We start from the raw sequence: 114,230 nt of genomic DNA, 5'->3' as shown, positions 1-114,230 counted from the left end.
CCACCTTTAATCCCCATAACTGGACCTAAAGAAGGTTCGCGAATGGCAATCATGGTTTTTTTACCGATTTTATTCAAAGCATCTGCTAGACCAATGGTAATGGTTGATTTCCCTTCTCCAGCTGGAGTTGGGTTGATCGCAGTGACTAAGATAAGTTTTCCTACTGGATTTTTCTCAACTTCACGAATCTTATCAAAGCTCAATTTCGCCTTGTATTTTCCATACAATTCAAGATCATCGTCTACCAAACCGATCTTCTTAACAACGTCCACAATCGGTTGGAGTTCAATGCTTTGAGCAATTTCGATATCTGTTTTCATAAGGGACTCCTTTATATTTGATAGGTCTATTATACCTAAAATTCGCGAAAATGACATGGTTTTTCCACCTTTTGAATCGAACGTTCGTTTTTTATGTAAATTTTATGGCTACACATAGCTAATCCTAATAGCTTCAGAACTTTACTTATGTATCTTTTTTGTGTAAAATAAGCATATGCATATTTTAATTACATCAGGCGGGACGAGCGAAGCCATTGATAGTGTTCGTTCGATCACCAATCATTCCACCGGGAGCCTAGGGAAAATCCTTGCAGAAACGGCTCTTGCTAAGGGACATCAGGTGACCTTGATCACAACGCCTACCGCTCTTAAACCCGACCCTCACCCACAGCTTCGACTTCTATTGATCGACAATGTTGAGGAACTTCTCTCTCAAATGAAAAAGGAAGTTCCTCGTCACCAGGTATTAATCCATGCTATGGCAGTCTCAGACTATACGCCTGTTTACATGACAGGCCTTGATGAAGTTAAGAATGCTCAGGATCTTCATACCTTTATCCATCGCGAAAATCACGAAACCAAAATCTCTTCGAAAGAAGAATATCAGGTGCTCTTCTTAAAGAAAAATCCGAAGATTATCTCGCTCGTTAAAGAATGGAACCCTGCCATTCAACTGATCGGCTTTAAGCTTTTAGTCGACGTTTCTTCTGAAGAGTTGATCCAGGTAGCGCGTGAAAGCCTGGTTAAAAATCATGCCAGCATGATCGTTGCCAATGATCTGACCAAGATTCAGAACGGTCAGCATCAAGCCTATCTAGTAACAGATGATCACGTTCTAGAAGCTTCTACGAAAACAGAAATCGCAGAGGCTATCCTACGTTATATCAAATAAAAAGGTACATATGACACACATTACTTTAGCGGTTACCGGTAGTATTTCCGCCTATAAGGCTGCTGATATTACCAGCCAACTAACCAAATTGGGATTTGAAGTGAAGGTCCTCATGACTCCTTCAGCCCAAAAATTTATCACCCCTTTAACCTTGCAAGTTCTTTCAAAAAATCCAGTAGGCCTAGAGGTTATGGTGGAAGACGATCCACAGCGGATCGAGCACATCGACATTGGGAAAGAAACTGACCTCTTTCTTGTAGCGCCGGCCAGTGCCAACACCATTGCTAAATTGGCCATGGGACTTGCAGATAATATGGTCACAAGCACAGCTCTAGCCTTGCCTCAAAGGACTAAAAAATTACTGGCCCCTGCTATGAATACAAAAATGCTAGATCATCCTGCTACCCAACGAAATCTAAAACTCTTACAAGACTATGGTTACCAGATCATCCAACCTCGAGAGGCTACTCTCGCTTGTGGAGATCAAGGTTCTGGAGCTCTAGCCACTGTCGACACTATCATCCAAGCTGTTAAGGAGAATTGTTTATGAGAAAGTCATCTTCTATTTCACGAATTGCCATCTTTTTTGCAGTGATGATTACCATTCACTTTGTGACATCTTTCATTCTGCAATTTGTTCCATCAGGAATTCAACCAACCTTGGTTCATATTCCTGTCGTGATCGCCTCTATCATATACGGTCCACGGATTGGAGCTATCTTAGGACTCCTCATGGGACTCTTTAGCCTCACCATGAATACCCTGATTATAACACCAGCCAGCTATCTCTTTAGTCCCTTTGTTCCTCACGGGAATCTCTACTCCCTTATCATTGCCATAGTCCCTCGGATTCTCATCGGGGTAACCCCTTACTTCGTCTATCGTTGGATTCGCAATCGTACAGGACTTGTGATCGCTGGAATTGTCGGCTCTATGACCAATACTATTTTCGTTCTAAGTGGGATTTATTTCTTCTTTGGAAATAGCTTCGGTGGTGGGATTCAACATTTCCTAGCCTTGATTGTATCTACCAACTCTCTCATCGAAGTCATTGCGACAGTACTCATTACCAGTGCAGTCGTTCCATCTCTTGAAAAATTAAAATAACCTTTCAAGCCAAGACCAATTTATCTTGGCTTTTTTTGATGGTGAATTAGCTCTATTTTTTTGAAAAGATTTACAATTATCGCTAGAGTTTTCTGAAAAAATTTGCTATAATGTAAGCGATTAAATTATAAGCAAAAAGGAGACGCTTGCATGACCTATCAAGAAAACTACCAAAAATGGCTCGACTTTGCTGAATTACCAGCTTACCTTCGTGATGAGTTGGTCGCAATGGATGAAAAAACAAAAGAAGATGCCTTCTATACCAACCTTGAATTCGGTACAGCTGGTATGCGTGGATTAATCGGTGCTGGTACTAACCGTATTAATATCTATGTTGTTCGCCAAGCAACTGAAGGGTTGGCCCAATTAATCGACTCAAAAGGTGAGGAAGCGAAGAAACGCGGTGTTGCGATCGCCTACGACAGCCGTCACTTCTCTCCTGAGTTTGCTTTTGAATCTGCTCAAGTTTTGGCTGCACATGGGATCAAATCGTATGTATTTGAAAGCCTACGTCCAACACCGGAATTGTCATTTGCCGTTCGTCATCTTCACACTTTTGCTGGAATCATGGTAACCGCTAGCCACAACCCTGCTCCATTTAACGGATACAAAGTATATGGTGAAGACGGTGGACAAATGCCTCCAGCAGATGCTGATGCATTGACAGATTACATCCGTGCTATCGAAAATCCTTTCACTGTACAATTAGCTGACCTTGAAGAAAGCAAAGCTAATGGCTTGATTGAAGTTATCGGTGAAAACGTCGACGCTGAATACTTGAAAGAAGTGAAAGGCGTTAACATCAACCAAGACTTGATCAATGAATACGGTCGCGACATGAAGATTGTCTACACTCCACTTCATGGTACTGGTGAAATGTTGGCTCGTCGTGCTCTTGCCCAAGCTGGATTTGAAGCTGTTCAAGTTGTTGAAGCTCAAGCTGTTCCAGACGCTGACTTCTCAACTGTTAAATCTCCAAACCCTGAAAACCAAGCTGCCTTTGCTCTTGCTGAAGAACTTGGCCGCAAAGTAGACGCTGATGTATTGGTTGCAACTGACCCAGATGCTGACCGCCTTGGTGTTGAAATCCGCCAACCAGATGGTTCTTACCTCAACCTTTCTGGTAACCAAATCGGAGCGATCATTGCTAAATACATTCTTGAAGCTCACAAAACAGCTGGTACCCTTCCTGCCAATGCTGCCCTCTGTAAATCAATCGTATCAACTGAGTTGGTGACTAAGATTGCAGAAAGCTACGGCGCAACAATGTTTAACGTCTTGACTGGTTTCAAATTTATCGGTGAAAAAATCCATGAATTTGAAACACAACACAACCATACTTACATGCTTGGTTTCGAAGAAAGCTTCGGTTACCTGATCAAACCATTCGTACGTGACAAAGACGCTATCCAAGCCGTTCTTATCGTTGCTGAAATCGCAGCTTACTACCGCTCACGTGGTATGACTTTGGCAGATGGTATCGAAGAAATCTACAAACAATACGGTTACTTCGCAGAAAAAACCATCTCTGTTACCCTTTCAGGTGTGGACGGGGCTGCTGAAATCAAGAAAATCATGGATAAATTCCGTGGTAATGCTCCTAAACAATTTAACAATACAGACATTGCTAAGACAGAAGACTTCTTGGAACAAACAGCTACTACTGCTGACGGCGTTGAAAAATTGACAACTCCTCCAAGTAACGTTCTTAAATACATCTTGGCTGATGATTCATGGTTTGCCGTTCGTCCTTCAGGTACAGAACCAAAAATCAAATTCTACATCGCTACAGTTGGTGAATCTGAAGCAGATGCTAAAGAAAAAATTGCGAATATCGAAGCAGAAATTAATGCATTTGTAGGCTAAAACACGAGGCTGGGACAAAAGTCCTAGCCTCTCAATTATTTTTGGATTGTCGAGCAAGACGCAGTGGTTGAGCGGACTCTACTACGCTGATTTTATCAGCTTTTACAGCCCTACTCAACTGTGCGGAGGTGGGACGACGAAATCGAATTCTAACGAATTACCGATTTCTCTCCCACTCTCTCTTTCTTTCGTAGCAAATACCAGCGATTTTATAGAAAATATGGCATACTAGACATAGAAGAAAGCGAGGTAATCTCATGAAACAATTTTTAGAAGATATTAAAGATCTTGAAGTCACAACTGTCGCACGTGCGCAAGAAGCGATCGATCAAAAAGAAACAGCGACCTTCTTTATCGGACGCAAGACTTGTCCTTACTGCCGGAAGTTCGCTGCTAAGTTAGCAACTGTCGTAGCTGAAACAAAAGCTCATATCTATTTTATTAATAGTGAAGAACCAAGTCAGCTAGACGCATTACAAGGCTTCCGCTCAACTTACGGCATCCCAACTGTCCCAGGATTTTTACATGTCGAATCCGGTGAAGTCACTGTTCGTTGCGACTCATCCATGTCTGAAGAAGAAATCAAAGCATTCGCTCATCTATAAAAAAATTAGCTAGAGAATAATCTCTAGCTATTTTTCATTTTCCGAAAAAGTCGTCCAAATCTTCTGCTGGGGTTTAGCAAAAGGATAATCGGAAAATTCTTCTGGTGTTAACCAAACAGTCGATTCGCTTGCTGGTTGCTCTCCTTCTTTTACTAGGCCGTATCGAATCTGAACCTGCCACTTGCGATGCGAAAAGATATGCTGAACGATAGGATAAGACCTATCCTGCCAATCAATGACCAAATCATAGTCCTGCTCAAAGGAGAGAATATCTGGGTTGTCTACTAAATGACCCTGCACATCCAGTAGGGACAATTGGCCTAGGTTCTCAGATAGGCCATCCACTTCGATCAAGGGGAAATGCCAGAAACCTGATAAAAGCCCATCTCGCTCATTTTTCTCCAGCAAGTAGCGTCCTTGACTATCCTTGATAATAAAGGCTGTTAGATAGACAGGTACCGGTTTCTTTTTAGGAGCCTTAATGGGATAACGATCCATGGTCCCATGTTGGTAGGCCGCGCTAAATTCCTTAACAGGACTCTCTTCCGGACGTGGATTGACTGGGGACTCAATATCGGAGCCCAAATCCATCAAGGCCTGATTGAAATCACCCGGCCGGGCCGGATCGATCAAGATTTCCATCATGGCTTGAAAAATCTTGCGATTGGTTGGAACTCCGATATCGTAGTCCACCTCAAACAAGCGAGCTAGAACACGCATGACATTGCCATCCACTGCTGGCTCTGGTAATCCAAAGGCAATACTAGCAATGGCACCAGCTGTATAAGGCCCAATTCCCTTGAGTTTAGATATTTCCTCATAACTTGATGGAAACACTCCTCCGTGATTTTCCATTATCTGCTGGGCAGCTTTCTGCATATTGCGGACACGTGAGTAATACCCCAAGCCTTCCCAAGCTTTTAAGAGTTTTTCTTCAGGGGCTTGAGCCAAATCAGCGACCGTCGGAAACCAGTCTAAAAAACGTTCATAATAAGGAATCACCGTATCGACACGTGTCTGCTGGAGCATAATTTCTGAGATCCAAATTTTATAAGGATCCTGGGTCCTTCTCCAGGGAAGATCCCGTTTATGGGCATCATACCAGGCTAATAACTTTTCTCGGAAGGAAGCAATTTTTTCCTCCTCCCACATGGTAATCCCGTAATCTTTTACATCTAACATATTCCTAGTATACCACAGAATGAGTTAGAGTATAGAAATTCTGATTTTATAAAGAAAAAGAGGCTGGGACAAAAGTCCTAGCCTCTCAATTATTTTTGGATTGTCGAGCAAGACGCAGTGGTTGAGTGGGCTCTACTACGCTGATTTCATCAGCTTTTACGGCCCTACTCAACTGTGCGGAGGTGGGACGACGAAATCGAATTCTAACGAATTACCGATTTCTGTCCCACTCTCTAAATGCATTTCTTATTGTTCCACAGCTTGAGCTGCTGTAATCAAGGTTAATTTGTAAACGTCATCTGCATTACATCCACGAGAGAGGTCGTTGACTGGTTTATTCAATCCTTGCAAGACAGGACCTACTGCTGCAAAGCCACCAAGACGTTCAGCCATCTTGTATCCAATGTTACCTGCTTCAATACCAGGGAAGATAAAGACATTGGCTTGACCTGCCACCTTGCTTCCTGGAGCCTTCAAGGCTGCAGTTGCAGGGACAAAAGCTGCGTCAAATTGCAATTCCCCGTCAATTTCAAGGTCTGGACGAAGTTCATGAGCAAGCTTAGTCGCTTCAACAACCTTATCAACACTTTCACCGAAACCAGATCCTTTTGTTGAATAGCTCAACATGGCAATTTTTGGATCAATGCCAAACATCTTAGCTGTGATAGCAGAGTTGATAGCGATTTCAGCTAAGCCTTCAGCATCTGGATTAATGTTGATGGCACAATCCCCGAACAAGTAGCGTTCGGATCCACGTACCATAAGGAAGGCACCAGAAGTCCGTTTGACATTTGGACGAGTTTTGATAATTTGAAGAGCTGGACGAACGGTTGCAGCTGTTGAGTGAATCGCACCTGATACCATCCCATCAACAATTCCCATGTGAACCAACATCACACCGAAATAGTTAACGTCGTCTTTCAAGACTTGACGCACTTCTTCTTCTGTCATTTTGCCCTTACGACGTTCTACCAAGGAAGCTACCATCTCTTCAAAACCTGGGTAAGAATGAGGATCAATAACTTCATATCCATCCAAAACCCCTTCAATTTCAAGGTAAATCCGAATTTTATCAGGATTACCAAGCAAGACAGGGGTTAATTCTGTCTCGTTCACAATGCGTTTTGTCGCTTGGAGGATACGAGGTTCTTCACCTTCTGGTAATACAATACGTGCATTCTTACCAACGAGGTTGGCTTTGAGATTTTCGAAAACTTCCATGAGTTTTACTCCTTTTAATAATTAATAACTAGTTTGAAGCTGTGTTAATACAGCTTGGAAATCTGGAGGCAGTGGACTTTCTATGACCAACTCTACCTCTAGAAATGGATGATAATAGGATAGGCGATGACAATGAAGGGCCTGGCGCTCAATGCCGTCTTCTAAACTGCCGCCATAGAGATCATCTCCCAAGAGCGGAAAACCAATATGGGAAAAATGAACGCGGATCTGATGGGTTCGACCTGTGTGTAACTGAATATCCACTAGGTGAATATCACCAAAAGATTGAACAACCTGGTAGCTTGTATGAGCATACTTGCCGCCTTTAGCTACCTTTCGGGTGATAATTGAATCTTCATCACGCGCAATCGGAGCAATAATCTCTCCGACAGGATCAAGCTTCCCAGATCCCTTGACCAAGGCATAATAGCGTTTCTGAATCGTTTTAGACTGCAATTGCTTATCCAAGCGAGCATGGGCATAGCCATGTTTGGCAAAGAGCATAACGCCACTTGTATCCTTGTCCAAGCGAGTGACAATGTGAACCTGCTGGTTCTCGTAGCCCTGCTTCACATAGTAGCCTTTTACAAAATTGGCTAAGGTATTGGAATGAATCGCACTTGGAATAGAAGCAATGCCAAAGGGTTTGTTTAAGACCAAAAAATGATCATCTTCAAACAAAATATCCAAAGGCCGATCCATAGGTTTTAAGGTTTCAAAACCTTCTTCTGCCGGAATATCAATGACCAAGCGATCCCCAATATCCAACAAATAAACTGCATTCTCCGGACATCCATTGACAAGGATCTGACCACCACGAAACTTAATCTTGGCTAAGAGCCCCTTAGAAACCTCGTGCTTTTTCAAGAAAGTCTTGACCTTGACATGCTCATCGACAATGAATTCAAATCTCATTCTCTATCATCTCCGATAAAGGCATCCTTGACCCGATTCCAGAAGCTGGTGTGACTGGAGCTTGCCACAAAATTGATCTTATGGTTGTCAATCTGGTATTCTACCTTTGCAATATTGCGGTAAGAATAGGTTGAATTGTCAACAGAGATAATGTGAAAGCCAGGTCTCGTCGGTGTAATCTCGATCTTATCCTTTTTAGGGACAATGACAGAAGAACCCAAGGTACGATAAACACGGTTGTTGAGACTGGCGATTTCAGCAATCTGCAGCGCCTCAATAGTTGGGTGAAGGACTGCTCCTCCCAAGGATTTGTTGTATGCCGTACTTCCTGTCGGAGTCGAAACAGTAATGCCGTCTCCTCTGAAGCGCTCAAAATCCACTCCATTAATCGTAAGATCGGCAACCATGGTCCGGTCGCTTCTCTTAATCGTCGCTTCGTTCAAAGCTCTCATGGTACGGGTTTCCCCATTTTCGAAAGTAATCTTGACATTCAAAATAGGGTAAGAAACCTTAGCTCCTGTATCATATTTTAAATTTTCAACCAGCTTATCGATTTCACTGTCTAAGTAATCTGTATAGAATCCTAAGTGTCCGGTATGGACGCCAACAAATCGCACCCGATCCAACTGGTGTTCATACTTGTGAAAGGCCGATAGCAACATTCCATCGCCACCAATTGAAATCACAATATCCGGGTGCTTCTCCGTCAAAATAAAATTATTTTTCCGAAGCTTGTAGCGCAACTGCTGAAAAACCTCTTCACTTTGACGCTTGCGATTGCGAATAATGGATACTTTTTTACCTGTAGTCTTCATCTGTGTCATCACTATTTCCAACGCCATCATTTAACTTACGATGAAGTGGATCAAACAGGGCTTGAGCCTCCTGAATCGCATCCCGAATTGCCCCCATCTCTTCATCCAAAAGATAGGCCAGGTTTGCTGTCGTCTCTAAGCGTTTTTTGATCTCGTCTGGAAAGTCTCCTTTATATTTATAATTGAGCGAGTGTTCAATGGTTGCCCAAAAATTCATGGACAAGGTCCGAATTTGAATCTCTGCTAAGATCGTTTCATTTCCATCAATGGTATCAACCGGGTACTCGACCACGACGTGGTAACTCCGGTAGCCACTTGATTTCTTGTGGCGGATGTAGTCTCGCTCTTGGACCACGCGCATATCCTGCCGTTGTCTCAGAACCTCTAGGATCTCATCCACATCATCCACAAACTGGACCATGATGCGAAGACCAGCAATATCTTGCATATCCTGAGCCAGATTTTCTTCAGAAATATTTCTTCGGATCATCTTTTCGCGAATGCTCTCAATCGGCTTGACCCGTCCTGTGACAAACTCAATTGGAGAATGCTTTTGTTGCTTACGATATTGCTTACGAATCCCACGCAGTTTGATTTTTAATTCCCCAACTGCTTGGATATAGGGATCTAAGAAGTTTTCCCAATCAATTGCCATCCTACCACCTTGTAATCTGAACCATTTTTGTATACAATAAACACATCTCTTATTATATCATGAATCGCTTTTGAAAAAAAGCAAAGGACTACAAAATGAACCATTTAGAAATTGAATACAAAACCTTGCTAGATAAGGAGGAATACCAATCCCTCCTTCCACTTTTTGCTGATACAGAATTGGTTGTCCAAACCAATCACTATATCGATACACACGACCAGCTCATCCGTAAGGAAAAAATGGCCTTGCGGGTGCGTACTTTCACAGATCAAGCTGAGTTGACTCTCAAAGTCCCTGAGGCAGTTGGCCATTTCGAGTACAATCAAAACCTCAGCCCCGAAGAAACCGAGGCGATCCTTCAACACCAACAGTTTCCTGACGGAGAAATCAAAAACCTCTTAATCTCTAAAGAAATCTCTGTTGAGCAACTCGCTGTCTGGGGAAGCCTTACAACAGAACGATTCGAAAAAGAAACAGCTGCAGGATTGGTGGCACTAGACCACAGTCTCTATCTAGACACTGAAGATTATGAATTAGAAATCGAGGTCGAAACCGCTGAGCAGGAAGAAAATTTCCATCAGTTCATCAAAGAGCATGGAATCGTCTACAAAGCTGCAAAAAATAAAATCGCAAGATTGGCGGAAAGATTGTAAAATAGCTGAAATTATCGCAAATTTTTGCTAAAATAGTGCTAAGATCAAAAATCTAAATGAGGTTGGAATCACATGTCAGATAAAAAAAATATGAAGCTCTTCTCTCTCAATTCAAATCCAGAGATTGCGCAAAAAATCGCGGATCATGCTGGGGTTCCACTTGGGAAAATTTCATCCCGTCAATTCTCAGATGGTGAAATCCAAGTCAATATTGAGGAAAGTGTTCGTGGATATGATATTTATATCATTCAATCAACCAGTTTCCCTGTCAACAATCACTTGATGGAACTCTTAATTATGGTGGATGCTTGCCAACGGGCCAGCGCAAATACTGTCAATGTGGTCATGCCTTACTTCGGTTATGCTCGCCAAGACCGGACTGCTGCTCCTCGCGAACCAATTACTGCTAAGCTTGTCGCAAATATGTTGGTCAAAGCTGGGGTGGATCGTGTCGTCACTCTGGATCTCCATGCAGTGCAAGTCCAAGGTTTCTTCGATATTGCCGTGGATAACCTCTTTACCGTTCCACTTTTTGCAGAACACTACATCAACAAAGGTCTAACTGGTCCTGATGTCGTAGTCGTCAGCCCTAAAAACTCTGGTGTCAAACGAGCTCGCAGTTTAGCAGAATATCTTGATGCACCGATTGCGATCATTGATTACGAGCAAGATGATGCGAACCGTGATTATGGCTATATTATCGGGGATGTCAAAGACAAGAAAGCGATCTTGATTGACGATATCCTCAATACTGGTAAGACATTCTCAGAAGCTGCGAAAATCGTCGAACGCGAAGGTGCTACTGAAATTTATGCTGTATCAAGCCATGGTTTATTTGTAAAAGGTGCTGTCGAGTTATTAGACCAAGCTCCGATCAAAGAAATCTTAGTAACCGATTCTGTTGCTCCAAACGGACCAACTCCTAAAAATATTAACTATCTGACAGCTAGCGAACTGATCGCTGAAGCTATTGTTCGCATTCAAGAAAGAAAACCTGTTAGTCCTCTATTTGCCTACCACAAGAAATAAGGTCTTAATGTGATATATTTTGATAATGCCGCAACAACTCCCCTTCTACCTGAAGTCATTGATAAAATGTCTGAAACTATGAAGACCACTTTTGGAAATCCATCGAGCCTTCATGCTCATGGACGGATGGCTAGTAAACTTCTCCGGGAATCTCGCGAGCAGATTGCTCAGTCTCTCCATACTCTTCCAAATCGTATTTTCTTCACTTCAGGTGGATCAGAAAGTAATAATACCGTTATAAAAGGCTACTGCTTGAAACACCAAGCAGATGGCAAACACATCATTACGACCGCTTTGGAACACCATGCGGTTCTAGAACCCATCGAATACCTTGTAGAACGTTTCGGATTTGAAGTGACGATCGTCCAACCAAGAGATGGACGCATTCAGGCTAGTGATATCAAGGCTGCACTTAGACCGGATACCATTCTTGTCTCTACCATGTTTGCCAATAACGAGACAGGCGATCTTCTACCGATTAAAGAAATCGGAGAACTCTTAAAAGATCATCCAGCTGCCTTTCACGTTGATGCGGTTCAAGCAATTGGAAAGGTCCCTGTCTATCCCGAAGAGTTGGGAATTGATTTTCTCAGTGCTTCTGCCCACAAATTCCATGGACCAAAGGGCGTCGGCTTCCTTTATGCAGCCGCCCCAGATTTTGATAATCTCTTACATGGTGGGGATCAGGAAAATAAGATGAGAGCCAGCACGGAAAATCTTATTTCTATTGTCGGGATGGCAACCGCCCTTCAGCAAGCTACACTTCATCAAGAAGAAAATTTCAACCAGGTTCAAAAACTCGGCCAAGAGCTAGTCAATGGTTTAGCAGCCTACGACTACTACGTAAATGCGAATGACGATCATCTTCCATTTGTTTGGAACCTTGGCTTTCCGGGTGTCCAAAATGACGTTTTACTGATGCGACTCGATCTTGCTGGAATTTCTGTCTCTACAGGTTCTGCTTGTACCGCTGGTACAGTTCAACCCAGCCATGTCCTTGAGGCACTCTATGGAAAAGATAGCTCACGCCTAAAAGAATCCCTTCGAATTAGTTTTTCAGAACTCAATACCGTAGAGGAGGTTCAAGACTTCCTCTCAAAACTTAAAGAAATTTTATCATAGGAGAACAATATGGCTTTTGAAACAAGTGTTTCATTGAAAGACTGCAAATATACCTATAGTCTACACCCAAATGTTAAAAAATATACCTTACGTGACAATACATTCGCTGTTACAAAAGTTGGAAATTACGAGTTAAATCGTTTGCTCGAAGCCGTTCCAAATAGTGGCGAAGGCTTCCTACTTAAAATCATTTTCAATAAAGATTTGACAGGTTTTAAGATCAATATTACAGACAAGTCTGGGCTTCGCCTGGTTAATATCTTTAAAAATCCAGAAAATAACATTATCCAACAAAAATTCTATTTCCTAATGGATAGTCTTGTCGAAAGAGAAATTTTCAACAAAACAGAGGCCTAATATGGTAACCCTAACTTATATCGATGCTTATCAAGTAGAACGAACGACTACTTATCCTGACCTTGCAGCCTGTATCCTAGCTTTTTCAGGCTGTGTAACCTTGCCTGACTCTTACTCAATCGTATCCATTGAATACAAGGGGGAAAAACTCCCCTATACAGGACGAGTCGATGGACTCTATGCTTTTTTGAAAAAGGTAGAACAAGCTGAAAACTAAGCTGATGCTGATGGAACTCTCCCATCGTCATCAGCTTTTTCTTTAGATAAAAATATTTTTGAAAAAACACTCTAGATAGTTGATTTTTTCACAATCTTCCTATACAATAAGTGGGAAAGGTTGTGATATTGTGAAACATGATAAAAATACTCCAATTCCACGCGCAACAGCAAAACGCTTATCGCTCTACTACCGAATTTTTAAACGCTTTAACTCTGAAAAAATAGAGCGCGCAAATTCCAAGCAAATTGCTGATGCAATTGGGATTGACTCTGCTACCGTTCGCCGAGATTTTTCTTATTTTGGTGAATTAGGAAGACGGGGATTTGGTTATGACGTAAAAAAACTGATGAACTTCTTTGCCGATCTCTTAAATGACAATGCCATTACCAATGTCGCTATTGTGGGGATCGGAAATATGGGAAGTGCGCTCCTCAACTATCGCTTCCATGAACGCAATAAGATGAAAATTGTCATGGCTTTTGATGTAGATGATCATGAACTGATTAATACCAAAAGTAAGGATGGGATCCCCATTTATGGGATTTCTACGATCAAAGAGAATCTCAAAAAAGAAGGCATTCAAACAGCAATTTTAACTGTCCCAAGTATTAAAGCGCAGGAAGTTGCTAGTCTTTTAGTAGATGCCGGTGTCAAAGGAATTCTAAGCTTTTCTCCGGTCCATCTGACAGTTCCTAAAGACGTTGTTGTCCAATATGTCGATCTCACTAGTGAATTGCAAACACTCCTTTATTTCATGCGAAAAAACGAAGAATAAAGATTTATACATTAACAAGAAAAGAGGCTGGGACAAAAATCCTAGCCTCTCAATTATTTTTGGATTGTCGAGCAAGACGCAGTGGTTGAGTGGGCTCTACTACGCTGATTTCATCAGCTTTTACAGCCCTACTCAACTGTGCGGAGGTGGGACGACGAAATCGAATTCTAACGAATTACTGATTTCTGTCCCACTCTCTTTTTTATACCAAATAATCTGTCTCTTCACGGTAACTATAATAGTTTTCTTCAGATACAATCAAGTGATCCAATAGGGTTAAACCCATCACTTCACAGGCCTCTAAAACTCGTTGCGTTACTTCATCATCATTTTTACTGGGAAATACGGCACCAGATGGATGATTGTGAGCCAAGATGATAGAGGTTGCCATGTGCTTCAGTGCATAATGCAGGATTTCACGTGGCTCCGCAATACTTCGATTCACGGTTCCAATAAAAATGGTCTGCTGATGAATAATTTCATTCTGCGTATTTAAATAGAGGGCAACCAGGTGCTCCTGTTTCTTATGGCCGATTTCCTGTTGAATTTTATGGGCCAATTTCTGGCTGCTCATGATCTGTTCAGAACTCATCAATTCGTCTTTATGAATCCTTCGTCCAAACTCAATCACAGCCTGAAGTTCGATGGCCTTCACCCGGCCAATACCTGAGATTTCCTGTAGCTCCTCTAGAGTTAATTGACTTAACTCCTTTAAACTATTAACCGAACTCAAAAGACCTTGTGCAATCTCATAAACGCTTTTTTTCTTATTGCCTGTCCGTAAGAGAATGGATAGCAATTCTTGATGACTCAGCTTATCTACCCCTTCAGAAACCAAACGTTCTCTAGGAAGCAAAGATGGTTCAATAAATGATATGTCGTACATAATTTCCTCCTCACTTATTAATTCGTAATAAATAGAGAAAACGACGACCTTGCATTATTTACAGGCAATTTCTTGCTTCAAATCATCTAACACTAAGACTTCATCTTTATTAAAGCGGATCTGGTAACCTGTTTGAACTTGTTCAAGCTCTTTTAAAAACTGTTGAATTTCACAGCGAATCAAGTACTCCTGGCTCTGAGGAATGGCCTCTAAAGCTTGGTAGACCTGCTCTACTTCATAGATTCCTTTCGTAATTAAACCATTTCGTGGAAAATCGTTTACTAAGAGATTATAGAAATGATGCAAGAGATGGTAAATTCGCTCTTTTGTCACTATTCTACCTCCTTATCATACTCTTTCTCCTCTTATTATATACTGATTTTCCCTTAATGTTATGACAAATTCCTTACATAATATTACCAATCTCTTACAATTTTACAAGAATTTCTCCTAGTTTTGCTTCCTACATAGAAAAAGCCCTGGCATCTCTGCCATGGGCTTTATTTTCTTAAAGTTGCATTTGATTATAAGTCTTGCTGAATGAATCCAGGATGTCTTTTGGAGCCTTGTCATAGTCAACAGAAGTTTCCAAATTCCCTTTTACAATCGTACGGTAAGTCGCTGCAGCATCCTCACAGGTCACCAAGGTGATCTCATTGACGCCTTCACGATCTTGAATCACATCTACACGGTCTGGAGTCACTGTCTCAACAGACGAGATGACATAAGTATAGATTTTTTCTTTGTCCGTGATGTAAATCTTCATTCCCGCCTTGGCTTTCTCTAATGGTGAGAATAACATGGCATTTGCTCCAGTAAGGCCAAATACGTGGTGACTAGCAAGAGAATAATTGCCTTGTCCCATGACTTGGTTTTCCTTCATAGTCCCTGCTCCATAGTAAAGGGCTACGTTTTCGAGTCCTTTAAAAATTGGAAGGTTCATGTTCAATTCAGGAATCGAAATTCCCCCAATTACAGGAAGTTTTTGAGCCTGCCATTGGGCATTGATCACGGCCTCTGTCGAGAGTGACTGGACATGTTGGAAATCAAAGCTCGTCTTCACTTCTTTGTTTTTATCAATAGTCTTTTTATCGACCTTGCTAACCTGGTATTGGTTGGTATGCCAAACCATGATCATATTGCGGATCGGAGCATTGAAAATTAAGAGAAGCGAGAGAATAATCAAAAGTGTTGCAACGATGTTGATAAGAGTATTACGTAAACTCTTTTTCTTTTTTCTTTTGCGTGACATGTTGTCCCCTTATCTATTCGTTTTCTTCCACTACTTCTTCATCTTTTTCATCAGCTTGTACAGTTGTAAAGGTCATAATTTTCGCATCCTGATCCAGTCTCATGACTTTCACACCCTGAGTCGAACGACCCGTTTGAGAAATGTTAGCCACACCTGTCCGGATCATAACTCCGGTATCGGTAATGATCATCAGATCTTCATCCCCTTTAACGGTTAAAAGACCAGCTAACGGACCATTTTTCTCTGTAATATTGGCTGTTTTGATTCCTTTACCACCACGGCCCTTGGTTGGGTATTCGCCAGCCATTGTCCGCTTACCATACCCTTTTTCAGTAATGACCAATACTTCGTCCTGGTCGGTGATAACACTTGCCCCAACAACCTTGTCTCCATCACGGAGATTCACACCACGTACACCTGTAGCAGAACGTCCCATATTCCGAACTACTGCCTCATTAAAGCGGACTGAATATCCATATTTGGTACCAATAATGACATCAGTATTGCCATCTGTAAGGAAGACATTGATCAATTCATCCTCATCACGTAGGTTCAGAGCTTTCAGACCGTTCTGACGGATATTTGAAAATTCTGCTACGTTAGTGCGCTTAACTACACCTTGTCGCGTCGTAAAGAAGAGATAAGCCTCATCACTGCGATCTTGCTCCACATTGATAATGGTTTGAATCGATTCACCTTCGTCCAATTTTAGGAGGTTAACAATCGGCAATCCTTTAGCTGTCCGGCCATATTCGGGAATCTCATAGCCTTTTAGACGGTAAACACGCCCCTTATTGGTAAAGAAGAGCAGATGATCATGAGTGCTCGTAGAGACCAGTTCTCGGACAAAATCATCATCTTTCACACCAGTTCCTTGAACCCCACGTCCACCACGTTTTTGTGCAGTAAATTCAGCTTGGTCCAAGCGTTTGATGTATCCTTTATTAGAAAGGGTGATTAAGACATCTGTTTCTTCAATCAAGTCCTCATCTTCAAGAGAAAGAACTTCCCCTACCATCAACTCAGTTCGACGAGCATCGCCAAACTTGCGTTTGACTTCTTCCAATTCTTCCTTGATGATGGTCGCCACACGTTCTGGTTTCGCCAAAATATCAGTCAAATCAGCAATCAAGGCAACCAAAACATCATATTCACTTTGGATCTTGTCTCGTTCCAAACCGGTCAAACGACGAAGACGCATGTCCAAAATGGCTTGGCTTTGACGTTCAGAGAGCTTGAATTTAGCCATCAATTCAGCTTGTGCTTCAGCATCTGTCTGGCTATTGCGGATGATCCGGATCACTTCATCGATGTGATCCAAAGCAATGAGCAAACCTTCTAAAATATGGGCACGTGCTTCCGCTTTTTCTTTATCAAAGATAGTCCGGCGAGTCACCACTTCTTTCTGGTGCTCAATATAAGCCCCTAAAATTTGTCGAAGAGAAAGAATCTTTGGAACACCATTTTGGATCGCCAACATATTGAATCCAAAATTGGTTTGCATTTGTGTCATCTTAAAGAGGTTGTTCAAAATAACGTTGGCCGAAGCATCTCGGCGGACCTCAATCACAAAACGAACCCCTTCACGGTTTGATTCATCACGTACAGCTGTAATCCCTTCGATCCGTTTTTCTTGCACCAAGCGAACGATGTGCTCGTGAACCTTGGTTTTATTGACCATATAAGGGAACTCAGTGACAACAATCCGTTCACGGCCACTCTTGGTCACTTCAATCTCTGTACGAGAACGAAGAACGATCGAGCCTTTCCCTGTTTCATAGGCTTTGTGGATACCTGATTTCCCCATGACCAAAGCACCTGTCGGGAAATCTGGACCAGGAAGAACTTCCATAAGTTCACGGGTCGTCACCTCAGGATTATCCATCATCAGCTTCACTGCGTCAATGGTTTCTCCCAGATTGTGAGGAGGAATATTTGTAGCCATCCCAACAGCAATCCCAGTAGCACCATTGACGAGAAGATTAGGAAAACGTGCAGGTAAGACCAATGGTTCGCGCTCGCTGGCATCATAGTTATCAGTGAAATCAACTGTATTTTTGTTGATATCCCGCAACATTTCAAGAGCGATCTTACTCATACGGGCTTCGGTATACCGTTGTGCAGCGGCACCATCACCGTCCATGGAACCAAAGTTTCCATGACCGTCCACTAACATGTAGCGATAACTCCACCATTGCGCCATACGAACCATGGCTTCATAAATCGAGGAATCACCGTGTGGGTGGTATTTACCCATAACATCCCCTGTGATACGGGCTGACTTCTTATGTGGTTTATCTGGCGTAACACCCAATTCATTCATACCATACAAAATACGACGGTGAACGGGTTTTAAACCATCCCGAACATCAGGTAGGGCACGAGCAACGATAACACTCATGGCATAATCGATAAAACTCGTCTTCATTTCTGATGTTAAATTCACATCAATTAGATTCTTATCCTGCATTCAAAAAATGCCTCTCTTTACTTAATTCACCATACTATTATAACACATTTTAGCCTATTTTTCTTCTTAGGAACACAAACGTAAAAACGTTTACATCAAGGATTCATACTGTATCAGATGACAAAGACTTTCAAAAGTGGTAGAATGAAGACGTATGAGAATCTATCTCAAAAAAAAAAAAATGAAGGAGACGTTTAGACTCATGACTTTGACTAAACAACACAAAAAAGTTATCCTTGTCGGTGACGGTGCTGTAGGTTCATCTTACGCTTTTGCACTTGTTAACCAAGGAATTGCACAAGAGCTTGGAATTATCGAAATCCCTCAATTGCACGAAAAAGCTGTCGGAGATGCGCTTGACCTTAGCCACGCCCTTGCCTTCACTTCACCTAAGAAGATCTATGCGGCTGAGTACGCTGACTGTGCAGACGCTGATCTTGTTGTAATTACTGCAGGTGCTCCTCAAAAACCAGGTGAAACTCGTCTTGATCTTGTTGGTAAAAACCTTGCCATTAACAAATCAATCGTAACACAAGTTATTGAATCAGGATTTAACGGTATCTTCCTTGTAGCTGCTAACCCAGTTGACGTTTTGACATACTCTACATGGAAATTCTCAGGATTCCCTAAAGAACGCGTTATCGGTTCTGGTACTTCTCTTGACTCAGCTCGTTTCCGTCAAGCACTTGCTGAAAAATTGGACGTTGATGCTCGTTCAGTGCACGCCTACATCATGGGTGAACATGGAGACTCAGAATTCGCTGTATGGTCACACGCTAACATCGCTGGTGTAAACCTTGAAGAATTCCTTAAAGACACTCAAAACGTTCAAGAAACTGAATTGATCGAATTGTTCGAAGGTGTTCGTGATGCTGCTTACACCATCATCAACAAAAAAGGTGCTACATACTACGGTATCGCTGTTGCCCTTGCTCGTATCACTAAAGCAATCCTTGATGATGAAAATGCAGTACTTCCACTTTCTGTATTCCAAGAAGGTCAATATGGTGTTAGCAACGTCTTTATCGGTCAACCTGCCATCGTAGGTGCACACGGTATTGTACGTCCAGTGAACATCCCATTGAACGATGCAGAACAACAAAAAATGAAAGCTTCTGCTGATGAATTGCAAGCAATCATTGATGAGGCATGGAAAAACCCTGAATTCCAAGAAGCTTCTAAAAACTAAGAAAAAAACATCTCCTTATTAAAAGGGGATGTTTTTTAGCTGCTTTATTTGGATTTGTCAGCAAGGATTTCAAGCAAATAAGGCACAACGAGATTGCTCTCTATGTCTTTCAAAGAAGAAATCCATTTAAAGTCTGTATGCTCTTCTGGATCTAATATAAAATCACGCTCTTCCAAAATCTCGCCAGCATAAACTAGGCGTGTAAAGACAGTATCTTTGCTGGCATCAAATTGACTATCTTCGTGGATAATCTTATTAATCCGAAGCTTTTGATTAACCTCCTCAATAGCCTCACGTAGAGCAGCCTCTCTGGGCAATTCATTCTCTTCTACACTTCCACCTGGAATATCCCAATAAGATGGATAGACATTAGGGAGACCTCGCTTTATTTTCGAGCGTTTGATAAGCAGATACTTCCCGTCTTTCTCAATCAAGGTATGGGCGATTAATTTTACTGTCATTGCATGTTCCTCCAAGAAAGAGCAAAAAAGACTCCGAGGAGCCTCGTTATGAATCATCCACCCTGAGGGAATCGAACCCCCATCTCAAGAACCGGAATCTTACGTGATATCCATTACACTAAGGGTGGCAACTGTTATAGTATATCAAATTCTCGAGAATTTTACAAGTAAAAAAAGCTTACCGAGAGGTAAGCTTTTTGAATATTACAATTCGATATCGCCAAACAAGTCAGCCATTGAGAATCCAGTTTGAGTTTCTGGAAGATCAAAGTCGCGTTTTTCTTGTTTTGGACGACGTGGGCGAGATTGACGTTTTTCTTGTTTTTCGCCTTCTTCTTGAGCTGGACGTTCTTCAAGAGCTTTGATAGAAAGTGATACACGTTCATCTGCAGCATTTACTTCAAGAACCTTAACAGTTACTTCTTGTCCAACTTTAAGAACATCTTTTGGATTTTCAACACGTTTGTGTGAAATTTGTGAGATGTGTACAAGTCCATCGATACCTGGCAATACTTCAACGAATGCACCGAAGTCAGTCAAACGTTTAACAGTTCCTTCAATGACATCACCAGCAGCCAATTTTTGTTCAACGCCATCCCAAGGTCCAGGTGTTGTAGCTTTCAATGAAAGTGATACACGACCTTCTTCTTCGTTCAAGTCAAGAACTTTCACTTGGATTTCTTCACCAACAGTTACAACTGATTTAGGTGATACGTTGCGTTCGTGTGACAATTCTGTCAAGTGAACCAATCCATCAACACCACCAAGGTCGATGAAAGCACCGAAGCTTGTGATGCGTGCTACTTTACCAGTTACAACATCACCAACATTCAATTTACCAAATACTTCTGCGCGTGCTGCAGCTGATTCAGCTTCAACAACTTCACGACGTGAAAGGATAAAGCGGTTTTCTTTTGGATCTACTTCTTTGATTTTAGCATCAAATTCTTGACCTACGAAACGTTCAGTGTTACGTACAAAACGAGTATCAAGCATTGAAGCTGGAATAAATCCACGAAGTCCTTCAAATTCTACTGAAAGTCCGCCCTTAACAGCGCGAGTTCCTTTAACAGTAACAACTTCTTCTTCACGTCCGACCAATTTGTCCCATGCTTTGCGAGCTTCCAAACGTTTTTTAGATACAAGGTAAGTTACTGTATCAGTATCTTTACCAACTACTTGACGAAGAACAAGCAATTCAAGTGTTTCACCTGGTTTTACCAAGTCGTTGATGTCAGCATCACGATCGTTTGTCAATTCGCGAAGAGTCAAGACACCTTCGACACCAGTTCCAGAGATTGCAACGTTAGCTTGGTTTGCGTCAACTGTCAATACTTCGGCAGTAACAACATCACCTGGTTCAACTTGGCTAACACTGTTTAGCAAATCTTCAAATTCATTCATCTAAAAAATCCTCCAACAATCAAGTTTTCTAAAACTTGACATACTTATAATTATTTTTCCTAAGCAAGCACTCGCAATGAGATCAACTATAATCTTTAACGACTCATCCTATAAAGAAATAAAATACCTAGATAGATATTTTATCACTTATCTGATATTACCTAAGAACTGGGGTAGCTGGATTCGAACCAACGCATGAGGGAGTCAAAGTCCCTTGCCTTACCGCTTGGCTATACCCCATGAATGAAATGGAGAGAGAGGGATTCGAACCCCCGAACCCGAAGGAGCGGATTTACAGTCCGCCGCGTTTAGCCTCTTCGCTATCTCTCCATATAAATCAACAGGATCTATTATACCATTGATTTACTATGATTGCAAGCCCTTATTTGTTCAAATTATAATTTTCTATTAAAATTTCAACGGCTTTTTCAAGTTTTTTGTAAAGAGAATCCACATTTCCATTTTTGATAATGGCAAATTGACCAGCCATGTCTGCAATTTCACCAATGGTTTTCTTACCAATGGACAAAGTGAACCCATCAAAGATGTCTTTTCCGACGGTTACTTTACTATCAACGATTTGAATCTCAATTTTCTTATCTTTCTTACTCATTTCAACCCTCTTTTCACTTTTACTATTTTACAAAAATTCTCTTGATGACGCAAGAGAAAAGGGAGTGGGCAGAAAGAATTTAGTTAGAAATTCCTTCTTTCTCCCACCCCCGAAAAGGTCATTCGGCACTCTTTTGAGCCTAAAAGCGAATGAAGAGAAACTTTAGCTACTACGTCCTTCGTTAAGACTCGTTCTCATTGAAGCCTGGACACTTTTATCTCAGATGCTTTCGGTTTAATCGACTTTGACAATCCATCCTTCTGGCGCTTCGACATCGCCAAATTGAATACCGGTCAACTCGTCATAAAGCTTCCGTGTGACAGGACCTACTTCTGTTTCAGAATAGAAGACATGGAAGTCATCCCCGTGTTGAACGCCTCCGATTGGAGAGATGACAGCTGCGGTACCACAAGCTCCTGCTTCTACAAAACGATCCAAGTCATTGATAAAGACATCCCCTTCAATTGGTGTCATACCAAGACGGTGTTCTGCCAAGTAAAGCAAAGAATACTTGGTGATAGATGGCAAGATAGAAGGACTCAATGGCGTCACAAATTCGTTATTAGCAGTAATACCAAAGAAGTTTGCAGAACCAACTTCTTCAATCTTGGTGTGAGTCGCTGGATCGAGGTAAATCACGTCAGAGAAGTTACGATCATGCGCAATCTTACCTGGCAACATACTAGCTGCGTAGTTCCCTCCAACTTTTGCAGCCCCTGTACCATGTGGTGCAGCACGGTCATACTCATATTGAATCAAGAAGTTCGTTGGGACCAAACCACCTTTAAAATAGTTACCGACAGGCATGGCAAAGATGGTAAAGATATACTCATCTGCTGGATGCACACCAATAATATCACCAACCCCAATCAAAAGTGGACGAAGGTAAAGGGTAGCTCCTGTACCATATGGTGGAACATACTCTTCATTGGCTTTTACCACTGCCTTACAAGCATCTACAAACATGTCAACAGGTACTTGAGGCATCAGCAACCGATCTGCTGTGCGTTGCAAACGTTTGGCATTTTGATCTGGACGGAACAATTGGATACTTCCATCTTTTGTACGGTAGGCTTTCAACCCTTCAAAGGCTTGCTGACCGTAATGCAAACTGGGAGAAGATTCGGACAAATGCAAGGTCGCATCTTCTGTCAATTCTCCTTTTTCCCAAGCTCCATTGCGATAATGTGCCAAATAGCGATAGGGTAATTTCATATATGAAAAGCCAAGGTTTTCCCAATCAAGTGATACTGTCATGATAGTGCTCCTTTTAATTCTTTCTATTCCTAGTCGATCTGATGCAGGTCGATTCAGTTTCTCAATCTATGTACACTATTGTACACCATTTCATGAGAATTTCAAGCGAAATTTTCAATTTTCAGAAAATTTATTTTTAAAGAAAGTCAGTCCTAAAACGGACCGACGCTTTCTTTTATTTGATGGCAGCTGAAAAAACTTCTTGATCCGAAATGGTATCGTTAACAAAGGATCCATTGCTTGTTCTTTCAGAAATGCTTAATTGTGTCAAATCAACTTCTGTCACCTGCCCAGTTGTGGAAGTGATCTGAAGGATTTGATCTTGCTCTGCCACTTCTTCTTGGCTCGTAAAGAGATCAAAATCTCCCTGGTCAGTGAAGACTGGACCTGCCTTGAAGACGCGATGTGGTTTATTTTTCAACTCACGCAAGACCTGTAGTCCCCGTTTAGCCCGACTGGTCACAGGAATATCGTCTTGTAACATCCGTTTGAGACTGCCTCGTTGAGTCAGAATGTACATGCTTGGAGTTGTCGACTTAAAGGCGGCAGCAACTTGATCTCCGTCTTTCAGGTTAATGGCTTTGACCCCTGCTGCTTTGGCTCCTACGACAGGGACCTCCTCAATATTGAAGCGCAACCCGTACCCATTTTTAGTAATGATCATGATGTCTTCAAGGACAACTGGCGCAACTGCTACGATACGGTCGTCTTGATCTTTTAGCTTAGCATACTTAGTCGATTTAGAACGATAAGTCCGCCATGGGCTCAATTCCTTGCGTTCAAAGCGCTTGATTTGTCCTTGTTGAGTTGCTGCAAAGTAGGTTACTCCCTCAAACTGATCCACAATCTCCGCAAAGAGAATTTCTTCCTCTTGCTCGAAATTGGTCAAGGTCTGACTGAGGTGCTCTCCGATATCCTTCCACTTGGTATCTGTCAATTCGTGAATTGGTCGATAAATGGCATTCCCCAAGTTGGTAAAGAGTAAGAGGTGCTGAGTGGTCTTAGCAGGCTCTACAAAAATCAACTCATCATCGTCTCGCTTACCGACTTCTTCCAGTGTTGAGGCATTGAACGAACGAGGCGAGGTTCGTTTGATATATCCAGCACGGGTTACGCTGACGAAGGTTTCCTCTTCAACAATGAGACTGGCTGTATCAATCTCAATCGTCTTAGCAGTGTCTTGCAATTCACTGCGACGCTGATTCCCAAAGAGCTTCTTGACTTCACGCAACTCCTTCTTCATAAGGTTAAACATAGTCCGTTCATCCCCAATGATGGCTGCCAAGGTCGCGATTTGCTCCTTGAGACTAGCATGCTCTTCTTCCAAGGTGACAATATCCGTATTGGTCAAGCGGTACAATTGCAAGGTAACGATAGCTTCAGCTTGTTCTTCCGTGAAATCGTAGCTGACCTTGAGGTTTTCCTTAGCATCTGCCTTATTATCAGAAGCTCGGATCAAGGCAATGACTTCATCAAGGATAGAAATGACGCGGATCAAGCCCTCTACGATATGGAGGCGTCGTTCTGCCTTTTCCTTATCAAAGCGCGAGCGAGCGACAATGATATCCCGACGGTGTGCAATGTAGCTAGAGAGAATCGGTACAATCCCCACCTGACGTGGTGTGTAGTTGTCAATTGCCACCATATTGAAGTTGTAGTTGACCTGCAAATCCGTATACTTGAACAAGTAGTTCAAGATCAAATCTGCATTGGCATCTTTCTTCAACTCAATCGCAATGCGAAGACCATCTCGGTCAGACTCATCCCGAACTTCTGCGATACCAGCCACCTTGTTGTTAACACGGACATCGTCGATCTTCTTGACCAAAACAGCCTTGTTAATCTCATAAGGGATTTCGGTGACAACGATTTGCTGCTTACCGCCTTTGAGCTGCTCGATCTCTGTTTTAGAGCGGACAACCACCCGGCCCTTACCAGTTTCATAGGCTTTCTTGATCTCATCCCGTCCCTGGATAATGGCACCAGTTGGGAAATCAGGTCCAGGTAAAAACTCCATGAGTTTGTCTACCTTGGCAGATGGATGGTCGATCATGTAGACCACGGCATCAATGACTTCAGCAAGGTTATGTGGTGGAATATCAGTCGCGTAACCAGCCGAAATCCCTGTTGCCCCATTGACCAAGAGATTTGGAAAAGCGGCAGGCAAAACCGTTGGCTCTTTTTCTGTATCGTCAAAGTTCCAGGCAAATGGCACTGTATTCTTTTCGATATCTTGCAAAAGATAACCAGCAATTTCAGATAAACGCGCCTCGGTATAACGCATGGCTGCCGGTGGATCACCGTCCATGGAACCATTGTTTCCGTGCATTTCGACTAGAATCTCACGGTTCTTCCAGTCTTGAGACATACGAACCATGGCATCATAGATAGAACTGTCCCCGTGAGGGTGGAAATTCCCCATGATATTACCGACAGACTTGGCAGACTTGCGGTAGCCCTTGTCATGGGTATTACCATCCTTATTCATCGAATAAAGAATCCGCCGTTGAACTGGTTTCAAGCCATCCCGAATATCAGGAAGAGCCCGTTCTTGAATAATGTATTTGGAGTAGCGACCAAAGCGCTCCCCCATGATGTCCTCCAAGGACATATTTTGAATATTACTCATATAGGGTACAACGCCCGTAAAATACAAAGTGAAAATTAGAAATTTATCTTTTTCACACAGCTCTGAGGGCGTGTTCAACTCCTTTCAAAGAATGTTGAGTAGTCTTTTACGAAAAAGGAATTAGGTTACACCAAGTAACCAAACGTTCCTTTCTGTTGTTTAAAATAGGTTCATTAATGATTAGAAAGTTTCTCTTTAGCATAAGCTATCATCTTCTCAGCCACTTCCTTATCGTAAGTAAACCCCATCTTTTGGGTCAGAATTTGAGCTTCTCTATGAAAGAAATTCATGGTAGCAAATAAGGATTGACTGTTCTTCTCTATACTAGATAGATCTAGCAAAGCTGAGAACTCCTTCTCTTGCTCATCTGATAGATACTGGAAGAGGTACTTGTAGTTCTTTCCGATATCAACTGCTCCCCTATCGCTTGTCACCTGCCAAGCTAAGACCTTAAGAAGTTCTTGCTGACAAATGCCATAGAGGTGGTCGGTCGCATAGATGAGCTGATTTCTTCGAATGGCCTTTACGACATAAGCCGATACCCACCAAAATTCATTGCAGGATGCTCCAAATTCCTCTTCAGTAGGCGGAGCGGTCCAATAGCGGTTCGGACTAGAAATGTAAGAGTCAAACAAACCTTTGTCATCTTTTATAACTTCAAAATTTGCTTCGCTGTCCACCCACTCTTGGATATACTCCTTGGGACAGAGGGTCAAATCGATACGGTTGCCGTCTTCAAAGAGCATGAGATACAGACGACGATGTCCCAGTCGGTTGTGCTGTTCGATGAGTCGATTTCCGTACTGATCCAACCAGGATAAATCTGAAATCAGGTCTTCTAGATCATCAACGATATAGACCACATCATAATCTTGAAACTCGTCTTTGGGTGCCCGAGGATTGGCTCGCGAACCGGATAAGGCCACTGCTTCCACTTGTAAGGACTCAGCTATCTGCAAAATCAGATTCATCATTTCTGTATCAGTTCTCATGTCGATTCCTTACCATTTCTACATCCCAGCTTATTTACTTTATACTAGAAAGTGATTAAAATACCGTATTTTCTTCCAAGGTAAACTTAACATTATCTTCAATCCATTGACGACGTGGTGCAGCCTTATCTCCCATGAGGACGGAAACGCGGCGTTCTGCACGGGCTAGATCATCAATGGTGACACGGATCAAGGTACGAGTTTCTGGATTCATGGTCGTTTCCCAAAGCTGATCCGCATTCATTTCCCCCAACCCTTTGTATCGTTGGAGGGTTGCCCCACGGCCAAAGGTCCGACGCAACTCTTCTAATTCGCTATCTGTCCAAGCATAGGCTACTTCTTCTTTCTTGCCTTTGCCTTTCGACATCTTATAAAGAGGAGGAAGTGCAATGTAGACATGCCCTGCTTCTACCAAAGGGCGCATATAACGATAGAAGAAGGTTAAGAGGAGGGTTTGAATGTGGGCACCATCCGTATCCGCATCGGTCATGATAATGATCTTATCATAGTTGGCGTCTTCCACAGAGAAATCTGCCCCAACTCCAGCACCGATGGTGTAGATCATGGTGTTGATTTCCTCGTTCTTGAGGATATCACTCATATTGGCCTTCTCAGTATTAAGAACCTTCCCACGAAGTGGAAGAATCGCTTGGAACTTCCGATCCCGTCCTTGTTTGGCAGAACCGCCGGCTGAGTCTCCTTCGACTAGATAAAGTTCGTTTTTCTTAGGATTTTTAGACTGGGCTGGTGTCAATTTACCAGACAAAAGTCCCTTGTCCTTTTTGCTCTTCTTGCCATTTCGACTCTCATCCCGCGCCTTCCGAGCGGCTTCACGCGCATCCCGGGCTTTAATAGCCTTACGAATGAGATTAGAAGCCAATTCTCCATTTTCCATGAGGAAGAAGGTCAATTTATCAGAAACAATGCTATCGACGACTGGACGAGCCAAGGGACTTCCTAATTTGTCTTTGGTTTGTCCTTCAAACTGCAAATGGGCCTCTGGAACCAGGATCGAGAGAACAGCAGATAAACCTTCACGGTAGTCTGATCCTTCCAGATTCTTGTCTTTTTCTTTGAGGAGTCCTATCTTTCTTGCATAGTCGTTCATAGCCTTGGTAATGGCTGTCTTCAGACCTGTCTCGTGGGTTCCCCCATCTTTGGTGCGGACATTATTAACGAAGGACAAGATATTATCTGAGTAACCATCATTGTATTGCATGGCCACTTCTACCTGAAAACCATCTGATTCGCCACTAAAGTAGAGAACAGGTGTCAAAGTTTCCTTGTCTTCGTTCAAGTACTCTACGAAATCTTGGACACCATTTTCATAGTGAAAGGCCACATGGTTGTCTTCTTCCTTGCGGAGGTCGGTCAACGTCATCGTCACATCCTTCAGCAAGAAGGCTGATTCTTTGATTCGCTCAGCAATGGTATTGAATTTGAAATCTGTCGTTGAAAAGATGGTTGGATCTGGCATGAAGGTGACCTTGGTCCCTGTCTTAGACTTGGGAGCAGAGCCAATCTTCTCGAGTGTAGTAACTGGTTTTCCACCATCTTCAAAACGTTGCTTGTAGACAGCTCCATCACGGGTAATTTCTACCTCTAGCCAGCTAGAAAGGGCATTGACGACAGAAGATCCCACTCCGTGAAGACCTCCAGATGTCTTATAGCCTCCTTGACCAAACTTCCCTCCGGCGTGGAGAACCGTAAAGATCACCTCAACGGTTGGTTTACCCATAGCATGCATCCCGGTCGGCATTCCACGTCCCTGGTCTTCTACCGATAGCGAACCATCTTTATTAATCGTTACATCGATTTGTGAGCCAAAGCCAGACAAGGCTTCATCGACCGCATTATCCACGATCTCCCAGACCATGTGATGCAAGCCATTTCCGTCGGTCGATCCGATATACATCCCTGGACGTTTACGGACTGCATCCAACCCTTCTAGTACCTGAATGGCATCGTCATTATAATTATTAATATTGATTTCCTTTTTTGCCACAAGGAACCTCCTGTTTGTTCATCTTTTCTATATTACAGTTTTTTAGGAAATTTTGCAAAATTTTTTCTCTTTATATGGAGATTTCTATATCTCAGTAAAAAAAGCTGGCTGGACACTTTCTTCAGATGTCACACTTGAACTCCAAAAATTGCTTTTTCTATTGATGCCTTTTTGATATAATGAAAGTATGATAAAAGAAATAAGTGTTTTAATTTTAGCCTATCTGTTAGGCTCCATTCCTTCGGGATTATGGATTGGGAAAATCTTTTTCCATATTAATTTACGGGAACATGGCTCGGGCAATACTGGAACGACCAATACCTTTCGGATTTTAGGGAAGAAAGCTGGAATCATTGTCTTTGCGATTGATTTCTTGAAAGGAACTTTGGCCGTTCTCCTTCCGACTTTCTTTGGAATTCAGGGGATCTCGCCGATGGTCTTTGGTCTCTTAGCCGTTTTGGGACACACTTTCCCAATTTTTGCTGGATTCAAGGGTGGAAAGGCAGTGGCGACGAGTGCTGGTGTCTTACTTGGTTTCTCGCCTATCTTGCTACTCATTTTAGCTGTTTATTTTGTAGCCAGCCTGTATTTAACCAGTATGATTTCGTTTTCGAGTGTTACCGTTGCACTACTCGCCATTCTTTCGGTCCTCCTTCTTCCTTTGACTGGATGGATCTTGCACAGCTATGATCCACTTTTTACAATCATTGTCTTGGCACTAGCGACCTTGATCATTCTTCGTCACAAGGACAATATCCAACGGATCAAAGAGAAAAAAGAAAATCTCATCCCTTGGGGAAAGAATATCACCCATCAACAACCAAAAAACTAGAGCGCATACTCTAGTTTTTTTTGATTTGGCTACAGTTTTATTTTTGAACAGATTCTCATTATAAGGCGTCAACCAGGTCCATCAGTATTTCCATAGGTGTTTTTTTCCTACGACCATTAACCGTTTCGATCATGTGATAAACTTTTAAACGATTGTCATTGCTAAATACAAACTCAAAGCGGAATTCGCGTCCGTTGGGTGCCACTGTATCAAATTTCGTTTTATATTTATCATGAACGGGGCTAACTGGAAACTTATTGAAGAGCAAGCGTCGTTTCTCCCCTGCTTCTTTCAAACAGTTTTCTAGCTCCTGACAATAGTTATAAAACAGCTGATAGAGGTCTTCTTCTGAAATTCTTCTTCTCCTAACTAATGATGTAAAATCCGAAAAATTTCTGCGCGGGATTTCAATGCTAAATGAGAATCCCTCTTGGTTGATTCTTTCTAAAAATGCATCTCTTGAAATCATAGAACTACTCTTTCTTTTATCAATTTGTAGTGAACCCTTATTGTTTCTATACATCGTCAATCCATAATGTAATCAAGCAGATCCATCAAGGTAAGTTTCTTACGACCATTGACTGTCTCAAATAGATTATAAACTCTTAGTTGTTGATTCTTTTTGAATACAAACTCAAAGCGAAACTCGCGACCATTGCATGCAGCGACATAAAATCCTGTCTGAAACTTCCTCTTATCCGCTATGGCTTGCATTCTCCGGTCTTCTACCTCTCTACAAAGTGAAAGAAAGATCTGATAGAGTTGCTCCTCAGAGAGCCTTTTTCTCCAAACTAATGACTTGAAGTTATTGTACCGCCACCATGGGATTTGGATGTTGAAGGAAAAACCTTCCTGATTGGCTTTATCGATAAATGCTTTTCTGGAGACCATACTAACTCCTCTTCTAATGGAACATCGTTTGACTCTATTATACCATCTTTTATCCTTTCACAAAAAAGCATTCCAAACGGAATGCTGTTTTCTATTTCTTAATAGTATTCCCCTTGGCGGTAGTTCCAAGAGTTGAAATGATCAGATAAGTGCATCATGATCTTATCGATATCCAATCCTTTACGGATCACAACTGGACAAGTATTGACAGAACGGCTACCTGTCCCTTGTTCTGGGATGAGTTTTCCTTCGGCATCAACCATAGAGACCATCACACCTTGTTCATAGCGAGTTTCAATGGTCTTGTCTGGTTGGATAGAAGCTACATAATCATCGGCTTCAATGACCAAGTCCACGGCACCTTCGATGCGCTCACCGATTCCTTCGACCTTCCCGCGGTTTCCTTTACCGGAAGGGTTGGCTGAAGAAGCGTAAACCATCTTGCCTTCTTTTTCCCACATTTCTTTGGCGATTTGCTCACCAGCTTTACCAAATTTGATGACAAAGCATGAAGTTCCACGAACGTCTGTCATGAGTTCTTCACGTCCATCTCCGAAAGCTTGCAATTTTGCATAGGCATCTTCACGCCAAGGAAGGATACAACCAAGCAAGATATCTTCATCCCAATGTTTTTGGTAGAAGGCTTCGATTTCAGGATTCAATTGCGCAAGGGCACGAAGTTCATCCATGCTTCCGCAAAGAACCACACCTGGTTTGTTGCGGTTGCGTTCTTTGGCTTCGAATTTCCGTTCCAAGCCAGCCTTGTCACTGGTCATGATGATGTAGCCAACTTTGGTAGGGCAGACGATACAACCCCCCTCTCCTTTAAGAATATCAAATCCTTCTTGTGAAAGTTGTCCGTCCCATTGAATGTGTTTTGTCATAAGTCTCTTTCCTTTTCTATTCTTTTTAGTATTGTATCAAAATATAGTCTCAAATTCAATATATTTTCAGAAAATTCGTAATTCGATATACAATTTTATCATTGCCAGTAAGCTGGCCGGTTCTTCTCATAAGCTGCAATCAAGTCTTCGTACTGAAGCGTAATCCCGATATCATCCAAGCCATTGAGCAATTTGTGCTTCCAATCTTGATCGATCTCAAAGCGAAACTCTCCTACAGGCGAGATGATCTTCTGCTCTTCCAAATCCACCGTCACTGGATCTGTCGGCTTCAAACTTGCCAATTGTTGACGAACCTCAAGTGGTTGGACAATCGGCAGCATGCCATTATTAAGCTCATTATTGTAATGGATATCTCCAAAAGATCCAGCGATAACGACTTTAAAGCCATAATCAGCTAAAGCCCAGGCTGCGTGCTCCCGAGAGGAACCGGCCCCAAAATTGTCACCAGTGATCAAAATGGTCGCCTTGCGGTATTCTGGCTTGTTAAAGATAAAATCTGGATCCTCAGTATATTGGTCATCCAAATAGCGCCAAGCATACATGAGGTATTTCCCAAAACCTTTTTTATCAATCAGCTTTAAGAATTGCTTGGGGAGGATTTGGTCAGTATCAATATTATCGTTCATCAAGGGAACCGTAGTTCCCGTATAAATGGTAAATTTCTCCATGCTTCCTCCTTTTACTCGACTTCCGGCATTTGGCGCACGTCGACAAAGCGACCAGCTATTGCTGCTGCAGCGGCCATTGCTGGGCTACAGAGATGGGTCTTGGCTCCAAATCCTTGACGATCTTCAAAGTTCCGGTTGCTAGTAGAAGCACAGTGGACCCCATCTGGAACCTTGTCTGGGTTCATTCCTAGACACATGGAGCATCCTGGATCACGCCATTCAAAGCCCGCATCCATGAAGATCTTGTCTAAGCCTAATTTTTCGGCAGCTTGCTTAACCGGACGAGAGCCAGGTACCACAATAGCAGTTAAGTTTGGCGCAATTTTTTTGCCTTTCACAAACTTGGCTGCCAACTCCAAATCGCTGAGACGCGCATTGGTACAAGAACCGATAAAGATATAGCCTAATTCAATGTCTGCTGGTTTTTGACCAGGTTCTAGATCCATATAATGATAAGCCCGTTCATCATTCATGTCGCGAATCTCTGGAAAAGGAGTCTCGAAGTCCACTCCCATAGAAGGGTTGGTTCCCCAAGTCACCATCGGAGCAAGATCAGATACATCCATACGGATGACCTTATCATAAACGGCGTCGTCATCACTTACCAGAGTCTTCCAATCAGCTACTGCAGCCTCAAAATCATCTGGCACACATTCGCGTCCCCGGAGGTAGTCAAAAGTCGTCTCATCTGGATTCATGATCCCCATTTTGGATCCGAACTCGATTGACATGTTACAGATGGTCATGCGTTCTTCCATGGTCAAGCGATCAATTGCTTCTCCCCGATACTCTACGACATAGCCAACTCCACAAGCAACACCGTAGCGCGCTATCAAAGCTAGGATGTAATCCTTTGAATAGATCCCTTTTTGTGGGGTTCCGGTGAATTCAACCAACATTTTCTTTGGTTTGACTTGCCAGATGGTTTGGGTAGCAAAGACATGCTCCACTTCACTGGTTCCAATCCCAAAGGCAATGGCACCAAAAGCTCCGTGGGTTGCGGTATGGCTGTCTCCACAGACAATAAATTTTCCAGGCTGGGTCCGACCGGTTTCAGGGCCCACCATATGAACGATTCCTTGCTTAGCAGAACCATGGGCTGCATGATCAATCCCAAAGTCCACCACATTCTCAGCTAATTTATCAATCTGGGCTTTTGAAATCACATCTCGAATATCAAAAATATTGACCGTTGGAACATTGTGATCAAAGGTTCCAAAGGTTAAATCAGGTCGTCGGACCTTGCGTCCTGCGTCCCGTAATCCTTGAAAGGCTTGCGGACTCGTCACTTCGTGAATGTAGTGTTGGTCCACATACATGAGTTGGGGTTGTCCTTCCACTCCTGTAATCACGTGGCGGGCCCAAAGTTTATCAAAGATAGATTTTCCACTCATCGTCTTTCTCCATTTATCTTCTTGTTAGGAAATCCATTGAAGGATTAGAAAGAGGGCACCTGCTAAAAGAAGGCTACTGCCCCACCAGGTAGCTTGAAAATACCATTTCCGCACCTTGTGGTGAAAGAGATATCCACTTAGTAGAGCTCCGAATCCACCAAGCAGCCAGCTCTCAAGTAACAGGACCTTTTCAGGAATCCGCCACCTCTTTTGGATAGCTTTTCGTTTATCTAAACCATAGGTCAGAAATACGATACTATTCCAAATAGCAATAAGAACTAAACAGCGATCTCTCCATGTCATTTTAGAGATTCCCAATAATGGCTGCAGTCATCTCTGCAGTAGAAGCCTTACCACCTAGATCCCGTGTCAAGATTCCTTGATTCAAGGTTTGATTGACAGCTTCTTCGATCATTTCTGCACCTGCTGTTTCTCCAAAACTGTCTCGGAGCATCATGGCAACGGACAGGATCATGGAAATTGGATTGGCAATGCCTTGACCAGCAATATCAGGTGCTGAACCATGAATCGGTTCGTACATACTTGGTCCTTGGTCAGAATGACTAGCAGATGGCATCACGCCTAGTGTTCCTGGAAGTACGCTCGATTCATCAGATAAGATATCTCCGAATAGATTCTCTGTCACTACGACATCAAAACGGGCTGGATTGGTAATCATGATCATGGCCGCACTATCGACAAGCTGGTGCTCTAAGGTCACATCTGGAAATTCTTTCGCAACTTCTTCTGCCACTAGGCGCCACAATTTAGAAGTTGCAAGGACATTTTGCTTATCGATACTGGTCACTTTCTTGCCACGTCCTTGCGCGATCTTGAAGGCTTGGCGCATAATCCGACGGATTTCTTCTGCACTGTAATCGTTGATATCGCGCGCTGTATCTTCTTTCAAGATATGCTCTCCAAAATAAATCCCACCTGTCAATTCACGCACGACCACGAAGTCGACACCCTCGATACGCTCTGGTTTCAAAGGAGACAAGTGTTTCAAGGCGTCAAAAATCCGTACAGGACGAATATTGGCAAAGAGATTTAATTCCTTGCGAATAGCGAGCAGGCCTTGTTCTGGACGAACAGGAGCATTGTCGTATTCCGGACTCCCGATGGCTGCGAGAAGAATAGCATCCGCTCCTTTAGCTGCTTTTAGAGTATCTTGGGGAAGAGGGTGGCCAGCGGCATCAATCCCAGCACCCCCAAAAGCTTTGTCTTCTAGACTATAATCAAAGCCGATTTTTGGAGCGACGGCTGCGAGGACCTCTAGTCCAGCTGCCATGATCTCAGGGCCAATCCCATCTCCTGCAAGTGTTACAATTTTCTTTGTCATGTTCATTTCCTCTTAGGCTTGTGGAAGATCACGGTAGGAGACAGCTCGTCCCATCTCACCCGCATTCTCTTTTTGAACCAGCGTGTTGGCATTGATATAAGCGATGGCAGAGGCTTTCAATACGTCGAAGTCCAAACCAGAGGCATTGAAAATCGTATCGGTATCGACATTTTCCACGGATACTAAGACGCGGGCTTGGGCATCGATCCCATCTGTCACTGCATCGATATTGTAAGATGTCAAGCGAACAGTTTGGTTGAAGAATTTATCAATCGCATTAAAGATCGCTTCAACCGACCCTTGACCATTGGCAAGAAATTCAAGCACTTCCCCTTCTTCATTGCGGAGGCTAACCGCTGCTGTAATCGTTTCGTCTGCATTGGTGGTTAAGCGTAGATCATTAAATTGGAATCCTTCTGGATTTTCCACTGCTGTACCGGCAACAAGGGCGCGGATATCGGCATCTGTGATCTCGTGTTTTTTATCTGCCAGAGATTTGAACTTAGCAAACAATGGCTGGATGTCTTCTTCTGTAAATTCCAGTCCCAATTCATGCAGTTTTTCGACAAAGGCATGGCGACCAGACAATTTTCCAAGTGGAAGGCTATTGCTCTTAACACCCACCAACTCAGGCGTGATGATTTCATAGGTAAGAGGATTTTTAAGAACTCCATCTTGGTGAATCCCAGACTCGTGTGAGAAGGCATTGCCACCAACAACCGCCTTGTTTTTAGGAATTGGAATCCCAGAGTAACGAGAGACCAACTCAGAAGTGTTGATGGTTTCATTAAGGACAATCGGACTCTCCACTTGGAAATAGTCTTCGCGAATATTGAGAGCAACTGCTACTTCTTCAAGTGCCGCATTGCCGGCCCGTTCACCGATTCCATTAATGGTTCCTTCGACACGACGGGCACCATTTTTAACAGCAGCGAGGCTATTCGCCACCGCCATACCTAGGTCATCATGGCAATGAGGCGAATAGATAATCTCGCGATCTGTCTTGACATGGTCGATCAAGTATTTGAAAATAGCTCCGTACTCTGCTGGTGTCGTGAAACCGACTGTATCAGGAATGTTGATATAGCTGGCCCCTGCATCGACTGCAGTCTGAACGACTTGCAAGAGGAAATCCAATTCGGTCCGTGTCGCATCTTCTGGCGAGAATTCCACAATTTCAAATTTTGAGCGAGCGTAAGAAACGTGCTCTTTGATCGCTTCAAGAATTTCTTCCTTGGTCTTGTTGAGTTTAAACTCCCGGTGAATCGGACTGGTTGCGATAAAGACGTGAATTTGTGGATACTTAGCATCCTTCAAGGCTTCATAACAAGCATCAATATCTGATTTGACAGAACGAGCCAAACCTGTCACGGCTGTCTTGGTCAAGACCTTGGCAATCTCCTGCACAGCTGTGAAGGAATCAGGACTAGCTGCAGGAAAACCTGCTTCAATAGCAGAAATGCCCCATTTTTCCAATTGTTTAGCAATGGCAATCTTTTCTTTGATAGAGAAATTAACTCCTGGAGTCTGTTCGCCATCCCGAAGGCTGGTATCTAAAAATTCAACTTTACGCATAGGGTCTCCTCATTTCTATGTAGTGGATATAAAGAAAAACATCTCACTCGGTTAACCAAGCGAGATGTTTTTGCCCGCTTGGTAAGCCAAACAGGACTAATGCTTCTGCACTAGCCCTTATACCTCAACAACAAAGCAAATTGAATAAACTTAGCTGTTTTCATGTTTGACTTTCTCCTTTGTTCAATGTCTTGTTTAGTATTTTAGCATAGGGAAAAAGCAATGTCAAGAATTTTCTACAATATTCTGAATTTTTTGAATAGAAACAAAATAGAGCTTTCAGTTCTAGTTAGATTGAAGATAATGTCATCTTAGAAACTTTCCTTAGGTGAAGACGGACGTCAGCGAACTTCAAAGAAGTTCCATGACTTAGTTTTGGACCTAAGGTTCCAAAACTCCCGAGTGCTAGAAACAAAAGTGTTTCTAGCACTTTTCTCACGGCGGAAAGTTTCAATATTTATTGAATAAGCCTAATAGTAAGTATCGTTTTTATTTTCAGCATCATTCTAGTTGTTTTATGTAAAATACAATTTTCCATCAATCTGAATAGACCCTGTTACTCTACTTCTTCTGATACAAATCAAAAACGATCTTATCGTTATAGAGGTCAATGGTATTGGCCTTGACATAGATTCCAAAGTCATTGTCAATTTCTGGTAATACAATGGTGATGGTAGACTGCTTTGGTGAAATTTGGATAAATTCTGGAATAGTTTTATTCTTGCTCAAGAGCTGCAAAACCATCCTTTGTGGAATTTGAAAGGTTCCGACTGAAAAATCCTTCACCGTCAAGAGAATGTTCCCATTTTCCAATTTGGATGGTTGAAAGTAAATATATAAGGGATAATCCTTCCCTAAGAAACTTAACTGCCCTTCTAATAGGATTTGCTGATTGTCCGCATAGACCTTGTAGTCGGACAGCTTATATTTTTTCAGAAGCGATTTGATGGTGTCATTGAGTTGATCACGAGTTGTCGTCATAGTTCCAACTTTGACATCTTTGGTGCCAACTGTTTGATGAAGCTGACTAACATCTTCTCTTGGCGTCGCCAAGCGTCCTTGCACGACTATAGCAAAGGCTAAGAGAAGGCTGACTAAACCTAAAAATAACCATTTCCAAATATTAATTTTTTGGAGAAAGGGGACCTTCTCTTTGATGGGATTATTTTTGACTCCAAGTTTTCTTCGTGGCATTGATTTTCTCCAATATTGCTTGTTTCATCTTTTCATAGCCCGTATTGTTGGGGTGAAAGCTATCCTCTTCATACAGGGCATCATTGATAACGGTTGTCTTCCCGTCACTGATTTCTGATACGCCCATTTTGCCATCAATTCCTTTATAGAGCAGATCATTGATCGGAACGAAATAGACCTGATCAAATTGCGCGATGGTTTCTTCCGTCGTCTCATTCCAACGATCGACAGCCGTCTGGATACTGGTTAATTCAGGAAAATTCAGATAAAGAGGATTGTAGATCCCCACTACATAAATGGGAAGATGGGGATTGTCCTTTCTGGCCTTTGTAATAATTTCTTTGAGGTTCGCTGTATAACTCTTGAGCGGCTTTTGGATATCTGATAGAGAAAAATCACTCAGATGATTGACAACGACTTTGCGCAGATCATTTCCGCCAACTGTTAAGGTCATGACACGCGCCTTTTTGAGATCCTTCTGAAGATCTGTTTGCTTCTTGAGTCGATCTAAGATCTGAGCGCTTGTATTTCCAGCTACTCCATAGTTGACAGGTTGGTACTGGCCATCATTTTCATTGGACAGACTTTGGGCGAGGATGGGCACAAAGCCCCCTTGATTGGTGCTATCACCGACACCTTTGGTCAAGGAATCTCCCAACGCCACATAGGTATAGGTGACCTCTTTCGCAGATGGTTTGGCCTTGGTCATGCGAGGAGATGCAGTCGGTAGCAAAGCTCGAAATAGAAAGACAAAGACAAGAAGGCTGGTTAAAAAGAAAACCAAGCCTTGCATCATTTTTTTAAGATTTATATGAATACGATCGCTCATCCTTGAAAAATCACTTGTCCATCACAGATTGTATAAGCAACTTTCCCTTTTAATGTTTCACCCACAAATGGTGAATTGCCAGCTTTTGAAGCGAAATGATCCGATACCAGACGATCTGCTTCTGGATCAAAGATGGTCAAATCTGCCGGTCCATCCACTGCGATATAGCCAGCATCAAAATCATAGAGACGTGCTGGATTATAGGACATCTTTTCAAGCAATTGCATCAGGCTTAAATGACCTGCATGCACCAAGTAGGTCAAACCAAGAGAGAGCGAAGTTTCAAGGCCAGTCATGCCAGATGGTGCTTTGGTAATATCAGGAACATTCTTCTCGTCCGCATGGTGAGGCGCGTGGTCAGTCGCAATCACGGAGATAACGCCTGACTTCAAGCCTTCAATCACTGCTAGACGGTCAGATTCCAAGCGAAGAGGTGGATTCATCTTAGCATTACTTCCTTTAGTCAAGAGCAGACTTTCTGTTTTCGAAAAGTGTTGAGGTGCCACTTCTGCCGTTACATGAGCTCCTAATCCTTGGGCAAATTCCACCACCTTGACACTTTCTTCCTTGGAAAGGTGTTGGATATGGAGGTGAGCACCTGTCGCATGGGCAATCATGGCATCACGCGCAGCCATTGAATATTCGGCTACACCTGTCGCACCACAGACATGGAAGTGTTCCTTAGCAATGTTCTCATTCAAACCAAGAATGCCATTCAACTCAGGGTCTTCTTCATGCAGACTAATAAAGGTTCCTAAACGCTTAGCTTCTTCCAAGGCTTGGCGGACAACCTTAGTACTTTGAAGGGGAATCCCATCATCTGAAAATCCCACTGCACCGGCCTTAAGCAGTCCTTCAAAATCTGTCAGGTGTTGACCGTCAAAGTTCTTGGTCACCGTCGCAACCGTATGAATGTGGAGATTTTCCTTGGCTGCAGAAGCTAAGACTTCCTCTAAAGTTGCAATATCTGAAATGGTCGGATTGGTATTGGCCATCATGACCACTCGGGTAAAACCACCCGCAGCTGCGGCTAAGGCACCCGTATGGATGTCTTCTTTATGAGTTTGACCAGGTTCACGGAAATGCACGTGTACATCGATCAAACCAGGAGCTACCACCAGACCAGCAGCATCAAGGACTTCTTGTCCATCTGTTGGGAGGTTTTCAGCGATCTCTACAATTTTCTTTCCTTCGATACGAAGATCACAGACTTGATCCAAACCTGTCTTGGGATCCATTACGCGACCATTTTTAATGACAACCATTGTATTCTCCTTTATTCATAAAAATCAACATGCGACTCTAACAAGCGGTCGCCGTCATAGCGAAACATTGCTGAAAAGAAGGGTTTATCCTCCAACAACCACTCGACAAAGGTGTGGTCCCCTTCCCAGGTTGGTTTTGAGAGGACTTGATCATAAGGTACCCACTCCAAGGTCCCTTCGTTACACTCGATCAGTTCTCCTTCAAAATCTGTTACCTTGAAGACATAGGTGTACCAGTCCAAATCTGGAGTAAACTCCGGAAAGGTAATAATCCCTTTCAAAACTGGCTTGGCTCTAAGGCCAGTCTCCTCAAAAATCTCACGCGCAGCACACTCCTGAGGGGTTTCCCCGCGTTCTAATTTTCCACCAACCCCGATCCATTTACCTTCATGGACATCATTGGGCTTTTTATTGCGATGCAACATGAGAAATTCTTTCCCATTGTCGATATAACAAATCGTTGCTAATTGTGGCATTTCTTTCTCCTATCTTAACCAATCAATTGGCTCGCGTCCCGCCTCTGTCAAAAATTGATTAGTTTTTGAAAAGGGTTGGGTACCAAAGAATCCTCGGTAAGCCGATAAGGGACTTGGGTGAGCAGATTCAAGGACCAAATGCCGATCGTGGGTAATCAGAGGCTTTTTCTTACGGGCATAAGATCCCCAGAGGATAAAGACTACGGGCTCCTCCAACTCATTGACCACCTTGATCACAGCATCTGTGAAAGGCTCCCAAATTTGTCCTGCATGGCCATTGGCCTGACCAGCAGGCACCGTCAAGCAGGCATTGAGCAAGAGCACGCCTTGCTCTGCCCAAGAGGTCAGATCATGGGAACGCTTCTCTCCGATATCTGAGCGCAATTCTTTGAGAATATTTTGCAAAGAAGGCGGCGCTGGTACATGATCTGGAACAGAAAAACTTAAGCCCTGCGCTTGATCCGGTCCATGGTAGGGATCTTGCCCTAAGATCAAGACCTTGACATGATCCATCTCTGTCATCTGCAAGGCCTTAAAGACCTTGTCACACGGTGGATAAACCACTCCTTTGCTGTAGACTTCATTCATAAAGTCATTGATCTGGTGAAAATACCCTTCTGGAAGATGGGATTTGATGGCTTCATGCCAGGGTGAATGCTGCATGGAAACTCTCCGCTATCCAATAAATTCTTACCTTCCATTATACCACATTTGGCGCAGATCCACTGGATAAAAAAGAGGCTGGATAATTTTGTCCAACCTCTTTTTCTGCCTGTCAAACAAGCAGGAGCTTTTATGTATTTTCTTTCTTGGTAAATCCTGCTAGACCGATCGAAGCGACTAGTAAAATTTGCGGTAAGAATTGGATGAGGTAGCGGGTCTTCCCACCTTCAAAGATGGTTAAGAAAAGCAAACCACCAAAGACCGCTAAGGAAAGGAAGTTAAAATCATCTGTATCTCGACGTTTGAGATAAGCTCCAACCAAACCAGCCGATAGGACGATCCAGATCAGCTGCTTGACAAATTCATAATACTTGTACTGCGGTCGATCAATGCTGAGGAAATAGGTCCGCACCCATTTTGCCAAACCATTATTTTTAGTCAGAGGTGCATATAGAGGATTGATAAAAGGCGTCTTCTCATACTCTACATCTCGGTAAAGCCAACCGAGGGTCCCTTCTGCTACCGTCAAGGTTTGCTTGTAGTAGATATGCCCGATCAAACCGAACGGTCCGTATTCCTTGAGCCGGCGTTTGATTTCTTTGATCACATTTTCTTTTTTAAAGAGGCCATTGTTGTAATCCGAGCGCTTATCCTCATCGATATAGGCCAACAAGCCTTCTTTCATATCTTCTTGGTTGTGCCCCATATCTGTCAAGCCCAGATTGATAAACAAGAGCGGTCCTTTTGCCAGCCCTTCTTGTTTCAAGATCGGTACAACTGTTTGATGATTGACCGCTGTATTCAATCCTGCAAAGACAAAGCCCGTCGTCAAGACCGTCACCGTAGCAATCTTTCTAAAGGCCTTCCAATTTCCTCTGAAAAAGAGCACAGCCCAAAAGGCAATCATGACAATAATCGTCGTTGGACGGATCAACATGGATACGCCAGATAAGATCCCCAAGCCAACAATCTTCTTCCAGGAGACTGCTTGATCTTCCTTTAATAGATCCAAAGCCCACCATAACTGAAGAGCGATCAAAGGAAGTGGCGGAATGTCCGTATACATGGAATAGAAATAAGGCGAGTAACAGATCAAGCTCACATAGAAGAGATAGACCAGATCAGCCGTTTTTTGATTGAAATGCTTCTGGGACAGCTTGTACAAGAGGACTGCACCCAGATTGACATAGAGGATATTGAGAGCCTGCATGACCCACAGACCGCTAGAGCCAAATAAGACATAGAAAAACTTCTCGTAAAGAAAGAGCGGAATGTTATTGGGATTGCGACTGAGGTAGTTAGTGATAGAGGATTGCTTAAGAAGATCAAAAGCCCCTTTGAAAACAACCGCAGCATCCCGACGGATCAAGAGCTCCGCACAGACCATAACGATCAACTGAAAGACAACCGCTCCAAGCAAGAAGCCTTTTTTATGCCGAGTCAACCAAGCAAAGGCACTCTTTAGCCCATCGCGTTTCAGCCAGGCTAGCAGAAATAGCAACCCAGCACCTAAAATGGCTAGCCATGAAATCTCTCTCAGATAGGTCACACTGATCAAGAACCAGTGGACCATCACTAGCAACATGACAACATGAAGCATCCCAAATAGAATACGTTTACTTTTCGATAACATAGCTCCATTATATCAAAAAAACAGCATTTCTGCTGTTTTGGACTGACTATCAACTGTAAAGTGAAAAGAAAAGTTGTTCTAAAATGTAATTTATAAACATACTCATTTTATCGAAGCAATTTTTAACTCTTAACCTTAACTAACAGACCTAAAATACTAGAATTAAAATACATAATAATACAAGATAAATTCCAACCGTTAGAATCATTCCGATTTTATAGAAACCGACTAAGCCAGCATATCGTTCGACAAAACCGATCTGTGGGTCGACTGGATTATAAAAGACTGTCATAGGAGACCCGATTGGGAATATCATCCGCAAATCCAGATTTTTGCCGGCTCCAAGAACATAGGTTCTATCGAAAACATTGGTTTGTCTTGACTTAGAAGAAGTCTCTCTGAAATAAGCGTAGGTAAAGGTCTTTTGGTATCTTTCGCCCCCAACTTGATACTCCACCACAGGCAGGGAAATAAGCAGTTGATTTTTGGAATCAAAAGCAACTACTTCTCCCAGAACTTTTGCGGTTGATTCTGTTTTCACTTTTATTTCACGACGATACAAGGTGTAAAAGATGAGCAGCATGATCAAGAAAACAAGGCTCAGAATGCCCAAGCTAAGCCAGAATATTGTTACTGTCATTGATTTTTTTACCCTTTCACATAAACTAGTTGGTTTCAAATCCCTTGAAAAATTTTTATTCTCCCCTTTTCAACCAATTCTGTTGCTGCGCTTTTTCTGCAAAATCTTTTGCTTTGTTTATATCTAGTGAATTTGAATCTGATGGAGCATTGGATTCAATCTCTTCTTTCAATTCTTGTAAAGTTTGAACATCTTTCGGGGTTAAATTAGAGACTGTGCTAGATTCTTTTTCTGTCGAACTTTCTGGCACAGACTGGATCTCGCTATTAGTTTTTATTACCTCAGTTCCTACATCCGTTTTTGGAGCTGGTCGGTATAACATGAAGAATCCAACAATTACAATGATGAAAGATAGGATCGATATCCCATTTCGTTTTTGAATTTCTTCCTGAGGAATTTCTACTCCTTTTGTTGATAAATTCTTCCATTCTGGATGTTCCTTCTCAGCTGCTTTTTTCTCATAAAAGAAAGGTGCAATCAATGACCGATTGATGAAGGTGAGAGTTCCAAGACAGGTTATAAAAAAGGGCACTTCACGAGAGTGGCTAAGCAATATCTGAATATAAAATACACTAGCAATTATACCTAGGACGATAATAATTGTAAATCTAATTTTAAATTCCTTCTTCACTTGCAAATAATGTTCTTTTGTCATCTTATTCTCCCTTAAAAATAGTTTTTCCTTCATCCATAAAAACAATTACTACTATCATACCGGATTTTACTTTGAGATTCAAGTTAACCACCAACTAGTGAAAATAGTATAAAAAAGAAGCGTTAGAAACGCTTCCGTCCTATTATTTATTTTGCCAAGTTTCTTGGTTTTCCTTGAAACGGTGCAACAACTCTAAACCTTCAGAAGTGATATAACCTTGTTCTTCTGCCAAATGAATCAATTCTGTATAGTTAGACAAGGTTTCAAGTTGAACGCCAGCTTCCGCAAATTTCTTATCGGCTTTCTCCAATTGGTAGGTGAAGATGGCAACCACACCAAGAACGTCCGCCCCTTCACGCTTGGCAGCTGCGACAGCATCCAAGACAGATCCACCAGTAGAAATCAAATCTTCCACTACGACCATCTTTTGACCTTGTGGTACACGGCCTTCAATTTGGTTTCCAGCACCATGGTCTTTTGGTTTGCTACGGATGTAGGCAAATGGCAAATTCATCTTGTCCGCAATAATGGCTCCGTGAGGAATTCCTGCAGTTGCTGTACCTGCAATCACTTCTACTTCAGGGAAAGCTTCCTTGATTTTATCTACAAATCCATTTTCGATCAAGGTACGAGTTTCAGGATAAGCGAGGGTTACACGGTTATCGGTATAAATTGGGGACTTGATCCCAGATGCCCAAGTAAAAGGTTCTTCTGGTTTCAAATAAACCGCTTCGATTTTCAAAAGATGGCTAGCAATATCTTTAGCTAATGACATGACGACTCCTTTTTTACGATTTTAATCATATACGAATTAAATCATTTTTAGATTTAAACAACAACATTACAGGTTAGTGAACGCGTTAGGGAAGGTCCAGTAGGACTTCCCGTAGAGCTACAAAATTTTCACTTTTAGTAGCAATTAGTGTTCCGACGATTATGAGAATAAAACGATACTTTTTATTCTCATAATCTAGTGAATAGTTTAGGGAAGGCCCTATCGGGCTTCCCGTAGAACGTCTTGAAGCACAGCTTCTTAGACGTTCTTAACTATTCCACTGTCTCTTAATTTCATGGTAAGCGTCCCATGGATTTTCTGCTTGAATAATAGGGCGTCCAACAACAATATAGTCCGATCCAATTTTATGGGCTTCTTGTGGCGTCATAACCCGTTTTTGGTCACCGATTTCAGCTCCTGCAGGACGAATCCCTGGTGTGACACAGACAAAGTCTGATGAAGTGGCATCTTTGATCAAGGCTACTTCATGGGCTGAACATACTACGCCGTCCAAGCCAGCTTCTTGCGCCTTACGGGCATAATTAACGACTGATTCTTGGACCGTTGTTTGTATGTTTTGGCAATCACGCATGTCTTCTTCACTGGTAGAAGTCAACTGGGTTACGGCTACCAACTTAGCTCCTTCACCAAGAGCTGCTTTGGCTTCGCGCATCATCTCTACACCACCGGCTGCGTGAACCGTCACCATATCCACTCCGAAAGTACCCAATACAGACATAGCTGATTTGACTGTATTTGGGATATCGTGCAATTTTAAATCAAGGAAGATACTGTGTCCAAGCCCTTTTAGGTAGTGTACAATTTCAGGACCAACTGCATAGAAAAATTCCATACCGATTTTTACAAATAGTTTTTCATCTTCAGGAAAATGCTCTAAAAAGTGTTTGACATCCTCGAAAGCTGGGAAGTCAAGGGCGATAATAGGACGTTCTTCACGCATGGATTACTCCTTTTTTGATTGATCATTTTATTCACAAAAAAACCTTGCCCGAGGCAAGGTTACACGAAAATTAGGTAGGAAAAACTACCATGATTCACCGTCTAGACCTTAGGAGCCTCTCTGGACTGCTTTAAAGGTTTTTATTTATTGTAGTACGATATTTGGGAAAAGTCAAGGATTTACAGTAGATTTTCCCGTACATGTTTTCGGAAGTTCTCAAGGGTGTCAATACCATAGCGATCCATGACCTGCGGCAGATCTTCGATGATGGTTGGACAAGCATAAGGATCGGTAAAATTAGCGGTTCCAACTCCAATCGCAGAGGCCCCTGCAATCATCATTTCAATGGCTGCTTCGGCTGAATCGACACCTCCCATTCCGATAATCGGAAGTTTAGTGGATTGGGCAACCTGGCGGATGAGTTTCAAAGCAACTGGGAAAACGGCTGGACCCGACATGCCTCCGGTTCCATTGGCAATGATGGGCTTACCAGTCTTGAGGTCAAAACGCATGCCGACCAAGGTATTGATCATGGTTAAGCCGGTCGCACCTGCATCCTCTGCTGCTTTTGCGACCTGCGTGATGTCTGCTACACTAGGCGTTAACTTGACATAGACAGGGACGGAGGAAGCTTCTACCGCTGCTTTTACTGCATCATAAGCCAACTCTGGAACCTGTCCGATTAAGAGACCATTGTTGCCATGATCTACGTTTGGACAAGAGATATTGAGCTCGATGGCCTTGACATTTGGCGCTTGCGAGATCTTGCCAGATACCGTTGCATACTCTTCATTGGAGAAGCCAGCTACATTGGCAATAATTGGAAGCTCTGGATAATGTTGGGCCAACCAAGGAAGTTTTTCTGCTAGGACCACATCTACGCCTGGATTTTGGAGCCCAATAGCATTGAGCATGCCTGCAGGCGTCTCAGCGACACGTGGCGTTGGATTACCAAAACGAGCCTCAGCAGTTGTTGCCTTGATCATGATGGATCCAAGCAAGTCTAAGTCATAGTATTTGGCATATTCTTGACCAAAGCCAAAACAGCCGGAAGCTGGAATAATGGGATTTTTCAAGTCTAATCCTGGTAAGGATACAGCTAATCGATTACTTGTCATACTTTCCTCCCTACATCACAATCGTACCAGTTTCAAAGACCGGTCCATCTTCACACACGCGCTTATTGGCTGCTTGGCTTTCATTTTCCAAATGCACCACACAGGCGTAGCAAGCCCCCATCCCACAGGCCATACGCGATTCCATGGAAATGTAGGCGCGGGGATGGTCATGGAATTTGGTATTGACATATTTGAGCATGCCAGGTGCTCCACAAGAATAGATAGCATCAAACTCCTGGTTCATCGAATCAACAATTGTTGAGACATAGCCTTTAGTGCCATAAGTCCCATCGTCTGTCGTTACAGTGACATGAGCCACCTGAGAAAGCTCTTCTTCCAAAATGACGGCTTCTTTGGTCGCAAAGCCGACAACCACTTCAACTTCCACCCCTTGCTCATGGAGTTGTTTGGCCACTTGGACCAAAGGAGGAACACCGATACCGCCACCGATGATCAAGGCTTTCTGACCTTGACCGAGATTGGTGAGATCAAAGCCATTTCCCTGAGGCCCCATGACACTGAGTTTGCTACCGATTGGCAATTGGGAAAAGATAGCTGTCCCCCCACCTTCGATGCGGTAGATCAAGCGACAAGTCTGTGTCTCAGGATCAATCTCAGAAATTGAAATCGGACGGCGAAGGAGCTTGGACCCATCGGGGACGCGGATATGAAGGAATTGACCTGGAAGCATCTGCGCCACCATTTCCCCCTTCAAGATCATAGAATAGATGCGTGGGGCGATCTCCTCTTGAGCAACCAGCTCCATCTCTTCCATCATGATTTTACTAAAGCGTTTTTTACAACTGTCACTGACCATTGAAATCCTCTTCTTTCTTTCAGCAAAAAAGACCTCGCAAAAGCAAGGCCCTACAAATGATCAGCTAGACACCGTCCGCTGATCTTTTTTCTGTCTTTCCTTGCAGGCCTCTCTGGACCTCTTAAAGGTTAAATTTGTCTCATTATATCGCGCTCCTTCTCGCTTGTCAAGTAAAATCAGTAACTCAGGAAGCTTTCTTAGGATCAAAATCTTCTGGAATCGGCTTGATGTATTGCATAGCGATTCGGTTCTCCGGTTTGCGATCGACTAGATAAAGAACCAGTAGAAAAAGCCATTCCAAGGGCTTCATCAGGTAGTAGATCAGGTCCATAGCCCATTTCTTCTTGATATGTTTGGCAAAGGGATAGCCATAACGGTCATAATTGCGACGCAAGAAGCGATGGAATCGTGGCGTCTTTTCTTCTAGCACCTGCTCAAAGGCATTGGCAATACAGAGCTGACGATTGACAACGACTGGATGACCGTGGCGCACGCCCATCCGCTGGGGCTTGACAACATTTTCATGGCCACCAGCCGCAACCGTACAGAGATAGTGCTCATCAATGATAAGATTCTGAGGAGGGATCTTCTGTGAGAAGGCCCAGTCAGCTGTATTGGTCCATGCCTTGATCATGGAATCCGGCTGCTGCCCAAAGAGCATGAGAACGAGGACAACAAGAGCAAGGGTTGGAAGGGCAACAAGAACTGCTAGCCATGGCCAGTTACGCGACTTGTTTAAGAGCTGATGGAACCATTGAAGCAGACGATTCTCATAGCTTATCTCTGTTCGATCTTCCTGCCACTCCTTAATACGAACCCACAAGAGATAAATGGAATAGATCAATAAGAAAAAGGTGTGAAAACTTGCTACCTGCAGTTGATTATCAAAAACTAAGAGAAGAACCACTCCTCCTAGAATGCCACTAATGCAGAAAACATTTGCTAACGGCGAGAGTGAATTCGCATCCCGGTAGGAATAGATAATCAAGGCTAGTAAAGTAAGAGCTGCCAGTGTGAAGAAGGTCGGATAGGCGCCAGACCAGATCAGGGCATGCTTCTGCGAATTGATCAAACTTTCACTCCAATCGTAAAAAGTCATCTCCTTGACGATGTAAATGAAAATCGCTTCGAGAAAGCAACCAAAGAGACCAAACCAAAGAACAATTGTAGGCTGTTGCTTTTTCTTTTTGACAGGCTTAGGACTAGGTGATTCCTGCTTTTCCTTCATAAGGAATGCGTCATCTTCTCTTGTCCTTTCTCCTTCTTTTGGCCCTCTATCCTCAAACAGTTCTGGATCTTTGAGAGCTTCTTCCTCAGATTCTTTGAACTGGAGGCTAGACCACCGACCAATCCCATAAATGATGACAAAAATATTGGGGACAAAGAGGGCCAGAGTCAAACCGTAAGGAAAGATCTCCATGGTGAAGGCAATGACCTCCCAAACACTAAATTGAATGAATGGATCCTTTATTGCGTAGAGCGACTGACTAATAACCAAATAGATGTAAAAGGCCAATAGAATCAGAGCATTGGTCACAAAATTGATCTGCAACAGACCAGCTGTGAAATGGGTTTCCAATTCCTTATCCTTTTTCTTATACCAGGAAACGAGTTTTTTCATAAGATCTCCTCAATCAATTTTTTACCATTCTATCAATCAGATCTTACCTTCAGCAAGGCAAAACTGTATTTTTCCATCAAAATCAGTCCCCAGATGTAGATTTTGTTTCCAATCTTCTATTTTTTAACTATTTGATCTAGCCTACTTCCTATTACCTACCTCAGCCTGTCTTATTCTCATACAGTCCTTGAAAGACCACATTTTACGGGAAAAACGCGCTATTTTATGTTAAAATAAAAGCATGAGAATACAACAATTACAATACATTATCAAAATCGTCGAAACCGGCTCTATGAATGAGGCCGCAAAACAACTCTTCATCACGCAACCTAGCCTTTCCAATGCCGTTAAGGACTTGGAAAATGAGATGGGAATTGAAATCTTTATCCGGAATCCTAAAGGGATCACTTTGACCCGCGATGGGATGGAGTTCCTCTCTTATGCCCGCCAGGTGGTGGAGCAGATCGACCTCTTGTCCGAGCGCTATAAAAATCCTGTGGGTTCTCGTGAGCTTTTCAGCGTCTCTTCACAGCACTATGCCTTCGTGGTTGAGGCCTTCGTTTCACTATTGAAGAAAAGCGACATGGAAAAATACGAGCTCTTCCTACGGGAGACGCGGACTTGGGAGATCATCGATGACGTCAAGAATTTCCGAAGCGAAGTTGGCGTACTCTTTTTAAATAGCTACAACCGGGATGTCCTCTCTAAGATGCTGGATGATAATCACCTGATTGCCACCCACCTCTTTACAGCGCAACCTCATATCTTTGTCAGCAAGAGCAATCCTCTTGCCAAGAAAGAGATCGTTCACTTATCTGATCTGGAAGATTTCCCATACCTTAGCTATGACCAAGGAACCCACAACTCCTTCTACTTCTCAGAAGAGATCCTCTCGCAAGAGCATCATAAGAAATCCATCGTCGTCAGTGACCGAGCGACTCTCTTTAATCTCTTGATCGGTCTGGATGGCTACACCATTGCGACCGGGATTCTCAACAGCAATCTCAACGGAAATAACATCGTCTCCATTCCCCTTGATATCGAAGACCCGATCGAGCTGGTCTACATCAAACATGAAAAAACAGCACTCTCAAAAATGGGAGAAAAATTCATCGAGTACTTGCTTGAGGAAGTGAAGTTTGATAAGTAATAAAATATCTGAGTGATCCATGTTCACTCAGATATTTTTTATTGTCTTAATTGTGAAAATACTTGGCCTATTTTTCCTTCGATAACTAGGTCTGCTTGCTTGTCTTGTGGGATACTGGTTTTATTGATGACAACCAGCTTCTTCCCTCGGAAATACTGAATCAAACTGGCTGCTGGGTAGACCACAAGAGAGGTACCACCGATAATCAGCAAATCAGCTTCTTGGATGGCTTGGGCAGCTTGACTAAAGACGTCCATATCGAGAGGCTCCTCGTAGAGGGTCACATCAGGCTTGACCACCTCGCCACAGTCCAGACAGTGTGGAACCGGGCCTTCCAAAGCTAAAAAAGCTTCCAAATCATAAAAACGCTGGCAACCCGTACAGTAATTGCGATCAGCACTACCATGGAGCTTCAAAACGTTTTTAGAACCAGCCATTTCATGGAGACTGTCAATATTTTGCGTCACCACTGCCATGAGCTTACCAGTCTCTTCCAGCCAAGCCAGATACCGATGGGCAGCATTGGGCTTGGCATCAGGGTAGAGCAAGTACTTCTTGTAAAAGTCGAAAAAGTCCTCAGGATAGCGCTCAAACATGGTATGGGAGACCAATTGCTCAGCTGTCAAATGCCGCCCCACCTGAACACTATAGACACCGTCTGAACTTCGAAAATCTGGAATATTTGACTCCGTGGAAACTCCTGCCCCTCCGAAAAACACGATCCGTTGACTCTGATCAATCATCTCCTGTAGTTGAGCAATCTTATCCATCTACTTCTCCTTTAGTAGCTCTTCCATCACAGCATTGGCCTGATCAAAATAAAAATTAGTTTGATCATAATGGATGCCTGTGTAGCTTGCAAGGTCAATCAAATTCTTCATAAAATCCTGAGAAGAGAAACCCGTCGTCCGATGGAGCTCTTCCTCATCAAAGGGCTTGATCAAGTGGGCCAGGGGGTTGCGAACTGATTTTTCTAACTCCCGCAATTGCTGGGCCGCAACTTTGACGGTATCTGGCAAATCCAACTGCACAATCAACTCCGTCAAACTGGACGAATTGACCACACTTTCACTGTGAAATTGCTGCAGGATAGGGTTTTCTGACGCATGCAGGCTCTCAAACTTCCAACGGTCATAACTGGATTCTTTGGAGTTATGAATATAGTTGGTAATATCAGGAATTTTCAACTGAATCAATCGCATAAAGATCCGATAGATGGCTGGGCTGACGGCACGAACAAAGTCAATAATCTGCTCATTTCGCAACTTCGCCTCTAAGTCATAGAGGTAGTTAGCCAACTGCTCATCTTCTGGATCTTCATGCCAAAAAAGCTGAAAACCAGTCGCCTCTAGCAACTCGGTTCTCAACTTTTGATTCATGACGGGTTGGATATTAAGCTCACGACGCTCCGCCATTAACTGCAGTAAGCTCACCAACAAATCCGGTACTTCTTCCTGCTGCTTGATAGAGCGCAGAGCCCGGCTGTAGTGATAATTTTGGAGATCGTAGAGCCATTCATCATGAAAGAATTTTGCCATTAGTCTGCAATCAAAGTCTCAAGACCAACTTTCATCATGTCTGTGAAAGTATTTTGACGTTCTTCAGCAGTTGTGTCCTCATCAGGATTAACCAAACTGTCTGAAATAGTCATGATAGCAAGCGCATCCACATGGTGTTGAGCAGCAAGATAGTAAAGAGCTGCTGCTTCCATTTCTACAGCTTTCACACCCCATTTACCAAGCTCGATGTTCTTTTCACCATAGTTTGAATAGAAGACATCTGATGACAAGACATTGCCAACGTGAGTGGTCATACCAAGATCTTTGGCAATATGGTAAGCCTTGTCTAAAAGATCAAAGCTAGCAATTTGAGGGAAATCGTATTGAGGCCAGTCGTTGCGGATGATGTTTGAGTTGGTTGCAGCAGCTTGTGCCAAGACCAATTCACGAACATGGACATCCTCGTTCAAAGAACCAGCCGTTCCCACACGGATCAATTTCTTCACGCCGTAGTCGACAATCAACTCACGCGCATAGATAGAGATTGATGGCATCCCCATTCCAGTTCCCATGACAGATACACGGTGACCTTTATAAGTTCCTGTGTAACCAAACATGTTACGAACTTCGTTGAAGCAAACAGCGTCTTCAAGGAAATTCTCAGCAATAAATTTCGCACGAAGAGGATCCCCAGGAAGAAGAATTTTATCAGCAATTTCACCTTGCTTAGCAGCAATATGGATAGACATAGTTTATGATACAAAGAGCGACCAGAAAGCGACTGAAAATTAGGAATCTGACGAGAAATCCTGATTTCTCAGTCAGATTATCTATTTTCCGAGCTTTCCGCTCGTGTTCAAATTAGAACACATGCTCTACCTTTCTTTTTTATTTTTTAGAATAGGTGTTAAAGAGGCAAAGTGAAAATAGGAAACTGACGACGTATCGCAGATGCTAGACAGTTTATCTTTTTTACACAGTTCTCCGCCCGTATTCAGTTCAGCGAATACGGTTAACCCATCCTTTCTTTTTTATTTAATTTGTTAATGAGTCCAAAAACGCAAAGAGTTTGGCATTCATTTCTCGATAATCGTAAGCACGAAAGGCTTCGGGTTTTTGAACAAAGGTCAGGTTTTGACTTTGTTCTTCCAAAACATCTTCACCGTCCGCTGCAATCAAGAGATCAACTGCTTCCGAATCAAATTCCAAGTGAGCTTGGAAGGCATAATGTTTCGGACTAAAGCGAATCATCTGACGTGGACACCCTTGACTAGTAGCAAGAACAACAGCATCTTTTGTCAATCCTGGCATATCACCATGCCAGTGGCCAGTTTCAAGAGTTTTTCCAAACTCACCGACATGTGGATCTGTGAGTCCTTCAGGCGTCAAGGTCACTGGATAAACCCCAATCTCACGTTCCGGACTGTGCTCATACTTCGCTCCATAGGCAACAGACAGGAGCTGGGCACCCAGACAGACCCCAACAATATAACGATCTGCCTTCATGGCCTTTTGAATCAGTTCAATCTCTGCCTGAGGATCGTAGTATGGAAAAGCTTCTCGATCTTCATCTGGCGATTGAGGTCCTCCCATGACGATCAAAAAGTCAATCTCATCCACTGACTCTGGTAAGGTTTCATTCTCATAGACTTTAGTCGTGGTCACTTGATGGCCACGCTCCTGTGCCCATTTTAGATAAGCGCCCGGCACTTCAAAGGTTTCATGCAGTACAAAATGTACCTTCATCATTTCTTCTCCCATTTCTTTTGAATCACGTAAGACAAACCAGCCGCAAGTACAAGCGGAATAGTCAAATTCCAAGTTTGGCCTGTAAATCCAAGGCTCAGGGCAATAGCTGTCAAAGGAGCTTCTAGGGTCGTCCCTAAAAAGACTGTCGCTCCTAGTAACATCCCTATAGCTGGATCCAGATGAATCCCAAGGACTGTCAAAAGCAAGGTCACTAGATAGCCAGAGCCAATCCCAAGGGCAAATGATGGTGTCAAGGTACCCCCATAAGCACCATTGCGCAAGAGGAGGTAAACCATAAGCCCCTTCACTGCAAGAGTCAGTGGAAGATAAGGAATCGGCTGACTAGACAAGAGGGCTTGCGCTAGTACCTGGCCATTTCCCATAAAGATAGGGAAAAAGGCTACTAGGCTCCCCAGCACTAGAAAGGCTAGAGGAAGAGCCCAAAGGACCGTCCCGTCCTTCCGCCGTTTGTGACTAGCCCGCTTGGCGAGGAAAGCAAAGACCAGAGCCAAGGGAGTGACCAAGAAAGCAATCACAATAGCCTGTAAGAAGCTGCTAGCCGACCATGAGACTGCGGACAGGTGATAAATGGCCTCCTGACCAACGATGGGCTGAGCGACCCAGGTGGCCAGATAAGTACTGGTCAAAACCAGTAGAAGATTCTGCCAACTGTAGGCGAGTCCTAAGGTCTCAAAGACAAACAAGCTGCTGGCAAAGGGGACCTGATAGACCGCAGCTAAACCAGCTCCAGCACCACAGGCGATCAAGACTTTCCGCTCTTTGAGAGCTAGAGAGAATCCCTTCGATAACCGACCAGCTAGAAGAGCCCCGACCTCACGTGGGGCTCCTTCTTTTCCGACCGATGCACCTGCTCCGACAATTGCCACCTGCATTCCTGCATGAAGGAGATAGGCTAAGGGCGCTGGCTCCCTGTCTCCAGCTAAGTCAATTTGCTGGCGAATAGACAGGATCTGATAACGCTTTTGCAGGACATACCAGAAGCCAGCTGCTAAGCACCCAGTCACACACAAGACCAGAAATCTACGGAGACCTCCAGCTTCTTGAAATTGCTGGAGCAAATCCGAACTAGCTTGGCCAAAGGCCAGCTCTTGCACCCCTTCTAGTAGATAATGACAGGCAATTCCGACCAGACCCGTCCCTATCCCTAATGATAAGGTGGCTAGAAGAAACCTCAGTCCGTAGGGCAGCCTTTGGAGTCGTACTTTCATTGGATTAGAGTTCAGCAAGAATCGCTTTTAGCAATCCTTTGAAGTCGCCTTTGACGCGCTCTGTCACTTCTACTACTTCTTCGTGGTTGAGCTCTTCTTGGAAACCAGCCGCAAAGTTGGTAATACATGAAATACCAAGAACCTTCAAGCCAGAATGCGCTGCAACGATGACTTCAGGAACGGTTGACATACCGACAGCATCTGCACCAAGCGTCTTGTAAGCACGGATTTCAGCTGGAGTTTCGTATGTTGGGCCAGTTACACCGATATAAACACCATCATCCAATTTGATACCCAATTTGTCTGCTACTTTATGAGCAGTCTCACGATATTCTGGAGTGTAGGCTTTTGACATATCTGGGAAACGTGGACCAAAGTCATCCAAGTTTTCACCGATCAATGGATTTTGACCAGTCATATTGATGTGGTCTGTGATGGCCATCAAAGTACCAGGACCAAAGCCGATACCACCGGCAGCGTTGGTAACAAGAACCCCTTCACAGCCCAAAACTTTCATGACACGAACTGGGAAAGTCACCACTTCTAGTGGGTTTCCTTCGTAGAAATGGAAACGTCCTTGAAGGGCCAAAACCTTGCGTCCAGCAAGCTCACCGTAGACTAATTTACCGGCATGGCCGACAACCGTTGAACGACCCCAGTTTGGAATTTCAGAGTAGTCTACTACGACTGGATTTTCGATTTCTTCAGCCAGTTCTCCAAGACCTGATCCAAGGATCAAGCCAAACTCAGGTGCTTCCATTCCTTTGCCTTTCAAAAAAGCAGCTGTTTCATTGATTTTTGCTAATAATGTCATTGCATATTTCCTTTATGATTTCCTTAAAAATTGGCCAATTTTGTCAAATGTATTGGCATTGCGAATGGTCAACAGACGGTAATCCGGCATCTTGAGGACTTGTCTGTGGTAAGCTGTCTTTGTATAGGTCTCTTCTGAGTATTTGCCCCAGTAGATCCCTAGATTCCCACGATGGATGATTTCATCACCGAGTGAAAAAGAGGAGACCAGCTCCCAGACAGCATCCTGATCAAGGCCTTCTGTGTAAAAAAGAACATCCTTGCGGGCCAGATCCTCCTGCCACCAGGCTGGTAGAGCAGCGAGATCTTGCGCATAGTCCTCAGCTGAAAAGAGAGAAAAAGACTGGATAAAGGGATAGTGATCACGAAAGAAATGTCCCAGCAAATCTACCAATTCTTCTTTAGAAGCAGCAGATTCAAAGAAGATATTGCCACTATTGATGTAGGTCTCTACCTCATCCAGCCCGATCGTTTGAAGCTCCTCTCGAAGCTCTGCCATCACGACCTTATTCTTCCCGCCAACATTGATCCCTCTTACGAGGAGAGCGAAGCGTGCCATCTTAGTTTAGTTTGTCTAAGAAGCTTTCACCGATCATGGCTTTTTCAACACCAAAGTTCTCTGCAATTGTTGCAGAGATATCAGAGAAATGTCCGACTGGAATCACACCATTGCCCTTGAAGGATGGGCTATAAGCCAAGAATGGGATGTATTCACGCGTATGGTCTGTACCAGCGTAAGTTGGGTCATTCCCGTGGTCTGCAGTGATCATCAAGAGGTCATCTTCACGCATGGCTGCAATGATTTCTGGCAAGCGTTCGTCAAATTCGTGCAAGCAATCTCGGTAGCCGTGAGCATTACGACGGTGACCGTAAAGAGCATCAAAGTCTACCAAGTTGGTAAATGAGAACCCTTCTTGGAACTCAGGAAGCCCCATGGTCTTAATCAAGGTATCCATACCGTGGCTATTTGATTTGTTGTGGCCCATATCGTGGTTGATACCAGCTCCGTTAAAGATATCGTTGATCTTACCAACTGCATAGGTATCAATACCTGCTTCGTTCAACTTGTCCAAAACAGTAGGCGCAAATGGTGAAACAGCTAAGTCACGACGGTTGGCTGTACGTGTGAAGTTGCCTGGTTCCCCAACATAAGGACGAGCAATAATTCGACCAAGAAGAGCTGGACGTTCCAAAGTGATGGAACGAGCGTATTCACAGATACGGTACAACTCATCCAAAGGAATGATGTCTTCGTGAGCAGCGATTTGAAGCACAGGGTCTGCTGATGTATAAATAATCAACTCACCAGTTTCCATTTGACGTGGTCCAAAGTCATCGATGACCGCTGTACCAGAATAAGGTTTGTTGGCTTCACGAATGACCTTACGTCCAGAGAATTCTTCAATTTTAGTCAAAATTTCTTCAGGGAAACCATTCCAGAAGGTATCAAAAGGTTCTGTAATGTTGAGCCCCATGATTTCCCAGTGACCAGTCATGGTGTCTTTCCCAAGAGAGACTTCTTGCAATTTTGTCGCATAGCCAGTTGGGTTGCTTTCAGCTGGCACAGTCTTCAATGGTACTTCACGAGGAATATTTCCAAGACCGATTTTGGCCATGTTTGGTACATTCAAACCGACGGTTTTAGAGATGTGGCCCAAAGTATCAGATGCTCCATCTGGAACACCTGCATTGACAAAGTTATTGGCATCTGGTGCAGCACCGATCCCAACTGAATCAAGCACAACTAAGTGCATGCGTTTAAATTTTGACATATACTGCCTCTTTCCTTTATTAAACTAGCTATATTATACCATATCCCTATAAGAAGAGAGCCGTTGATAGATCCGGCCCCTCTTTAGAGAAACCTATTTTTCAATGATGACAGGGCCATCTGGTGTCCCTACAATCACTTTTGATATCATGTTCAAGAATAAACCGTGCTCTACAACCCCGACGGTATGATCCAATTCATTGGCTAGAGCTTCTGCATCCTCGATCACTTTGAGATCCAAGTCAATGATAAAGTTACCTTGGTCTGTTACAAAACGTTGATCATCCGCGAGACGGAAAGCAGGATGGTAACCCTTTTGCTCAAAGTGACGGAAAAGATTTTCAGCACCGTATTGCACTACTTCCACTGGAAGTTTGAAAGCCCCAAGAGTTGTGACTTGTTTGGATTCATCCACGATCCAAATGCAATCTTTTGAATTGGTTGCGACGATCTTTTCCATGAGGAGAGCACCACCGCCACCTTTGATCCCATTCAATTGAGGATCCACTTCATCTGCGCCATCCACTGTCACATCGACCACTTCAACATCGTCGATAGCCTTGAGCGGGATGCCTAAACTTTCAGCCTGATCATAGGTCACACTAGAAGTTGTGACAGCTGTGATCTGCAAGCCTTCTTCTTTGATGCGACGACCCAATTCAGCCACAAAATAATAAGCAGTTGACCCTGTACCGAGACCGACAATCATGCCGTCTTTGACAAACTCAGCCGCTTTAATTCCTACCTGTTCTTTTAGGTTTACCATCATAGACCTCCTTTTATATTCTATTACAGTATAGCATATTCTGTAAGAGATTTCACTAATTATTTGAAAACCTTTCCATCTTTTAGTTCTAAAAGCAAAACCTTGCCCGTCCGCTGACTTTACGATAGAATAGAGATGAATCTACAGGAAAAGAGAAATGACATGATTACTAAAGAATTTGATACCATCGCTGCCATCTCGACTCCTCTCGGTGAGGGGGCGATCGGAATCGTCCGCTTGAGCGGAACAGACAGCTTTGCCATTGCGCAAAAGATCTTCAAAGGTAAAGATTTGACCAGCGTGGCTAGCCACACCCTCAACTACGGTCATATCGTAGATCCAGATAAGGACGAGATTCTCGACGAGGTCATGGTTGGAGCTATGCGATCGCCGAAGACCTTCACCCGTGAAGACATTATCGAGATCAATACCCACGGCGGGATTGCTGTGACCAACGAAATCCTGCAATTAGTCATCCGTGAAGGAGCTCGTTTGGCTGAACCTGGTGAATTTACCAAGCGGGCCTTTCTGAATGGTCGGGTCGATTTGACACAAGCCGAAGCCGTCATGGACATTATTCGCGCCAAGACCGATAAGTCTATGAACATCGCCGTGAAACAACTCGATGGTTCCCTGTCTGACCTCATCAACAACACACGCCAAGAGATCCTCAATACTCTAGCCCAGGTTGAAGTCAATATCGACTATCCTGAGTACGATGATGTCGAAGAAGCAACCACTGAGATCATCCGCGAAAAGACCAGTGAATTTGAAGCCCTCTTGACCAACCTTCTCAAGACTGCCCGTCGCGGTAAGATCTTGCGTGAAGGGATCTCTACTGCTATCATCGGTCGTCCAAATGTCGGCAAGTCCAGCCTCCTCAATAATCTTCTTCGCGAGGAAAAAGCCATCGTAACTGATATCGAAGGAACCACCCGTGACGTTATCGAAGAATACGTCAACATCAACGGCGTTCCCCTCAAACTAGTCGATACGGCCGGAATCCGGGAAACCGAAGACATCGTTGAGCAAATCGGTGTCGAACGGTCGAAAAAAGCCCTCAAGGAAGCTGATTTGGTTCTTCTGGTCCTCAATGCTAGCGAGCCCTTGACCGACCAAGATCGCCAACTCCTTGAAATCTCTCAAGACAGCAACCGCATCATTCTCCTCAATAAGGTCGATCTCCCAGAGAAGATCGAAATCGACCAACTGCCGGAAGATTACATCAAGATTTCCGTTCTGAAAAACCAAAACATCGATCAAATTGAAGACCGGATCAATGCTCTCTTCTTCGAAAATGCTGGGCTGGTTGAGCAAGATGCGACGTATCTTTCTAATGCTCGTCACATCTCACTTATCGAGAAAGCTGTTGAAAGCCTGCAAGCGGTCAACGAAGGCTTGGCCCTCGGTATGCCGGTAGACCTGCTTCAAGTCGATCTCACCCGCACCTGGGAAATCCTCGGAGAAATCACAGGGGATGCTGCTCCAGATGAGCTCATTACCCAACTCTTCAGCCAGTTCTGTCTTGGTAAATAACAAAAATGCGTATGTTTCCACACATACGCATTTTTTGTTCTTATTTTGCTTGTTCTAATCGCTCGACGGTCTGATACGCTTGGTAGATTAGGAAGAGCCCTGTAGCATTCAAGATTGGAATCGCAATCGGCAACTCGGTCACGATTTGTGAGAAAGGTGAATTGCCAACAAAATGGAGTCCAAACCCTGCTACTAAATATCCCCAACCTGCTAGACCTAGATCCTTGCGTCCTCTGCTTGCTTGGACAATTAGGAAGAGCCCCAGCATGACAAGACCTGTGTAGACCCAGTGAGACATGGGCGCATTGGCCACACGACCAAGAATCCCTGACACCGTGTAAGAGAAACCTTCCGGCAGATCCTGACGGATATAGGCAAAGTCCTCGACGATCTGGAAACCAAGACCAGAGGCAATCGCTAAGAGGAAAATCGACTTGATGCGACGGACGCTGAACAAATAGAGGACAAAGAAGATTGGAATCAACTTAAAGGGTTCCTCAAAGAGTGGCGCAGCGATGGCACTCTCGTACTGGTTCCAAAAGTCGCTATTTGGAGCGATCGCTTGAATCATATCATGGAAATAAGTATTGGCAAAGCTAGACAACCAACCGGCAACAAAGCCCCCACCTAATAGAGAAAAGAGAACCGGTACCCAAGACAACTTCCACTTCTTAGCAAAGTGAAAAAGAGCCCAGACAGCAGGAAGTGCATAGACCAAGAGGATCAAGGTTGAAAGTCCCACAATCCCGTACTGACTACCAGACATCCAACCTTCCGTCAGTGACTGGGTCTCATAGGCTAGGCCGATCGCTAGCAAGAGTAAATAGAGAAACAAAATCGATTTGCGTTTCATAAAAGACCTTTCTAAAGTGAAATGAAAAAGGCTGGAAGCCCAGTCTTTTCCGAGTACTATCATTGTAACAGGATCAGCTTAAAAAAACAATAAATGTGGATTCGTGAGAAAAATGTAAAACGTAGATGGCGACAAATGGTTGACTAAATTTAGTTACTTAATCACCAACGCTCCATTTTCCTCCGTTGCCAAGAGCTTCTCGTCTTTATCATATATTTTAAGTTTTATACTGCTTGGTGTGTTTTGAGTTGCATTGTATTGCTTTACTATCTCTTCTTTTAGATCAAAAAGCGTCTTACAATAATCTTTTGGATTTATATTTGCTAAAGATAGCATATTTTCTGATACAGAGAAGACAAGGATCAGATACTCTTCATTATAATACACTTTCGCCATCTCAATTTCGCCATTGATTTGATTTTGAAGCATATAAGCAAATACTACATTAGGTTTTTCATTTCCAACCAATGAGGTAGGGGCTTGATTCATCCCTTTGACCACTGATTCTTTACTTTCCTTTGTAGAATCTTTTACATTCTGTTCAGTAGACTGCTCTTTTTTGTCTTCATTCTTCACTTCTTTTTGCGCGCACGATGACAGAAATAGCGAGAGAATGGTCATTGTTGCAAACATAGTTTTTTTCATAGATTTTCTCCTTTTATTTTTACAAGTAGAAAACGACCTGTAATTGACCAAAATTGCATAAGCTTCCTGTAAAAGATGTTCCAAATCTTTAATTTCATAACCTTATAACTAATTAGATCTTTAATAGTTTAAAAAATTATTATCTAATATTATTCTACCATAATCTCTCTTACTTCAGTACTGCAAGAATCTGACGAATCATGTCTGGATCCCCGTCTGGCAATGTCACCGTTTCAGCATGGTCCAAGATCCCTTGGGTAAATTGCGTCATAAACTCTTCACTATTGAGTTCATCTGCAGACTGTTGCCAATGGCTCGGTACAGGATAGATCGTCACCGTCCCATCACCGTTGGATGCATAAGTCACATGGCCTTCTGCAGAAATAGGAGTAAACAACTGACGAACGTCTTTGGGATAATCAACTCCTAGCCCACCATAGTAAATTTTCGTACCAGCACTCTTCTCATTAATACTCAATTCTGTCGGTACAGACTTGATCACATAAGCCCAGACACGCGCAGCTTCGACCTGAGCAGCGGTGTAGCCTAGATAATCATTCTGATCCGCCTTCTTCGAAGACTTGACCTCGCTATCCGATCGAGTATTCCACTTTTTGGCCTTACTCGTTTTAGACGTACTACTGCTATCATCTGTATCAGCTTGCTCCCGATCTTTCGGTTGCTCTTTCTTGCGATAGTAGAAATTGTCATCATCGCCATAAGCCGGTGACTGACCAGCCCAGATCCGATCCTTGGACTTATCCGAAGCATCGTCTTTGCCCGCTTTCTGACCCTTTGGAAGGAGCAAAAGACCGTAGCCTCCAACACCCGACTTGGCACTAACCGTCATCTCAGCGATCTGGTCCTTCTGCTTAAAACTCGATGCATCAAGCTCGACATCCTCGCTGACCAAGCCCTTATCATCAAAGACCAGCTCATTACCACGACCATCGATCCAAGTCCCCTTGATACTCGAGTAGTCCTTAGCCTTGATGGCTTTCAAATCCATACCAGACTGTTTCTTTTCCGAAGTGCTGGACTGCTGGGTATCCGAACTCTTAGGCGACACCGTCTTCTGAGGACGACCACACGAAGCCAAGACCAAAACAGAAAGCAAAATTACCAAACCTTTTTTCATATTAATCTCCCTTCACATACCTACTATTTTAGAAAAATAAGAAAGGAGAGTCAAAGAAAAAGTGGAGGGCGAGAATCAATTAATGACCTAAAACTCTGTAAAATTATGATTTGAATGTCTCAAAAAAAAGAAGCTCAATGTAACGAGCTTCTATACCATCATCTTTTATTTTTCTTGTTTTGGGACCGTTCGAAACAACACAGCTCTAAAACGTCAACACTCTGTCATAAGTGAACTACTCCCCAAAAGTTAGACAGAAAAAATCTAACTTTTGGGATGCAGTTCAACTGCCAGTGTTTTCTTTTCTATCTCTGTCCCCTGCCGAAATATAAAATAGGCTTTTAGAAAATTTTGGTCTACTTTTGGTCTACTTTTGGTCTACTTTTTAGCCATCTTATTTTTTGACTGACCTTCGCTTTAATATTATTTATCCCTCATAAATTGATTAATTTTATTCTTCTTAGTTGTTCTTTACTCCGGTAATTCTACCTTCAAGCTCATATCTGTCGGTTGCAATACTTTCTGAACAGCGGTGAGAAAGGATAGTCCATTATCCGATGGAGAACATTGGAAGGTGATATGAATGACTTTTTTATCAAAGCTATCGCCATATCTATCCACATATTGCTTGCTTTCGAGGAAGTAGATATAGTTATTGAGTTTTTCTTGCAGAATTTCCAGATGGACTGCTTCTATCTCTTCCTGCCAGCCGACTGAATCCACCAGAAGAAGCTCTAAATGATTATCAACTATACCAATAGCGTCAAGTTCGCTAGGTTCTAGTTCTGAAACAATAGTTTTTTTTACAAGAGCTTTAAACTCTTCAACATCAAACAACTCACGTTGATCTTCTATATTTGGTAGCATAGTTTCAGGATGATTACGTATATAGTTTCTATCAATATCATCTTGCTTACTTAAGGGCCAGTGCCCTGTTTCGGCATAAATCATCACCTCATATGCTTCCCTAGAAGATTGAAATGCTTTATCCATTAGTTCCTTAGTAATGGGATAGCATACTTCTGGGCCCATAGCTCCTCCAACTTCTTTAAAGAAGCTAATTTCGTAATAACCATCTGTTTCATATACAACAAATCCATCGCCTCTATGTACAATCGTATTGGAATGATTATAATCATCTAACTCATCTGCCTTTGGCCAACGATGATGTTCACAATAAAACATTACTTCTAAAGCATCTTTTTCTGATTTTGAAACACGTTCTGCTAATTTTTGGCTAATGGGAAAGTTAAGCACTTCTTTCCCTCTACTCCACAGGATCTGATAATCATTCTTGTTTTTTAATATCGTACAATTTTTGTATTGTTGAATTTCTGTTGTCATACTATTTCTTTTTGTCTATTTCAATGGTGATACATAATCATCTGGAAGTTTACCCATTGATTCTATCCATTGTTGTTCCGCTTTGGGAATAAGTATTTCAAGTTCTTTGTTACTAAAAAGCAACTGATTTTTACGGTTAGAAATCAGCACAATTGGCTTTTTTCTAGCTCTATCTTTTCTAATTTCGTTCTTTTCTTCTTCTGACGGTGGCCAAGAATCGTGTTTAATCTTCCAAGATACTTCGCTTAGCGTTCTTTCCCCACTATCTAATAAGGCAAACAGCTCATTTGGTAATTCATAGACAACTAACCAAGAAACTACGGTTCCTTCTTCTAAAACCAAATAATACTTGTCCTCATCTCTCCATATATGCTGACCGTATCCTTTTACCTCTTCAAACTTGGTAACATCTTCCCATTCTAGTTTTGTTGGTTTCATTTGTATTCTCCTAGTGCAAGTTATTTTCTCAACCAGAATATCATAAAATCAGGCTTCTTTTTCTCTTCCTCAATAGGCGATGCCATCTTTTACCCATTTTCTAGTTTCTAACTCCAAATTAAAATAGAAATCTCTTCGACCAGATTTATCAAAACAATCCTCTTTAAGAGCCTCGCATACAATTCCCAGTTTCTTCTTACTTATCTCAGAAATATATAGCATAGTAAATCCTGCAGGAGATTCAATTTGGTCGATTTTCTCACCTTCTAAATTATAAACCTCTAGTTCTGATGGAACGTCAAAATCGCTGGATGAGCGAAATATACTGAAGATTCGCTGATATTTAGGGCTAAAGCGAAGATAATGTAAATGATGAAAACTAATCTGATGCTTCCCATTATGATTCCAATCTAGGGTTCCTTCTAGTATATTTTGTTGCCCTAACAATTTTCCTTCTAAACTAAAGTAGAAAATGATTTTGCTTACAAAGTTTTCTCCACTATAGACGATAACAATGTTCTCATCTTTATTATATTCCGCATGAATGATATCTGGTTGTTCTATCTTTATTACACAACCATCCCACTCCCATATGACCATCCGTTCACCGTAATCGATTTTCATCATCCTTCTCCTACTCTAACTCAGATAAATTCGAGATGCATTGTTTGCTCAGTCATCATGGACTGCACTTCCTCGACAAGTTTATCAATCTCGTTCTGTGTGATACGAATGTGGTTGAATGATGCCTCACAATTCTGTATACTTGACCTATATACAGTAAAACTTCCATCAATCAACAATTCTCCCTTTTGCTTTTAAAACATTACCATTTTCATAATCAAAAGTGATGATAGACCTTGGACTAGAAATTTTCATTTTCCTTCCTTTTCTTATATCCCTTTTAGACTAAACTTGCAGAGCACTCATAATCTTCTTAATTTGGTATTCCAACATGATAGAATTACCTTAAAAGACAATGTTACGTTTTCCACTATTATACCATACAAGAACTTTCCCCAAGAACCATCCTTGCATAAACCAACAAAAAAACACTGAAGATTCAGTGTTCTTTTCTATTTATGTCCCCTGCCGGAATCGAACCAGCAACTACTCCTTAGGAGGGAGTTGTTATATCCATTGAACTAAGGGGACCGATAAAAAAAGAAGCGAGATCACTCCCGCCTCCTTGTTCGTCTTAACGACGGATTTCTTTAATACGAGCTGCTTTACCTTGCAATGCACGAAGGTAGTACAATTTCGCACGACGTACTTTACCGTAACGTACAACTTCAATCTTTTCTACACGTGGAGTGTGTACTGGGAATGTACGTTCAACACCGACACCGTTAGAGATTTTACGAACAGTGTACATTTCAGTGTGTCCTTGACCTTTACGAGCGATAACAACGCCTTCAAAGATCTGGATACGTTCACGAGATCCTTCGACAACTTTCGCGTGTACACGAACAGTGTCACCAGGACGGAATGCAGGGATATCAGTACGAAGTTGACTTTCAGTCAAGCTTTGGATTAATGGATTCATTTTATTCTCCTATCTTCGTCAATCTTGAGGGACCTCCCTCAGCGGATAAACTGTATTTTTGTGCTTCCATTACGCACAGAAACTATCATATCAGATAATTTCAGGTTTGTAAAGCTCTTTTCTCTACTTTTTCGCAACTTTTTGTCCGGAATAAATGCTCCACTCTTTTGGTAGGCAATAGGCGATGGCGCAAGCAATGACAAAGAATGGCAGGTTGGCATAGCCAAAGACTTCTCCTCCGATCAAGATCGGTGCGAGCAAGGTCGTCGTCGCACTGCCAAAGACACTGGCATATCCGATAGCAGCCACGACTAAGACTGGAAGACCTAGCATAGGAGCAAGGAAGACTCCAAGCGTAGCTCCGATCGCAAAGAGCGGGGTCACTTCTCCCCCTTGGTATCCAGCAGAGATGGTCACTACGGTAAAGAGGAGCTTCAAGATCCAGTCATAACTCTGCGCACTGCCCTGATGAAAAGCCATATCAATCAGATTGGTTCCAAGACCACTGTATGTTCCGACCTTGGTCAGCTGGAGGGTTAAGAGGACCAAACTAAGTCCAGCCCCTATAAGCGCAATCCGGATATAAGGATTAGGTAAGACTTGAGCGACTGTTTTCTTCAACCATGAAAGGCTAACAGCAAAGAGTTTCCCAGCGAGACCAAAAGCTAGGCCAAGAAGGGCAACTTTGATCAAGGTCTCTGGTGTCCAGCTCAGCGTTTCTTTTAGTGGCACAGCAAATTTCTCCAAGCCAAGGGCATGAGAGGTGAAGCTAGCCACGATTGAGGCAATGAGCGCTGGATAGAGAGCCATCAACTGCAACTCCCCAACTGTCAAGACTTCAAGAGCAAAGAAGGTTGCTGCCAGTGGCGTCTGAAAGAGACCCGCAAAACCGGCTGCCATCCCGGTCATGAGAAAGATACGCGAAGCATCTGGAATCTTGATATGACGGGCAAAACGATGCGAAAGGGTCGCTCCGATCTGGACCGCCACACCTTCCCGACCGACCGAACCACCAAAGAGATGGCTCATCCAGGTCGTCAGCATAATCAAAGGCACCAAGACCAAGGGGATTTTCTCCTCACGCGCGTGTCCGACATCAAAGATGAGGCCCATCCCTTTTGAAGCCTTGCCACCAAAACGTTTATAGAGATAAACGATGACAAGCCCCGCTAAGGCCAGAAAAAGAATCAAGGGCCAATGCTGGCTTCGGAAATCCCCGATCAGGAGCAATCCTTGACCAAAAATCATGTCAATGGCACCAACCAAGAGACCAATGAAAAGCGCCATCCCTGTTAGGACCACATACTGTTGTGCTTTTTGCTTGATAGAGAGACTAATCACGCGCCCTCACCTCCTCTTGGAAGTCTCTCGAGCGCTTCATCATATCTTGAAACTGAGCTTGAATGGTTGCACGATATTGCTCATCCATCACGAGAGAGCCGACTTTCTCAAGCACCTCTCTTTCCCTTCCTTGATCAAGCACAGGTAAACCTTGTTGCTCCTTATATTCTACAATTTGACCGACACAGACCATCCTTCTTTCCAGCAAGGCTACAAGCTCTTGATCGATTTGGTCAATGTCCTTACGAATCTGATCTAAATCCATGTGTCTCCTCTTTATTTTGGATATAAATCGAGGCTGTAATCCATCGATCCAGTCTCTTTGTCATTAATTTGCTTTTGCTACGAGTTCTTCTGCAAAGGCTTCTAATTTTTCAATGTCTTCGTCTTCTGCAGACAAATCAACTTTGACACACTCAGAACCTTTTTCAGCACCAGTCGCAGCGAAGCAACGGTCGAAATCATCAACTGCTTTACAGAATTCATCGTAGAAAGTATCACCTGATCCTACCACACCGTAAAGTTTGCCTTTGAGATCAAGGCCAGCCAAATCTTCGTAGAAATCTTGGATCTCATCTGGAAGCTCTCCATCACCGTAAGTATAAGTCGCTACCACCGCGATATCCGCATCAAGGAAGTCCTCCGCATCCACAGTTGTACACTCATCCACATCTACTTCGACACCAAGATCACGGAATTTGTCCGCTACGATATCAGCAATTTCTTCAGTATTTCCAGTCATACTAGCAAAAACAATCTTCGCTACAGTCATAATTTCCTCCCAAAAGCTATTTCCCGTATTATACCACTTTTTCAAGCATTTTGCACGAAACCTTTCCCGATAAGGTGAAAGAAGGGACACGTTTCAAGAATTTGGACCGATTCAACCTAATCACCCTCGTTTTCTTCTTGAATTGCTTTAATAGTTTTAATTTCTTCATCTAATTTCTTATCAAAATTAGCCTTATTTTTGAAGGGATACGAATAGGTGCGCCAAGTGTACCATTTGAGGCCTTCTTCACCCTTATAGTACCATTCGATTTTAGTGGGTAAGAATTCTTTGTTGTAGGTGATACGAACTTTGGAAAACTGACTATCCTTGATAGAATATCTACCTTCAAATTCAGGCGGATATTCCTCTTTCATTAATTTATCATCCACAAATCTTTTCGGTGAACTTGTAATCTGATAGTTAGATTTCTTAATTTCATCAGTAGTAATTTTCTTACTTAACAGAACTGACGATAGTTCTTCATTTACTGCAGATTTGTAATACTGTTTACGATCCCAGTCCGCTTTATAACCACCATAAACTGTATCGTCTTTCACTGCCGTTTCATCATTATAGTAATATTCTTTTTTCTCAAGGTCCACCCCAACCTCAAAATGCTCATCGGTAGAATCTCCCATTTTAATCATAACAAATTGCTTTTTCTTTAAAACATTCAATGCCGGTTGATTGTAACTGCAACTACTTAGGAATACTGCAATAAGTATTACGAGCAACACTACCACAATTTTTTTTGGAAATTCTAACCATCGTTTTCTTTTAATTAATTGTTTAACTTCTTTTATCATATCCATTTCATTCTAGCAAAATATACATCCAAAGTGAAGTGTTAAACTATTCAAAAAGCTGAGACATATGTAAGCTCAGCTTTATCTCAAAACTAGGTTAATCTCCCTCATTTTCCTCTTGAATTTCTTTAATATTTTCGATTTCTTCATCCAGCTTTTTATCAAAATCAGACTTATTTTTGAAGGGATACGAATAGGTGCGCCAAGTGTACCATTTTAGTCCTTCTTCACCCTTATAGTACCACTCAATTTTTGTTGGTAGAAATTCTTTGTTGTAGGTGATACGGACTTTGGAAAACTGACTATCCTTGATAGAATATCTACCTTCAAATTCAGGCGGTTGTTTTTCTTCTAATAATTTTTTATTGATGAATGAATCAGTTGAACGAGTGATTTGATAGTTGGAATCTTTTATATCTTTAATATTAATTTGGTGATTTAAAAGTGCTGAAGTGAGCTCAATATCCAAAGCTCTTTTATAATACTCCGCAGCACTATATTCCTGACTACCACCATACAATTTATTATTTTTTATTGCAGCTCCATGGTAATAAAAAAAATCTTTTTCTTTTAAATCAAAACCTGCACTGATTGATAATTTTTTATCATTATCTGAAATACTTTGAGTCTCAATATAACGTTTATTTATTAATATTGAATGAGTATCACTTATGCTCTTTGATGTACTCAGGGCTACGAGTATACTTATTATACCCGCGATCGCTAGGCTTAATGCCACTAGCATAACTTTTATATTTATTATACTCTTCCATTTTTTCTTTTTCTGACATTCCTTTTGTATTACGTTGCCATGCTTCATAGTCTTCATGTCCTCCTACTTTTACAATATCCGCAAATTGACCTACATGAGCAGTTTTTTCATCTGTTTTACCCAAATCATTTTCATAGCGAAATAGTCTTTTTGCTTCAGTTCGAGTAGCTGGCTCAGGAGTACCATCCACATCAAGCATTCCATGTTTTCCTTGATAAATTCCCGAAACATCCGTATTATTACCTTTTGAAGGGCCGTAATTAAATGATTCCGTGTTAGCAATTTCCCTTAATTCATCTTTAAAATAATTATTTGGATTAGAATCATAGCGACCATTTGCTAGCTTGTGATTATCATAGGCATCCCATTGACTGTCAAACTCGCCGGTATCCAAATTCACAATAAATTCCACCATCCGGGCATTGTTCAAATCTTTTCCTTTAGCTGAATTGCCCTGAGGGACTTGAACTTTCATATTATAGGGACGTTTGAAGCCATCTTTTGGATTAAAGCGGTTATGGTAGTTAGAGCCGGTTGTGTAATCAAATTCAATATTATTTTCTTTACCATATGCTAACAGTTTCTCGTAATCATTTGCACCTTCGTAATGATTGCGAATATAGTAAATTGCTTGACGATCCAGATAGTAGCGGAAGAAATGAACTTGCTGCCTAAGTAAATCTTTTTTGTAATTAAGATGTTTATCACCGAATGCTTTTACAACATCACGTCTGAAATACATGTTGAAATCACCATGTGGTGGTAGATTCTCTGAAATCTTATGCGTTTTGCTTGTCAAATGCATAAACTGCTTTTTGTCCGTTTCTGCACCCAATTGCTTAAGAACCAGTTCTACTTTTGCTTTTGAATCTAGTTTACTACTAGCATACATTTCTGTATAGATATCTGATCCAATCTCCTTGGTTTCTGCATACAAAGCATCTCTCCTTGCATTTAACTCACTGCCTGTCTTGGCATCAGCAGTTCTTTTTGAAACGCCTTTAACATAACCTTTGATGGCATCCTTATCCCAGCCATCTATTTCTTTAAGGTTCACTGATTGTTCACGTAATCCCGTAAGAAATTGGTTATATTCGAACGCTGTTACATCCTTTGGTTTCTTTGGCAAATATTCATTTTCAAACTCTTTATTCTTAATCGTTTCATTTACGAGATCAGACCAGGATAAATCCTTTGGAATAGAATACATTCCAGTATTTGGATTCCACGCTACGTTAATTTGATTGACAGCTATTTGAATAGCTTGGGCTAAGACATCAATTTCCCAGAAGATACTTGGCGATGATGCATTAAACGCTCTGAGTTTATTTAATTTTTCTTGTAGTTTATTTTTAGTAGCTTTAAAAATACTTTCTAATACGTTTAATCCTTGAATCCTCTGTAATCTCTGCAACCGTTGAAAATCTCCAGCACTAGTCGATTTACTAGCAGCAATTTCATTGATCTCTGCATGAAAGATAGCAATCATCCGATCACACTGTTCAATATCAGAAACCAACTTTTCTTCCTGTAAGTCCTCGTCAGCCACCTCCGAGCGATAGGATGCTGGAAGCTTCTTCACACTTTCTTGTGTAGCTTCTGCTAAAGCAACCCCAGCCTCCTTCAATGGCTGGACAACACTTGTCACAAAGCTTCTAAAAGAGTCGTAAGCTTGGCCAGACAAGCGCGAGGCAGAATTTTCTATTTGAGTTAATGATGTTTCTAGTGATTCATAGGCTTTCAATTGTTGCTCAATCATAGTACCTGTGCTACTTGCTTGGCTATCCAAACTACCGCGATAAACTTCAATTCCCATCTTCACTCTCCTTTTCAAAGTTTAGTTTTTTTCGTTCGTGATAAATATCATTTAAATCATCTTCGATTGTTCTTTTTTGGATAGCTAATTCATCTATTTCTTCCAAATAACTAGTTGAAATTTTTCGCGATTCATGAAGGGCTTCCTCCTGAAGGTGGTCAAAAAAATTTCTAGAGGAAGGATAAGATTCAAATGCATTCCATAAAAAACGGTTTGCATCATAGCTATACGCTTCAAAGCGGTTAAAATCCTCTTCCAACTTTCTTGTTTCTTTTATAATAGCTCTTTCTTTCTGGAAAAGTTGGTCTTCTTTTTTTCTTAATTCTGACAGTCGTTGATCGTAATCCATCTTCCTACTCTTTCAACCTATTGCATGCTCGCAGCAGTCGCTTCATCCACTTCTGTAAATCCAGTTGAAACACTTTGAAGATTGGTCCCAATTGACTCAATCGCTGCTTCAATTTCTTCTGCTTTGGTTTTAGCAGTATCAATGGCTTGATGAGCTGCATCATTTCCAGCAAGAATCGTTTTCTCATCTTTTGTAGCTGCTGCAACTCCCGAAAGTGTATCCCCACTATCTTTTAAAGAAGCCGCTAACTCTTGTGCTGTCTCAGCATTACTTTTAATTTCAATCATCCTAGTCCCTCCCATACTCAATCTATTCATCCATTCTACCAAAATAATGAACTTCTGTAAAACCGCTTCCATAGCTCCTAATTAGTGATAAATGCTTGCTGGATGGGCCTTTCTTATGTTAAAATTGACAGAGAAAATGAGGTAATGTATGAACGTAATGAATGAAATTCTTGAAAAAATTCAAGCTTATGACACGATTATTATCCACCGTCATCAAAATCCGGATCCGGATGCGATTGGTAGCCAGGTGGGCTTGCGGGATCTCCTGCGTGCGCATTTCCCTCAAAAGCGGGTCTTGGCAACTGGCTATGATGAGCCGACCTTGACTTGGCTTGCTGAGATGGATGAAGTCAAAGATGAGGACTATGCTGGAGCTTTGGTGATTGTCTGTGATACGGCTAATACTCCCCGCATCGATGACAAGCGCTATACGAACGGTGATTTCCTGATCAAGATCGACCACCACCCAAATGACGATGCTTATGGAGATCTGCTCTGGGTCGATACTGAGTCTAGCTCTACCAGTGAGTTGATTGCACTTTTTGCTAAGGAATTGGATCTTGAACTTCCTGTAAGTTCTGCGCGTCTTCTCTATGCTGGGATTGTCGGCGATACAGGTCGCTTCCTTTATCCTGCTACTTCGACTCGAACTTTCGAGCTGGCTGCCTATCTTCGTAGCATTCCTTTTGATTTTACAGCCCTTGCTCGTCAGATGGATACGATCAATCTCAAAACAGCTAAGCTTCAAGGCTATGTCTATGACCATCTTGAGATCGATGAACATGGTGCTGCGCGTGTGACCTTGACACAAGAGCTCTTGAAGAAATTTGATCTACGGGATTCAGAGACTGCTGCAATTGTTGGGGCACCTGGGCGCATTGATACCGTGTCTGTTTGGGCTATCTTTGTCGAGCAGGCCGACGGTCACTTCCGTGTCCGGATGCGTAGCAAACGAAAAGTGATCAACGAAATTGCCAAACGTCATAATGGTGGTGGCCATCCACTAGCTAGTGGAGCCAACTCCTACTCTCTTGAGGAAAACGACAAAATCTACAAAGAGCTACAAGAAGTGGCTCGCACGAACGAAGGCTGAGAACGGTTTCTCAGCCTTTTTATCTTGGTCATGGGGTTTTCATTTGATATTTCTTATGGTAAAATAAAGCTAATAAATTTTAAGGAGACTTATTATGGAAAAAAATCGTTTGTTTATCATTATCTCTGCTGCGGTAGCGATTCTTAGCTCTTTCTTGCCATGGGCAAGCCTTAATGCTGGTGCCTTTGGTTCATACAGCTGGAATGGCCTTCGCGGAGATGGATGGTTCGTTATTATCTTCGCAGTCGTTTCGATTGTCCTTGCTTGCTTGAACGATGTGAAATCTTCACTACCAAAAGGTTTTGCAATTGGTGTTATCGTATCAGGGGCTCTCTCAACTATCGTAACATTGATCGATCTATTTGGTGTAAACAAATATGCTGTTAACTTCAATGGTTATGGCGTTTCAATTGGCTTTGGTTTGATCCTTGCTTTAATCGCATCAATCGCTATTGTTGTAACTGGTCTCTTGGCGATGTCAGGTGGTAAAATCACTAAAGGAACCTTCGAAGAACTTGCTGAATCTGGTAAAGGATTTGCCCAATCTGTTGGACGCGTGACAACTTCTACTGTAAAAACTGCTGTAAATGAAATCAAAAAAGAATCACACGAACACACTGAGGGACAAGCAGATCAACCAGTTGAAGCACCAAAAGATCCAAATCAATCTGAACAATAATAAGATTAGATTCACCTTGGCTTAGCCAGGGTGATTTTTTTGATCATTAATTTAAATAAAATTAGTGAAAATACTTGTCAAGATCCTGGAAATTTGGTACACTAGCTTAGTAACAATCTATGGCTCGGAAAGAGACCATGGCAGAAAGGAAATATTGCAAAATGAAAAAAGATATCCATCCAGAATATCGCCCTGTTGTCTTCATGGACACTACTACTGGTTACAAGTTCCTCAGCGGTTCAACTAAATACTCTAGCGAAACAGTTGAATTCGAAGGTGAAACTTACCCATTGATCCGTGTTGAAATTTCATCAGACTCACACCCATTCTACACTGGACGTCAAAAGTTCACTCAAGCAGATGGACGTGTGGATCGTTTCAACAAAAAATACGGTCTCAAATAAGAAACCAATCAAAACCACTTCCCTTTCGGGAGTGGTTTTTTTGAGTTCTTCCTTCCTTATGTTACAATAGAAAAATGCACTATATCTCAGAAACATTAGGCACTTTTCTTGCCTTAAAACCCTACCACCATTATTCTTCTATTCCGCTGGTTCGCTTTGAGAAGGAAGCCACGGATACTTTCATTCTCTGCTTTAAAAGAGAGCTGCAACTTGTTGTGATTGATCTAAACCAAGATTCTGGTCAGAGTCTTGTATTTGCTCATGCTAGTCTCATCGAACGTCCGAAACTGTTAGAGGGCATAGCTGCTGTTCCTCTAGAAGCTTTGAACACTCTCTACGTTTTGGCTTTTCCTCGAGATCTTTACGAATATTCTGAGGAATCGCGGTTAAAGAATATCGTTGCTCTCTATCAGGCACACGAGGACGTTCTTGCCTTTCTAAAGGCGACACGTCATATAGGGGATCAAGTCACGTCTTATGAACTCGAGTGGAAAGCTACAGAAAAAAGCCTGGCAGACTTTGATCCTTTTCGCTATACGAGCCGTTCTGAGCTAGGAAATTCTGATAATCTATCGGTTGTCTCTAGTAAAGACTATGACTTCATTCCTGATTTTCATCCCTTCTTGTATAGTAAACGCGGTGGCAAGGTCTTCAGTATCCCTGCTGACTACCTGGACCCTAAAACTGGACAAAGGGCCAGCCTTGAGCTCATGGGCTGGTACTTGCGTGATCAGCAACTAAAACTTCGATGGAAACCCAAACACACGCGCAAGAGACGCTGGCGTTCTTCGCAACTTTCTATCGACATTGTCACAAAGGACTCCTTCTTTCAAGGAGAAATTTATAAAGGAGCTAGTGCTCCTGTCTTTCTGGATCGGCTTGAATTCAAGGTACCACAAGGCTACCAAGCTGACCTAGAAAAAGCCTACCAACATTTTCTAAGCATGGTAGACGAACGAAAACGTAAGGCCCTTCTTCGAAAGGTGGCGCTTGGAAAGCAAAAAGGCTAAGGTTCCCCCTAGCCTTTTTCTACTATTCTTCATTTTCTCTGATTTTCTTGATGATGCTTCCCATCTGAACACCACCATCTTTGTAATTTCTATAATAACGGCCAGCGCCATCTCCAATATAGCTGATCGGTGAGAAAGTATCGCTCTTGAAGCTACCATCTTCGTCAATCAAGTCCTCTTCTACTTCACGACGGGTTACACGAGCGATAATATTGGTCAATGCTCCGCATTCCACAAATTCGACAACTTGGCATTCAATGGAAACTGGACAAGCCGTCACCATTGGAGCGTCTACTGTCTCCCCAATTGTATAGTCTAGACCTGTAAGAGCAAACTTGTCCTTGCGGCTATTGAAACCAGCAATTTCAACCTCTGTTAAGAGCTCCTCGGTAGGGATATTCACGGTGAAGGAACCGTGTTTTTTAATTTCTGTGACGGCATTTCCTTTTGTTCTCATAGCGACTACCATCATACTTCCGAGAGTATAGGCTGAGCTAGAGGTCGAAATATTATAGCCATGCACCTCATCCTTGTATCCTAAAAAAAATACAGGAAATCCAAAATATAATTTACGTGTTTCGAATGTTTGTTTCACACATTTCTCCTTTTTATTGCTTCTTGTTTTCTTCCAACATCAGGTCGCTTCCGCTAGATCCTGAAGTTCGCGGGTAAATTGACCATTTTCTAAGATCAGGGTGCGATCACAAATGGCCCGGCACAATTGCTCATCATGAGCGATGAAGATAAAGGTATTCTGATACTTACCATGAATCTTGTAAAGCAATTGCAAAATCTGAACCTGGGTTTTGGGATCCAAACCACTGAGGGATTCATCAAAAATAATGATATCTGGGTTTAATAGCAAGGTCCTGGCAATGCAAACTCTCTGCAGCTGGCCACCACTTAATTCTCTCGCTCTTTTATCTAGTACTTCTGATGGTAGAGCGACCTCTTTTAAAACAGTGTGGACCTGGTCCATCGGAAAATCCTTGGGAAGAGCTTCTAACAAAATTTCTTGAACACTAAATCGTGGATTAACTGCGTGAAAAGAATCTTGGAAAACGACTAAGATGCGAACGCCGTCCTCTTTGATGGAATAGGTTTTGCCATCTAAGAGAACCTGGCCTTGAGTTGGTTTTTCAATTCCTAAGATGACTCTTGCTAGGGTGGACTTGCCACTCCCACTTTCTCCCATAATTCCGACAATTTCACCTTTTTTTATGGATAGATTGCAATGGTCTAATACAGTTTTTCCTTGATAGTTGACCGTAATATCTTTACATTCCAGCATTATTTCTGATCACCTGCTTCAAATCTTGTTCTAAGAATAATTCCTTGGTATAGCTTTCTTTTGGAGCTGTCAAAAGATCCTCAGTTTTTCCAAATTCAACAACTTTGCCCTTCTCCAAGACCAACATATTGCCCCCAAGTTCCCTCGCCAAATAATAGTCGTGGGTAACGGTAATAACCGTCTTGTGCTGAGCCAGTAGGTCTTTGATCAAGCTTAGGATCATCTCACGGTTTACACGATCGACTGCTGAGGTTGGTTCGTCTAGTATAATCGTTTCTGGATCTAGACATAAGATAATGCCTAACATAATCCGTTGGAGCATTCCTCCACTCAGTTCAAAGGAATATTGATGGAGAACCGCTTCCGGATTTGCGATCCGAACCTTTTCTAAAACGTCAAGAGCTTTCTTGTGGCAGTCACTTTTGGAAAGAGTTGAATGACTTTTTATGGTTTCATAGAAATGCGTCCAAATCGTTTGAAAGGGATTAAACATAGACATGGGATTTTGAACCAAGTAGGCGATCTTCTGCCCTCTAAAGGCGTTCCAGTCTTTGTTTGAAAAAGAATCGAGATGGAGATCTCCATAATGAATCGATCCGGTCTGTTTCATGTTCCGAGGAATAATCCCTATTAAAGCCTTGGTTAAGAGCGTTTTCCCTGATCCACTTTCTCCCACCACTAGTAGGGATTCTCCTAAGGGATGGGTGAAAGAAACCCGATCTAGACGAGACTCCTCCTGATCTACAAGAGAAAGATCTTTAATGATGAATGATGCCATTCTTCTCTCCTTTCTCTTCGATATATTCACCAAATAGGTTAAAGGAAATGACGGTTAAAAAGATAGCTAAGCCTGGTGCGATCATCATCCAAGGCGCCACTCGGAAGTAAGCCCGCGCATCATGCAACATTAAGCCCCACTCTGAAACATTGGGTTGGACTCCAATTCCTAAGAAAGAAAAACCAGAAATCATTAGAATGATATTCCCGATGTTCATGAGAAGAATCACCAGTACGGGCTTGTATATAAAGGGCAAAATATGGTTTTTGAGGATATGAAATGACCCCATTCCCATGATCTGAGCACTAATCACATAGGGCTCTTGTTTGGTAGAAATAACCAGATTTGTCACAATCCTTGCGTAGTAGATCCATTCGATTATGACAATGGCAATGATCATATTGCTCATCCCTTGTCCTAGGATTCCAACGGTAGCTAGGGAGAGAAGAAAACTTGGGAAGGCCATCAAGACATTGGTAAACCAAAGAAAGGCTCCTTCCAATTTTCCCTGATACCACCCTACAACCAAACCTACGATAAAGCCAGTCACTACTTCCAAGATGCTAATCGCAACAGCTAAGAATAAGGAATAGCGTGCCCCGTACAAGAGTCTAGAGAAAACATCCCTTCCCAATTGGTCTGTTCCTAAAAGATGTTGAGGACTCGGACTTAGGAGTTTATTGGAAACATCCACATACTGGGGATCATAAGGCGCTATAAAGGAGGCGAACAAAGCAAGGAAAACCAAGAGACCTAATATGAAAATAGAAAACATCACACTTTTTTTCATGATCGATTTCCTCTCTTCCTTACTCGTGGGTCTATCCAGTGGTTGACGGCTTGCGTTATACCGTTGTTCAATAAGAATAGCAAGCCAAATAACATCATACATCCCTGAATTAAGGGAGAATCGATCGATCGAATCGCCTCTACAAACAAACTCCCTAATCCATTCCAAGCGAAGACTTCTTCAACAATCAAGGAACCGGTCATCAAATAGACAAAGGTTAGACTTAAGCCAGTCGCAATGGAGGGCAAAGCATTTCGAAGAATATGATTGGTTAAAAGATAGCGTAGTTTAACCCCTCTCATGCGCGCATTCTCAACATGAGGACTTTCAAGCTGGGTCGATACGGCTTTTCGCACCAAGGCAATATATTGGCCAATCAGTGAAAAGCTTAAAGTGATGCTTGGTAAGACGATGCTTAAAGGTTCATTTTTACCCGATACAGGCAATAAGCCTAATTTCACAGAAAAAATAAAAATCAACATGTACCCCAACCAAAAGGCAGGCATGGATACTGAGCTAAAAGCAAGGAACCGCACACATTTGTCAAAGAAGGAATTGGTCTTCAAGCCACTGATAACCCCAATGGGAATAGAAACGACAATAATCAGAATAAAGGATGTCACTCCTAAATAAAAAGTAGACAGGAACCGACTAGCAATCAAACTGACAACTGATTCTTTCAATAAATAAGAGGTCCCAAAATCCAAGTGAAGGACCTTAACAAACCAAGAAAAATACTGTTCAATCCAGGATTTATCCAAACCCAAATAAGTTCTTGCATTTTCAAGAGCTGCTGGAGTGATTGGCAAATGCCGAATTCGCAGATAATTCTCTGCTGGATCCTGCGACGTAAATTTTGTAAGGATAAAGGTGATAATAGAGATAACAAGTAAACCACTTATAAAACTAATAATTTTTTTAAAAATAGCTTTCATATCATATAAAACTTAGTTCCTAAAACAATGTGATCCGCTTTAAAAGATCAACATTGATCCTCTAAAGCGGAGTCCCATATCAAAATAAAAGGATTGTCACTTTGATGGAGGCCACATTGTCTACTTCATTCAAGACCTTGTCCTTATTTGTTCACTTTTTCGATATAGCGAACTGGAAGGGCATTTTCTTCTGGAGCAAAACGAACATTTTTCAACTCACCTGTACGATAAACAGAGATCACTGACTGATAAGTCAATGGGATATAAACTGCTTCTTCATGGAGCAAGGTCAAAGCTTTCTTATAGCCAGCATCTACTTTATCTTCGTCAGCTTCTGTCAAGGTTTGTTTGATGGTTTCATCCAATTCTTTCTTAATTGGAAGGGCTTCAAGAGAAACATTTTCTGGGTGACCATGAGCAGACTCAGCTGTCAATGCTGTCATCCATGCGTGAGGGTCCCATGGAGCTCCCCAAGAGAAAGTGAGCATCATATCAAAGTTTCCTGTTTTCGCATTTGCCCAATAATCGTCTTCTTCCATGGCCGTCAATTTCACTTCGACACCAATTTTCTTCAATTCGCCTTGGAAATACTCTGCAAGATCTTTATCAGTTGCTTTTGTAGAAATGTAAGGGAAATTCAATTCCATCTTCTTGCCATCTTTGGCACGGATTCCATCAGATCCCTTCTTCCAACCAGCAGCATCCAACATTTTTTCTGCTTCTTTTTCGTCAAATGTATATGGTTTTAAGCCAGCATCTGAGTGAGGAGTTGATTTAGAGAAGATGGTATCGGCAGGAGTTTCTGCCCCCATGAACAATTTCTCTGCAATTTCTTTTTTGTTAATGGCATGGTTAATAGCTTTACGAACATTCTTATCTTGGAAGACTTCTTGTTTGGCATTCAAGAGCAACAAGCGAGTAGACATTGGTTGCGAAACATCCGTTGTATATTTCTTATCTTTCTTGTATTGAGCGAAGGTATTTAAACCAATAACACCATTTCCATAAAGCAAATCTACTTTACCAGATTCAAATTCTAAAGCACGTGTTTGGGCATCTGGAATTATCTTAATGGTTACTTCTTTCAGTTTTGGTTTTTCACCCCAGTAGTTTTCATTACGTGCAAAAGTGATGTACTCGTTAGATTTTTTATCTTTGACCACCCATTGACCAGTACCAATAGAGGATTTGATTTTATTCTTAGTTGTATCATCACCATCCGGGAAGCTGGCATCTGCTAAGAAACGAATTGGACGAATCATAGAAAGATCGTAAAGTGTGGCACTGTATGGTTCTTTAAGGGTAATTTCAAAGGTATGATCATCAACAACTTTGTAACTATCCAATACATTGGTGAAGTTAAACCATTCATGGTTTCCTTTGTTTTCTTTTGAGAAAATCGTATCGAAATTCCGCTTCACATTAGCTGCGTTGAAATCAGAGCCATCTGAGAATTTGGCTTTTCTCAAGTTGAAGGTATAGGTTTTCCCATCGTCACTAACCTTCCAGCTCTCTGCTAAGGCAGGCTCAATTTTCCCATTGTCTCCGTAACGGACAAGACCTTCATACACCAAATCTTGAATAATAAATTGATCTGGATTATATACGTGAGGATTGACATCTCCAAAGTCTTCTCCCCAGGCGAGGGTAATCTTATCTTTCTCAGCGCTGCTGTCTGAAGACTTACCATTTTGCTGGCAGGCAGCTAAACACAAAACTGCTAAACTAGTAACAGCTAATTTCCAAAAATTTTTCATTAGATAAACCTCATGATTAATATTTTTGATTCACATAAGTTTGTAGAGCATCTCCAAATTTTGTAACCAATAAAATGATCCCAATTAAGAAGATGCAAGGGAAAGCGACAATCCAGGGAGCTTCCTGGATATAGGTCCGACCATCGTTCATCATGGCTCCCCACTCTGGAGACGGAGCCTGCGCGCCTAGTCCAACAAAACTAAGGCCAGCAATCTCCATGATGATCGTCGAAACATTAAAAGTCATGGTAGTGACAATTTGCGGAAATAAACTAGGAACATAGTAATTTTTGATGGTGTTCCAAAAGTTATTTCCGTACATTTTTGCTGATTGAACATAGAATTCATGTTTTAAACGCAGGGTCAGCGACCGAGTGATGTAGGCATATTTGGTCCAAGCCGTTAAGCCAATCGCTATGACCGTTTGTTGCAAACCTACTCCTAACAGGCTCACAATAGCAATCACTAAGACGATAGATGGAAAGGACTGAAAAGCCGTAATAAACAAGAAAATAGCACGATCCAACTTCCCACCGATCAAGGCACTGGTCACTCCAATAAAAGAACCAACTAGGGTGACAAAGAGAAGGATCCCAACTGCAGGCACAATGGTTTGTACCCCACCACTTAGGGTTCGAGCAAATACAGAGCGGCCCACGGCATCTGTACCAAACCATTCTTGACTATTGGGTGCTTGGAGGGCATTTCCTAAATGGACCTTGGTAATGCTGTCTCCTAAAAAGAAGGGAGACAGACAAGAAATCAAGAGGACCAAGAGAAGGCATCCAGCCAAGAGATAGAGGTTGCGGTTACTAACTTTTTTCATCGCTTAGCCTCCATTTCCTTTAGGACTAGCCTCTTTCTTAAAAAGAAGGAAGTGGGTTGGTTGCGATAGACGGGCCTTAGGATTTAACCAGGTGATCAAGGCTTGGGTGGTGAAATTGACAAGCAATACCCCAAGTGTAATCACCAGAACAGCTCCTTGGACCAGAGGATAATCCCGATTGACCACAACTGCAATCAGCATTTTTCCGATGCCTGGCCAAGAGAATAAATACTCTATAATGGCAACACCTCCTAACAGAGAACCCAGTGACAAACTCACCAATGTCAACAAAAAGGGAAGGGTATTATACAAGACATCCTTAAAAAGAATGCGACCTTCCGGTATGCCACGTCCTCTTGCGCCTTCTACTGCTGGCGACTGCAGCTCATCAATGATAGCCGTTCTCAATTGAGGAATATAGCGTGTAGACATGGTCAGCGCCATGGTAGAAATCGGTAAAATTAAGCCCCATTCATTTGCGGTTGACTGAATAGGAAACCAGCCAAGCTTGACTGAAAAGACAAGCATCAAGAGAATTCCAATGACAAAACTAGGAATGGCATTTAAAAATGCGCAGACCGTCATTATCAATCGATCCAGTCGACTACCGATATGATAGGCTGCATAAATCGAGAGAGGAAGGGATATGGCAAGGGTTGCCAGCAAGATGTGGATCCCTAGATAGATCGTATTTGGAAAGTAAAAGACCAATTGATCCCAAACTGGGGCTCCTGTACGATAGCTGATCCCAAAATTTCCCTGGAGGATGTTTCCTAACCATCTCAGATATTGCAAAATAAAACTATCGTTTAAGCCCATCTCAGCTCGTTTTATCTCTAGTAGTTCTTTGGTATAAGGAATTCCTTGCGCATTTAAGATACTTTCTGCAGGGTCCCCTTTAGCCAGATACACTAACAAGAAAGAAAGAAAACTAACACAGAGCAGGATCAAAACCATTTGAAATAGTAATTTGATGAAATATCTTGTCATGGCTCCCTTCCTTCTTCCTGATAAGGTTTCATCAACAGTTTGGTGTAGTCCGACTGAGGATTTCGCAAAACGTCTGACATCACCCCATTCTCTTGAATTTTTCCATCTTTTAGTACCATGATTTCATCACAAAATTGGCTGACCAGCGCAATATCGTGTGAAATAAAGAGAAAAGATGTTTGGGAGCTATTCTGAATCTCTTGTAGAAGGTCCATCACTCCCTCTTGGACAGTCACGTCTAAGGCACTGGTGATCTCATCACAAATCAATAAGTCAGGCTGGACCAAGAGAGCTCTGGCTATAGCCATCCGTTGGCATTCTCCGCCACTTAATTGGTGGGGAAACTGCTGCGCCAGATCCGGATGTAAGCCAACCCTTTCCAAGAGTTGGTGAATCTGCTCTTCCATCTCCTTCTTAGTCTTACAAATCTTAAAATTCTGACAAACCTCTTCTAAACTTGCTTGTAAGGTCCTTTTGGGATGAAAGGCTTCTTGGGGCTGTTGAGAAATATATTGCACCTTTTTGTAAAACTCAAAGTCTGTATAAGTCGTCAGCGATTGCCCCAAGAACTGAATACTTCCCTTTTGCATATTGAGAAGTCGACTCAGAATTTTGGCAATGGTGCTTTTACCCGAACCGGATTCTCCAACCAAACCAAGCCGATGTCCTTTTTCTAGCGTAAAGGAGACATCAAAAACACCAGCCTGATGATGAAGCGGATCATTATAATGATGAGTGAGATCTTTACATTCGAGTAAATAGGTCATTTGGTGACTCCTGCTACAATTTTAATTTTGGAATAGCCATTAGTAACTTCTGGGTGTAGGGATGTTGCGGATTTTGGAAAATTTGGTCGCGACTTCCTTCTTCCACAATCTTCCCCTCCTTCATAACCAAGATCCTATCTGCCAACTTTTTGGCGACACTCATATCATGAGTGACAAATAAGAGGCTAGATTCTTCGGTCCTTAGCAATTCAATCAAGGTTTGAATAAACGATTCCTTGGAGAGAACATCAAGGGCACTGGTCGGCTCATCTGCCAAGAGCAATTTAGGATGACTGGCTAAGGCCAAAGCAATGGCCACTCGTTGCATCATACCTCCACTAAGTTCAAAAGGGTACTTTGATGGAACCTGTGCTGGATCTAAGCCAACCATCTGGAGGCATTCCTCTAACGTTCTCATCTTTTCTACTTGAGAGCCATGACTCTTGACGAGATCCTCGTAATGGTGCTTGATTTTACGGTTGTTGTTAAAACCGAGACTGGACTGTTGGGTAATCCAGGCCAGTTCTGTCCCCACAAAGGGGTAAGAAACCCGCTTCTTTTGTGGGCTGATGGCCTGATCCCTATAAGAAATCCTGCCTTGGGTAAAGACTAAGTCATTCAAGGGAAGACCCAAAAGCAGCTTTAAAACCGTTGTTTTGCCACTTCCGCTTTCTCCGACGATTCCGACTGCTTCACCTGCCGAAACGGTTAGAGAAAGTTGATCTAAAATAACCTTTGACGGGGAAGAAACCGTGACATTCGTCAGTTGCAACATAGCTTTACTCCTTCGAGAGTTTGTTGGTTACATGATAATAATCTGTTGGATGGGATTCCAAATGAGAAATAGATTTGTCCATGACGATGGCAACTTTATAAAATCCAATGATCGTATACCCATGATCCTTATCCATAAGGGCTTGAATGTCCTTGCTCAATTGGATCCGTTTTTTCTGATCGGTCTCAGTTGCTAGGGCTTCGATCTTCTGATCAGCTTCTGCATTGCTATAATGACCGATATTTCCTACTCCCCCAGTTTTGACAGCTGAGTTAAAGTAAGCATATGGATCGCCAATCGGAGCAGCTACGACGGCATAAGGCGTGAAGGCGTAATCTATCTCCTTTGCGACAGCACTCACTTCCACCTTACGAATCTTCGCTTCAATTCCAACCTCTTTTAATTGTTGTTGAGAGGCTTCAACGGCTAAGGGCATTTCTGGTAAACGAGTAAAGGAGAGCAATTCAATCGTGACTTTCTTTCCATCTTTTTCACGGTAGCCATCTCCATCGGTATCCTTATAGCCGGCCTCATCCAACAATTTCTTAGCTTTTTCTACATTAAACTCATGAACACTTTTATCTAAGGCAAAATCGGAGCTAGAAGGGAGCGGTCCAGTAGCTGGAACAGCCGCACCTTTAAAGAGGGATTCTGTGAAAGTTTTCTTGTCGACCAAGGTATCCAAAGCTTGACGGAACTGATCATCAGCTACATAGGGATTTTCAAAGTTGTAGACATAGCTTAAGTAACGGCCACCTTCTTTTTCAGAAATTTTATACTGGCTGTCCTTCTTATAGCTTGCTAAATTAGCATATGGGAGCCCATAAACAGCATCGACTTCTTTGGATTGAAGGGCAGCAGAAATAGCTGTCGGATCAGAGAAATATTTAATCTGAACCTGTGCCACCTTCGCTTTACCACCCCAATAGTTTTCATAGGCCTCTAAAGTAGCTCCTGTTTCTGGAGTATAGGTCTTGATAAGAAACGGACCTGTCCCTACTGGAGATTTGTCAGAGGCAGCCTTCCCATCTACGTCTACAATAACAGAATAAGGCTCTGCTAATAGATTCTTCATGATCGGCTGTTCTATTTTTGTTTTAATGGTGACGGTTTGACCATCTGAATGAATGCTCTCAATTCCAAGGTCATCCGCTGCACGTTTACTCTTTTCAATGAGTCGTTTTAGAGAGGCCTCTACCTTCGCACCTGTCATTTTTTCCCCATTTTGGAAAGTGACATCATTGCGAAGGGTAATTTTCCACTCCAATTGAGAGGGTTGTTCGATTTTTTCAGCTAGCCAAGGTTGTGGTTCTAACTGATCATCCATTTTAAATAAAGTTTCACCAACTCCGTAACGAACAGTAAACCAGCCATTGTACTCATCTGCCGGATCAATATTGGTAGGAAACTGGGTGTACCCAATGGTGACTGTTTGAGCTTTTTTTGCTTCCTCAGGTGAGGAAGGTTGATTCGTTTTTGCACAACCAAGAAGAGCGACGCTCACTAAAGCTGTTCCTAAAAATAATTTCCATTTTTTCATTTGTATCTTCATCCTGTTAATATAGTTTAATTGGCAAGAAAATAAAACGAAGAGATGACCTATCCCAATAACCACCGTCTTACTTTCTATATCATTTTGTGTTTTGATCACTTGTCCTGTGAATGCTTCAAGTCATCTTCTTGGTTGATGAGCCTTTCTTCCCAAGGATCATTGTCCTCTAATAGCAAGACCGTTCCTTGTGGGATATCGATCGACCAGAAATCAGCTTCCATATTAACTAAAAACTGGTAAATCAGGCGTAAGACTCCTAAATGTCCTACAATCACGATTTCGGGATCTTCTGTTTCGCGAATCTCCTTGACAATCGACCAGACCCGTTCTTTAAATTTTTCAAAGGGTTCAGCCTTAGACGGCGTCACCTCAAAGGGGCTTTCCAGCCATTCTTCCCAAACCAAGGGAAAGGCCGCTTGAATTTCGTTGGCTGTCCTTCCCTCCCATAAGCCGAAATCTCTTTCGTTCAAGGCTTTATAAGCTGTGGGATTCTGATCTGGGAAAATGATGGTAGCTGTTTCTTGCGTTCTTTTGAGCTGACTAGTATAAACTCGAGAAATGCTTCTTCCTTTCATCAATTGATGAAGGAGGGCAGCTTGTTCTTTTCCCGTCTCATTAATTGAGACATCCGCTTTTCCATAGAAAAACCGTTTTTTATTAAAGTCTGTTTCTCCATGGCGAATCAGGTACCACTTTTTTACTGTCATATGATCATTCCTATCAAAAATAATATCTGGGCTACTTCTACTGATGCTCCTAAGGTATCCCCTGTCTCCCCGTCAATCTTTTGATAAACGAACCAGCGAAAGGCTAGAGTTCCAAGAATGACCAAACTATAAGCAAGGAGCCCTTTGAGCCAAAAGCCAGCCATAAGAACAGCCAGTGGGACAATCTGAGCTAAGAGGATGGAACTGGTCTTGGTTCCGGAAAAGAAGTTTCCAGAGCCACCAGATTCTCTAGCATAGCGCATCTTGTAGAGCTGAATGGTCAAACCAACCTTTCCAATCATTGATAAAGAAGCGACAATCAGCCACTTGGGCTGGGGAAGATAAGGTCCCATGGCGATCATGAGGCCGTAATAGAAAATTAAGGCCAAGACACCGTTACTACCGATACGGCTGTCTTTCATGATTTCCAACATCCGTTCCTTGGAACGAGAAGAGAATAAGCCATCAGCTGTATCAGCAAGGCCGTCTAAATGGAAGCCTCCCGTTAAAAGAACATCAAAGAACAAGGTCAAAATCCAGGCAATGGTGTCAGGAAGTACCAAAGATGTCAAAACAAAAAATAAGGAGGAAATGAGCCCTAATAAGAGACCAAAGAGCGTTAAAATGGGAACTCCTTTTCGAACATAGGAGAGATCAACCGCTTTTGGAATCACAATCCGACTAAAAAATTGTGTATAGATAATCAGTGCTGAAATCATTTTAACTGCTGTGCCAGTCCACAAATAACTAAGTAGACTTCACTTGCCTCCTTTGCAATCATTTGATTGACCCGACCTTGAAGATCTCTAAAGTAACGTCCTAGACGCGTGTCTGGAACAATACCCAGACCCACTTCATTGGTGACAATCCAAAAAGTAGCTTGGCGCTCTTTCATGGCAGAAAGTATCTGAGACCACTCGGCTTCCATGGCTTCCAAAATTCGGGCTTGTTCGGCTTTACTTAAAAACTGCTCGTCTGATAAGTAGCCTTTCTCGGGATACCACTCATTGACCAAATCAAAAAGTCGATTGGTGGTTAACATGGTCGCACAATCTACTAAGTAATCACCATGATCATCTTGTTCAATCCAAGTCGCTAAGTCCCGGTATTGCTCGAGCGTATCCCAGCTTTGTGGTCGTCTTTCTTGATGCAGCTTGACCCGCTCCTGCCATTCTGGATCCTCTTTCATCACGAGACCAGTTGCTATGTAACAAACCCCTTCCTTCTGCAAAAGTTTGGATTCAGCGAAGGAGGATTTGCCACTACGAGCACCACCCGTGACTAAAACAATCTTCCCCATAATCTTCCTTTCATGACAAGTGGCTAAAGACTTTGTCAAAAGCAGCTAAAGTACGGTCCAGATCTTCAAAGGAATGAGCACTTGATAAGAAGTTGCTTTCATACTGAGATGGTGCAATATAAACACCTTCTTCTAAAAGCAAGCCATGGACCTTGGCAAAAAGCTGATGATCTGCTTCTTTGGAATCTTCAAAATTCAAAACTGGTTTTTCTGAGAAGAAAAATCCAAACATGGTTCCAACAGAGACTACTTGAAGGGCTACGCCATGCTTTTCTGCCAACTGGCGAAGCCCCTGACAGAGATAGTCTGTCTTTTCAACTGTTTGATCAAAGACTTCCTTGGTTAATAGGCGCAAGTTTTCATAGCCCGCTGCCATGGCAATTGGATTCCCTGATAGAGTTCCTGCTTGATAAATATCTCCTAAAGGAGCAATTTGATTCATGTATTGAGCTTTCCCACCAAAAGCAGCAACTGGGAAACCACCACCGATGACTTTTCCTAGACAGATCAAATCTGGATCGACTTGATACAAGCCCACTGCCCCTTGGTAATGAGCCCGAAAACCAGTCATGACTTCATCCATGATGAAGAGTGAACCTGCTTCTGTCGTGAGGCGGCGAATCTCCTCAATAAATTCTTTGTGGCCTGGAATCAAGCCCATGTTGCCGGCAACAGCTTCTACGATGACACAGGCAATTTCTGCCCCGTGTTCTTCAAAGCAGGTCCGTAAAGCTTCTAGATCGTTATAAGGAAGAGCAATGGTCTCACGCGCTACCTCAGGAATTACACCTGCTGAATCTGCAATCCCAAAGCTTGCTACACCAGAGCCAGCTTGTACCAAGAAAGAATCACTATGTCCATGGTAGCAACCAATAAATTTCACTACTTTTGGTCGTTTGGTAATCCCACGCGCTAAACGAATGGCACTCATAGTTGCCTCTGTTCCTGAATTGACCATACGGATTCTCTCAACGAAAGGCAAGCGTTCTTTAATCAGTTTGCCTAATTTGATCTCACGTGGACTTGGAGCACCGTAACTGGTTCCTTCCCATAGAGCCTCTTGCACTTCCTCAAGCACTTCTTTTCGAGCATGTCCTAAAATCATAGGTCCCCAAGAGAGCACATAATCCACAAATTGATTACCATCCACATCATAGAGGTAAGCTCCTTGAGAATGGTCAATGAAAAGAGGATTGCCACCTACTGCCTTAAAAGCTCGTACAGGGCTATTGACACCTCCTGGGAAAATAGATTCTGCTTCCTTGAAGTAATCATTTGATTGTGTTCGTTTCATCTTTCATCCTAGCCTTTCAAATATCCTGCTACATCCTTGGCAAAATAAGATATGATTAAATCCGCTCCTGCTCGCTTCATTCCGATAAGACTTTCCATGACAACGGCACGCTCATCAATCCAACCTTGGGCAGCAGCAGCCTTCACCATACTGTATTCCCCACTGACATTATAAGCGACTAGAGGAAGATCACTTTGATTTCTTAGATCTCTCAAGACATCTAAGAAGGCAAGAGCGGGTTTCACCATGAGGAAATCTGCTCCTTCTTCTTCATCACTTTGAGCTTCTCGAAGAGCTTCTAAACGGTTTGCTGGATCCATCTGGTAAGTCTTTCTGTCTCCAAAAGCTGGTGCACTTTCACCGGCATCCCGAAATGGTCCATAAAAACTAGAGGCAAACTTAACCGAATAAGACATAATGGGTACCATGTCAAAGCCAGACTTATCTAAGCCTTCACGAATCGCCGCTACGTAACCATCCATGGCATTCGAAGGAGCAATAATGTCTGCTCCGGCTTCTGCTTGGCTTATGGCTACTTGAACTAAGCGGTCCAAAGAAAGATCATTGACAACCGTTTCACCATCTAGGATGCCACAATGTCCATGACTAGTAAATTCACAGAGGCAGGTATCTGCAATTAGTATGAGATCTGGATAGTGTTGTTTGATCAAGCGAAGGGCTTTTTGAACGATCCCGTCTGGGCTAGAAGCCTGTGAACCAACTTCGTCTTTTTCTGCAGGGATTCCAAACAGAATAAAGGCTTTAATCCCAAGTTGCACACAAGATTCCACCTCTTCTAAAAGATCCGTCAAAGCAAATTGAAAGACACCTGGCATGGAAGTCACTTCTTCTTTTTGCTCTAGATTTTCTTTTATAAAAAGCGGTTGAATAAAGTCATTGACGCTTACAGTCGTTTCTCTGACCAAATCTCTCATGAGAGAATTTTTTCTAAGTCTACGATGTCTTTTAAAATTCATGATCTTGTATCTCCTTTATAATCACCTCTACCAATTGTAGCATGGATGGACTAGAAGGCATATAGTTTACCGAGACACCACAATCTAAAACAGCTTTTGCTGTGGTCTCTCCAATCACCCCAATTTGGTGATGCTCTGGTAAAGAAAGCCCCTCTTGATAAAAAACATCCCAGGCTGACGGACTGGCAAAGGTCCATACACATTTTTCCTCTAAGGACAAGATGTCTCTTATTTTATCGATTCCCTCTTGATTGGCGACCGTTTGATAAAGAGGCCAAGCATAAACGTCATGTCCCAATTCCTGTAACATCTTTGGATAGGTCGGATTGGCCAAATCACTATGAGGGAAGAGAATGTTTTGCGGATCCCCATATTGACTAGCCCACTCCTTGATAAAATCCACTCCATACTGACTACTGGACTCAAAGGTGACATCTAGTTGATGCTCTCTCAATAACTTACTGGTCTGACTTCCGATCGAGGCAATCTTCAAATCAGGTCTCAAATAGGGAAGAAATAACTGAACCGTATTGGCACTCGTAAAGAAGACCCAATCAGCTTTGGCCAGTTTTTCTTCAAAAATGAGTGGAAGGGGATTGCCTTGTGTGCAAATGAGGGGCGCATGCAACCATTTGACTTGGTTCCGGTCTAGTAAAGTCTGTAATTCGACAGAGGGTTTTTGTTCTCTTGTAAAAATAATTAAGCTTCCCACCATTTGTCTATTAAGGCTCCTTTTTCCATTAGTTGCTCTAAAGCCAGTTTGGGAAGATCGCTTCCATCCTTAGAAGTGAGAGACACGTACAAGCATCGATCCTTACCATCTGCCAACATGGTCTTCAACTGGTATTGCCCCTCGATATATTGAGCGTGAGCTCCTACCGGGAAGGTACAATCCGCATTCATCAAGCTTAGGAAGCTTCTTTCCAATTGGATGCAGTTTTCTACTTCCTGATCGTGAATCGCTGCCAATAGATGCAGGACTTCCTCATCGTCTTCCCGGCATTCGACGGCTAAGGCCCCTTGTGAAACAGCAGGAATAAATGTCTGAGGATCTAAAAATTCTAAATTGAGAGAGGGCGACTGATCTAAATACCCGATCCGTTTTAGGCCAGCAGCAGCTAGCACGATAGCATCGCATTCGCCTTCTTGTAACTTGCGGATGCGCGAATCAATATTTCCACGTAAAGGTTTGAATTGGAGATCACTTCTTAGACTCTGAAGTTGGACCTGGCGTCGAATACTACTGGTCCCTACAACTGCCCCTTGCGGAAGAGTTTCAAGAGTCATGCCTTCTTCTCTATAGATCAGACAGTCTCTGACATCTTCTCGCTCCGGAATGGCACCAATGGTACATCCGTCCACAAGGATAGAAGGAACATCTTTTAAGCTATGGATGGCGATATCGATGTCTTGATTTAAGAGCGCCTGCTCAATTTCCTTGACAAAGACCCCTTTTCCACCAATGGTTTGCAGAGAAACATGAACCAACCGATCTCCTTGGGTTTTATAGGGGACCAATTCAAACTCCACATCAGGATAGCATTCTTTTAAACGCTCTACCACCATTTTGGTCTGGGTCATGGCCAACTGACTTTTCCTGGTTCCGACTTTAATGCTTCTCATGGTTCACTCCCTTTCCGCTATGAAGATCGAAAATTTTAGCTATCAAGGCAATATCATATTCCGAATTTTCACCCACAGACATTTCTTTTAATTGCAACAAAGGCTCCTTCAAGATTTGATTGATGATGCTCTTCATATGCTTCGAGATTTGTTTCTTTTCTCGATCAGTAAGATCTGGAAGTTTGCGTAATAAGCTTTCCATAGCTGACTGCTGAGCCTGAATCGCCTTTTCTCGAATCTCTTGAATCAGGGGAATAATGCCTAACTGCTGCTTCCACTCTTCAAAACTCACTAGTTCATTGGAAATCTCTGCTTCGATACTCTTAGCAATCTCATTTCTTTCCTCAAAAAAGGCTTGCAATTCGCTGGTGATATTTTCGATATTGTGAATGGTAATGGCCGAATTTGGATGGCAGGTCCGTGGCAAGCACAAGTCGAAAACAATCGCTCCTGCTTTCACCATATGCGGATAGAGAATATAGCCTTCAGACTTGATAGCAGTGAAAATAATATCCGCATCTTTCACGGCTTCTTCTAAATCATTCCAAGAATAAGCCTGAATACGATCTTCTGTTAAATAAGGGTTGGCCTTGGAAAGGGTGCGATTGACCAAGCGGATAGACTGAAAGGGACGTTGTAGAACATACTTGGTCACCAATTGGCCAATTTCCCCTAATCCGATGACCACGATTTTTGTATTCTCATAATCAAGGTCTTCCTTATCCAACATTTGTAAAGAGGTCAAACCGATGGACATAGGCCGGGCATTGATCCGGTAGACATCGTGCATTCTTTTAGCAAAGGTCACCGCTTGCCTAAAAGCTTGATTGAGGACGATTCCTGTCGTACCAGTTTCTTGGGCGCTCAAAAAGGCCTGCTTTAATTGACCGAGAACTTGTGTTTCACCTACAATCTTGGAATCTAAGCCAATGGATACTCTAAATAAATGTTCTAAAGCCTCATTGCCTTCTTTAAAGGTAAGATAAGGCTCTAGTTCCTCGATGTCAATCCGAAACCAATCTGCTAAAAAATGCTTGGAATAATAACGACCGGTATGCAGTTGGTCAACAACCAGATACAACTCTGTCCGGTTACAGGTTGACAGGATGACATCTTCCAGAATACTTTTTTCCTCTTTTAATTTGAGTAGAGCTTCTTTTTTTTCTTCATCAGAAAAATGAACCCGCTCTAAAATGGATAATGGTGCCACACGATGGGTTACACCAAGATATAATAAATACATTCTGTCCGCCCCGTTCTTACAATTGATCTAAAAGTTGTTCGATCTTTTTTCTGACTTCTTTTGAGCGCGATGGCGATAAGCCGTTTGTAGAGATCATGACGGAAAGTTCCTTATTTGAAGCAATAGCCACATTATAAAAATCGGAATTTTTCTTATCCCCAGTATTATTGACGAACTGACTAGGGTGCGCCTCTTCCATCACTTTTTTATTGACTTCCTGGTTATCTGTGCAGGCAAATACCAATTTTGCCCCTTCCAAATCCCCAGTTTGGTAGCTTCTTTGAATCCATTCAACCTGCGATTTAGGAATCACTTCATTGATTTCAGGACTAATGACTGTAACCTTGGCCCCTTCTGACAACAAAGTCTTAATCTTGCGGGCTGCTACTTTTCCTCCACCAATAATGACGACTGGTTTATTTTGGATATTCATCATGACAGGATACATGACTATTCTCCCTCTTTTCTTTCTCTAAAAATCTTAGCACTTCGTTTATAGACTGTATCTTTGACTTCTAGGCGATGGTTAACCAAGCGAGCTATGACAAAGAAGTAATCTGACAAGCGATTGATATAGATCAAGCCGACTTCATTGACCATTTCATCTGCTTCAATGACAGCAACCATTTTTCGCTCCAATCGACGGGTCATAGTACGAGCAACATGACAGAGACTGGCGATCCGATGGCCGCCAGGAATAATGAAGCGATCAATCTTTTCTGGAATGTGCATATAAGCATCCATTTTTTCTTCTAGGAAGGTAATATCTGATTCCTTTTGTTTGTATGGTCTCAATTCTCTAGGAGTAGCAAGATCGCTTCCACAGTCAAATAAATGTTGCTGAATCTCCTCACATTCTTCTCTGATATCATCTAATTCTTTGTATTCCTTCATTTCAGATACCAGGTAGCCAACTTGAGAGCACAATTCATCCATGGTCCCGTATGCTTCCACACGAATATGTGTTTTGGATACACGATCCCCACCATATAGACGGGTAAACCCTTTATCCCCATACTTTGTGTAAATTCTCATTAAAGCTCTTCTCCGTTCATAATCTGGTATATCTTTTTCATATCGACTGCATCACGAATAATTGCTGCCAGCTTATCATATTGCAAATCCTTGAATTCTTTGAGATCAATCGCCTGATCTGTGATAGGTTCCAAGCCCTTTTCAATTCGAATTTGGTTCAAATAATCGCGCGTCCATTGAGAGTTATCAAAGACACCATGGAGATAGGTCCCTTGAATTCGTTTGTCCGGTGAAACAGCTCCATCATATCTGCTTGTTTCCTCACCATTTTGAAGAATGATACGAGAAAATGGTGTCAAGCTATCTGATATCTCTGTTTCTCCCATATGGATTTCGTAACCTTCCAGAATTTGTCCTTCGTGTTCTGCCTGGACTTGAGTTGTCCGTTTTGTTCCCTGCATCTGCGTTGCGATATCCAGAAGCCCTAGCCCTTCAATTTCATCCAATTCTGATTCGACATGGTTTGGATCTGAAATTTTCTTTCCTAAAAGTTGGAAGCCCCCACAAATTCCAAAAATTCGAATGCCCTGATCAGCGCACTGACGGATTTGATCAACAATCCCTGAATCTTGGAGAACTTGCATATCTTCGATGGTATTTTTACTTCCAGGTAGAATCAAGAGATCTGGATTTCCAATTGCATCCCCTGGCATGACATAACGAACCGAAACGTCTGGTTGAATTTCCAAACTATGAAAATCGGTGAAGTTAGAGATCCGTTTCAAGGTAATAATAGCCACATCCAGATCTTTTTCCTGATTAAAGCTGCGTCCTTTACTGCTTAAAGCGACACTATCTTCGCTATCAATGTCAATGTCTGCATATGGGACAACTCCTAATACCGGTACTTGAGTGAGCTCTTCAATCATATCAATACCTGATTGAAGCAGGGCTACATCCCCCCTAAATTTGTTGATCAAAACCCCTTTGATCCGTTTACGATCCTCTTCTGGCATTAATTCGATTGTACCATAAATAGAGGCAAATACTCCTCCCTTGTCAATGTCCGCTACTAAAATGACAGGCGCATCGACCAAACGCGCCATTCCCATATTGACGATATCTCGTTCGTTTAAGTTGATTTCTGCTGGACTACCCGCACCTTCTAGGATAATGGCGTCGTATTCCTGGTCTAGTTCTTGATAGACTTCTTTGATTTTAGGCAGTAACTCCTGCTTAAATTCATGATAATCCACCGCATCCATATCTTTAAGGACTTTGCCCATAAAAACAACTTGGGATTTACGATCCGAAGTTGGTTTCAGTAGGACAGGATTCATGCGAACATCTGGATCAATACCTGCGGCTTCTGCTTGTACGACCTGAGCTCTCCCCATCTCAAATCCTTTTTTGGTGATAAAAGAATTTAAAGCCATATTTTGGGATTTAAAGGGAACAACCGTGTAACCATCTTGTTTTAAAATACGACACAAGCCCGCAGCAATTAAGCTTTTACCAGCATCTGAAGCTGTTCCCTGAATCATTAACGATTTTGCCATAGATATCCTTCTTTCAACTGCTCAAATAGAATCTCTTCATCTTCAACAAGGGGTGTCTGGATTGCCTGATGAAGTTTGACAATCCATGGCACAGAAAGTCCAGCATCTAACAACAATTTTTCTTCCTGGAATACTTCATATTTTGTTCCTTGGGTCATAATCTTGCCTTTTTTGATGAGGTAGGCATAGTCACAACAGTCATACATGAGATCCATGTCGTGGCTGGTAACAATAATGCTGGTTCCATTGGAAACTAGTTTTTTCATAATCATGGCCATTTGGTCCCGCCCTTTAGGATCCAATCCAGCAGTCGGCTCGTCTAACAATAGAAAACGTGGTTTGAGAGCTAACATCCCCGCAATGGCTACTTTTTTCTTTTGGCCGTAACTCAAATATTGCACCGGTCGATCCTGCAACTCTTCGATGTCCATCAGTTCAATGGCTTCTTGAACCCGTTTCTCACACTCCTCTTTGGAGTATCCTAAATTCTCTAATGCCATGCCAATATCATCTTTGGCAATGGTATAAAACAATTGCTGCTCCGGATTTTGAAAGACCATATTGACTTCTTGCCGGTAAGCAAACAAAGCTTTCTTCTTATCTTGAATGACCTGATTATCTAAACTCACACTGCCTTCTTGGGGCTTGAGCAGTTTGGTCATGACCTTCATCAGGGTAGATTTCCCGGAACCGTTGGTTCCAATAATTCCAGTAATCTTTCCTTCCATGAATTCCATATTCACATGGTCCACAGCTTTCAAATCATCAAATAAAACTGTAATATTCTCTAATTTTAACATATTTTTATTCCTCTTCATCAATTTCTTTAGCTTGAGCAAATTTCAGGGTTAAGACATCATTTAAGCGCTGATTATCTGCCAATAATTTGACAAATAAGGTATTGGCTAATCTTCCCCAGCCAAGATAACTTTTTTTCTTATTTACAAATGAAAACTTCAAATCTAAGGTATCTCGAATGGTTAAAAATTCGATTAATACTAGAAAGATAAAGCGATACATAAGAACGATTAATTCCATTAAGATAGCCGGCAAATGAAGGGTTTTACAAAGCTTCATCATCTGGTTAAAGGGAATGGTTAAAGCCATAAAATAGGTTGAAATTAAAGAACAGTAAATTCTCATAACAATCGGTCCAACTTGTTTGGCAGAAGAATGAAAAACTCCTAAATAGCCATGACTTCCAACTGGAATGGCCATTAAAAACTGATGACTATTTTCACCATAGCTAATGACAAAGGTCGCCATACTTAATAAAATGAAAATAGACGGATAGCGAAACCAGCTCAAGTATTTTAAAATAGGAAGTCTAGCAATATAACACGTCAAGGGGACCATGATAACAATTAGTAGAATTTGTAAGGGGAGGAAACCAGAGAAAGAAATAATCATTAACAAAATATACAAACTGAACTTATGCAGTTCTGGAACTGCAGTCCAACGGTTATTATACGCATAGCGATCAATTACAAACATAGTTTCCTCCCATACAAATACTTACTAAACTAAATTATTTTTCTTGATGTTTTTTTCCTCTTTGGTAACCGATGACATAGAAGATAATCCCCGCACCGATACTACCTTGAAGGGTAAAGAGCAAGCTTTCAACTTCTGATCCTGGTGGTTCAAACAAAGGTGAAAACCAAGGTTTATAGTCCTTTTGAATAGTCGAAATAGCATTTTCTGCAGCATCATCCGTACCACTATATTCTACTCCTTTAGGAGCAAATAAGAAAGCACCGACAATAATCACAACAATGGCAGCTAATAACAAAAGATTTTTTTGTTTTTTCATAGGAAGAGCCCCTCTCTTTCTGTCGCATTTTCAGAAATCAAGTTATAGAAGATAACTGTAAGTAGTCCTTCTACAATGGCAATTGGAATTTGCGTAATTAGAAAGACTCCTAAGAACTTAATGGTTGAACCCACAAATCCAGTGGTTGGATCCGGGAAGACCAATCCAAGTTGAAGCGAAGTTGTTGCATAAGTCGCTAAATCTGCAAGCATCGCACACAAGAAGAGTGAGACTGGTTTAGATAGTTTCAAAGAACGGCTAAATTTATAAACTGCAAATCCGACAAAAGGACCTACGACTGCCATTGAAAAAGCATTGGCACCAAGGGTTGTCAACCCACCGTGGGCAAGAAGAAGAGCTTGGAACAACAAACAAATCGTTCCTAGTACACTAATAACAGATGGTCCAAACATAGCAGTTCCCAAACCAACACCGGTTGGGTGAGAGCTAGATCCTGTTACTGAAGGGATCTTCAATGAGGATAAGATAAAGATAAAGGCACCGGATAAGGCCAACATGGTTTTTGAATTTGGATCTTTTGAAATAATCTTCTTAATTTTGATCAAACCTAAAATGAAGAATGGTAAAAATAGTAAGAACCAGACAATACACCATACCAAAGGGAGATACCCTTCCATAATGTGCATAGCAGATACAGGTTGAGGTCTAAAGATGATTAGCAATACTAAAAGAGCAATTGCTATCATTTTTTTACGTTGTTTCATAATATCACTCCTTTTTTCATTACCCTAATGGATGTTTCTTGACCAATAGGGTTGTAAAATAATCCAATTTGTCATCGACTGTTAAGTCCGATACTCCGTACAAAATTCTTTGCTTTTCAGTAGAGGCATGACTGACTAAAAATGTTTTTTCAATCAGGTCGTACTTCTCCAACAAGGGAAGAATCACATCCAAATGATTGGCCACTTTCATAATCACAACTGTATCATGAATCGCTAGTGCTTGGTCAATCTTATCCGCATCTGCTGTAGCAGGAACAACTGCAAAGGACTCTTCATCCATGGTCAATGGTTGCCCCAAGACAGAAGCCATGCTACCAAATGAGGTAATTCCAGGAATCGTTTGGGTATCAATGCTATTCCCAATTAATCTCAAGAGGTAACTATAGGTACTATAGACCATCGGATCCCCTAAAGTGATAAAGCCAACATTCTTCCCAGCTTTTACATCTTCTACAATTTCAGCAGCAATTTGTTCCCATTGAGGTTCCTTCTTTTCTAAGGAACGAACCATTGGAAAGTGGCGTTGTTTAATCTCTAGATGATCACTGACATAGGGACTCGCAATCGTCAATGCCACACTCTTAGAACCGCGTTTGGCTTCAGGAGTGTACAAAATATCCAATGTTTGCAGAATATTTTTGGCTTTAACGGTTACGAGTTCACTGTCTCCTGGACCAATCCCAATACCGTAAAATGTTGCCATTTTAGACCTCCTATTTAATAATCTTTTCTAAGTGTTGAACATAGAGTTCTTGAACACTTGGGTATTCACCAAGTCCAATCAAGTGTGTCTCTACTTGGTAGCCTTTTTCTGTAAAGAAGTGTTTCCATGATCCTTCTTCATCCGAACACAAATCATTGGTAGCATGATCCCCAGCCACTAACATAAAGGGAGCAAGATGAACTTTTTTAATGCCTTTAGCTTCCAGACGTTTTTCGAGTAACTCTACCGGAGGATAAGACTCGACACAGCCGATATAGACAGCTTCATCCGTCAACATATGATCCAAAGCGGCGTAGGCAGTAAAGGCATAATGCTGACTACCATGTCCCATAAGGATGGTTGCTTCGTCTACATCATCATTATTGTATTCTTTTACAAGAATATTTGCAACATTTTCATAATCTTCTTCACTAAAAAGAAGAGGTTTCCCGATTTTTAGAAGTTCAAAATCTTCTTTAAACTGATTGGCTTGGTGAACCACTTTTTCATATTCACTTCCCAAGATAATGTGGAGTGGTTGAATATAAACTTCCTTGACACCATCCTTTTTCAATTGTTCCAATAATTGGTTCACAGTTGGAACTGAGATTCCTTCATTTTCTTTAATGCGCTTAATGACAACATTCGAAGTGAAGGCACGGTGGACCTGAAAATCTGGGAACCGCTGTTGGATCGTCTCTTCACAGGCTTGAATGGTTTTCTTTCGTGTTTCAGGATAGGTAGTACCGAAACTGACAACAATAATCGCTTTAGTCATTTTCACTTTCCCTTCTAAAAAAAGTTTGGCAAGCTTCACAAACCGATTTTAAGGTTCTCTCTTCTGTTTCAATCAACTGATGATAGCCAGCTTTTTCCAATACAGACCTAGTATTGTCTCCCATAATGACAATCGGTTTCTCTTTCCAATTCTCTTGGGTTTTCTCTGCCATCAACACAAAGTGGTAAGCTGCAGCAGAGTTTGGCAAACAGATCAGCTGGATATCCTCTGCATGATAAGAGAATGATCCACTTTCAAAGTCAACAGAATGTGTGGTGTGGATCGGGAAGTTCAAAGCTTCTGCTACTGCTTTTTCCTTAATATCAGAAGTGAGAATGATCCAGTTTCCTTCTTGCTCACTCATCCGTTTCACAAAATTCTCTTCTGCAACATCATTGATTTGATCATAGAGGCGAATACCTGCTTCTTTAATGGTCTTGATGGTATGATGACCACTTGCTACAATCTTCAGATGGCTGAGACTCCGTATATCCAGATCTTCTTGTTGCAAATAGGCAACAAAGAAGTTCCAAGAGCTTGGGTCTGTCACTACTAAACCGTCGATGCTAGAAAGTTGAGGAAGTTGCAGTTCTTTTGCAAGTAATTTACTTGGTGACTGAAAAGCATACACTGTCGCCCCAGCATCCCTCAATAGTTTAGGAAGTTTGGCATTAGGAGTTTCTTGCACCAAAACGGTTCGACCGAACAAAGGCAGTTTTTCATGGTAGTTTAATTCCTCACGGAAAGCAACAACGTCCCCAATCACAATTAAACTTGGTGCTTTCATCTGGTGTTTTTCAGCCAGTTCAACAATGGTCTCTAATTTTCCATCGATCGAGCGTTGTTGAGGGTGAGTAGCCCATTCGATAATCGCAACCGGAGTTTCCTTATCGTAACCACGAACCATCAATTCCTCACAAATGGTCTGCAAGTTTTTCATTCCCATAAGGAAGACTAGAGTTCCTTTTAAGTGGGAAATCGCATCCCAGTTCAATGCTTCACTGGCATCTTGTAGATGGCCAGTAAAGACATGAAAGCTAGTCGCGACATTTCTAAAGGTCATGGGAATGCCTGCATAGGCAAGGCCGGCTATAGCTGAGGTGATTCCTGGTACAACTTCAAAGGGAATCCCTTCTTGGATAAGAGTTTGAGCTTCCTCTCCTCCTCGGCCAAAAATATAGGGATCGCCACTTTTTAGGCGAACAACTTTTTTCCCTTCTTTGGCTTTTGCAACCAAGACTTCTTCAATTTTTTCTTGAGAAACACAAGGTTGATTAGGAATCTTACCAACATAGATCTTTTCACAGTTCGCTTTTGTGTAGGCTAGAAGCATAGGATTCACTAAGCGGTCATAGATGAGAACATCCGCCTCTTCTAGTCTCCGTGCTCCTTTAATAGAGATTAATTCTTCATCCCCTGGACCCGCACCTACTAAACTAACAAAGCCGCTCATCCATTCACCTCTTTCTTTAAATGGGTCTCCAATTCCTCAATAGTTGACACTACTTTAGAATAGTTGACAATAGGTCGTGAAATAATCACACAATCCATTCCAAGTTCTTGACAGCCTTCGATTTTTTCTCGAATCCCACCAATACTTCCGCTTTCTTTGGAAACAAATACTTCCGCTTTCGAGCGAGCCAGCAATTCTTTGTTGCACTCTTTAGAGAAAGGAGCCTTAATCGCATCAATCTGATCCGGAACAAGTCCCAACTCTTCACAACCTTTTAGAACTTCCGAAGTTGGAAGAACACGAACCACAATACGCGACTCTGGTAAACCATGGACGAATAATGGCAAGGTTTTGCTTCCAGTTCCTAAATAGACTGTTTTATACTCTTTCTCTTTGATGTATGCAATGGCTTCTTCTGTCGAATGAACAACGGTAGCACCCGATAAGTCGATGGTAGCTTGTCTTTCAAAGCGCACATATGGAATTCCCGCCTGGTTCGCTGCTTTCATCGCTTCTTGAGAGACAATATCCGCAAAGGGATGCGAAGCATCAATAATTTCATCAACGTCATTCTCTTTGATGAAAGCAACCATTTGGTCAGCTGTCATTCTTCCTTGGACCACGTTCTGCCCAAATTTAGAAGCTAAATGGCGGCCATAATCCGACACAACAGAGGTAGTCACCGGGATATTCTGTTGCGAGAGGAATTCAAGAATCTCTGTACTTTCAGCTGTTCCACCGAAAAGTAGTTTCATCATAGTGTATATCCTCGAGGTGTGATCATGCGACCATTTTTCACATAAGTCTCTTTGTTTCCAACAATAACAATTGTAGTCATGTCTACAAGAGTTTCATCCAAGTCTTCAATCGTAGTAAGCACAATTTGTTCTTCCTTACGTCCGATATCCTTACCGATACCAACAATCGTATCTTTGGCTTTGTATTCAGACATAATTTCAAGTGCTCTTGCTAAGTGCTCTGGACGACCTTTACTTCTTGGATTATATAGACAAACGACAAAGTCACCTTGTGCTGCTGCATGAAGACGTTTTTCAATCATTTCCCATGGAGTCATCAAGTCACTAAGTGAAATATGACAGAAGTCGTTCATGAGAGGTGCTCCCATCACTGCAGCTGCTCCAAGGCTTGCTGTAATTCCTGGTACAACCTTCACTTCAAGCGTATCGTTTTCTTCTAATAACTCGAGGATCAAACCAGCCATCCCATAGACACCGGCATCCCCACTCGAAACGACCCCAACATTTTTTCCAGTTTCGTGAGCTAGGTCAATAGCTTTTTGACAGCGTTCAATCTCATGACGCATCCCAGTCGCAACCATTTCTTTATCTTTTACAAGATCTTTGATCAAACGCATGTAGGTAGAATACCCTACAATAATTTCACAATCCTTGATTGCTTCCAATGCCTCTTGAGACATCAATTCTTCTTTACCTGGGCCAAGTCCAATAACGTATAACATATGTATTTCTCCTTAAATTTAATATTTAATAATTGTTAACTAATTTACCAAGTGCAAATGTTGCACCATTTTGTGCGAACCGTTGGGTCAGCACATTTCCTTTACTTGCAAGGTCTGCACTAGCAAGCGCCACACTACCAACCCCAACAGTCTTCTTGACAAATTCCGATTGCGGATATTTATCCGCCACCACTAGCAGTTCCTCCTTGGAGTAGGTATGGAAAGGACAGTCAAGGTGTTGGGCTAATTCTAGTATCGCCTGTTCATTTTTTTTGACATCAATACTAGCAATTTTTGCGATTTCTGAACCGGAGATTCCCTCTTGTTCACAAAATGCATGAAAAGATTCCATAAAAGTGGAAGGTGGAAGATCCTTCTTTGCCCCAACTCCTAAAACATAAGGTTTTGGATGAATCAGGGCTACCACTTCTTCGTCAACCTCAACTGCTTGAGAGGTCAACCAAATAAATGGGCTCTTATTAGCAAGGACTTCCTGAATCTGATTTTCTTCAATTACTGTTAGCCCTCTCAGGTCAGAAACCCAAGGCTTTTCTTGATAAAAATAGACACAGTCCTTATTCGCTAAATAAGAATTGAATACTTTCACTAAGTAGCGCAATTCTTCCCGCCACCCATTTACTTCTTTAGCAATATTATCCAAGGCTACAACATTTTGTGTATCGGTTGCGGTCGTGATCACTGGATTTGAATCTAATAATTCAGCGATTTTAAGTGTAACTTGATTGGCCCCACCTAAGTGACCACTCAATAAACTAATCACATGATTGGCTTTTTCATCCATAACGATCACAGCAGGATCAGTTGTTTTGTCTTTAATAACAGGGGCAATGCCTCTGACAACCGCACCAATCGCCATGATACAAATTAAGACATCCACCTCTTGGAATACCGTCCGAAGTCCTTCAATGACACGTCCTTCAATCGGTACCGTCCGAGAGTCAGCGATTTTCACAGTGGTATAGACCGGACAATCAATCCCAAGTTTTTCCTTGAGCTCTAGTCCGAGATTTTTTGCGTTGTTAGTAACCGCCACAATGGCGTAACGAGGGGAATCATTTAGCATGCGAACTCAATCCTTTACGGAATTCATGGTGGAATTCTTTGTGATAGAGTTTAGAGTAGTAAAACTCTTCACCTAAGAAATCTCCAACTAAAATCAAGGCAGTTTTTCTAATTTTAGCTTCTTTGACCTTCTCAGCAATGGTCTCCAATGTCCCAAAGACCTTGCGTTCATCTGGCCAAGTTGCCTTATAGATTACTGCGACAGGTGTTTCTATTGGATAGCCACCCTCAACCAATTCAGCCACCACTTTCTCAATCCCCTGTACAGATAAGAAAATGGCCATAGAGGTTCTATGCTGAGCATAGCTTCGGAGGGATTCTCGTTCAGGAACAGGGGTCCGTCCGGCCATGCGAGTGATAATGACACTTTGAGAAACTTCAGGGACTGTATATTCTGTTCCAATACTTGAGGCAGCTCCTAGGAAAGAGCTCACCCCAGGAATACAGTCAAATTCAATTCCTCTCTTCTTCATCTCTTCTGTTTGCTCACGAATAGAACCATAAATAGAGAAATCGCCTGTTTGTAAGCGAACGACGTCTTTTCCAGCTTTCACTGCTTCTTCCATGACATCAATAATTTCCATCAAATGCATAGACGCGCTGTCATGAATCTCCGCACCTTCCTTACAATATTGAAGAAGATCTGGATTCACGAGAGAACCCGCATAAATGACCACGTCCGCTTGGGATAATTTTCGATAACCTTTTAGGGTAATGAGTTCCACATCACCAGGTCCTGCGCCTACAAAATGTACAATTGACATAGCTTTATTTCCTTTCTGGTTTTACAGCTGAAACAATAATAGTTGGGTTTTGCTGTTTGAAATAATGCCCTTTTCCTAGGGCAGACCATCTGCTCGCTTGGATGGATACGACGTCTAAGTCTTGCCATTCCATCTCTTCAGCAAGCTGAATCGCTTCCATAGCATTTTCCAAGAGGATAAAGTTTAAAACAAAGCGTCCTCCCGGAACTAACAGATGTTCACACCACTCAAAGATTTCAGCCATATTGCCCCCGGTTCCACCGACAAATATCGCATCGAATTGACCTTCTAGCTCAACAGGAGCTTTGCCTTTTATTAGAGTAATATTCTGACAGCCAAAGTAGTCAATATTCTCCTGTGTCAAGGCAACAGCATCTTCATTTTGTTCAATTGCTACGACTTCCAAATTTGGAAAGGAAACAGCTGCTTGAATCGTTACACTACCGGTACCAGAGCCAACATCCAACATTCTCTTAGCTTTATGCAAGTCTAATTTATCAATACTGATAGCTCTGACTTCTTCTTTAGTCATTGGGACCTTTGCTCTAATAAATGCCGAATCCTTCATTTAGTATCACCACCACATTCATTTCATATTGACGATCAATCACTTGGTCCTCTGCTAAAATTTCAATTTTTTCATCTTCATAGCTAAGATTTTCACCAATGACTAAAACTTTTTTCAATCCCCGTTTCATCACCTCTTGCGCTATTTCATAGGGACCAATTTTCTTATCCGTCACCATAAATACCTTCGGTAGAGAAAGAAAGAAATCAAAATCAGGAATTTTTGCATGGCTACTTGTTAAGTAGGCATCATTCATAGGGAGAAAGACTTTGCTCGCGAGATACTGGAAGGAAGAAATCCCTGGCTGAACCACCACGCGCCCTTTAAATTTCTCAGACAACCATTTTCCCAAACCATAGATTAGGGGATCGCCCGATGCTAGGTAAAGAATGGTTGCATCTTCTGGATAAGACTCGATTAATTGAGCCAACTCCGCAAGTTTCTTTGGAGGTACAACCCCTTTTTCTTGATAGGCAGCTGGAAGGATTTCTAAATGTCGCTCACTTCCAAGAATATAGTCTGCCTTCTGATAAATCTCTTCACTTCCCAAAAGTCCATAGGAAGGGGCTCCTGGCCCTATTCCAATTACATAGATCACGTCCATTCCTCCGCTATTTCTTCTAATGTTTGGGTTGAAGCCAGATACCCAGCTTCTGTCCCAAAGGTTACTACATCAATGCTCACTTCCGGCTTCCGATTCCGCAGCAACCGCTCCGATCGAAATTTCATCTTGTCCACCAGCACTTGATAGACTTCTTCGTAGTGATACTCCTCAATTAAAGTTCCAGCCGCATCTGTTGTAATACACTGATCCACTTTCTCAAGAAGTTCAACTGGAGCCCCTAGCAAGGCTAGATTTGCCATAATAATTTCCATTCGCGCATCTGAATCTTTGCTATGAGTTGAGAAAATCCCACCAGCCACCTTGACAAATTTACCCATATGGCCAACCATCAGGACCCGAGTAAAGCCAATCCGCTGGACTTCTTTAAGGACATGACCAACAAAGTTACTCATGTTCACAATTCGATGAGGTGGAATTCCCAGCACATTGGTCGCAAAGTCCTCGCCATAATTTCCGGGTGCTAACACAACCGATCGATAGCCTTGATTGTACAACATGGTTAATTCAATCGTAATGGACGCCTTCCAACTCTCCTCTGACATGGGATTGACAATTCCTGTCGTCCCCAAAATGGAGATTCCTCCTACTATTCCTAAGCGTGAATTATAGGTTAACTTGGCTGTTTCTTCTCCACCCGGTACCGAAATAATAATTTTCGCTCCGCAGTTTGGACCAAGTAATTGCCGGGCTGTTTTTTCAATCATAGCCCGAGGAGTTGGGTTAATGGCTGCCATTCCAACATCACATTTCAATCCTTTTTGTGTGACGCGACCAACACCTTCTCCGCCATCGATCTCAATGTCGTTTGAATCCGGCAAGAGAGTCACTGTCGAATAAATCAGGAGTCCGTGCGTCGCATCTGCATCATCACCACCATCCTTTTCGACAGCAGCACTGGCAGTAAATTCACCAAAAGAAGGATCTTTGATATCCATTGTTACTTCTACTCCATTTGCCGTAGAAACTGTAACTTTTTCTTCGATATCTTGATTGAGAATCATACTAATCGCTGCGGCTGTCGCTGCTGTAGCACAAGTTCCAGTAGTAAACCCTTTTCTTAGTTTTTTTCCATTGACATATGCATAATCATCCATATAGTTCCATTTCCTTCACTACTTAATTATTTGGGACTACGAAGCGTTGGTAATCATCCATTTCTTGTTTGTACTGGTACAAAATAGCATTTACCACTGCAGCTGCAATCGTACTTCCTCCCTTACTTCCCAATGCGACAATAGAAGGAATTGGGCTATCATGAAGCTTCTGTTTTGATTCAGCTGCACCGACAAAGCCAACCGGCACACCAATAACAGCATCAGGGACTAGTGTTCCTTCTTCTACCATATCCAAGACTTTAAAGATAGAAGTTGGAGCGTTTCCGAATACAAACAATTTAGGACCCAATTCATTGGCCGCATGTTCTACCGCTGCCATAGAACGAGTGATCCCTTTTGCCTTAGCTTCTTCAAAAATTGCTGGTTCATTTACCAAACATCTGTAGGCCACCCCTAGTTCATCCAAGATTCTTTTATTAAATCCACCTAGAACCATGGTCGTATCTGTAAAAATGGTTCCCTTATTTTTGATAACATCTAGAATATGGTCGATAGCATCATTTGAAAATTTGATATTGTAGAGGTAATCAAAATCTGCACTCGCAAAAACAACTCGTTTCCAAACTGCTTCATGAAATGGATTATCAAAAACAATATCTGGATGTTCCTGATCAATGATTTCTTGAATTTTTTTAAAGCTAGCTTCTTCAATCTTATTTGATACTTTTATATAACTCATGAATACCTTATCCTTTTTTATCATTTAAAGCTGTTGAATAACGAACATAGTCTTCTGTTACGATCGTTTGCATTTGATAGATAATCGCATTAATAATAGCCACGACAAGGGTACTTCCCCCTTTACGTCCTTCATTGACCATGACAGGCAAGTCAGTCGCTAATAAAGCTTCCTTAGACTCTAAGACATTGATAAATCCAACGGGCACACCGATAATCGCGTCTACCTCAACTTTTTTCTCTTTGATCAAATCAAGGAGATGGAACAAAGCAGTCGGAGCACCACCAAAAGCAAATACTTTAGGTCCTTCGATCTCTGTTGCTTTTTCAATAGCAGCCATTGCTCGAGTAATGTTTTTTTCCTTAGCAAGTTGGATGACATCTTCATCATTAATCAAGCAACGGTAGGAAACGCCCATTTGGTCCAACACCCGTTTATTGATCCCATTTAAGGAAATGCTAGAATCCACAATGATGGTCCCTTTATTTTGAATTACATCAACGATTCGTTCATTAACATGATTGATAAATTTCATGGTATAGAGATAGTCAAAATCACCCGTGGTATGAATGGCGCGTTTAATAATCGCCTCTTCCATGTCTTCATGGAATTCATAGCCAGGATGATCCTGGTCGATCACCGATTGAATGATCTGAAAACTTTTTTCCTCAATGGAGGACGGGTTTTTAATATAGGACATAGATACTCCTCTTTTAATAAATTACAAGAATAAAATAAATCATTGACAAAATGAACGTTGAAACCGTCGTTGTCATATAAAGCATAGAAATGGAGGTTAAAATATCATCTGCTTCTACATTCCTAATTGGGTCTCCAATGGTTGGTTTTGAAATCAACTCGCCATGATAAACATGAGCCCCCCCTAATTGAATTCCTAAAGCTCCTGCAACAACAGATTCAGGGAAAGCACTATTCGGACTCGCATGTTGGTAGCGATCTCTCCAGCCAATTTTTATGGCATTTCTGAAATCCAATTGCAAAATCCGAGCACTTGCCAACATAAAGAACCAGGTTAAACGAGCAGGGATAAGATTGACTAAATCATCCATTTTAGCTGAAACAAATCCAATCTTACGATATTTGACTGTTTTATAGCCTACCATTGAATCTAGCGTATTAATAGCCTTGTAGCCCATTGCTAGAACTGGACCACCAAGAAATAGGCAGAATAAGGGACCGATTACGCCATCACTAGCATTTTCTGCTACCGTTTCAATGGTCGCATTACAAATTTCAGGAATAGAAAGTTGATCTGTTTCTCTCCCAACAATCATACCAACCTGATATCTAGCCTTTTCAATGGAGCCAGACTGAATAGCTTTGTAGACTTTAAGAGCTTCAAAAGCTAGAGAACGAGTTGCCAAACAAGTGTAAGCTAGATAAATCCAAATACCCCAATAGAGAATAGGGTGCAACTGACTAGCGCCCCACAAGATTCCATAAGTGATGGAAACTGTTAAGGCGACAGTGGAGAACCACAGAAGAACGCCAAACAGAAAAGGAAATTTTGTTTTTAGGTTCTCTAGTTTCAAACAAGCATAAATAAAATTTCCAATCAGCTTGACCGGGTGGGGCCAAGAATAAGGATCTCCGATTAACCAATCCAGAAGAAGAACGATAAAAATTGCAATAACTATCATTTCTTAGACTCCAAGATATAATCAATCCAACTCATAAGGAGTTGTTCCTTTTGATAAAAATGAACATGGAGGTAACTTGCAAAAGTTTTCCCTTTCTGGTAGCCCCCTGTCCAATTGGAAACTACTTCTCCATCTCTTTCTTTTCTGAGTTCTAAAACTGTTTTTTCAGAAGTATTAAAGATGGAATGATGGAACTCATGACCTCGAACTTCCGTACCAGACGGACCAAATAAAGATTCTTCATTGGTAGTTGCAAAACAGTAACCAAACCGTTTTAGGCCATTGGTCATCACACTAGTGCCATCAAATATTCCAACCATTTCATAGGATTGATCTTCCATCTCAAGAGTTTTCCCAAGATACATCAAGCCTCCACATTCAGCATAGATGGGAATTCCTTTTTGATGAGCGTCTAGAACGGATTCTCTAAAGGAGCGATTGTCAGACAATTCTTTTGCAAACAACTCCGGATAACCCCCACCAAAATAATAGGCATCGGCTTCCGGTAAGCGTTCATCTTTTAAGGGACTAAATGGAAGCAAGGTTACATTAAAACTTCTCAACAAATCCAGATTGTCTTCGTAATAAAAATGAAAGGCATCATCCAGTGCATAAGCAATGGTTAATGAGGTAGAATTTTCGAGTTTAAATGGAGAAGAAAGTTTAATTGACTCTCTATCAACCTTCTCCAATAGGCGATCAAACTGAATGGTTTTTTTAGCCTGCTCTCCAAGAATAGAAAACTTTTCTTCTAGATCCTCCATTTCTACATCCGGAATCAATCCCAAGTGTCTGGAAGGAAGTTCAACTTGAACATTTTTTGGAAAATACCCCAGGACTTCTATATCAGTGTAGCGCTCAATCGCCCCCTTAATCAGCTGATAATGGGTTTCCGAAGCCACACGATTGACAATGACACCAACAATATTTACCGCTGGATCAAATGAAGAAAAACCATGCACAATTGCTGCAGCTGAAGTCGAGGTTGATTTCCCATCAATAATTAAAATAACAGGTAGATTCAGCTGTTTGGCAACAGATGCAGAAGAGGCACAATCTTTATCTGTTCCTAATCCATCATAGAGTCCCATCACCCCTTCTACCACTGCGACATCGGAATTTTGATGCCAACGATAATAAGACCACTTCAGATAATCCGTATCAGGAATTAAAAAATTATCTAGATTACGAGATGAGTTCTTCGTAATACGACTATGGTAAGAAGTATCAATATAATCAGGGCCAATTTTATACGGCTGAACATTGTACCCCATATCTGTTAAAGCCCTTAATACAGCCAGTGTTACGGTAGTTTTTCCAACACCACTAGATACACCAGCTAACATAAACTGCTTCATCCTAAAAACCCCTATCTCTTGAAAAAAATAGAGCTACAAAAAATACACTATTTTTTGTAGCTCCGTTGCTTTATTAAATTACTAAGCACCTCGTTGTGCTCTCTTCATTCTTAAACACTAAAGATGCCTTTATTCTAATATAAATTATAGCATTTGTCAATAAATAATTGAAAACGTAATCAAAAAGAGCACGTATCGTGCTCCTTATAAATTATTCGATATGAAAGTTTTTTATCCTTGCCAATCTGCTGGATATGTCACATAAATAAAGCGCGCCTTATCCTTAACAGAGAATTGAATATCGCTTCCCTTTGGAATAAAGATGATTTCACCTGGACCGGCACTCATCACTTCATCACCAGAGATAACATCCAAACGACCTTCGATCACATAATCAACTTCATCATAATCTAAATGCCAAGGGAATGTTGTCTTATCCATTGTCATCAAGCCTAAGCCAAGTCGAGGACTTTCTTCAAGAGTCAAAAGATCACGTGTATAGACTTGATGTTCAGGATTTCCTGTGTCCAAACGATCTTCAGGACGAACATCTAAGCTTGGTAGTGAAATAGAAGCTACACCAGCTTTACTGACACGTTTAGCAGAACCTTTACCTGCCAATTCTTCTAGAAGAATTTTGCGAACCAAAGATTCAATATCTGTACGATTATAATCCATTTACCAACACCTCCGATTAGGCTTCTTTCTTAGTCAAGAAGTAGGCAAGTAATACGGCAGTAACCCCACCAACAAACTTACCAATCATCATTGGAACAATCATCTTAGGAGCTTGTCCAGCTGTAAATCCTAAGTGGTCCCCGATAACGAATGAAGCAGATACAGCAAAGGCAATATTCAAGATCTTACCACGTTTATCCATATCTTTTAACATTTGGAACATAGCAATGTTGTTTGCCAAAGAAGCAACCAAACCAGCAGCTCCTACTTCGTTCATTCCCAATGATTTACCAATTGCTGAAAGAGGTTTGTTGGCTACTTTAGTAAAGACAGCAACTAAACCAAAAGCACCAGCCAAGGTTACTGCGATTGAACCAACAACGACAAATGCTTCTTGAAGGGTTTCTGCACCTTTTGGATAAAGTTCAAGCAACCATTTATTACCAGTCAAGAGTTGTGCTGCACCGAATGCCAAACCTAAAGTTGCGATCACAACAATGATTTGACCAAAGATTTCAAATCCTTTAATCATTCCGTTTGGAATAAGAAGCAATCCTATGAAAATAAGGGCAGATACAATGACAATAGGGATCAAGTTGATTAATAAAGTACCAAATGATAGACCTGGAACAAGCAATCCACCAACTAAACATCCGATAGGCACAGTTACCAAACCGTACAAAATACCACGAGCCAAGAAAGGACGATCTGATTTTTCGATAATACCTAAGGCAACAGGGATCGTGAACACGATCGTTGGTCCCATCATAGAACCTAAAACGTAGGCAGCAAAATCACCAACAGCTTTATCTTGGGCTAAGCTCAAGGCTAAAGGTGCTCCACCCATATCATTCGCGATAAATGTTGTTGCAAAAATCGAAGGATCCGCACCAACCAAACCATAAAGAGGAACAATGATAGGTTTTAATAAATCAGCTAACAATGGAGCTACAACCATAATCCCAGCCATAGAAAGCGCTAGCGCTCCCATAGCCATAATTCCTTCTTCAAACTGCTCACTAAGGCCCAATTTCCCGCCGATACATTTATCAATTGCACCAACAAGCATAAAGAGAACCATAATGTAAATGATAATTTCATTTATACTCATAAATTCTTCCCTACTTTCAATAATCATCCAGTTGATATTCAACTTTATCTATGATCCCAACAATGACCATATCCACTGGAACGTCCTGTCTATTCAAACTCACTCGAGCAGAACTTCCTGTAGTAACCAATACTTGATCACCTTCACCAGCACCAATACAGTCTGCAGCAATCACTAAAGAAGGATCTGTTTGATGGTCATTCAGTTGTCGCTCGACCACTAAAAACTTTAATCCATTAAGTTTTTCATCTTTTCTTGTAGCCCACAGACTCCCTTTCACTTTCCCAACAAACATCTCGCTACTCCTTATTCTTCAATATTAATATTGTGACGTTTTAAATAATCTTTTGCAAGCGCTGTCACAATCATTCCTTTTTTTAGACGAATGCTATCATTATCAGATAGATTCATTTCAATTAATTTTTTTTCAGTTAGCAAGCCAACCTTCTCAACAGTTTTAGGTGTTGAGCTGTTTTTTGACACTTCTTGGACAGGCTTATTGTTTTCTCCACCAGTACTTTCTTCAAGGATGGATACCAATTCTTCTTTTTTGTAGAATTGAACACCATATCTGATCAGTTTTTCGTACTGTTCTTGAAGATCTTGGAACAATAGTGCTTTAGAGGTCTGTTTAAATTGATGGAAATCAAATAATTCATTTAGAACCAAAACTTTCTTTCCTTTTAAGAGACTCTTAATCACCACTGCCTCATCTTCTGTAAGTGGACACAAAGAAGCTATCCGAAGCATCGCATCAAAACCAATTGATTCTACTAGAATGATGTCAGCACTACTTGAATTTTTTACAACTTGATAGCCCTCTCTATCCAAGATATCCGGAGTATCAAATGCCCCGATCACAAATACAGAAGACTTGTATGATTCAACCTGTAATTTATCCATTAAACGGTCTGTAATCAAATCTACGATTTTGTCTAGATTTTCCATTTTTGACCTACCTCCAACAAGCAATACTAGTCTTTAATAATACGACCACGGATTCCTTTGCTAAAACCACAAGCATTGGCTTCATCGTAATCAATATGCATATAGGTTGCAAATTTTGGGCTGACCCGAATCACAACATCATCAAAAATTAAAGGTCTCGCCCCTTCAACTTTTACTTTTACAATATCATGATTTTTCACACCAATTTTTTCTGCATCTTCAGGCGTCATATGAACATGGCGTTTTGCTACAATCAACCCTTTATCCAAAGAAACTGATTTATCTCCATTCACCAATACAATACCTGGAGTACCTTCAATATCACCGCTTTCACGAATAGGAGCTTTTACTCCTAATTGTAAGCAGTCTGTAAGTGATACCTCTACTTGAGACTCTTTTCTAACAGGTCCCAAAATAACCACATTATGAAAAGCTCCTTTTGGACCCACTACAGTCAAACGTTCTTTTGAAGCATACTGACCAGGTTGAGATAAATCTTTCACCTTGGTCAATTCATAACCAGTTCCGAACAAAGCATCTAATTCTTTGCGACTTAAATGCACATGTCGACCACTAGCTTCTACTTCAAAGGAGCTGTCTAGTTCATTTTGAATCCTATCAATAACTTTATCAATTAAATTTTCAAAAGACATTGTTATTCTCCACATTCTATTCTAAAATAAGCCATACTAAAACTTCAATTGATTTCAATAATGTGATTAGTTTATCCGCATAAACATCTTGATTGTTAGACGATACTAAGGTCAATTCCTTTCGGATATTGACAATTTCAAGATATAACTCATAGCAAGAAAGTTTCCAATCCTCACATTTGTAATCAACTCTTACACTTCCTTGATCCAACTGTTTAATGACTCGAATTGACTGTAAATCTTCATTTGTCCCAAAATTTGGGTTATAAAATGAGATATCCTCTTCAATATAACAGCCGACCATCTTTTCTACTATTTGCAGTAGATTTCCCAATTGATCAACTTTTTCATCTAAATAAGCAAGATGGAGTTCTTTTTGGCATCTTAGAAAATACGTGTATAGTTTCGTTAGCTTGAAAAGTAGTGGATACACAGCAGACTCTTCTAGAGACGAAACAGTCATATGAAATGGTTTACTAATCTCTGTTTGAGTTTTATTTGGCAAATCAGAATAAACTATCTGAATATGGCGATCATGCAAAAAACCTTTTGCAGCTGGAGTCAATTTATCATCATTCGAAAGTTTTAAGATATTTTGCTCACTGATCTTGCCATCTTTTATTAGCTTCCTAATTCGTGATTCAGTATAAACTGTCATGCATTCACATCCTTCTACCACAAATTAAACACAGGGATACAACGAGGTTGAGATGTAACTTCTCAACCTCGCTCAGCTATTAACATGAATGAATATTCTTACATCAAGATGCTTATTCCTATCAAAACATTAATTGCTGATTACCTGTATGAGAAATTTTGAAAATCTACTCTTTATGAGGTAGGATTACTTCTACTTCTGAATGTGGACGTGGGATGACATGTACAGAAATCAATTCACCTACGTTTTCAGCTGCTGCTGCACCTGCATCTGTTGCAGCTTTAACAGCACCTACGTCACCACG

128 protein-coding genes and 4 tRNA genes (1 of these 132 cut by a window edge) are annotated in these 114,230 nt (G+C 42.0%); 19 read left to right on the top strand and 113 right to left on the bottom strand.

Going from position 1 to position 114,230, the window contains the following annotated elements; all coding sequences use genetic code 11:
• Positions 1-320, bottom strand: partial view of a formate--tetrahydrofolate ligase gene (locus I2F76_RS02980; protein WP_195487196.1) — the 5' portion only. It extends 1,351 nt beyond the left edge of the window; 320 of the gene's 1,671 nt are visible here — the first part of the coding sequence; its start codon is at positions 318-320; its stop codon lies off the left edge, out of view.
• Positions 321-495: 175 nt separating this feature from the next.
• On the opposite strand from I2F76_RS02980, the gene I2F76_RS02975 reads away from it, so the two are divergent.
• From I2F76_RS02975 to I2F76_RS02955, 5 genes are all read left to right on the top strand, one after another.
• On the top strand, positions 496-1,173 hold the full coding sequence (locus I2F76_RS02975) for a phosphopantothenate--cysteine ligase (RefSeq protein ID WP_049488762.1): 678 nt from the start codon (positions 496-498) through the stop codon (positions 1,171-1,173).
• A gap of 10 nt (positions 1,174-1,183) precedes the next feature.
• On the top strand, positions 1,184-1,723 hold the full coding sequence (gene coaC, locus I2F76_RS02970) for a phosphopantothenoylcysteine decarboxylase (RefSeq protein ID WP_024056114.1): 540 nt from the start codon (positions 1,184-1,186) through the stop codon (positions 1,721-1,723).
• On the top strand, positions 1,720-2,280 hold the full coding sequence (locus I2F76_RS02965; protein WP_150906024.1) for an ECF transporter S component: 561 nt from the start codon (positions 1,720-1,722) through the stop codon (positions 2,278-2,280). The genes coaC and I2F76_RS02965 overlap by 4 nt, the downstream gene beginning before the upstream one ends.
• Positions 2,281-2,430: 150 nt before the next feature.
• Positions 2,431-4,146 carry a phospho-sugar mutase gene (locus tag I2F76_RS02960; protein ID WP_003007201.1) on the top strand — a complete coding sequence of 572 codons (1,716 nt, stop codon included), beginning with the start codon at positions 2,431-2,433 and terminating at the stop codon, positions 4,144-4,146.
• A gap of 257 nt (positions 4,147-4,403) precedes the next feature.
• Positions 4,404-4,751, top strand: coding sequence for a thioredoxin (locus I2F76_RS02955; protein ID WP_195487195.1), 348 nt, complete (start codon positions 4,404-4,406; stop codon positions 4,749-4,751).
• Between the two features lie 27 nt (positions 4,752-4,778).
• Here I2F76_RS02955 and mutY read toward each other — a convergent pair whose 3' ends face one another.
• From mutY to I2F76_RS02930, 5 genes are all read right to left on the bottom strand, one after another.
• Positions 4,779-5,933: an A/G-specific adenine glycosylase gene (gene mutY, locus I2F76_RS02950; RefSeq protein ID WP_195487194.1), complete on the bottom strand. Its 1,155-nt coding sequence runs from the start codon at positions 5,931-5,933 to the stop codon at positions 4,779-4,781.
• Between the two features lie 246 nt (positions 5,934-6,179).
• A complete protein-coding gene (gene pta / locus I2F76_RS02945; RefSeq protein ID WP_195487193.1) occupies positions 6,180-7,154 on the bottom strand; it encodes a phosphate acetyltransferase in 975 nt (324 codons plus the stop codon).
• 21 nt (positions 7,155-7,175) lie between these two features.
• The gene (locus I2F76_RS02940; RefSeq protein ID WP_070505597.1) at positions 7,176-8,069 is read right to left on the bottom strand and encodes an RluA family pseudouridine synthase; all 894 of its coding nucleotides are present in this window, start codon (positions 8,067-8,069) and stop codon (positions 7,176-7,178) included.
• Positions 8,066-8,884 carry an NAD kinase gene (locus I2F76_RS02935; protein ID WP_282188909.1) on the bottom strand — a complete coding sequence of 273 codons (819 nt, stop codon included), beginning with the start codon at positions 8,882-8,884 and terminating at the stop codon, positions 8,066-8,068. The genes I2F76_RS02940 and I2F76_RS02935 overlap by 4 nt, the downstream gene beginning before the upstream one ends.
• Positions 8,868-9,539 (bottom strand): GTP pyrophosphokinase, encoded by a 672-nt coding sequence (locus tag I2F76_RS02930; protein WP_003003504.1) that lies wholly within the window; start codon positions 9,537-9,539, stop codon positions 8,868-8,870. The genes I2F76_RS02935 and I2F76_RS02930 overlap by 17 nt, the downstream gene beginning before the upstream one ends.
• A gap of 95 nt (positions 9,540-9,634) precedes the next feature.
• Here I2F76_RS02930 and I2F76_RS02925 point away from each other — a divergent pair, with 95 nt between their 5' ends.
• The 6 genes from I2F76_RS02925 (at position 9,635) to I2F76_RS02900 (ending at position 13,695) form a co-directional block, all read left to right on the top strand.
• Positions 9,635-10,192, top strand: a complete 558-nt coding sequence (locus I2F76_RS02925) for a CYTH domain-containing protein (RefSeq protein WP_049490895.1) — start codon at positions 9,635-9,637, stop codon at positions 10,190-10,192.
• Positions 10,193-10,264: 72 nt separating this feature from the next.
• Positions 10,265-11,221, top strand: a complete 957-nt coding sequence (locus I2F76_RS02920) for a ribose-phosphate diphosphokinase (RefSeq protein WP_049490894.1) — start codon at positions 10,265-10,267, stop codon at positions 11,219-11,221.
• Positions 11,222-11,230: 9 nt separating this feature from the next.
• Positions 11,231-12,343, top strand: a complete 1,113-nt coding sequence (locus I2F76_RS02915; protein WP_049490893.1) for a cysteine desulfurase family protein — start codon at positions 11,231-11,233, stop codon at positions 12,341-12,343.
• Positions 12,344-12,352: 9 nt separating this feature from the next.
• On the top strand, positions 12,353-12,700 hold the full coding sequence (locus tag I2F76_RS02910) for a DUF1831 domain-containing protein (protein WP_049490892.1): 348 nt from the start codon (positions 12,353-12,355) through the stop codon (positions 12,698-12,700).
• Between the two features lies 1 nt (position 12,701).
• A complete protein-coding gene (locus I2F76_RS02905; protein ID WP_049490891.1) occupies positions 12,702-12,917 on the top strand; it encodes a DUF4649 family protein in 216 nt (71 codons plus the stop codon).
• Between the two features lie 130 nt (positions 12,918-13,047).
• Positions 13,048-13,695 (top strand): redox-sensing transcriptional repressor Rex, encoded by a 648-nt coding sequence (locus I2F76_RS02900; protein WP_049474902.1) that lies wholly within the window; start codon positions 13,048-13,050, stop codon positions 13,693-13,695.
• A 202-nt stretch (positions 13,696-13,897) separates the two neighbouring features.
• Here I2F76_RS02900 and radC read toward each other — a convergent pair whose 3' ends face one another.
• From radC to gyrA, 4 genes are all read right to left on the bottom strand, one after another.
• A complete protein-coding gene (gene radC / locus I2F76_RS02895; protein WP_045759397.1) occupies positions 13,898-14,581 on the bottom strand; it encodes a RadC family protein in 684 nt (227 codons plus the stop codon).
• 54 nt (positions 14,582-14,635) lie between these two features.
• Positions 14,636-14,914 (bottom strand): hypothetical protein, encoded by a 279-nt coding sequence (locus tag I2F76_RS02890; protein ID WP_003003299.1) that lies wholly within the window; start codon positions 14,912-14,914, stop codon positions 14,636-14,638.
• Positions 14,915-15,089: 175 nt separating this feature from the next.
• Positions 15,090-15,833, bottom strand: coding sequence for a class A sortase (locus tag I2F76_RS02885; protein WP_003007173.1), 744 nt, complete (start codon positions 15,831-15,833; stop codon positions 15,090-15,092).
• Positions 15,834-15,846: 13 nt separating this feature from the next.
• A complete protein-coding gene (gyrA, locus tag I2F76_RS02880; RefSeq protein ID WP_195487192.1) occupies positions 15,847-18,303 on the bottom strand; it encodes a DNA gyrase subunit A in 2,457 nt (818 codons plus the stop codon).
• A gap of 202 nt (positions 18,304-18,505) precedes the next feature.
• On the opposite strand from gyrA, the gene I2F76_RS02875 reads away from it, so the two are divergent.
• A complete protein-coding gene (locus tag I2F76_RS02875) occupies positions 18,506-19,492 on the top strand; it encodes an L-lactate dehydrogenase (RefSeq protein WP_195487191.1) in 987 nt (328 codons plus the stop codon).
• Positions 19,493-19,536: 44 nt separating this feature from the next.
• Here the strand turns inward: I2F76_RS02875 and I2F76_RS02870 are convergent, their stop codons facing one another.
• The 10 genes from I2F76_RS02870 to parE form a co-directional block, all read right to left on the bottom strand.
• Positions 19,537-19,953 carry an NUDIX hydrolase gene (locus I2F76_RS02870; protein WP_045759394.1) on the bottom strand — a complete coding sequence of 139 codons (417 nt, stop codon included), beginning with the start codon at positions 19,951-19,953 and terminating at the stop codon, positions 19,537-19,539.
• A 56-nt stretch (positions 19,954-20,009) separates the two neighbouring features.
• Positions 20,010-20,081 (bottom strand) — tRNA-Arg (locus tag I2F76_RS02865).
• Positions 20,082-20,157: 76 nt separating this feature from the next.
• On the bottom strand, positions 20,158-21,357 hold the full coding sequence (gene rpsA / locus I2F76_RS02860; protein ID WP_003011990.1) for a 30S ribosomal protein S1: 1,200 nt from the start codon (positions 21,355-21,357) through the stop codon (positions 20,158-20,160).
• 168 nt (positions 21,358-21,525) lie between these two features.
• A tRNA-Gln gene (locus I2F76_RS02855) sits at positions 21,526-21,597 on the bottom strand.
• A 9-nt stretch (positions 21,598-21,606) separates the two neighbouring features.
• Positions 21,607-21,687: transfer RNA gene (locus I2F76_RS02850), tRNA-Tyr, on the bottom strand.
• A gap of 52 nt (positions 21,688-21,739) precedes the next feature.
• Entirely contained in the window at positions 21,740-21,970 is a 231-nt protein-coding gene (locus I2F76_RS02845; RefSeq protein WP_195487190.1) for a DUF2969 domain-containing protein, read from the bottom strand.
• Between the two features lie 234 nt (positions 21,971-22,204).
• A complete protein-coding gene (locus I2F76_RS02840) occupies positions 22,205-23,227 on the bottom strand; it encodes a branched-chain amino acid aminotransferase (RefSeq protein WP_195487189.1) in 1,023 nt (340 codons plus the stop codon).
• Positions 23,228-23,402: 175 nt separating this feature from the next.
• Positions 23,403-25,856, bottom strand: coding sequence for a DNA topoisomerase IV subunit A (parC, locus tag I2F76_RS02835; RefSeq protein ID WP_195487188.1), 2,454 nt, complete (start codon positions 25,854-25,856; stop codon positions 23,403-23,405).
• Positions 25,857-26,029: 173 nt separating this feature from the next.
• Complete coding sequence (locus tag I2F76_RS02830) at positions 26,030-26,848, bottom strand: aminoglycoside 6-adenylyltransferase (protein WP_195487187.1); 819 nt, start codon at positions 26,846-26,848, stop codon at positions 26,030-26,032.
• Positions 26,849-26,903: 55 nt separating this feature from the next.
• Complete coding sequence (gene parE, locus I2F76_RS02825) at positions 26,904-28,853, bottom strand: DNA topoisomerase IV subunit B (RefSeq protein WP_031576991.1); 1,950 nt, start codon at positions 28,851-28,853, stop codon at positions 26,904-26,906.
• A gap of 187 nt (positions 28,854-29,040) precedes the next feature.
• Here parE and plsY point away from each other — a divergent pair, with 187 nt between their 5' ends.
• A complete protein-coding gene (gene plsY / locus I2F76_RS02820) occupies positions 29,041-29,685 on the top strand; it encodes a glycerol-3-phosphate 1-O-acyltransferase PlsY (RefSeq protein WP_031576989.1) in 645 nt (214 codons plus the stop codon).
• Positions 29,686-29,743: 58 nt separating this feature from the next.
• Here the strand turns inward: plsY and I2F76_RS02815 are convergent, their stop codons facing one another.
• From I2F76_RS02815 to I2F76_RS02715, 21 genes are all read right to left on the bottom strand, one after another.
• Positions 29,744-30,154, bottom strand: coding sequence for a hypothetical protein (locus tag I2F76_RS02815; RefSeq protein WP_070661433.1), 411 nt, complete (start codon positions 30,152-30,154; stop codon positions 29,744-29,746).
• A gap of 56 nt (positions 30,155-30,210) precedes the next feature.
• Entirely contained in the window at positions 30,211-30,576 is a 366-nt protein-coding gene (locus tag I2F76_RS02810) for a hypothetical protein (RefSeq protein ID WP_195487186.1), read from the bottom strand.
• Between the two features lie 98 nt (positions 30,577-30,674).
• A complete protein-coding gene (locus I2F76_RS02805) occupies positions 30,675-31,460 on the bottom strand; it encodes an L-threonylcarbamoyladenylate synthase (RefSeq protein WP_049490685.1) in 786 nt (261 codons plus the stop codon).
• A gap of 98 nt (positions 31,461-31,558) precedes the next feature.
• Complete coding sequence (leuD, locus tag I2F76_RS02800; RefSeq protein WP_003007140.1) at positions 31,559-32,149, bottom strand: 3-isopropylmalate dehydratase small subunit; 591 nt, start codon at positions 32,147-32,149, stop codon at positions 31,559-31,561.
• Positions 32,150-32,160: 11 nt separating this feature from the next.
• The gene (leuC, locus tag I2F76_RS02795; protein ID WP_070450138.1) at positions 32,161-33,543 is read right to left on the bottom strand and encodes a 3-isopropylmalate dehydratase large subunit; all 1,383 of its coding nucleotides are present in this window, start codon (positions 33,541-33,543) and stop codon (positions 32,161-32,163) included.
• A 24-nt stretch (positions 33,544-33,567) separates the two neighbouring features.
• Entirely contained in the window at positions 33,568-33,846 is a 279-nt protein-coding gene (locus I2F76_RS02790; RefSeq protein ID WP_070450141.1) for a DUF1294 domain-containing protein, read from the bottom strand.
• A 1-nt stretch (position 33,847) separates the two neighbouring features.
• Positions 33,848-34,885, bottom strand: a complete 1,038-nt coding sequence (gene leuB / locus I2F76_RS02785) for a 3-isopropylmalate dehydrogenase (protein ID WP_195487185.1) — start codon at positions 34,883-34,885, stop codon at positions 33,848-33,850.
• 12 nt (positions 34,886-34,897) lie between these two features.
• Positions 34,898-36,460 carry a 2-isopropylmalate synthase gene (locus tag I2F76_RS02780; protein WP_195487184.1) on the bottom strand — a complete coding sequence of 521 codons (1,563 nt, stop codon included), beginning with the start codon at positions 36,458-36,460 and terminating at the stop codon, positions 34,898-34,900.
• A 561-nt stretch (positions 36,461-37,021) separates the two neighbouring features.
• Positions 37,022-37,654, bottom strand: a complete 633-nt coding sequence (locus tag I2F76_RS02775) for a YpmS family protein (RefSeq protein WP_003007130.1) — start codon at positions 37,652-37,654, stop codon at positions 37,022-37,024.
• Positions 37,623-38,465: an SGNH/GDSL hydrolase family protein gene (locus I2F76_RS02770; protein ID WP_195487227.1), complete on the bottom strand. Its 843-nt coding sequence runs from the start codon at positions 38,463-38,465 to the stop codon at positions 37,623-37,625. The genes I2F76_RS02775 and I2F76_RS02770 overlap by 32 nt, the downstream gene beginning before the upstream one ends.
• A 14-nt stretch (positions 38,466-38,479) precedes the next feature.
• Positions 38,480-39,748 carry a dihydroorotase gene (locus I2F76_RS02765; protein ID WP_195487183.1) on the bottom strand — a complete coding sequence of 423 codons (1,269 nt, stop codon included), beginning with the start codon at positions 39,746-39,748 and terminating at the stop codon, positions 38,480-38,482.
• An 11-nt stretch (positions 39,749-39,759) separates the two neighbouring features.
• On the bottom strand, positions 39,760-40,224 hold the full coding sequence (locus I2F76_RS02760) for an NUDIX hydrolase (protein ID WP_003003493.1): 465 nt from the start codon (positions 40,222-40,224) through the stop codon (positions 39,760-39,762).
• Positions 40,225-40,233: 9 nt separating this feature from the next.
• A complete protein-coding gene (locus I2F76_RS02755) occupies positions 40,234-40,887 on the bottom strand; it encodes a uracil-DNA glycosylase (RefSeq protein ID WP_195487182.1) in 654 nt (217 codons plus the stop codon).
• Positions 40,888-41,017: 130 nt separating this feature from the next.
• Entirely contained in the window at positions 41,018-42,520 is a 1,503-nt protein-coding gene (locus I2F76_RS02750) for a glycosyltransferase family 39 protein (RefSeq protein ID WP_195487181.1), read from the bottom strand.
• 148 nt (positions 42,521-42,668) lie between these two features.
• Complete coding sequence (locus I2F76_RS02745) at positions 42,669-43,160, bottom strand: DUF3592 domain-containing protein (protein WP_023917987.1); 492 nt, start codon at positions 43,158-43,160, stop codon at positions 42,669-42,671.
• 55 nt (positions 43,161-43,215) lie between these two features.
• Complete coding sequence (locus I2F76_RS02740) at positions 43,216-43,815, bottom strand: hypothetical protein (RefSeq protein ID WP_195487180.1); 600 nt, start codon at positions 43,813-43,815, stop codon at positions 43,216-43,218.
• Between the two features lie 142 nt (positions 43,816-43,957).
• Positions 43,958-44,590: an orotate phosphoribosyltransferase gene (gene pyrE / locus I2F76_RS02735; RefSeq protein ID WP_003003338.1), complete on the bottom strand. Its 633-nt coding sequence runs from the start codon at positions 44,588-44,590 to the stop codon at positions 43,958-43,960.
• Positions 44,591-44,858: 268 nt separating this feature from the next.
• Positions 44,859-45,551: an orotidine-5'-phosphate decarboxylase gene (gene pyrF, locus I2F76_RS02730; protein ID WP_003011715.1), complete on the bottom strand. Its 693-nt coding sequence runs from the start codon at positions 45,549-45,551 to the stop codon at positions 44,859-44,861.
• 179 nt (positions 45,552-45,730) lie between these two features.
• The gene (locus I2F76_RS02725; RefSeq protein WP_195487179.1) at positions 45,731-46,669 is read right to left on the bottom strand and encodes a dihydroorotate dehydrogenase; all 939 of its coding nucleotides are present in this window, start codon (positions 46,667-46,669) and stop codon (positions 45,731-45,733) included.
• Between the two features lie 10 nt (positions 46,670-46,679).
• Positions 46,680-47,486 (bottom strand): dihydroorotate dehydrogenase electron transfer subunit, encoded by an 807-nt coding sequence (locus tag I2F76_RS02720; protein ID WP_195487178.1) that lies wholly within the window; start codon positions 47,484-47,486, stop codon positions 46,680-46,682.
• A gap of 184 nt (positions 47,487-47,670) precedes the next feature.
• Positions 47,671-49,107, bottom strand: coding sequence for a DUF6688 domain-containing protein (locus I2F76_RS02715; protein WP_195487177.1), 1,437 nt, complete (start codon positions 49,105-49,107; stop codon positions 47,671-47,673).
• 241 nt (positions 49,108-49,348) lie between these two features.
• Between I2F76_RS02715 and I2F76_RS02710 the strand changes: the two genes are divergently transcribed.
• Complete coding sequence (locus I2F76_RS02710; RefSeq protein ID WP_031575788.1) at positions 49,349-50,257, top strand: LysR family transcriptional regulator; 909 nt, start codon at positions 49,349-49,351, stop codon at positions 50,255-50,257.
• Between the two features lie 38 nt (positions 50,258-50,295).
• Here I2F76_RS02710 and I2F76_RS02705 read toward each other — a convergent pair whose 3' ends face one another.
• From I2F76_RS02705 to rpiA, 9 genes are all read right to left on the bottom strand, one after another.
• On the bottom strand, positions 50,296-51,027 hold the full coding sequence (locus I2F76_RS02705; protein WP_195487176.1) for an NAD-dependent protein deacylase: 732 nt from the start codon (positions 51,025-51,027) through the stop codon (positions 50,296-50,298).
• Entirely contained in the window at positions 51,028-51,795 is a 768-nt protein-coding gene (locus I2F76_RS02700) for a hypothetical protein (protein ID WP_195487175.1), read from the bottom strand.
• Entirely contained in the window at positions 51,795-52,505 is a 711-nt protein-coding gene (gene deoD / locus I2F76_RS02695; protein WP_003007097.1) for a purine-nucleoside phosphorylase, read from the bottom strand. Before deoD ends, I2F76_RS02700 begins: the two co-directional genes overlap by 1 nt.
• Before the next feature lie 286 nt (positions 52,506-52,791).
• Positions 52,792-53,505 (bottom strand): type 1 glutamine amidotransferase, encoded by a 714-nt coding sequence (locus I2F76_RS02690; RefSeq protein WP_195487174.1) that lies wholly within the window; start codon positions 53,503-53,505, stop codon positions 52,792-52,794.
• Positions 53,502-54,734, bottom strand: coding sequence for a chloride channel protein (locus I2F76_RS02685; RefSeq protein WP_229289618.1), 1,233 nt, complete (start codon positions 54,732-54,734; stop codon positions 53,502-53,504). Before I2F76_RS02685 ends, I2F76_RS02690 begins: the two co-directional genes overlap by 4 nt.
• A 4-nt stretch (positions 54,735-54,738) precedes the next feature.
• A complete protein-coding gene (locus I2F76_RS02680) occupies positions 54,739-55,548 on the bottom strand; it encodes a purine-nucleoside phosphorylase (protein ID WP_003003514.1) in 810 nt (269 codons plus the stop codon).
• Between the two features lie 12 nt (positions 55,549-55,560).
• Positions 55,561-56,106: a DUF1697 domain-containing protein gene (locus I2F76_RS02675; RefSeq protein WP_195487172.1), complete on the bottom strand. Its 546-nt coding sequence runs from the start codon at positions 56,104-56,106 to the stop codon at positions 55,561-55,563.
• A 1-nt stretch (position 56,107) separates the two neighbouring features.
• On the bottom strand, positions 56,108-57,319 hold the full coding sequence (locus I2F76_RS02670) for a phosphopentomutase (protein WP_003003757.1): 1,212 nt from the start codon (positions 57,317-57,319) through the stop codon (positions 56,108-56,110).
• 93 nt (positions 57,320-57,412) lie between these two features.
• On the bottom strand, positions 57,413-58,084 hold the full coding sequence (gene rpiA, locus I2F76_RS02665) for a ribose-5-phosphate isomerase RpiA (protein ID WP_195487226.1): 672 nt from the start codon (positions 58,082-58,084) through the stop codon (positions 57,413-57,415).
• Positions 58,085-58,246: 162 nt separating this feature from the next.
• Here rpiA and mnmE point away from each other — a divergent pair, with 162 nt between their 5' ends.
• The gene (gene mnmE, locus I2F76_RS02660) at positions 58,247-59,620 is read left to right on the top strand and encodes a tRNA uridine-5-carboxymethylaminomethyl(34) synthesis GTPase MnmE (RefSeq protein ID WP_195487171.1); all 1,374 of its coding nucleotides are present in this window, start codon (positions 58,247-58,249) and stop codon (positions 59,618-59,620) included.
• Between the two features lie 40 nt (positions 59,621-59,660).
• Here mnmE and I2F76_RS02655 read toward each other — a convergent pair whose 3' ends face one another.
• From I2F76_RS02655 to I2F76_RS02580, 16 genes are all read right to left on the bottom strand, one after another.
• A complete protein-coding gene (locus tag I2F76_RS02655) occupies positions 59,661-60,473 on the bottom strand; it encodes a PrsW family glutamic-type intramembrane protease (RefSeq protein WP_195327117.1) in 813 nt (270 codons plus the stop codon).
• A gap of 153 nt (positions 60,474-60,626) precedes the next feature.
• A complete protein-coding gene (locus tag I2F76_RS02650; RefSeq protein ID WP_195327116.1) occupies positions 60,627-61,118 on the bottom strand; it encodes a hypothetical protein in 492 nt (163 codons plus the stop codon).
• A gap of 169 nt (positions 61,119-61,287) precedes the next feature.
• On the bottom strand, positions 61,288-62,256 hold the full coding sequence (locus tag I2F76_RS02645; protein ID WP_195327115.1) for a DUF6287 domain-containing protein: 969 nt from the start codon (positions 62,254-62,256) through the stop codon (positions 61,288-61,290).
• A 471-nt stretch (positions 62,257-62,727) separates the two neighbouring features.
• Entirely contained in the window at positions 62,728-63,441 is a 714-nt protein-coding gene (locus I2F76_RS02640) for a DUF6572 domain-containing protein (RefSeq protein ID WP_229042370.1), read from the bottom strand.
• A 174-nt stretch (positions 63,442-63,615) separates the two neighbouring features.
• Positions 63,616-64,038 carry a hypothetical protein gene (locus tag I2F76_RS02635; RefSeq protein WP_031575749.1) on the bottom strand — a complete coding sequence of 141 codons (423 nt, stop codon included), beginning with the start codon at positions 64,036-64,038 and terminating at the stop codon, positions 63,616-63,618.
• A gap of 69 nt (positions 64,039-64,107) precedes the next feature.
• On the bottom strand, positions 64,108-64,662 hold the full coding sequence (locus I2F76_RS02630; protein ID WP_031575747.1) for a hypothetical protein: 555 nt from the start codon (positions 64,660-64,662) through the stop codon (positions 64,108-64,110).
• A gap of 459 nt (positions 64,663-65,121) precedes the next feature.
• Positions 65,122-65,193 (bottom strand) — tRNA-Arg (locus I2F76_RS02625).
• Positions 65,194-65,236: 43 nt separating this feature from the next.
• Positions 65,237-65,584 carry a 50S ribosomal protein L19 gene (gene rplS, locus I2F76_RS02620; protein ID WP_195487170.1) on the bottom strand — a complete coding sequence of 116 codons (348 nt, stop codon included), beginning with the start codon at positions 65,582-65,584 and terminating at the stop codon, positions 65,237-65,239.
• Positions 65,585-65,707: 123 nt separating this feature from the next.
• Positions 65,708-66,871 (bottom strand): chloride channel protein, encoded by a 1,164-nt coding sequence (locus I2F76_RS02615; protein ID WP_195487225.1) that lies wholly within the window; start codon positions 66,869-66,871, stop codon positions 65,708-65,710.
• A gap of 46 nt (positions 66,872-66,917) precedes the next feature.
• Positions 66,918-67,190, bottom strand: a complete 273-nt coding sequence (locus I2F76_RS02610) for a chorismate mutase (RefSeq protein WP_049506315.1) — start codon at positions 67,188-67,190, stop codon at positions 66,918-66,920.
• 63 nt (positions 67,191-67,253) lie between these two features.
• Positions 67,254-67,697: a flavodoxin gene (locus I2F76_RS02605; protein WP_003007049.1), complete on the bottom strand. Its 444-nt coding sequence runs from the start codon at positions 67,695-67,697 to the stop codon at positions 67,254-67,256.
• A gap of 116 nt (positions 67,698-67,813) precedes the next feature.
• Complete coding sequence (locus I2F76_RS02600) at positions 67,814-68,503, bottom strand: hypothetical protein (protein ID WP_229289616.1); 690 nt, start codon at positions 68,501-68,503, stop codon at positions 67,814-67,816.
• A 97-nt stretch (positions 68,504-68,600) separates the two neighbouring features.
• Positions 68,601-69,248, bottom strand: coding sequence for a hypothetical protein (locus I2F76_RS02595; protein ID WP_229289614.1), 648 nt, complete (start codon positions 69,246-69,248; stop codon positions 68,601-68,603).
• Positions 69,169-71,091, bottom strand: a complete 1,923-nt coding sequence (locus I2F76_RS02590; RefSeq protein ID WP_195487168.1) for a DUF3114 domain-containing protein — start codon at positions 71,089-71,091, stop codon at positions 69,169-69,171. Before I2F76_RS02590 ends, I2F76_RS02595 begins: the two co-directional genes overlap by 80 nt.
• Complete coding sequence (locus tag I2F76_RS02585; protein WP_031575735.1) at positions 71,081-71,440, bottom strand: DUF3958 family protein; 360 nt, start codon at positions 71,438-71,440, stop codon at positions 71,081-71,083. The genes I2F76_RS02590 and I2F76_RS02585 overlap by 11 nt, the downstream gene beginning before the upstream one ends.
• Before the next feature lie 17 nt (positions 71,441-71,457).
• The gene (locus I2F76_RS02580; protein WP_031575732.1) at positions 71,458-71,727 is read right to left on the bottom strand and encodes a TIGR04197 family type VII secretion effector; all 270 of its coding nucleotides are present in this window, start codon (positions 71,725-71,727) and stop codon (positions 71,458-71,460) included.
• Positions 71,728-71,875: 148 nt separating this feature from the next.
• On the opposite strand from I2F76_RS02580, the gene I2F76_RS02575 reads away from it, so the two are divergent.
• The 4 genes from I2F76_RS02575 to I2F76_RS02560 all read left to right on the top strand — a co-directional run bounded on the left by I2F76_RS02575 (position 71,876) and on the right by I2F76_RS02560 (position 74,913).
• On the top strand, positions 71,876-72,820 hold the full coding sequence (locus I2F76_RS02575) for a DHH family phosphoesterase (RefSeq protein WP_195487167.1): 945 nt from the start codon (positions 71,876-71,878) through the stop codon (positions 72,818-72,820).
• Positions 72,821-72,914: 94 nt separating this feature from the next.
• A complete protein-coding gene (locus I2F76_RS02570; RefSeq protein WP_195487166.1) occupies positions 72,915-73,499 on the top strand; it encodes a lantibiotic ABC transporter permease in 585 nt (194 codons plus the stop codon).
• A gap of 161 nt (positions 73,500-73,660) precedes the next feature.
• Positions 73,661-73,903, top strand: coding sequence for a type B 50S ribosomal protein L31 (locus I2F76_RS02565; RefSeq protein ID WP_003016441.1), 243 nt, complete (start codon positions 73,661-73,663; stop codon positions 73,901-73,903).
• A 74-nt stretch (positions 73,904-73,977) separates the two neighbouring features.
• Positions 73,978-74,913, top strand: a complete 936-nt coding sequence (locus I2F76_RS02560) for a hypothetical protein (RefSeq protein WP_195487165.1) — start codon at positions 73,978-73,980, stop codon at positions 74,911-74,913.
• Between the two features lie 22 nt (positions 74,914-74,935).
• Here I2F76_RS02560 and I2F76_RS02555 read toward each other — a convergent pair whose 3' ends face one another.
• From I2F76_RS02555 to I2F76_RS02325, 47 genes are all read right to left on the bottom strand, one after another.
• A complete protein-coding gene (locus I2F76_RS02555) occupies positions 74,936-75,508 on the bottom strand; it encodes a flavin reductase family protein (RefSeq protein ID WP_195487164.1) in 573 nt (190 codons plus the stop codon).
• A gap of 39 nt (positions 75,509-75,547) precedes the next feature.
• Positions 75,548-76,204: an ABC transporter ATP-binding protein gene (locus I2F76_RS02550; RefSeq protein ID WP_195487163.1), complete on the bottom strand. Its 657-nt coding sequence runs from the start codon at positions 76,202-76,204 to the stop codon at positions 75,548-75,550.
• Entirely contained in the window at positions 76,191-76,982 is a 792-nt protein-coding gene (locus I2F76_RS02545; protein ID WP_049472038.1) for an ABC transporter ATP-binding protein, read from the bottom strand. Before I2F76_RS02545 ends, I2F76_RS02550 begins: the two co-directional genes overlap by 14 nt.
• A complete protein-coding gene (locus I2F76_RS02540; protein ID WP_049472039.1) occupies positions 76,963-77,772 on the bottom strand; it encodes an ABC transporter permease in 810 nt (269 codons plus the stop codon). Before I2F76_RS02540 ends, I2F76_RS02545 begins: the two co-directional genes overlap by 20 nt.
• Positions 77,769-78,707, bottom strand: coding sequence for an ABC transporter permease (locus I2F76_RS02535; protein ID WP_195487162.1), 939 nt, complete (start codon positions 78,705-78,707; stop codon positions 77,769-77,771). The genes I2F76_RS02540 and I2F76_RS02535 overlap by 4 nt, the downstream gene beginning before the upstream one ends.
• 143 nt (positions 78,708-78,850) lie before the next feature.
• The gene (nikA, locus tag I2F76_RS02530; protein ID WP_023023447.1) at positions 78,851-80,464 is read right to left on the bottom strand and encodes a nickel ABC transporter substrate-binding protein; all 1,614 of its coding nucleotides are present in this window, start codon (positions 80,462-80,464) and stop codon (positions 78,851-78,853) included.
• Positions 80,465-80,480: 16 nt separating this feature from the next.
• Positions 80,481-81,290 carry an ABC transporter permease gene (locus I2F76_RS02525; RefSeq protein ID WP_023023449.1) on the bottom strand — a complete coding sequence of 270 codons (810 nt, stop codon included), beginning with the start codon at positions 81,288-81,290 and terminating at the stop codon, positions 80,481-80,483.
• A gap of 3 nt (positions 81,291-81,293) precedes the next feature.
• Entirely contained in the window at positions 81,294-82,280 is a 987-nt protein-coding gene (locus tag I2F76_RS02520) for an ABC transporter permease (protein ID WP_006596232.1), read from the bottom strand.
• Positions 82,277-83,047, bottom strand: coding sequence for an ABC transporter ATP-binding protein (locus I2F76_RS02515; protein ID WP_195487161.1), 771 nt, complete (start codon positions 83,045-83,047; stop codon positions 82,277-82,279). Before I2F76_RS02515 ends, I2F76_RS02520 begins: the two co-directional genes overlap by 4 nt.
• 13 nt (positions 83,048-83,060) lie before the next feature.
• Positions 83,061-83,822 carry an ABC transporter ATP-binding protein gene (locus I2F76_RS02510; protein ID WP_195487160.1) on the bottom strand — a complete coding sequence of 254 codons (762 nt, stop codon included), beginning with the start codon at positions 83,820-83,822 and terminating at the stop codon, positions 83,061-83,063.
• 4 nt (positions 83,823-83,826) lie between these two features.
• Complete coding sequence (locus I2F76_RS02505) at positions 83,827-85,362, bottom strand: ABC transporter substrate-binding protein (RefSeq protein WP_195347873.1); 1,536 nt, start codon at positions 85,360-85,362, stop codon at positions 83,827-83,829.
• Between the two features lie 107 nt (positions 85,363-85,469).
• The gene (locus I2F76_RS02500; RefSeq protein ID WP_009730890.1) at positions 85,470-86,081 is read right to left on the bottom strand and encodes a histidine phosphatase family protein; all 612 of its coding nucleotides are present in this window, start codon (positions 86,079-86,081) and stop codon (positions 85,470-85,472) included.
• Entirely contained in the window at positions 86,078-86,800 is a 723-nt protein-coding gene (cobS, locus tag I2F76_RS02495; RefSeq protein WP_009730889.1) for an adenosylcobinamide-GDP ribazoletransferase, read from the bottom strand. The genes I2F76_RS02500 and cobS overlap by 4 nt, the downstream gene beginning before the upstream one ends.
• On the bottom strand, positions 86,797-87,381 hold the full coding sequence (gene cobU, locus I2F76_RS02490; protein ID WP_009730888.1) for a bifunctional adenosylcobinamide kinase/adenosylcobinamide-phosphate guanylyltransferase: 585 nt from the start codon (positions 87,379-87,381) through the stop codon (positions 86,797-86,799). Before cobU ends, cobS begins: the two co-directional genes overlap by 4 nt.
• Before the next feature lie 10 nt (positions 87,382-87,391).
• Positions 87,392-88,675 carry a glutamate-1-semialdehyde 2,1-aminomutase gene (hemL, locus tag I2F76_RS02485; RefSeq protein WP_009730887.1) on the bottom strand — a complete coding sequence of 428 codons (1,284 nt, stop codon included), beginning with the start codon at positions 88,673-88,675 and terminating at the stop codon, positions 87,392-87,394.
• Between the two features lie 8 nt (positions 88,676-88,683).
• Positions 88,684-89,652, bottom strand: coding sequence for a porphobilinogen synthase (hemB, locus tag I2F76_RS02480; RefSeq protein ID WP_195487159.1), 969 nt, complete (start codon positions 89,650-89,652; stop codon positions 88,684-88,686).
• Complete coding sequence (locus tag I2F76_RS02475) at positions 89,642-90,367, bottom strand: uroporphyrinogen-III synthase (protein ID WP_195487158.1); 726 nt, start codon at positions 90,365-90,367, stop codon at positions 89,642-89,644. The genes hemB and I2F76_RS02475 overlap by 11 nt, the downstream gene beginning before the upstream one ends.
• On the bottom strand, positions 90,352-91,275 hold the full coding sequence (gene hemC / locus I2F76_RS02470) for a hydroxymethylbilane synthase (protein ID WP_195487157.1): 924 nt from the start codon (positions 91,273-91,275) through the stop codon (positions 90,352-90,354). Before hemC ends, I2F76_RS02475 begins: the two co-directional genes overlap by 16 nt.
• Entirely contained in the window at positions 91,262-92,518 is a 1,257-nt protein-coding gene (gene hemA / locus I2F76_RS02465) for a glutamyl-tRNA reductase (protein ID WP_195487156.1), read from the bottom strand. The genes hemC and hemA overlap by 14 nt, the downstream gene beginning before the upstream one ends.
• 16 nt (positions 92,519-92,534) lie before the next feature.
• On the bottom strand, positions 92,535-92,966 hold the full coding sequence (locus I2F76_RS02460; RefSeq protein ID WP_009730882.1) for a precorrin-2 dehydrogenase/sirohydrochlorin ferrochelatase family protein: 432 nt from the start codon (positions 92,964-92,966) through the stop codon (positions 92,535-92,537).
• 2 nt (positions 92,967-92,968) lie between these two features.
• Positions 92,969-93,553, bottom strand: a complete 585-nt coding sequence (locus tag I2F76_RS02455) for a cob(I)yrinic acid a,c-diamide adenosyltransferase (protein WP_006596220.1) — start codon at positions 93,551-93,553, stop codon at positions 92,969-92,971.
• The gene (locus tag I2F76_RS02450; protein ID WP_195487155.1) at positions 93,553-95,052 is read right to left on the bottom strand and encodes a cobyric acid synthase; all 1,500 of its coding nucleotides are present in this window, start codon (positions 95,050-95,052) and stop codon (positions 93,553-93,555) included. The genes I2F76_RS02455 and I2F76_RS02450 overlap by 1 nt, the downstream gene beginning before the upstream one ends.
• Positions 95,037-95,852, bottom strand: coding sequence for an energy-coupling factor ABC transporter ATP-binding protein (locus tag I2F76_RS02445; RefSeq protein ID WP_049515107.1), 816 nt, complete (start codon positions 95,850-95,852; stop codon positions 95,037-95,039). The genes I2F76_RS02450 and I2F76_RS02445 overlap by 16 nt, the downstream gene beginning before the upstream one ends.
• 4 nt (positions 95,853-95,856) lie before the next feature.
• A complete protein-coding gene (locus tag I2F76_RS02440) occupies positions 95,857-96,546 on the bottom strand; it encodes a CbiQ family ECF transporter T component (RefSeq protein ID WP_195487154.1) in 690 nt (229 codons plus the stop codon).
• Between the two features lie 34 nt (positions 96,547-96,580).
• On the bottom strand, positions 96,581-96,865 hold the full coding sequence (locus I2F76_RS02435; protein ID WP_003010674.1) for an energy-coupling factor ABC transporter substrate-binding protein: 285 nt from the start codon (positions 96,863-96,865) through the stop codon (positions 96,581-96,583).
• Positions 96,862-97,590 (bottom strand): energy-coupling factor ABC transporter permease, encoded by a 729-nt coding sequence (locus I2F76_RS02430; protein WP_195487153.1) that lies wholly within the window; start codon positions 97,588-97,590, stop codon positions 96,862-96,864. The genes I2F76_RS02435 and I2F76_RS02430 overlap by 4 nt, the downstream gene beginning before the upstream one ends.
• A gap of 19 nt (positions 97,591-97,609) precedes the next feature.
• Positions 97,610-98,314, bottom strand: coding sequence for a cobalt-factor II C(20)-methyltransferase (locus I2F76_RS02425; protein ID WP_003006937.1), 705 nt, complete (start codon positions 98,312-98,314; stop codon positions 97,610-97,612).
• A 10-nt stretch (positions 98,315-98,324) separates the two neighbouring features.
• A complete protein-coding gene (locus tag I2F76_RS02420) occupies positions 98,325-99,092 on the bottom strand; it encodes a sirohydrochlorin cobaltochelatase (RefSeq protein ID WP_049515994.1) in 768 nt (255 codons plus the stop codon).
• On the bottom strand, positions 99,085-100,545 hold the full coding sequence (gene cobA / locus I2F76_RS02415) for a uroporphyrinogen-III C-methyltransferase (RefSeq protein WP_049515996.1): 1,461 nt from the start codon (positions 100,543-100,545) through the stop codon (positions 99,085-99,087). Before cobA ends, I2F76_RS02420 begins: the two co-directional genes overlap by 8 nt.
• Entirely contained in the window at positions 100,542-101,303 is a 762-nt protein-coding gene (gene cobK, locus I2F76_RS02410; RefSeq protein ID WP_049515999.1) for a precorrin-6A reductase, read from the bottom strand. Before cobK ends, cobA begins: the two co-directional genes overlap by 4 nt.
• The gene (gene cobJ, locus I2F76_RS02405) at positions 101,300-102,025 is read right to left on the bottom strand and encodes a precorrin-3B C(17)-methyltransferase (protein WP_009730873.1); all 726 of its coding nucleotides are present in this window, start codon (positions 102,023-102,025) and stop codon (positions 101,300-101,302) included. The genes cobK and cobJ overlap by 4 nt, the downstream gene beginning before the upstream one ends.
• Before the next feature lie 25 nt (positions 102,026-102,050).
• Complete coding sequence (locus tag I2F76_RS02400) at positions 102,051-103,109, bottom strand: cobalt-precorrin 5A hydrolase (protein ID WP_195487152.1); 1,059 nt, start codon at positions 103,107-103,109, stop codon at positions 102,051-102,053.
• Complete coding sequence (locus I2F76_RS02395; RefSeq protein ID WP_049516003.1) at positions 103,099-103,872, bottom strand: cobalt-precorrin-4 methyltransferase; 774 nt, start codon at positions 103,870-103,872, stop codon at positions 103,099-103,101. Before I2F76_RS02395 ends, I2F76_RS02400 begins: the two co-directional genes overlap by 11 nt.
• Before the next feature lie 4 nt (positions 103,873-103,876).
• The gene (locus tag I2F76_RS02390) at positions 103,877-104,440 is read right to left on the bottom strand and encodes a decarboxylating cobalt-precorrin-6B (C(15))-methyltransferase (RefSeq protein WP_009730870.1); all 564 of its coding nucleotides are present in this window, start codon (positions 104,438-104,440) and stop codon (positions 103,877-103,879) included.
• Complete coding sequence (locus I2F76_RS02385; protein WP_049516007.1) at positions 104,418-105,044, bottom strand: cobalt-precorrin-7 (C(5))-methyltransferase; 627 nt, start codon at positions 105,042-105,044, stop codon at positions 104,418-104,420. The genes I2F76_RS02390 and I2F76_RS02385 overlap by 23 nt, the downstream gene beginning before the upstream one ends.
• Positions 105,035-106,159, bottom strand: a complete 1,125-nt coding sequence (gene cbiD / locus I2F76_RS02380; RefSeq protein ID WP_049516009.1) for a cobalt-precorrin-5B (C(1))-methyltransferase CbiD — start codon at positions 106,157-106,159, stop codon at positions 105,035-105,037. The genes I2F76_RS02385 and cbiD overlap by 10 nt, the downstream gene beginning before the upstream one ends.
• 22 nt (positions 106,160-106,181) lie before the next feature.
• Complete coding sequence (locus tag I2F76_RS02375) at positions 106,182-106,859, bottom strand: cobalt-precorrin-8 methylmutase (RefSeq protein WP_049516010.1); 678 nt, start codon at positions 106,857-106,859, stop codon at positions 106,182-106,184.
• Positions 106,860-106,866: 7 nt separating this feature from the next.
• Positions 106,867-107,559, bottom strand: a complete 693-nt coding sequence (locus I2F76_RS02370) for a cobalt-precorrin-8 methylmutase (RefSeq protein WP_009730866.1) — start codon at positions 107,557-107,559, stop codon at positions 106,867-106,869.
• A gap of 13 nt (positions 107,560-107,572) precedes the next feature.
• Positions 107,573-108,520: an adenosylcobinamide-phosphate synthase CbiB gene (gene cbiB, locus I2F76_RS02365; protein ID WP_049516012.1), complete on the bottom strand. Its 948-nt coding sequence runs from the start codon at positions 108,518-108,520 to the stop codon at positions 107,573-107,575.
• A complete protein-coding gene (locus tag I2F76_RS02360) occupies positions 108,517-109,878 on the bottom strand; it encodes a cobyrinate a,c-diamide synthase (protein WP_049516015.1) in 1,362 nt (453 codons plus the stop codon). The genes cbiB and I2F76_RS02360 overlap by 4 nt, the downstream gene beginning before the upstream one ends.
• 231 nt (positions 109,879-110,109) lie before the next feature.
• On the bottom strand, positions 110,110-110,556 hold the full coding sequence (locus tag I2F76_RS02355; protein WP_003006908.1) for a cupin domain-containing protein: 447 nt from the start codon (positions 110,554-110,556) through the stop codon (positions 110,110-110,112).
• Positions 110,557-110,572: 16 nt separating this feature from the next.
• Complete coding sequence (locus I2F76_RS02350) at positions 110,573-111,667, bottom strand: ethanolamine utilization protein EutH (protein ID WP_049474843.1); 1,095 nt, start codon at positions 111,665-111,667, stop codon at positions 110,573-110,575.
• 16 nt (positions 111,668-111,683) lie between these two features.
• Entirely contained in the window at positions 111,684-111,962 is a 279-nt protein-coding gene (locus I2F76_RS02345) for a EutN/CcmL family microcompartment protein (protein ID WP_049474842.1), read from the bottom strand.
• 11 nt (positions 111,963-111,973) lie between these two features.
• Complete coding sequence (locus tag I2F76_RS02340; RefSeq protein ID WP_049474841.1) at positions 111,974-112,615, bottom strand: ethanolamine utilization protein; 642 nt, start codon at positions 112,613-112,615, stop codon at positions 111,974-111,976.
• 26 nt (positions 112,616-112,641) lie between these two features.
• The gene (eutD, locus tag I2F76_RS02335; RefSeq protein ID WP_195487151.1) at positions 112,642-113,268 is read right to left on the bottom strand and encodes an ethanolamine utilization phosphate acetyltransferase EutD; all 627 of its coding nucleotides are present in this window, start codon (positions 113,266-113,268) and stop codon (positions 112,642-112,644) included.
• A 16-nt stretch (positions 113,269-113,284) separates the two neighbouring features.
• Positions 113,285-113,926 carry a hypothetical protein gene (locus I2F76_RS02330; RefSeq protein WP_195487150.1) on the bottom strand — a complete coding sequence of 214 codons (642 nt, stop codon included), beginning with the start codon at positions 113,924-113,926 and terminating at the stop codon, positions 113,285-113,287.
• A gap of 166 nt (positions 113,927-114,092) precedes the next feature.
• On the bottom strand, positions 114,093-114,230 hold a 138-nt coding region (locus I2F76_RS02325; RefSeq protein ID WP_195487149.1), incomplete at its 5' end, for a BMC domain-containing protein.

The organism is Streptococcus parasanguinis (assembly GCF_015557775.1).
In the GTDB taxonomy this organism is placed as follows: domain Bacteria; phylum Bacillota; class Bacilli; order Lactobacillales; family Streptococcaceae; genus Streptococcus; species Streptococcus parasanguinis_AA.
Note: the sequence above shows the minus strand (reverse complement) of the source record. Positions and strands in the feature narration are given on the sequence as shown.

Coding starts and splice junctions, on each gene's coding strand:
- I2F76_RS02975 (WP_049488762.1), top strand. CDS start 496: ATGCATATTTTAATTACATCAGGCGGGACGAGCGAAGCCATTGATAGT.
- coaC (WP_024056114.1), top strand. CDS start 1,184: ATGACACACATTACTTTAGCGGTTACCGGTAGTATTTCCGCCTATAAG.
- I2F76_RS02965 (WP_150906024.1), top strand. CDS start 1,720: ATGAGAAAGTCATCTTCTATTTCACGAATTGCCATCTTTTTTGCAGTG.
- I2F76_RS02960 (WP_003007201.1), top strand. CDS start 2,431: ATGACCTATCAAGAAAACTACCAAAAATGGCTCGACTTTGCTGAATTA.
- I2F76_RS02955 (WP_195487195.1), top strand. CDS start 4,404: ATGAAACAATTTTTAGAAGATATTAAAGATCTTGAAGTCACAACTGTC.
- mutY (WP_195487194.1), bottom strand. CDS start 5,933: ATGTTAGATGTAAAAGATTACGGGATTACCATGTGGGAGGAGGAAAAA.
- pta (WP_195487193.1), bottom strand. CDS start 7,154: ATGGAAGTTTTCGAAAATCTCAAAGCCAACCTCGTTGGTAAGAATGCA.
- I2F76_RS02940 (WP_070505597.1), bottom strand. CDS start 8,069: ATGAGATTTGAATTCATTGTCGATGAGCATGTCAAGGTCAAGACTTTC.
- I2F76_RS02935 (WP_282188909.1), bottom strand. CDS start 8,884: ATGAAGACTACAGGTAAAAAAGTATCCATTATTCGCAATCGCAAGCGT.
- I2F76_RS02930 (WP_003003504.1), bottom strand. CDS start 9,539: ATGGCAATTGATTGGGAAAACTTCTTAGATCCCTATATCCAAGCAGTT.
- I2F76_RS02925 (WP_049490895.1), top strand. CDS start 9,635: ATGAACCATTTAGAAATTGAATACAAAACCTTGCTAGATAAGGAGGAA.
- I2F76_RS02920 (WP_049490894.1), top strand. CDS start 10,265: ATGTCAGATAAAAAAAATATGAAGCTCTTCTCTCTCAATTCAAATCCA.
- I2F76_RS02910 (WP_049490892.1), top strand. CDS start 12,353: ATGGCTTTTGAAACAAGTGTTTCATTGAAAGACTGCAAATATACCTAT.
- I2F76_RS02905 (WP_049490891.1), top strand. CDS start 12,702: ATGGTAACCCTAACTTATATCGATGCTTATCAAGTAGAACGAACGACT.
- radC (WP_045759397.1), bottom strand. CDS start 14,581: ATGTACGACATATCATTTATTGAACCATCTTTGCTTCCTAGAGAACGT.
- I2F76_RS02885 (WP_003007173.1), bottom strand. CDS start 15,833: ATGTCACGCAAAAGAAAAAAGAAAAAGAGTTTACGTAATACTCTTATC.
- gyrA (WP_195487192.1), bottom strand. CDS start 18,303: ATGCAGGATAAGAATCTAATTGATGTGAATTTAACATCAGAAATGAAG.
- I2F76_RS02875 (WP_195487191.1), top strand. CDS start 18,506: ATGACTTTGACTAAACAACACAAAAAAGTTATCCTTGTCGGTGACGGT.
- I2F76_RS02870 (WP_045759394.1), bottom strand. CDS start 19,953: ATGACAGTAAAATTAATCGCCCATACCTTGATTGAGAAAGACGGGAAG.
- rpsA (WP_003011990.1), bottom strand. CDS start 21,357: ATGAATGAATTTGAAGATTTGCTAAACAGTGTTAGCCAAGTTGAACCA.
- I2F76_RS02845 (WP_195487190.1), bottom strand. CDS start 21,970: ATGAGTAAGAAAGATAAGAAAATTGAGATTCAAATCGTTGATAGTAAA.
- I2F76_RS02840 (WP_195487189.1), bottom strand. CDS start 23,227: ATGACAGTATCACTTGATTGGGAAAACCTTGGCTTTTCATATATGAAA.
- parC (WP_195487188.1), bottom strand. CDS start 25,856: ATGAGTAATATTCAAAATATGTCCTTGGAGGACATCATGGGGGAGCGC.
- I2F76_RS02830 (WP_195487187.1), bottom strand. CDS start 26,848: ATGAGAACTGATACAGAAATGATGAATCTGATTTTGCAGATAGCTGAG.
- plsY (WP_031576989.1), top strand. CDS start 29,041: ATGATAAAAGAAATAAGTGTTTTAATTTTAGCCTATCTGTTAGGCTCC.
- I2F76_RS02815 (WP_070661433.1), bottom strand. CDS start 30,154: ATGATTTCAAGAGATGCATTTTTAGAAAGAATCAACCAAGAGGGATTC.
- I2F76_RS02810 (WP_195487186.1), bottom strand. CDS start 30,576: ATGGTCTCCAGAAAAGCATTTATCGATAAAGCCAATCAGGAAGGTTTT.
- I2F76_RS02805 (WP_049490685.1), bottom strand. CDS start 31,460: ATGACAAAACACATTCAATGGGACGGACAACTTTCACAAGAAGGATTT.
- leuD (WP_003007140.1), bottom strand. CDS start 32,149: ATGGAGAAATTTACCATTTATACGGGAACTACGGTTCCCTTGATGAAC.
- leuC (WP_070450138.1), bottom strand. CDS start 33,543: ATGAGTGGAAAATCTATCTTTGATAAACTTTGGGCCCGCCACGTGATT.
- I2F76_RS02790 (WP_070450141.1), bottom strand. CDS start 33,846: ATGACATGGAGAGATCGCTGTTTAGTTCTTATTGCTATTTGGAATAGT.
- leuB (WP_195487185.1), bottom strand. CDS start 34,885: ATGACAAAGAAAATTGTAACACTTGCAGGAGATGGGATTGGCCCTGAG.
- I2F76_RS02780 (WP_195487184.1), bottom strand. CDS start 36,460: ATGCGTAAAGTTGAATTTTTAGATACCAGCCTTCGGGATGGCGAACAG.
- I2F76_RS02775 (WP_003007130.1), bottom strand. CDS start 37,654: ATGCCACGAAGAAAACTTGGAGTCAAAAATAATCCCATCAAAGAGAAG.
- I2F76_RS02765 (WP_195487183.1), bottom strand. CDS start 39,748: ATGGTTGTCATTAAAAATGGTCGCGTAATGGATCCCAAGACAGGTTTG.
- I2F76_RS02760 (WP_003003493.1), bottom strand. CDS start 40,224: ATGCCACAATTAGCAACGATTTGTTATATCGACAATGGGAAAGAATTT.
- I2F76_RS02755 (WP_195487182.1), bottom strand. CDS start 40,887: ATGCAGCATTCACCCTGGCATGAAGCCATCAAATCCCATCTTCCAGAA.
- I2F76_RS02750 (WP_195487181.1), bottom strand. CDS start 42,520: ATGTTATCGAAAAGTAAACGTATTCTATTTGGGATGCTTCATGTTGTC.
- I2F76_RS02745 (WP_023917987.1), bottom strand. CDS start 43,160: ATGACAGTAACAATATTCTGGCTTAGCTTGGGCATTCTGAGCCTTGTT.
- I2F76_RS02740 (WP_195487180.1), bottom strand. CDS start 43,815: ATGACAAAAGAACATTATTTGCAAGTGAAGAAGGAATTTAAAATTAGA.
- pyrE (WP_003003338.1), bottom strand. CDS start 44,590: ATGTCATTAGCTAAAGATATTGCTAGCCATCTTTTGAAAATCGAAGCG.
- pyrF (WP_003011715.1), bottom strand. CDS start 45,551: ATGCGTGAAGAACGTCCTATTATCGCCCTTGACTTCCCAGCTTTCGAG.
- I2F76_RS02725 (WP_195487179.1), bottom strand. CDS start 46,669: ATGACAAGTAATCGATTAGCTGTATCCTTACCAGGATTAGACTTGAAA.
- I2F76_RS02720 (WP_195487178.1), bottom strand. CDS start 47,486: ATGGTCAGTGACAGTTGTAAAAAACGCTTTAGTAAAATCATGATGGAA.
- I2F76_RS02715 (WP_195487177.1), bottom strand. CDS start 49,107: ATGAAAAAACTCGTTTCCTGGTATAAGAAAAAGGATAAGGAATTGGAA.
- I2F76_RS02710 (WP_031575788.1), top strand. CDS start 49,349: ATGAGAATACAACAATTACAATACATTATCAAAATCGTCGAAACCGGC.
- I2F76_RS02705 (WP_195487176.1), bottom strand. CDS start 51,027: ATGGATAAGATTGCTCAACTACAGGAGATGATTGATCAGAGTCAACGG.
- I2F76_RS02700 (WP_195487175.1), bottom strand. CDS start 51,795: ATGGCAAAATTCTTTCATGATGAATGGCTCTACGATCTCCAAAATTAT.
- deoD (WP_003007097.1), bottom strand. CDS start 52,505: ATGTCTATCCATATTGCTGCTAAGCAAGGTGAAATTGCTGATAAAATT.
- I2F76_RS02690 (WP_195487174.1), bottom strand. CDS start 53,505: ATGATGAAGGTACATTTTGTACTGCATGAAACCTTTGAAGTGCCGGGC.
- I2F76_RS02685 (WP_229289618.1), bottom strand. CDS start 54,734: ATGAAAGTACGACTCCAAAGGCTGCCCTACGGACTGAGGTTTCTTCTA.
- I2F76_RS02680 (WP_003003514.1), bottom strand. CDS start 55,548: ATGACATTATTAGCAAAAATCAATGAAACAGCTGCTTTTTTGAAAGGC.
- I2F76_RS02675 (WP_195487172.1), bottom strand. CDS start 56,106: ATGGCACGCTTCGCTCTCCTCGTAAGAGGGATCAATGTTGGCGGGAAG.
- I2F76_RS02670 (WP_003003757.1), bottom strand. CDS start 57,319: ATGTCAAAATTTAAACGCATGCACTTAGTTGTGCTTGATTCAGTTGGG.
- rpiA (WP_195487226.1), bottom strand. CDS start 58,084: ATGGTAAACCTAAAAGAACAGGTAGGAATTAAAGCGGCTGAGTTTGTC.
- mnmE (WP_195487171.1), top strand. CDS start 58,247: ATGATTACTAAAGAATTTGATACCATCGCTGCCATCTCGACTCCTCTC.
- I2F76_RS02655 (WP_195327117.1), bottom strand. CDS start 60,473: ATGAAACGCAAATCGATTTTGTTTCTCTATTTACTCTTGCTAGCGATC.
- I2F76_RS02650 (WP_195327116.1), bottom strand. CDS start 61,118: ATGAAAAAAACTATGTTTGCAACAATGACCATTCTCTCGCTATTTCTG.
- I2F76_RS02645 (WP_195327115.1), bottom strand. CDS start 62,256: ATGAAAAAAGGTTTGGTAATTTTGCTTTCTGTTTTGGTCTTGGCTTCG.
- I2F76_RS02640 (WP_229042370.1), bottom strand. CDS start 63,441: ATGTTTTATTGTGAACATCATCGTTGGCCAAAGGCAGATGAGTTAGAT.
- I2F76_RS02635 (WP_031575749.1), bottom strand. CDS start 64,038: ATGAAACCAACAAAACTAGAATGGGAAGATGTTACCAAGTTTGAAGAG.
- I2F76_RS02630 (WP_031575747.1), bottom strand. CDS start 64,662: ATGAAAATCGATTACGGTGAACGGATGGTCATATGGGAGTGGGATGGT.
- rplS (WP_195487170.1), bottom strand. CDS start 65,584: ATGAATCCATTAATCCAAAGCTTGACTGAAAGTCAACTTCGTACTGAT.
- I2F76_RS02615 (WP_195487225.1), bottom strand. CDS start 66,871: ATGGCGCTTTTCATTGGTCTCTTGGTTGGTGCCATTGACATGATTTTT.
- I2F76_RS02610 (WP_049506315.1), bottom strand. CDS start 67,190: ATGGATTTAGATCAGATTCGTAAGGACATTGACCAAATCGATCAAGAG.
- I2F76_RS02605 (WP_003007049.1), bottom strand. CDS start 67,697: ATGACTGTAGCGAAGATTGTTTTTGCTAGTATGACTGGAAATACTGAA.
- I2F76_RS02600 (WP_229289616.1), bottom strand. CDS start 68,503: ATGATAAAAGAAGTTAAACAATTAATTAAAAGAAAACGATGGTTAGAA.
- I2F76_RS02595 (WP_229289614.1), bottom strand. CDS start 69,248: ATGCTAGTGGCATTAAGCCTAGCGATCGCGGGTATAATAAGTATACTC.
- I2F76_RS02590 (WP_195487168.1), bottom strand. CDS start 71,091: ATGGGAATTGAAGTTTATCGCGGTAGTTTGGATAGCCAAGCAAGTAGC.
- I2F76_RS02585 (WP_031575735.1), bottom strand. CDS start 71,440: ATGGATTACGATCAACGACTGTCAGAATTAAGAAAAAAAGAAGACCAA.
- I2F76_RS02580 (WP_031575732.1), bottom strand. CDS start 71,727: ATGATTGAAATTAAAAGTAATGCTGAGACAGCACAAGAGTTAGCGGCT.
- I2F76_RS02575 (WP_195487167.1), top strand. CDS start 71,876: ATGAACGTAATGAATGAAATTCTTGAAAAAATTCAAGCTTATGACACG.
- I2F76_RS02570 (WP_195487166.1), top strand. CDS start 72,915: ATGGAAAAAAATCGTTTGTTTATCATTATCTCTGCTGCGGTAGCGATT.
- I2F76_RS02565 (WP_003016441.1), top strand. CDS start 73,661: ATGAAAAAAGATATCCATCCAGAATATCGCCCTGTTGTCTTCATGGAC.
- I2F76_RS02560 (WP_195487165.1), top strand. CDS start 73,978: ATGCACTATATCTCAGAAACATTAGGCACTTTTCTTGCCTTAAAACCC.
- I2F76_RS02550 (WP_195487163.1), bottom strand. CDS start 76,204: ATGCTGGAATGTAAAGATATTACGGTCAACTATCAAGGAAAAACTGTA.
- I2F76_RS02545 (WP_049472038.1), bottom strand. CDS start 76,982: ATGGCATCATTCATCATTAAAGATCTTTCTCTTGTAGATCAGGAGGAG.
- I2F76_RS02540 (WP_049472039.1), bottom strand. CDS start 77,772: ATGAAAAAAAGTGTGATGTTTTCTATTTTCATATTAGGTCTCTTGGTT.
- I2F76_RS02535 (WP_195487162.1), bottom strand. CDS start 78,707: ATGAAAGCTATTTTTAAAAAAATTATTAGTTTTATAAGTGGTTTACTT.
- nikA (WP_023023447.1), bottom strand. CDS start 80,464: ATGAAAAATTTTTGGAAATTAGCTGTTACTAGTTTAGCAGTTTTGTGT.
- I2F76_RS02525 (WP_023023449.1), bottom strand. CDS start 81,290: ATGAAAAAAGTTAGTAACCGCAACCTCTATCTCTTGGCTGGATGCCTT.
- I2F76_RS02520 (WP_006596232.1), bottom strand. CDS start 82,280: ATGACAAGATATTTCATCAAATTACTATTTCAAATGGTTTTGATCCTG.
- I2F76_RS02515 (WP_195487161.1), bottom strand. CDS start 83,047: ATGACCTATTTACTCGAATGTAAAGATCTCACTCATCATTATAATGAT.
- I2F76_RS02510 (WP_195487160.1), bottom strand. CDS start 83,822: ATGTTGCAACTGACGAATGTCACGGTTTCTTCCCCGTCAAAGGTTATT.
- I2F76_RS02505 (WP_195347873.1), bottom strand. CDS start 85,362: ATGAAAAAATGGAAATTATTTTTAGGAACAGCTTTAGTGAGCGTCGCT.
- I2F76_RS02500 (WP_009730890.1), bottom strand. CDS start 86,081: ATGACAGTAAAAAAGTGGTACCTGATTCGCCATGGAGAAACAGACTTT.
- cobS (WP_009730889.1), bottom strand. CDS start 86,800: ATGATTTCAGCACTGATTATCTATACACAATTTTTTAGTCGGATTGTG.
- cobU (WP_009730888.1), bottom strand. CDS start 87,381: ATGGGGAAGATTGTTTTAGTCACGGGTGGTGCTCGTAGTGGCAAATCC.
- hemL (WP_009730887.1), bottom strand. CDS start 88,675: ATGAAACGAACACAATCAAATGATTACTTCAAGGAAGCAGAATCTATT.
- hemB (WP_195487159.1), bottom strand. CDS start 89,652: ATGAATTTTAAAAGACATCGTAGACTTAGAAAAAATTCTCTCATGAGA.
- I2F76_RS02475 (WP_195487158.1), bottom strand. CDS start 90,367: ATGGTGGGAAGCTTAATTATTTTTACAAGAGAACAAAAACCCTCTGTC.
- hemC (WP_195487157.1), bottom strand. CDS start 91,275: ATGAGAAGCATTAAAGTCGGAACCAGGAAAAGTCAGTTGGCCATGACC.
- hemA (WP_195487156.1), bottom strand. CDS start 92,518: ATGTATTTATTATATCTTGGTGTAACCCATCGTGTGGCACCATTATCC.
- I2F76_RS02460 (WP_009730882.1), bottom strand. CDS start 92,966: ATGTATCCTGTCATGATGAATATCCAAAATAAACCAGTCGTCATTATT.
- I2F76_RS02455 (WP_006596220.1), bottom strand. CDS start 93,553: ATGAGAATTTACACAAAGTATGGGGATAAAGGGTTTACCCGTCTATAT.
- I2F76_RS02450 (WP_195487155.1), bottom strand. CDS start 95,052: ATGGCAAAATCGTTAATGATTCAGGGAACAGCTTCAGATGCTGGTAAA.
- I2F76_RS02445 (WP_049515107.1), bottom strand. CDS start 95,852: ATGTTAAAATTAGAGAATATTACAGTTTTATTTGATGATTTGAAAGCT.
- I2F76_RS02440 (WP_195487154.1), bottom strand. CDS start 96,546: ATGTTTGTAATTGATCGCTATGCGTATAATAACCGTTGGACTGCAGTT.
- I2F76_RS02435 (WP_003010674.1), bottom strand. CDS start 96,865: ATGAAAAAACAAAAAAATCTTTTGTTATTAGCTGCCATTGTTGTGATT.
- I2F76_RS02430 (WP_195487153.1), bottom strand. CDS start 97,590: ATGAAACAACGTAAAAAAATGATAGCAATTGCTCTTTTAGTATTGCTA.
- I2F76_RS02425 (WP_003006937.1), bottom strand. CDS start 98,314: ATGGCAACATTTTACGGTATTGGGATTGGTCCAGGAGACAGTGAACTC.
- I2F76_RS02420 (WP_049515994.1), bottom strand. CDS start 99,092: ATGACTAAAGCGATTATTGTTGTCAGTTTCGGTACTACCTATCCTGAA.
- cobA (WP_049515996.1), bottom strand. CDS start 100,545: ATGAGCGGCTTTGTTAGTTTAGTAGGTGCGGGTCCAGGGGATGAAGAA.
- cobK (WP_049515999.1), bottom strand. CDS start 101,303: ATGATGAAACTACTTTTCGGTGGAACAGCTGAAAGTACAGAGATTCTT.
- cobJ (WP_009730873.1), bottom strand. CDS start 102,025: ATGTTATACGTTATTGGACTTGGCCCAGGTAAAGAAGAATTGATGTCT.
- I2F76_RS02400 (WP_195487152.1), bottom strand. CDS start 103,109: ATGCTAAATGATTCCCCTCGTTACGCCATTGTGGCGGTTACTAACAAC.
- I2F76_RS02395 (WP_049516003.1), bottom strand. CDS start 103,872: ATGTCAATTGTACATTTTGTAGGCGCAGGACCTGGTGATGTGGAACTC.
- I2F76_RS02390 (WP_009730870.1), bottom strand. CDS start 104,440: ATGAAGGATTCGGCATTTATTAGAGCAAAGGTCCCAATGACTAAAGAA.
- I2F76_RS02385 (WP_049516007.1), bottom strand. CDS start 105,044: ATGGACGTGATCTATGTAATTGGAATAGGGCCAGGAGCCCCTTCCTAT.
- cbiD (WP_049516009.1), bottom strand. CDS start 106,159: ATGGATGATTATGCATATGTCAATGGAAAAAAACTAAGAAAAGGGTTT.
- I2F76_RS02375 (WP_049516010.1), bottom strand. CDS start 106,859: ATGAGTTATATAAAAGTATCAAATAAGATTGAAGAAGCTAGCTTTAAA.
- I2F76_RS02370 (WP_009730866.1), bottom strand. CDS start 107,559: ATGTCCTATATTAAAAACCCGTCCTCCATTGAGGAAAAAAGTTTTCAG.
- cbiB (WP_049516012.1), bottom strand. CDS start 108,520: ATGATAGTTATTGCAATTTTTATCGTTCTTCTTCTGGATTGGTTAATC.
- I2F76_RS02360 (WP_049516015.1), bottom strand. CDS start 109,878: ATGAAGCAGTTTATGTTAGCTGGTGTATCTAGTGGTGTTGGAAAAACT.
- I2F76_RS02355 (WP_003006908.1), bottom strand. CDS start 110,556: ATGGATTATAATCGTACAGATATTGAATCTTTGGTTCGCAAAATTCTT.
- I2F76_RS02350 (WP_049474843.1), bottom strand. CDS start 111,667: ATGAGTATAAATGAAATTATCATTTACATTATGGTTCTCTTTATGCTT.
- I2F76_RS02345 (WP_049474842.1), bottom strand. CDS start 111,962: ATGTTTGTTGGGAAAGTGAAAGGGAGTCTGTGGGCTACAAGAAAAGAT.
- I2F76_RS02340 (WP_049474841.1), bottom strand. CDS start 112,615: ATGGAAAATCTAGACAAAATCGTAGATTTGATTACAGACCGTTTAATG.
- eutD (WP_195487151.1), bottom strand. CDS start 113,268: ATGTCTTTTGAAAATTTAATTGATAAAGTTATTGATAGGATTCAAAAT.
- I2F76_RS02330 (WP_195487150.1), bottom strand. CDS start 113,926: ATGACAGTTTATACTGAATCACGAATTAGGAAGCTAATAAAAGATGGC.